Here is a 115,343-nt window from a genome sequence, read left to right on the forward strand (position 1 = left end):
GAAGAGCGCGGCGACCGCAGCCGCGCCGTAGCCGATCAGCCGGACCGAGCGGTGCAGCACCTCGGGGGCGACGGCCGACTCGGCGCCGTCCTGACGGCCCGCCAGATGGCGTCGGCCCAGCACGTACTGGACGATGCCGAAGGTCATCCCGACGGCGGCGGCGGAGAAGCCCCAGTGGTAGCCGATCTTCTGGCCGAGCCAGCCGGAGATCAGCGGGCCGAGGAAGGCGCCGATGTTGATGCCCATGTAGTAGAGGGCGAAGCCGGCGTCGCGGCGCTCGTCCTCGGTCGCGTAGAGCTTGCCGACCAGGGTGGAGACATTGGGCTTCAGCAGCCCGGTGCCGATGATGATCAGGCCGAGGCCGACCCAGGTCATCGCGGTGGCGGGGACCGCCATCGCGTAGTGGCCCAGCGCGATGCAGACACCGCCGTAGAGCACCGAGCGGTAGGCGCCGAGGATCCGGTCGGCCAGCCAGCCGCCGGCCACCGAGACCAGGTAGATCATCGTGCTGTAGGCGGCGTAGACGGAGGAGGCCGCGCCGTCGGACATGCCGAGACCGCCCTCGGCGGCCGAGGCGGTGAAGAAGAGGGTCAGGATCGCGGTCATGCCGAGGTAGGAGAAGCGCTCCCACATCTCGGTGCCGAAGAGGGTCAGCAGGCCGTGCGGGTGGCCGAAGAAGGAGCGGTCCCAGTCCTTGCCGCGGTCGGCGCCCCCGTCGCCCGGACCCTCCTCCGGCGTCGGCTCGGGGTCCGCAGAGGTGGCCTCGGTCGCGCTCACGGGGGCTGCCTCCGTTCGGGGCGGCCCGGACGGTCGCGTCACCCGCGAGCCGTCCTGACGAACCGCCACATATCCGACATCTGTCCTCTACGGATAGTAGGGCAGGGTGCCGTGGGCGGCCTTTCGGCGCGTCAGGCGGGTCGCCGGAACGGAGGTTCGTTGGAATGGAGGTTCGCCGGAACGGAGGTTCGTTGGAACGGAGGGGCCCGGCGACGCCGTCAGCGCGGGCGCTCGTTCCAGGCGGCCACGGCCGGCTGCTCGTGCTCGGTGCCGAGACGGCTTATCGTCCCCGTCGCCAGCATGAACAGGGCCCCGGCCGAGGCGGGCAGGCCGAGGTAGCGGGCGGTGAAGACCCGGAGGAAGTGGGCGTGGGCCACCAGCACCACGTCCTGGTTGCTGCGCCGCAGTGCGGCGTCCACGGTGGAGAGCACCCGGTCGGCGCGGGCGCCCACCTGGTCCGGGGTCTCGCCGGGGTGGTCGGCCGGGCCGGGCACGACGCCGTCGTTCCAGAGGTTCCAGCCGGGGCGGGAGCGGTGGATCTCGACGGTGGTGATGCCCTCGTAGCCGCCGTAGTCCCACTCGTGCAGGTCGGGCTCGACCTGCACCGGGTCGAGCCCGGCCAGCTTGGCGGTGTCCCGGGCCCGGCCGAGCGGGCTGCAGAGGGTGAGCGAGATGTCGTGGCCCGCCAGGATCGGCACCAGGGCCCTGGCCTGCCCCTCGCCCTCGGGGGTGAGTGGCATGTCCGTGTAGCTGGTGTGCCGTCCGTCGCGGCTCCACGCCGTCTGGCCATGACGGATCAGGATCACATCGCCCATCGGTCCTCCTCGGTACTGGTCCGCGCCGCGCCGCGGGAAGTCCGGCGCAGGGATCATCCTCACACGGGCGGCTTGCCATCAAGTGTCCGCCCGGGGGACGGGCTGGGGGCGGCGTCGGCGGGGCGTTGACACGGGCGACGGAGCGAAGGCAGACTCGCGCCAAGAAAGTGAAGAGAAGTTCACCAGGCGAACGGAAGCGGTTCCAGACATGGACAAAGTGGTGGCCACGCCGGCGGCGGCCGTGGCGGACATCGGGGACGGCGCCTCGCTGGCCGTCGGCGGCTTCGGCCTCAGCGGTGTCCCCGACGTGCTGATCCAGGCACTGCTGGCGGCCGGGCCCCGGGGACTGCACGTGGTCTCGAACAACTGCGGCGTCGACGGCGGCGGCCTCGGCCTGCTGCTCGCGGCGGGCCGGATCGCCCGGGTCATCGGCAGCTACGTCGGGGACAACAAGGAGTTCGCCCGGCAGTACCTGGCCGGTGAGCTGGAGCTCGAACTCACCCCGCAGGGCACCCTCGCCGAGCGGCTCCGGGCCGGCGGGGCCGGCATCCCCGCCTTCTTCACCCCGGCCGGCGTCGGCACCCAGGTCGCCGAGGGCGGCCTGCCCTGGCGCTACGCCCCCGACGGCTCGGTCGCCGTGGCCTCGCCGGCCAAGGAGGTCCGCAGCTTCGACGGCGGCGAGTACGTCCTGGAGCGCGGCATCACCACCGACTTCGCCCTGGTCCGCGCGGCCAGGGGGGACCGCCACGGCAACCTGGTGTTCCACCGCTCCGCCCGCAACTTCAACCCGCTGTCCGCGATGGCAGGACGGATCACCGTCGCCGAGGTCGAGCAGCTGGTCGAGCCGGGGGAGATCGACCCGGACGAGGTCCACCTGCCCGGCGTCTTCGTCCAGCGCGTCGTCGAGCTGACGCCGGAACAGGCCGCCGACAAGCACATCGAGAAGCGCACCGTCCGCAGCGGCACCAGCACGGAGGCGAGGGGCTGATGGCCTGGAACCGCGAACAGATGGCGGCCAGGGCCGCCCGTGAGCTCACCGACGGCTCCTACGTCAACCTCGGCATCGGACTGCCCACGCTGGTGCCGAGCTTCCTGCCCGAGGGCGTGGACGTGGTGCTCCAGTCCGAGAACGGCCTCCTCGGCGTCGGCCCCTACCCCTACCCGGACGAGGTCGACCCGGACCTGGTCAACGCCGGCAAGGAGACCGTCACCGTCCTGCCCGGCGCGTCGTTCTTCGACTCGGCGCTCTCCTTCGGCATGATCCGAGGCGGGCACATCGACGCCGCGATCCTCGGCGCCATGCAGGTCAGCGCCGAGGGGGACCTGGCCAACTGGATGATCCCCGGCAAGATGGTGAAGGGGATGGGCGGGGCGATGGACCTGGTCCACGGGGCGCGCCGGGTCATCGTGCTGATGGAGCACAACGCCAAGGACGGCAGCCCCAAGCTGCTGGAGTCCTGCACCCTGCCGCTCACCGGCCGCCGCTGCGTCCACCGGGTGATCACCGACCTGGGCGTCCTGGACGTGACCGACGCGGGGCTGGTGCTGGTCGAGACCGCCCCCGGCGTCACCGCCGAGGAGATCGCCGCCCGCACCGCCGCCCCGGTGCGCCTCGCCCTCGCCCTCGCCCCGGAAGGGAGCGCGGCATGACCACCGTCCCCACCCAGGCCGACATCGACCTGGAGATCCAGCAGTACGCCGACCTCGCCGTCCCCGGGCAGGTCCACCCCGACCGGGGCTACCCCCCGTACCGCAGCAGCGTGCTGCGCCACCCCCGGCAGCCGCTGGTGGTGGTCGCCGACCCGGACGCGGTCGAGCTCTCCGGGCCGGTCTTCGGCGCCACCGACATCACCGACACCGACGCCGACCTGACGGTCCAGCACACCGGCGAACCGCTGGGGGAGCGGATCACCGTCAGCGGCCGGGTGCTCGACCGGGCCGGCCGGCCGGTGCGCGGCCAGCTGGTCGAGATCTGGCAGGCCAACGCCTCCGGACGCTACGCCCACCTGCGCGACCAGCACCCCGCGCCGCTGGACCCCAACTTCACCGGCGTCGGCCGCTGCCTCACCGACGACCGGGGCGGCTACCGGTTCACCACCGTCAAGCCCGGCCCCTACCCGTGGCGCAACCACGACAACGCCTGGCGTCCCGCCCACATCCACTTCTCGCTGTTCGGGACCTCCTTCACCCAGCGGCTGGTCACCCAGATGTACTTCCCCGGCGACCCGCTGTTCCGGTACGACCCCATCCTCCAGTCCGTCACCGACGGCGCGGCGCGCGAGCGCCTGGTCGCCGAGTACCGGCACGAGCTGTCCGCGCCCGAGTTCTCGCTCGGCTACCACTGGGACATCGTCCTCGACGGGCCCGCCGCGACCTGGACGGAGGACGGGGAATGACCGACCGTCAGTTGCTGCCCGCCACCGCCTCGCAGACCGTGGGCCCCTTCTACGGCTACGCCCTGCCGTTCACCGGCGGCGGCGAGATGGCCCCCGCCGGGCACCCGGACACGGTGACCTTCCACGGCCGGGTCCACGACGGCGAGGGCCGGCCGGTCCCGGACGCGCTGCTGGAGTTCTGGCAGGCCGCCCCGGACAACTCCCGTGCCGGAGCCCCCGGTTCGCTGCGCCGCGACCCGACCACCGGCGCCGTCCTGGGCCGTCACGGCGTCGACTTCACCGCCTTCGGCCGGGTCGCCACCGACGCCGACGGCCACTGGTCCGTGCGCACCCTGCCGCCGCCCGCCGAGGCCCCCTACCTGGCGGTCTGCCTCTTCGCCCGGGGGCTGCTGCACCACCTCTTCACCCGGGCCTACCTGCCCGGGCACCGCGATCCGCTGCTGGACTCGCTGCCCGCCGGGCGGAGCGCGACCCTGGTCGCCATCGAGGAGCGCGAGCGGGTCCTCCGCTTCGACATCCGCCTCCAGGGTGCGGAGGAGACGGTGTTCCTTGACTTCGCCCACTGACACTTCGCCCACTGACACTTCGCCCACTGAGGCTTCGCCGAGCGGGACTTCGCCCGGCGAGCCCACCGCCGCCGACGGCTACGACGTCGGGCTGCTCTCCCCGGTCCGGGCGGGCAGCCCGGCCGAGTCGGCGACCGGCGACACCGCCTTCCTCCAGGCCATGCTGGATGCCGAGGCCGCGCTGACCCGGGCCCTGGCCGGGCTCGGGCACGCCCCGGCCGCCGCCGCGCGCGCGGTCACCGACGCCGCCCGGGCCGAGCGCTTCGACGTCCGCGACCTGGCGCTGCGCGCCCGGGCCGGCGGCAACCCGGTGATCCCGCTGGTCGCCGACCTCACCGCCGCCGTGGCGCCGGCCGCCCGGCCGTGGGTGCACCCGGGCGCGACCAGCCAGGACATCCTGGACACCGCGGCGATGCTGGTCGCCCGCCGGACGCTGCGGCACCTGCTGGAGGACCTCGACCGCACCGCCGCCGCCCTGGCCCGGCTCGCCGCCGAGCACCGGAGCAGCGCCATGCCCGGCCGGACCCTGACCCAGCACGCGGTGCCCACCACCTTCGGCCTGAAGGCGGCCGGCTGGCGCAGCCTGGTCCTCGACGCCCGTGACCGGCTGGCCGTGGTCCGTGACCGGCTGCCCGCCCAACTCGGCGGCGCCGCCGGGACGTTGGCCGCCTTCCAGGAACGCGGCTTCCTGGGACCCGGCCCGGACGGGGGAGGAGCGGCCCTGGTCGAGGCGTACGCCGCCGAGACCGGGCTGGCCGCGCCCGCCCTGCCCTGGCATGTGCTGCGCACCCCGGTCGCCGAGCTGGGCTGCGCGCTGGCCCTCACCGGCGGCGCGCTCGGCAAGCTCGCCGCCGACGTGCTGCTGCTGGCCCGCACCGAGACCCGGGAGCTGGCCGAGGGCGCCGGCGGCGGCTCCTCGGCCATGCCGCACAAGGCCAACCCGGTGCGGGCCACGCTGATCGCCGCCACCGCCCGGCAACTCCCGTCCCTGGCTGCCACCCTGCTCGGCTCGATGACCGCCGAGGACGAGCGCCCGGCCGGGGCCTGGCACGCCGAGTGGCAGTCCCTGCGCGAGGCCCTCCGGCTGACCGGCGGCGCCGCCCGCGAGGCGGCCCGGCTCGCCGAGGGGCTGCGGGTGTTCCCCGAACGGATGCGGACCGACCTGGAGCTGACGGACGGCCTGATCGTCTCCGAGCGGCTGTCCGTGGCCCTGGCGGCGGCGCCGGGCGCGGCCGGGGGCGGGCGGCGGCCGAGCAGGCCGCCCGCGCGCTCGGCCGGGACGGCGTCCCGTTGCGGCAGAGCCTGTCGCTCGCATCGGAGTTGACCGAGGCTCAACTCGACCTGCTGCTCGACCCGGACGGCTACCTCGGCGCCGCCGCCGCCCTGACCGACCGGGCCCTGCTCCGGACCGCCGCCGTCGCCGACCCCAGCCCCGAGGACGCCCCGTGACCAGCACCGCGCCGAACCTCCCGCACTACCGCACCGACGGGCCGCCGACCGCCCCGCCGCTGCTGCTCGGCCCCTCGCTGGGCACCTCCACCGCCGTCTGGGACACCCTGGTCCCCGCGTTGGCGCGCAGCCGCCGGGTCGTCCGCTGGGACCTCCCCGGCCACGGCGGCACCCCCGTGTCGGTGCTGCCGGACGCCGCGCCGGGCGCGACCACCGTCGCCGACCTCGGTCGGCTGGTGCTGGCCCTCGCCGACGAACTCGGCCTGACGGCCTTCGACTACGCGGGGGTGTCCCTCGGCGGGGCCGTCGGCAGCTGGCTCGCCGTGCACCACCCCGAGCGGATCGCCTCGCTCGCCGTGGTCTGCTCCTCCGCCCGCTTCGGCGAGCCCAGCGGCTGGCAGGAGCGCGCCGCACTGGTCCGCGCCGAGGGCACCGCCCCGGTGGTCGCGACCTCCCCGGCCCGCTGGTTCACCCCGGCCTTCCTCGGCTCCGCCACCGCCGGTCGGCTGGTGGACGAGCTGCGCGCGGTCGACCCGGCCGGGTACGCCGCCTGCTGCGACGCCCTGGCCGGCTTCGACCTCCGCGCCGAGCTGCACCGGATCACCGCGCCCACCCTGGTGGTCGGCGGACGCGAGGACCCGGCCACGCCGGTCGCCCACGCCCGCGAGCTGGTCGACGGGATCCCCGGCGCGAGCCTGGTGGAGCTGGCCGCCGCCGCCCACCTCGCCCCGGCCGAGCAGCCGCAGGCCGTACTGGCCGCGCTGCAGGGGCACCTGGGTGAGCACGACCGCAGCCGGGAGGAGGGCACCGCCGTCCGCCGCGCCGTCCTCGGGGACGCCCATGTCGACCGCGCCGCCGCCCGGACCACCGACTTCACCGCCGACTTCCAGGACTTCATCACCCGCTACGCCTGGGGCGGCATCTGGACCCGCCCGGGCCTGGACCGGCGCACCCGCAGCTGCATCACCCTGACCGCCCTGGTCGCCCACGGCCACCTCGACGAGCTCGCCATGCACGTCCGGGCCGCCCTCACCAACGGGCTCAGCCGCGAGGAGATCAAGGAGGTGCTGCTGCAGAGCGCCGTCTACTGCGGCGTCCCCGCGGCCAACTCCGCCTTCGGCGTGGCGCAGCGGGTGCTGGACGAGATCGACGCCGCCGCTGCGACCGCCCCCGCCGACCCCTCCTGAGGAGCCCTCCTGAGGAGCCCTCCTGACGAGCCCTTCTGACGAGCCCCGAAAGGCCACCACCATGCGTACCACCGTCGGCATCATCGGCGCGGGCCCGGCCGGGCTGCTGCTCTCCCACCTGCTGCACCGCCAGGGCGTGGACAACGTCGTCGTCGAGTCGCGCAGCCGCGACTACGTCTCGCGCCGGCAGCGCGCCGGAATCCTCGAACAGGGCACCGTCGACATCCTCCGCGCCACCGGCGCCTCCGACCGGATGGACCGCGAGGGCCTGCCGCACGAGGGCATCGAGCTGCGCTTCGACCGTGCCCGCCACCGGATCGACTTCCCCTCGCTCACCGGTGGCCGGGCGGTGATGGTCTACGCCCAGACCGAGGTGGTCAAGGACCTGATAGCACTGCGCGAGGCAGCCGGCGACACGGTCCTGTTCGAGGCCGAGGTCACCGCGATCACCGGCACCGAGGCCGGCGACCGGGGCGGTCGGCCGCAGATCCACTACCGGCAGCAGGGTGTCGAGCAGGTCCTCGACTGCGACCTCGTGGTGGCCTGCGACGGCTTCCACGGCATCGGCCGACGCACGGTGCCGGCCGAGGCGCTGCACACCACCGAGCGCAGCTACCCCTTCGCCTGGCTCGGCATCCTCGCCGACGTCCCGCCCTCCTGCGAGGAGCTGGTCTACGCCCACCACGAGCGCGGCTTCGCCCTGCACAGCATGCGTTCCCCCCAGGTCAGCCGGCTCTACCTGCAGGTCGACCCGGACGACAGCATCGACAACTGGTCCGACGAGCGGATCTGGGACGAGCTGGACGTCCGCTTCGCCACCGACGACGGCTGGACCCTGCGACGCGGGCCGATCACCGAGAAGAGCGTCACCCCGATGCGCAGCTTCGTGGCCGAACCCATGCGCCACGGACGGCTGTTCCTGGCCGGGGACGCCGCCCACATCGTCCCGCCCACCGGGGCGAAGGGGCTCAACCTCGCCGTCGCCGACGTCACCCTGCTCGCCACCGCGCTCACCCGGTGGCGGCACCAGGGCGACGAGAGCCTGCTCGACGGCTACTCGGAGACCGCGCTGCGCCGGGTCTGGCGGGCCGAGCACTTCTCCTGGACGATGACCACGCTGCTCCACAGCGACCCGGGCGAGGACGAGTTCGACCGTCGGCTGCGGTTCTCGCACCTCCGCTACCTGACCTCCTCGGCGGCCGGAGCCACCACCGTCGCCGAGAACTACGTCGGACTTCCGTTCGAATAACCAGGGGCGGTCCGGGCGGCGGCGGGCATAGCATCGTGATCATGCCCGCGCCGATGAACCAGCTGTCCGCCGCCGATGCCGAGCGCTACCTGATACGCCTCGGGCTGCCGGTCCAGGGTCCGCCCTCGGTGGCCGGACTGCGGGCCCTCCACGCCGCACATGTCGAGCGGGTGCCCTACGAGACGCTGGAGATCCACCTCGGCCGCCCGACCACGGTCGACCCGCTGGAGTCGGCGGCACGGGTGCTGCGCGGGCGCGGGGGCTACTGCTTCCATCTCAACGGCGCCTTCTCGGCGCTGCTGCGCCGCCTCGGCTACGACGTCACCTGGCACCGGGGCGGAGTGCACGGTTCCCCGTCGGAGCCCGCCCCGGGCGCGGTGGCGACGCACCTGGTGCTCACCGTGGTCTGCGAGGGCAGCCGGTGGCTGGTGGACGTGGGGCTCGGCGACGGTCCGCTCGAACCGCTGCCGCTGCGGACCGGCAGCCACCGCCAGGGCGACATGGCCTACCGGCTGGGACCCTCGGCCGTGGTGCCGGGCGGCTGGCGTTTCGACCACGACCCCAGCGGCACCTTCCACGGGATGGACTTCGCCCCCGCGCCCGCCGGCCCGGCCGACTTCGTCGACCAGCACCGTCACCTGTCCACCTCGCCGGAATCGGGCTTCGTCCGCACCCTCTCGGTGCTGCGCCGGGACGCCCGGGGCGTCGACGAGCTGACCGGCTGCGTCCTCGGCCGGACGACCGGAGCGGCGAGCAGCAAGCGGGAGCTGACCGCGCCGGGGGAGTGGTTCGCGGTGCTGGAGGGCGTGTTCGGGCTGGACCTGGGGGACACCACCCGGCACCAACGCGAGGCGCTGTGGACGCGGGTGCGGGCGAGCCACGAACAGTGGCAGGCCGTGCGTCAGTCCGCCTGACCGTCGCCGAAGCCGTTCGCGTCGCCTCCGTTCGCGTCGCCTCCGCTCGCGTCGCCTCCGCCGATGACGGCGAGGTCCGCCTCGATGCGGTCGGCGGCGGCCCGCAGCGCGGGCAGCAGCGCCTCCCGGGTCGCCTCGACGCTGCCGGAGCCGGCGTGGGTGGAGACGTTGACGGCGGCCACGACCCGGCCCCGCCGGTCGCGGACGGGGACCGCGAGGGAGCGCAGTCCCTCCTCCAACTCCTGGTCCACCAGGGCGAATCCCTCGCTCGCGACGCCGTCCAGCAGCGCGTCGAGCTGCTGCGGCGAGCTGACGGTGCGCCGGGTCGGCGCGTTCCGGCCGAACCCGTGCAGTCGGCCGGCCCGGTCCAGCCGGACGGCCCGCTGCTCCGGCGGCAGGGCCGCCAGCAGCACCCGTCCCATCGAGGTGGCGTAGGCCGGGAACCGGGTGCCGACGGTGATGTTGACGCTCATGATCCGTACCGTCGCCACCCGGGCGACATAGCGCACATCGTCGCCGTCGAGCACCGCCATCGAGGCCGACTCGTGGACCTGGGAAACCAGTTCGGCCAGGTGCGGCTGGGCGAGCTCCGGCAGCGTCAGCACCGAGAGCTGCGCATGGCCGAGCTCCAGCACCCGGGGCAGCAGCCGGAAGCAGCGTCCCTCGGTTGCGGCGTAGCCGAGTTGGACGAGGGTCAGCAGGCTCCGCCGGGCGGTGGCCCGGGACAGGCCGGTGGCCTCGGCGGTCTCGGCCAGGGTGAGGCCGCCGACCCGGGCGCCCAGTGCGGTCAGCACGGCCAGGCCGCGCGCCAGCGACTGGAGGAACTCCGGCCCCAGCTCGTCCTTCGGACCCAGCGTCAGATCGCTTGCCGGCAGCGGGCGTTCGGCCGGGGCCGGGGCGGCGGCCAGGGCCGCCTCCATGGCCGCCGCGGTGGCCCGCATCCGGTCCAGGGCCAGCGCGCGGAGGCTGTCCAGGTCGTGGCGGCTGCTTTGGCTGACCACGCTCAGCGCGCAGACCGTCCGCCCGTCCGGGCCGCGGACCGGGACGGCGAGGGCGAGCAGCCCGGGCTCGATCAGCTGGTCGTCCACGGCCCAGCCGCGCTCGCGGGCGGCCGCGGTCGCGGCGGCGAACTCCTCCTGGCTCGGCGCCCGACCCCGGGAGCGCGGCGGCAGCGCGGGGAACCCGGACTCCAGCGGGTCCTGCTGACGGCGCGCCAGCCAGGCCTCGCGGTCGGCCTCGGTCCAGTCGGCGGCGAACAGCGCGCCCGGGGCGCAGCGCTCCGCCGGGAGCAGGTCGCCCACCCGGAACGACACCGTCATGGTGCGCCGCCGCACGGTCTGGTTGACGAAGCGCACCCCGGTCCGGTCCGGTACGGCCAGCGAGACCGACTCGTCCAGCTCGTCGGCGAGCGCCCGGGCCGGTCGGCCCAGCAGCGCGGGCAGTCCGCCGGCGGAGAGGTAGGCGTTGCCGAGCGCCATCAGCGGCGGGGCGACGGACGGTTCCCGGGGATCGCCGCGCAGGTGGTCCAGCCGTTCGAGGGTGCTGACGATCCGGTCCACGGTCGAGCGGGCCAGCCCGGTCTCCCGGGCCAGGTCGCTGGCGCGGGCCCGGCCGGAGGGCGTGGCGCCGAGGGCGCGCAGCACCGCGAGGCCCCGTTCCAGCGGGCCGACCGCCGACTGCGGCGCGGGCGCGGTGACCGCGGACTCCGGCGGCATGGACGGGTCCTCCTCGGGGCTGCTCAGGGTTGCTGCTGGTCGGCAACGTTACCGGGTCCGGTGGACGGTCCGGAGCGGCCCCTTTCCGCAGTGCACCCGCCCGTCCCCGGCCCGCGCACGGGCGGCGGGCCGGGGACGGACGGGTGACCGGGGGTCACACCTGGGCGAGCGAGCAGTGGTAGAGCTGCTGGCCGGTCACCCCGCCGCCGTAGTCGGCGGTCGGGACCGGTCGGCAGCTGCGCGCGACCCAGGCGGCGGTCCGGGCGGCGGCGGTGCCCGGCGCGGGCCGACCGCCCGTCGGACCGCCCATGGGCCCGTTCACCGGGGCGCTCAGCGGCGCGACGCCGGCCTGGGCGGGCCGGACGCCCGAGGAGCCCGAGTGGCCCTGGGGCGCGGTGGTGAGCAGGACGTAGCGCAGCCGTCCGGCGGCGATGTTCTGCTGGACCGCGTGCAGGGTGGGCGAGGGGACCTCGTTGGTGAAGCCGCCGATCGGCAGCACCGCGGCGCCGGTGGCGAGGATGTACGGCGAGGCCGTCGACCAGCTGGTGGTCGCGAAGAGGTAGCGGGCGCCGCCCCGGTGCGACTCCACATAGGACAGCAGGCCCCGCTGGCTGCCGGTCAGCCGCTGCGAGCCCTGGCCCCAGACGGCGGCCAGCGACTGCTCCTCGGCCTTGGCCGCCGGCGGCAGGTGCTTCGGGCCGACGGCCACCGGGCCGACCGCGCCCATCCCCGACCGGCCGTAGGCCGGATCGAAGACCGAGGCGGTCCAGGCGGCGGGAGCCAGCAGCATCGCCACCAGCGCGACCGCCAGCCCCGCCCGGGCGAACCTGCCGACCAGCAGCAGCACCACCGCGACCAGCGCCAGCAGCAGCAGGACGGGCGCCAGCCAGGGCAGGAACCGGGGGTAGTCGCGGGCGACCACGGCGCCCCAGACGGCGGTGGCCGTCACGACGGCCGGGAGCGCCCAGGCCGCGCGCCCGCCGGCCCGGTGCGCCTGGCGGAGCAGGACCACGCCCGCTCCGCTCAGCGCGGCGAGCGGAGCGGCCACCACGCCCATGTAGTAGGTGTGCCCGCCGACGCTGCCGGCGCTGAAGACCAGCAGGTAGGTGGCCAGCCAGCCGCCCCAGAGCAGGAAGCCGGCCCGCCGCACGTCGGTGCGCGGCGCCCGCCGCCGCTGGTAGAGGCCGAAGACCAGGGCCAGCCCGCCCAGCGGGTAGAGCCAGCCGGTCTGGGAGGCCAGCGGACCGGCGAACATCTTGTTCCAGCCGTCCGGCTGCTGGCCGAAGGCCGGGGTGCTTCCGGCCGTAGTGGCGGCCTCGGCGGTGGCGTGCCGGTGCGCACCGCCCGGCCCGGCCGCGTCGGCCGCAGCGCCCTCGGGTGCGGCGCCGCCGTTGCGGACGGCCGAGATGCTGCCGGTGTCGGCCGCGCTGAGCCCGACCGAGGAGAAGCGGTTGAGGAAGTTGTAGCCGACGACCATGCTCACCGCCGAGTTGTCGGTGGTGCCGTCGACATAGGGCCGGTCGTGGGCCGGCGTCAGCGTCACCAGCAGCACCCAGGAGGCGGACACCGCCAGCGTCACCACCCCGGCGAGCAGCAGTTGGACCACCCGGCGGCGCAGCGCCGGCGGCGCCGACAGCAGGTACACCACGGCCAGCACCGGCAGGACCGCGAACGCCTCCAGCATCTTGGCCTGGAAGGCCAGCCCGACCCAGAGCCCGGCCAGCAGCAGGGTCCGGGTGCTCCCGGAGCGGGCGGCGCGCTGGGTCGCCCCGGCGGCCAGCAGCAGGAGCAGGGTGAACGCCGGGTCCTCCACCGAGGTGCGGAACAGGCCGGCCACGACCGGGGTGAGCGCGAAGGCCCCGGCCGCGAGCAGCCCGGCCTCGACCCCGGCCCAGGTGCGGACGGCGCGGTAGAGGACGAGCACGCTGAGCACGCCCTCGATCGCCTGCGGCAGCGCCAGCGCCCAGGGGTGGAAGCCGAACAGCCGGGCGGAGAGCGCCTGCGGCCAGAGGAAACCGGGCAGCTTGTCCAGCGTGATCGTGTTGCCCGGGTCGAACGAGCCGTACAGGAAGGCCTTCCAGCTCTCGGTCATGCTGCGCACCGAGTCGGCGTAGAAGGGGTGGTACTGGCTGTGGCTGATGTTCCAGGTGAACAGCAGCGCGGCGAGAGCGGCGATCAGTATCAGCGCGACCCGCGCCTGGCGGGGGGTGGTTGGGAGCGGGTCGGTCAGCGGGGGAGGGGTGGGGCGGATCGCCGTCGTAGCCATGTCTGCGAGCCTGACCGCGACTTCCGGCCGGACCAGGGCCGAAACGCCGGAACCGGCAAGATTTTGGACAAGGCGGGTGATTCCTTGAAAGTCACCACACCCGCCTTTTGCCCAAGTTTCGGACGGTGTCGGTCAGCGTCGGTGGTCGGCGGCCCGGCGCGGCATCGACGCCGGGGTGGGGCCGGGACGCGGCCCGGGACGCGGCGCCGGCCCCGGAGCCGGCTTCGGCGCGGGCTTCGGCGTCGGTTTCGGCTGCGCCCCGCCGCGCGGCTGGGCCGCCGGGTGGGGCTGGGCCGCCGGGCGGGGCTGCGCGCCCGGAGCGGGCTGGGCCGCCGGGCGCGGGCGGGCCGCGGCAGCGGTCGGCGGGTCCGGAAGGTGGTCGAGGAAGTCGGCGGACGGGACGAAGCACAGGGTGCCGGTGACGGCGGTCGAGTAGTCGAGCAGCCGGTCGTGCCGCCCGGCCGGCCTGCCGACGAACATGTTCTCCAGCATCTGCTCGGTGACGGCCGGCGAGTTGGCGTAGCCGATGAAGTACGTGCCGAACTCGCCGCGGCCGAAGGAGCCGAAGGGCACGGTCTCGCGCAGGATCCGACGTGCCGTCCCGTCCGGGCCGGTCAGCGAGGTCAGCGCCACGTGCGAGTCGGCGGGCTTGACGCCGTCCGGCAGCTCGATGTTGTCGGACTTGCTGCGGCCGACCACCCGCTCCTGCTCCTCGACCGGCAGCGCCTTCCAGGCCGTCAGGTCGTGCCGGTACTTCTGCACGACCAGGTAGCTGCCTCCGGCGAAGGCCGGGTCCTCGGCGCCGACGAGGACGGAGCCGAGGGCGTCCCGACCGGTCGGGTTCTCCGTGCCCTGCACGAAGCCGAGCAGGTCACGGGTGTCGAAGTAGCGGAAGCCGTGGGTCTCGTCCACCACGGTGACGGCGCCGGACAGCCGGGTCAGGATCTGCGAGGCCAGCTCGAAGCAGGCGTCGGTCCGGGGTGCGCGCAGGTGCAGCACCAGGTCGCCGGGGGTGGCCGGGGCGTGGTGCCGCTCCCCCCTGAGCTCCCGGAACGGGTGCAGCTCGGCCGGGCGCGGCCCGTCGAAGAGCCGGTCCCAGACCTCCGAGCCGAGGCCCGCGACGCAGGCCAGACCGCCCTCCGGGAGCCGGGAGCCGACGGAGCGCTCCAGGCCGGAGAGATCGGCGAGCAGCGAGCGCACCGCCGCCTCGCCGCCCCGGTCGACGGTCAGCACCAGGACGATCGCCGCGCTGGTCAGCGGTGTGACCACCGGCTGTGCGAGGACGCTCGGGGCCGGCTGCGAGCTCCTGGGCTGCGGGCTCCTGGGCTGGGACTCGGTCATGTCACCTCAGCTGATCGGCGGGGGAGTCCCGCGTCCGGTGGGGCTGCGCCTGGCCTCCACCCTGCAGTGCCCGGGCCCGGTGCGCCACTCGGTCCGGGCCCGGTTCCGCACCCGGTGCGGGCGCGGAGCGTCGGCGACAGGCGACACTGGACCAATGACCCTGCCCCAGACGCACGTATGCAACAGTTGTTCGGACGACCCGGTGAGCGGCGCGACGGTGCACGAGGACCTGGTGCTCGGTGCGCCGCTGTCGATGGAGGACCTCGACGAGGCACAGCGGCTGGCACGCTTCGCGGGAAAGTACGCCCACGACGGCTGTCGGGTGACCGAGGTCCGCCGGGCGCCCGCCGAGGGCGTCCGCGGCTACGCCTGGCTGGTCCGCTTCACCGAGGAGGCCGCCCTCGGGTGACCGGCCTGCCCGGCCGGGCGCCCGTTCGGGTGAGGTCGGGTCAGCATCACTCTAATGGGTGGTAATTGGGCGCACTCCCGCCACTCGCCCCCCGGGGCCCACGCCCCGAACACTACGGTCTCCCTGAGTCGGACTCGGCTTGGCTCAGGGAGGACATCAGTGGCTAACGCCTGGGATTCTGTCGGCTCTGCGGACTACGGGAACGGGCGGGCCGCCACGGGCGGCAGCCCCGGATCGGCCCTGCGGCCACCGATTCTGGCCTCCTGGGAGCGGTGCCGGCAGCAGGGACTCGACGGACGCCTGGCCGAACTCCCCTACCTGCCCGACCTCGACTCCGAGGAGCAGCTGCTGCTCGCCTCCGGTCCGGTCGTCGAGCGGCTGCACAGCGCGCTGGCCGGGACCAGGCAGAACGTGCTGCTCACCGACGGCAGCGCCCGCGTCCTGATGCGCCGTACCGCCGAGGCCTCGCACAGCCGGGGGCTGGACGCGGTCCAGCTGGCCCCGGGCTTCAGCTATGCCGAGGGCGTGGCCGGCACCAACGCCATCGGCACGGTGCTGATGGAGAAACGACCCTGCAATGTCCTCGGCAGCGAGCACTTCGTCGACCGGCTCAAGTCCTTCACCTGCTCGGCGGCGCCGATCCGGGACCGGATCACCGGGGCGATCCGGGGCGTAGTCGACCTCACCTGCCTGCACCGGGACTCCAATCCGATGATGTCGGCCCTGGTCAGGGAGGCCGCCGCGGCCATCGAGCAGCGGCTCTTCGACCAGTACGGCCGCCGGGAGCAGGAGCTGCTGGAGAGCTTCCTGCTGGCCGGCGGCGTCGGCCGGGGCCAGGCCCGGCTGGGCCGGGGCGACCTGGAACGGCTCCGCGACCGGGCGGCCGAGCTCGTGGCCAGGGCGAGAGCGGACGTGGTCGAGGTCCCGCTCTCGCACGGGCGCAGAGCCGTGCTGGTCTGCCGACCGGTCGACGGACCCGAGGGCCGGACCGTCCTCGCGGTCGAGGCCAACCTCGGGGACGGCGGGACCGGCCGGCTCCGGTTCGGCGGCGCCCTGCACCCGGACGCGGTGGGGGACTCGATGCGGGAGAAGCTGCGGGAACCGGTCCGGGAGCCGGTGCCGGAGTCGCGGCGGCAGGCCGGCCGGCTGCTGATGTTCGGCGACCCCGCCGTCAGCAGGCACGCCGTCGCCGCCCGGCAGCGCCTGGCCCTGCTCTGCGACGCCGGCCTGAACATCGGCACCACCCTGGACATGTGGGTCACCGCCGAGGAGTTCACCGCGGCCGTGGTCCCCCGCTTCACCCAGTACGCCACCGTCGACCTCGCCGCCTGGGTGCTGGACGGCGACGAGACCGCCCCTGCCGCCGCGCTCAAGCTCCGGCGCGGTGCGGAACGGACGCTGCACGACGCCGAGGGCGATCCGCCGCACCCGACCGGCCAGACCGTCCACTACCCGCCGGAGAGCCCGCAGTTGCGCTGCCTCCGACACGAGCGGCCGGTGCTCGACGGCGAACTGACGGACAGTCGGACCGACGGGCCCGGCCGCCCCGGCCAGGGGATGCGCTCGGCCCTGGCGCTGCCGATCCTGGCCCGGGGTGCCGTGCTCGGGGTGGTGACCCTCTACCGCTGCCGGGAGGCCGGCCCCTTCCACGAGGACGACCTGGCCCTCGCCGAGGAACTGGTCGCCCGCGCCGCCCTCTGCCTGGACAACGCGCGCCGCTACGCCCGTGAGCACACCCTGGCGCTGACGCTCCAGCGCAGCCTGCTGCCCCGGGCCCTGCCGGAGCAGAACGCGGTCGAGGTCGCCCACCGCTACCTGCCCGCGCAGGAGTCCGTCGGCGGCGACTGGTACGACGTCATCCCGCTGTCCGGCGGCCGGGTCGCCCTGGTCGTCGGCGACGTCGTCGGCCACGGCATCCACGCCGCCGCGACCATGGGCCGGCTGCGGACGGCGGTCCGCAACTTCTCCGCGCTCGACCTGCCGGCCGACGAGCTGCTCGGCCACCTCGACGCCCTGGTCGACTCCATGGACCAGGAGGAGACCGACGACCACGGGCACACCGGCATCATCGGCGCGACCTGCCTCTACGTCATCTACAACCCGGTCACCGAGTACTGCACCATGGCCAGTGCGGGCCATCTGCCGCCGGCCGTGATCACCGGTGACGGCCTGGTCGCCTTCCCCGACGTCCACGCGGGACCGCCGCTCGGCCTGGGCGGCTCCACCTTCGACGCGGTCGAGTTCGCCCTGCCCGCCGACAGCCGGATCGTCCTCTACACCGACGGGCTGATCGAGGACCGCCGCCAGGACATCGAGGCCGGCCTCGCCCGGCTCGCGGTCTCCCTCGCCGGGCCCCGGCGCTCGCCCGAGAAGCTGTGCGAGGCGGTGATCAGGGAGCTGCTGCCGGAGCCCTCCGGCGACGACGTCGCGGTGCTGGTGGCCCGGGCCCGGGCCACCGACCGGCGTTCGCTGGCCCGCTGGGTCGTCCCGATCGAGCCCTCTGCGGTCGCCGCCGTGCGCGCCGCCGCCACCCGGCAGCTGCTCGCCTGGGGGCTCGACGACGCGGTCTTCACCACCGAACTGCTCGTCAGCGAGCTGGTCACCAACGCCATCCGGCACGCGACCGGCCCGGTCGAACTCCGGCTGCTCCGTGACCGCACGCTGATCTGCGAGGTCGCCGACGGCAGCAGCGTCTCACCCAGGCTGCGCCGGGCCCGGATGACGGACGAGGGCGGACGCGGGCTGTTCCTGGTCGCCCAGCTCGCCCAGCGCTGGGGCACCCGCTACACCAGCACCGGCAAGGTCATCTGGGCCGAGCAGCCGCTCCCGGGCCCCGGCCCCCGCCCCTCGGCCTGAGCCCGACGGGGTCACTGGGCGTCGGCGCGCTTCTCCAGGCGGGTGCCCCGGCGAAGGGGGAGCCGGCCGCCGGCCGCGCGCCCGGCCCCGAGTTGATCCGGTGGCTGCAGCAGGTGCGCCGAGCGGGCCGCGCACGAGAGCTCGTGCGCGGCCCGCTCCGGGTGGTCCGTCAGTCCCCGAGGTCGCTCAGGAACTTGTCGGTGTATTCCAGCGGTGTCGTGCTGGAGAGCGAGTTGCAGGTGGGGGAGGCATAGGTGTCGGAGCAGGGCGTGTCCCGGTCCAGCGACCAGTAGTGCAGCCCGGCCAGGCCGTTGCTGACCGCGTACGAGGTCAGCGTGTCCACGTCCGCGGTGGTGAAGGTCTCAGTCGTGGCGTCGTTCATGCCGATCATCGGCGTGACGGCGATCTTGCTCGCCGGAACTCCGTAGGTGTGTTCGAGGTTCTTGACCGCCTGGATCGCCGACTGGGCCATCTCGCAGCTGCCGGAGGAGACGACGCACACGCTGCTGGAGGCGTTGCCGTAGTCCATGGTCATCAGATTGATGACGTAGCTCTTCAGGCTGGAGCCGAGCACCGCCTGGACGACCTCGTTGCCGAGCGAGTTCACTCCGCCGTAGCTGCCGTCGGACGCACCCAGCGTGGCGAGCGTGAAGGAGAACTGCAGCTTCGGGTACTGCGCCTGTGCTCCGGCCGCGGCGGCGACCAGGTTCTGGATGTCCGACTCGCTCTGACCGCCCTCGATGTCGAAGTCGATGCCGACCAGGTTCGGGCTGGCGTAGCGGGCGATGAAGGAGTCCATGCCGGCCGCCGAGGCGCAGGTGAAGGTTCCCGCCGCACCGCCGGTCGACACGACGTAGTTCAGGTTGGCGGCATGGAGTTGGGGCACGTTCTCAGCGGCCCAGTCGGCACCCGAGACGCCTCCCCAGGTCTCGCTGCCGCAGGAGCCGGTGGCGAACGCCAGCGTGAGCGCGGGCAGCTTCGGGACGTACTGCGAGACCAGGCTCCCGGAACCCACTACCGGCAGGTCGGACCCGGTCACGGCCGACTGCATCTGGTAGGTGTTCCAGTTCATGTTGATGGTGACGTCCTTGTACGGGCTGAAGAGCAGGCCGTTCACCGAACCCGTTCCGGTGCCGGTCCCTCCGCCTCCCCCTCCGCCACCGCCCGAGGATCCGCCGGTGCACGCGCCGTCGGAGGTCCACGGTTGTCCGGAACCGCTTCCGCCGTTGTTGGTCGCCGGGTCGTTGCCCTCGGTCCAGTAGTTGGCGGTGTACTCGGTCCCGTTCTCGCTGGCCTGCTGGCCGGCGGTGTAGACGGTGGTGGGACTCCATGCCGCGGCGCAGGTGGTGGCCGCCTGTGCGGAGGGCGCCGAGGCCAGCGCGAGGACCGATCCGCCGACTGCCAGCCCGAATGTCGAGCCGACTGTGAGTGCTGTGTGAAGAATCCGTCTTCCGACCCGCATGAACCCTCCAAAGGGGAGAGGAGCTGTGGCGATTGCGCGCCTCACCGAGCCGGTGGACCGGCAGGGTGACCACTTTGTACGTGCGGTGCACGGATTGGTCAAGACCATTCGCATGGATTGGTACAGACCTATTGGCGGAGCCCGTGACCGGGAGGCCGAGTTCGGCGGGATCGAGCGAGCGGCTTTGCCGCCATTGGCGCTTCATGGAGTTCGCCGGCGACTGCCGGGGCGAACTGCGCTCCGAGTGCGGCGGAGAAGGAACTCGTCCGGGTCGACCGGTGGACGGAATCCCGGCCGGAACTCGAATGACCTCCGCCCTCCGGGGCGGATCGGCTCAACGGACCGCGGATCCCTTTTGAAACTGACTTGGGCCCCCGATCAGGATCGGGGGCCCAACTCGTGAATACTTGCAGGCCGCTCTCGTGAGCGACCCCGCTGTGCGCGAGGGGGGACTTGAACCCCCACGCCCCGAAGGGCACTAGCACCTCAAGCTAGCGCGTCTGCCATTCCGCCACCCGCGCATCGGGTGTGTCCGCCCGGCGTTCCCGTCGTGCTGACATGGATAACCATAGCAAAGATCAGCCAGGGTTCCGAACCTGTTATCGGGGGCGGGACCTGCGCATACGTCCGGCGGGCGCGGCCCGTGGAGCAGTCGTGGGGGAGGATGGAGGGAGCGCGCCCGGGGGGATGCCTGGGGGCGGACCAGGGAGAGAGGCTGACCAGCGTGACTGAGTCGAGTGCGGTACCTGCGGCGAGCCCGAGCTTCGGCGAGAGCGAGGTCGTCGACCTCTGCCGGGATCTGATCCGGATGGACACCAGCAACTACGGCGACGGCTCGGGGCCCGGTGAGCGGGTGGCGGCCGAGTACGTGGCCGAGAAGCTCGCCGAGTTCGGCCTGGAACCGGAGATCTTCGAGTCGGAGCGGGGCCGGGCCACCACCATCGCCCGGATCGCTGGCGAGGACCGCTCCCGGCCGGCCCTGCTGATCCACGGGCACACCGACGTCGTCCCGGCCAACGCCGACGACTGGACCCACCACCCGTTCGCGGGCGAGGTCGCCGACGGCTGCGTCTGGGGTCGCGGCGCGGTCGACATGAAGGACATGGACGCGATGACCCTCGCGGTCGTCCGCGACCGGATGCGCAGCGGGCGGAAGCCCCCGCGCGACATCGTGCTGGCCTTCCTCGCGGACGAGGAGGCGGGCGGGGTCTTCGGTGCGCACCACATGGTCAAGAAGCACCGCGAGCTGTTCGACGGGGTGACCGAGGCCATCGGCGAGGTCGGCGGCTTCTCCTTCACGGTGAACGAGAACCTTCGGCTCTACCTGGTGGAGACCGCCGAGAAGGGCATGGAGTGGATGCGCCTGACCGTGGACGGCACGGCCGGGCACGGCTCCATGACCAACAAGGACAACGCCATCACCGAGCTGTGCGAGGCGGTCGCCCGGCTCGGGCGGCACCGGTTCCCGGTCCGGATCACCAAGAGCGTCCGGCACTTCCTGGACGAGCTCTCCGACGCCCTCGGCGTCGAGCTCGACCCGGAGGACATGGACACCACCCTGGAGCGGCTCGGCGGGATCGCCAAGCTGATCGGGGCGACGCTGCGGAACACCGCGCAGCCGACCATGCTCGGGGCCGGCTACAAGGTGAACGTGATCCCCGGCCAGGCCACCGCCCACGTGGACGGGCGCTACCTGCCCGGCTTCCGGGACGAGTTCCTGGCCGAGCTCGACGGCGTCCTCGGCCCGCGGGTGCGGCGGGAGACGGTGCACGCCGACAAGGCGCTGGAGACCGACTTCGACGGACGGCTGGTCGAGGCGATGCAGCAGGCCCTGGTCGCGGAGGACCCGATCGCCCGCGCCGTGCCCTACTGCCTCTCCGGCGGCACCGACGCCAAGTCGTTCAGCGAGCTCGACATCCGCTGCTTCGGCTTCGCCCCGCTGCGGCTGCCCCCGGAGCTCGATTTCGCCGGGATGTTCCACGGCGTGGACGAGCGCGTCCCGGTGGATTCGCTCACGTTCGGCGTCCGGGTACTGGACCGCTTCATCGACGCCTGCTGAGGCCACGGCCGCATTCTCCCTGCTGGGCCCGCCCGCTCTGGTACTCCGGGGCGGGCGGGCCCGTTTTCCGGGTCGTTCCGTTCGTGGGCTCGAACGTTTCATGGGATGAGCGCATGGTCGCTCAGTCGTACGCACATATCACCGGTACGGGTGAATGCCATGCGCCACTCGTGCCCCATCCGGCCCAGTCTCGTTCACCCATATGCAGGCCGCCGAACGGGCTGCAACGTCTACAAAGGAGGACTTCATGCAGGTGAAGAAGATCGTCGCCGTTGTCGCGGCCACCGGTGGTCTGGTTCTGGCCGGCGCGGGTGTCGCCTCGGCGCACGGCGCTCAGGCCGAGGGCGCTGCCTGGGACTCCCCGGGCGTGCTGTCCGGCAACAACGTCCAGGTGCCGGTGCACATCCCGGTGAACGTCTGCGGCGACACCGTCAGCGTCATCGGGCTGCTCAACCCGGCCTTCGGCAACAACTGCCAGAACTTCTGACGGAATGTCCGGCGGAGCCCCGTGAGCGGCTTCCGTCGGATGTCCCGGGTATTTCCCGGATGATTCCGGGTCTCTGACGACATACGGTCCCGGGGGGCGATCAGAGCCCTCCGGGACCTCGCCTTTTCAGGGCGGAGTCTTTCCGGATCGGAATCGAACCTCACCCGGACGAATGAATCCGACTCCGGGAAGGACACGCCGGGAGCGGCCACTCGTTACGGAGAGTGGCATGTCAAACGCTTCGCAAGTAATGAAGACAATCTGAGGGCAGGGCAATTCATGCGACAATCTGCCACGCGTGGTCTCCTCACGGTCATGGCGACCGGGAGCGTACTCGCATCCACCGCCGGCTACGCCTATGCGGACGCCGGTGCGATCGGTGCCGCCAGTGACTCCCCGGGCGTGGCCTCGGGCAACACCGTGCAGGTCCCGGTCTCGGTGCCGATCAACGCCTGCGGGGACACCGTGAACGTGATCGGACTGCTCAACCCCGCCATGGGCAACTCCTGCGAGAACGGCTCGCACCACGGTGGGGCGAGCGGTGGCTCCGGCTACCACAGCGGCTCCGGTCACCAGGGCGGCTCCGGCTACCAGGGTGGTTCGGGCAGCCAGAGCGGTTCGGGCAGCCAGGGCAACTCGGGCGGTCAGAGCGGTTCGGGCAGCCAGGGCAACTCGGGCGGGCCGCACCACGGCGGCTCCGGAGCGGGCGGCAGTGCGGCCGCCGGCCAGGCCTCGGGCTCGCCGGGCGTGGGCTCGGGCAACAACGTCCAGACGCCGGTCTCGGTGCCGGTCAACGCCTGCGGCGACTCGGTGACCGTCATCGGCGGGCTCAACCCGGTCTTCGGGAACCACTGCGCCGTCCACGGCAGCCCCTGGACGCCCGGCGCGCCGGTTCCGCCGCCGCACTGCTCGTGTGCCCCGCCGTCGACCCCTCCGGTCACGCCGCCGACCCACCACAGCCCGCCGCCCCCGGTGGTCACCCCGCCGAAGGCCGCGCCCCCCGCGTCGGTGCTGCCGGTGACGGAGCACCCGGCCCCGCCGCAGACGGCCGTGCTGGCCTCCACCGGTGCGGACGGCGTCGACGTGCTGGCCCCGACCGCAGCCCTGCTGGTGCTCGGCGGCGGCGTCCTCTACCGGCGGTCGCGTACCTCCCGCCGCTGACCCGGCGGGAGCGGCAGCGCCGGAGTGGGACAGGGGCGGTGCGACCGGTTCGTCGCACCGCCCTTTGATGTCCGCCGGGTCGGCTGTCCGTTCAATCGGCCGACCGCTCAGTCGTAGAGGTGGTCGCTCAGCATGCTCCAGCCCCGCACCTGTCGGATGATCTTCCTGCGCAGTACGACCTTGCGCCGGCCGTCCGGGAAGAGCCGGAGCCGGTCCAGCTCCCAGTGCCCGTACTCGGCCTCTTCGGTCAGGAGTCGGCGCGCCTCGTTCCGCGAGACGTCGCGCGGCAGCAGCAGCGAACGGAACTCGTATTCGGGCTGTTGGACGATTTTGGACGGGACCAAGATGTTGCCTCCTGCAGAACGATCGTAGGCAAGCCTACGACTGACGGATCTGACAGGGGTTCAGCCCGATGCCGAACCTGGTCAGCACAGGTTGCCACGATCCCCCCGCCGGGCGACAGACCTCGGTCGGGTGACGTCGGCACACCCCCGCGAAAGCAGCCCCGGAGGCCCTGGCGCGAAACGGAGATCGGGTCCCAGTTCCACCCGAATCGGCCCGGAGGCGTTAACTTCTGTGCACTGCGGGCCCAAGTGCGGATAGCGTCTGCCTCATGTCTGATGTCGAGCAGCCCACCATCGCCGAGGTACGCAGCGCAGCGGAGGCAGTCAAGGCCGCAATCGACCGCCATCTGGCGGCCGTGGAGGCCCGTACGGGCGAGAACGACCCAGGGGTGCTCGACGCCTACGAGGCTCTCGCGCTGGCCGCCGACGCCTACGACTCGGCGCTCTACGACGTGTACGACGAGGTCACCCCGTTCGAGGTGCCGAACCGCAGTGACGTCTCCGGATTCCCCGACCCCGACGAGCCCGAGGCGATCAGCGTGCTGATCCGCCGCGACTACCAGATCACCGACCCGCTGCGGCTCCGGGCGTCCGCGCTGAGCGTGGACAGCGGGCCCGAGGCGGCGGCCGGGGTCAGCTCCGCCCTCGCCGCGCTCTTCGCCGAGTTCGAACCGGACGAGATCGCGGGCCGGGCCGAGGAGTTCGGCCTGGAGGAGGGCGACTCCACGCTCTGGGTCAGCGCCGCCAATCTGGCCGAGCCCGGCGAGTGGCTCGCCGAGCCCTTCGAGGACGCCGACCCGGAGCTGCTGATCTGCCGCTTCGACATCAGCGAGTTCTACGACGACGAGTTGGAGGCGCTGGACCCGGAGCTCTGAGGCCCGGAGCTCCGGGTTTCGCAGCTCCCGGGAATCGCGGCTCAGCCGTCGAGGTCGGCCCGCTGCTCGGCCAGGATGCCGCGCAGCCGGGTCGTCCTCGGCCTGGCCGGGACGGCGGCCACCGTCTCCGGCAGTGCCGGGCCGACCGCGTGGACCACGGACAGGTGCCGCTCCGCCCGGTTGAACGCCGCATAGACCCACTGCCGGGTCAGCTCCGGCGCCGCCTCCGGCGGGAGCAGCACCACCACGGCCGGCCAGCGCCGCCCGGCGGCCTGGTGAGCCGTCAACGCCCAGCCGTGCCGGAGCGACCCGGCCACCTGCTCGCGCGGTACCCGCAGCTCCTGGCCCTCGCAGTCCAGTACCAGGCCCTCGGGGCCGCCCGCGCGGACCGTGGCCGGCCGGGCAACGCCGGGAGCGGGGGAGTGCACCACCAGGTCGTCCTGGTCGTAGCCGCCGAAGGCGCCGGGACCGGGGTTGAGCCGCTGCTTGAGCGCGGCGTTCAGCGCCCGCGTCCCGGCCTGGCCGCCGTGCCCGGGGGTCAGCACCCGGACCTGCTCGGCGGGGATCCCCAGGGCGCGCGGGATCGAGTCGAAGACCAGCTGCAGCGCCCGGTGCGCGGTCTCGGCGGTGTCCCGGGCCGTGACGATCACGACCTCCTTGTCCGGGGCCTCCACCGGCAGCAGCTCGCCGATGCCCACGCCGGAGACCAGCTCGCCGATCGGGCCGAAGTCGGGCGTCCTGGACGCCACCGCCGGGCAGCTCTTGGCGGCCAGCAGGTCGGCGAAGACCCGTCCCGGACCGGCCGACCACAGCTCCGCCGGGTCGCCGCTGAGCACCAGCCGGGCGCCGTCGGCGATCGACTCGACCAGGGTGGCGGCGGTCTCCGCGTCCAGCGCGGGGGCGTCGCAGACCACCAGCAGGTCGAGGGCCAGGGTGCCGTCGGCGGACCGGCCGGGGCCCTCGGCGCCGGCCAGCAGCCCGGCGAGGGTCGCCGCGTGTTCGTCGGCGAGCCGGCGGCGGCCGTCCTCGGTCGAGGCGGTGATCCAGGCGCGCAGACCGAGCGCGCGCGCCGCGCGGACCAGCGCGACCGGTTCGGCGCGCGCGGCGACGCCGCCGGTGTGCAGCACCAGTCCGGAGTCGGCGACGGCGCGGATCAGCGCGGTGGCGGAGGACGAGGGCGCCGCCTCCGCCGCCCCGGCCCAGTCCAGCTCGGCCGGGGCGTCGGCGTCGGCGTCGGTCCCGAGCCCGGTGTCGAGCTCAGCCTCAGCGTCGGTCCCGGCCTCGTCGGTCCCGGCCTCGACCTCCGCCTCAGCTTCAGCCTCAGCCTCAGCCTCAGGGTCGGTCGCAACGGGGCGGGGATCGCCCTCGAAGGTGGACAGCAGCCGGACCAGGCCGTCGGCCAGGCTCTCCTCGGCCAGCGCGAGCCGGTCCAGCGCCAGCAGCACCCGGACCGGGGGCTCCTCGTCCTCTTCGGCGTCCGACCGGTGGCTGCCCGGTCCCGGCGGCTCCTCCTCCTGGAAGGCCATCACCTGGCCCTCGCCGAGGATCGCGGCCAGGGCCGCAGCGGCGTCCGGCACGCCCTGCTTCTCCAGTCCGGCCTGCAACTCGGGCAGCTCCACGGCGGTGTGGCCGCGCAGCGCGGCCTGCTCCAGCAGCCAGACCGCCAGCGCCTGGGCGCGGCGCTCGTCGCCGGGGGTGCACTCGGCCCCGAGCAGGCCCCGGGCGAAGCCGTCGGCGTGCTCGGGCCGGACCCCGGCGACCGCCAGGATCGCCCAGGGGTCCTCCCGGAGCAGCTTCGGCGCGCCCTCGCCCAGGGTCGCGACCACGGCGTCGACCAGCTGGGCCGGGGCGCCGCCGGCCGCGAGCACCTCGGCGGTGGCGCGCAGCGCCTCGGTCCGGTCGCCGGCCGGGGGCGCGGACTCGCCCGGACCCACCGCGCGCATCGCCTCGGCGAGCGCGGCGGCGTCTGGGCCGCTGGGGGTGCCGGGGGCGCTGGGGTCGGGCACGGCAGCGGCGGCGGCAGTGAGGTCGGCGGCAGCGGTCTCGGCGGTGGCAGCCTCGGCGGTCGCCACGGGCGCGGTGGCTGCGGGTTCTGCGCTCTCCGGGGTCACAGCACGCTCCAGTCCTGGTCGGGGTAGTAGTGCACGGGCGCGGAGATGTCGTCGAGTGCCCGGTGGATCTCCTCCGGCAGCGTAAGGGACTCCACTGACAGCGCCGCCGCGAGCTGGGCGGCGGTGCGGGCGCCGACGATCGGGGCGACCACTCCGGGCCGGTCGCGGACCCAGGCGAGGGCGACCTGGAGCGGGGTGACCCCGAGCCCGTCGGCGGCGGTGCCGACCGCATCGACGATCTTGCGCCCCCGCTCGTCCAGGTAGGGCTGGACGAAGGCGGAGAAGTAGGGCGAGGCCCCGCGCGAGTCCGGCGGGGTGCCGTGCCGGTACTTGCCGGTGAGCACGCCGCGCCCGAGCGGGGAGGCGGCGAGCAGCCCCATCCCGCTGTCCAGGGCGGCCGGCAGCACCTCCCGCTCTATGCCGCGCTGCAGCAGCGAGTACTCCATCTGTGTCCCGGCCAGGGGCGTGCGGCCGGGTACCGCGCGCTGCCAGGTCGCGGCCTTGGCCAGCTGCCAGCCGCAGAAGTTGGAGACCCCGACATAGCGGGCCCGGCCGCTGCTCACGGCCAGGTCCAGGGCGTGCAGGGTCTCCTCGGTGGGGGTGTCCGGGTCGAAGGCGTGGACCTGCCAGAGGTCGACGTGGTCGGTGCCGAGCCGGCGCAGCGAGGCGTCCAGGGCGGCCAGCAGGTGGCCGCGCGAGCCGTCGAAGCGCCGGTCCCGGTCGGGCACGCTGCCGGCCTTGGTCGCGATGACCAGCTCGGAGCGCGGGACCAGGTCCTCCAGCAGCCGGGAGAGCACGTACTCGGCCCCGCCGTCGGCGTAGACGTCGGCGGTGTCGACCAGGGTGCCGCCGGCGTCGACGAAGGTCTTGAGCTGCTCGGCGGCGTCGTGCTCGTCGATGTCCCGGCCCCAGGTCATGGTGCCGAGGCCGATCCGGGAGACGCGGAGCCCGGTCCGGCCAAGGTGTCGAAGTTCCACAGGAGCAACCCTTTGCAGTTCCGGACGGGCTGCGGGCCCGCGCTGTGCCTGGGCCCGGGGCGTGCCCCGGGCTAACCGCATCGTAGGGGTGGAGGGGGCGGTGACGGAGGGTCGGAACACGCCGCACCGTGTCGTACCCGTCAGTAGCTTTTCCGGCGGCGGCCCGGCTAGGCTCAGCGGCAGCGCCGCCGGTCGAACCGGCGGGACTGACCAACGGAGGCTGCACCGTGCGACTGGGCATCAATCTCGGCTACTGGGGCATCGGGCTCGACGCCGACAACATCACCGTCGCCCAGGAGGCGGACCGCCTCGGCTACTCGGTCTGCTGGGCCGCCGAGGCCTACGGCTCCGACGCCGCCACCGTCCTCTCGTACGTCGCGGCCAAGACCGAGCGGATCGACGTCGGCTCGGCGATCTTCCAGATCCCGGCCCGCACCCCCACGATGACCGCGATGACCGCGGCCACCCTGGACGCGCTCTCCGGCGGACGCTTCCGGCTCGGCCTGGGCGTCTCCGGACCGCAGGTCTCCGAGGGCTGGTACGGCGTCAAGTTCGACAAGCCGCTGGCCCGCCAGCGCGAGTACATCGAGATCATCCGCAAGGCCCTGTCCCGGGAGCGGGTCAGCCACCAGGGCGACCACTGGACGCTGCCGCTGCCCGGCGGCCCCGGCAAGGCGCTCAAGCTCACCGTCCACCCGGTGCGCGAGCGGATCCCGCTCTACATCGCCGCGATCGGCCCGAAGAACCTGGAGCTGACCGGCGAGATCGCGGACGGCTGGCTGGGCATCTTCTTCGCCCCCGACCAGGCCGGCCTCTCGCTGGACCCGCTCCGGGCCGGCCGCGCCAAGTCCGGCCTCACCCTGGACGGCTTCGACGTCGCCCCCAACGTCCCGATCGCGGTCACCGCGACCGACGGCGAGGCCGACCTGGCCGCCGCCGCCGACACCCTGCGCGACTTCACCGCGCTCTATGTCGGCGGGATGGGCAGCAAGGAGCAGAACTTCTACAACCGGATCACCCGGCGGATGGGCTTCGAGCAGGCCGCCGACGAGATCCAGGAGAAGTACATGGCACGGGACAAGGTCGGCGCCGCCGCCGCCGTCCCGCAGCAGCTGATCGACTCGACGGCGCTGATCGGCACCCGCGACCGGATCGCCGACCGGCTGCGCGCCTACGCCGACGCCGGGGTCACCACCGTCAACCTGACGCCCACCGGTTTCACCCTGGAGGAGCGGACGCTGGCGCTGCGCACCGCGGTCGAGGCGGTCGAGCAGGCCGGCCTCGCCTGATCCCGGCAGGATGTGCGGCAGGACTCCTGGGGGAACTCGCCCCGGCGGCTCAGGAGTCCGCCGACTTGCGGTCGCAGTAGTGCAGTTGTTCACCCACCCGGCTCTCGGCCGGAGCTCCGCCGGAGCCGGTGGCCGTGCGCCCTTCGGGGCGTCGGCGAGCCTTGCGGGCGGCGGGGCAGACGGTCAGGCCTGTTGCTCGATGCGTTCGATCATCGCGTCGAGGCCGGCCTCCAGCGCGTCCGAGCTGCGCTGGGCCTGACCGAGCAGCAGTCCCCCCTGGAGCGCGGCGAGCATCGCCAGGGAGAGCCTCGCCGGATCCGTGTCCGGGCGCAGCGCGCCGCGCTCGATCATGCACTGGAGCCCTTCGCGGATGGCGTCGGACCAGCGGGAGAAGCTCGCGGCCAGGGCCGTGCGCGCATCCACGTCGTGTTCCGCCAGTTCGCTGGCGAGCGAACCGAGCGGGCAGCCGCCGACCCAGTTCAGCGAGCGCTGGATCCCGACCACCGTGTCACGCCAGGCGCGCAGCGCCTCGAAGCTGTCGAGCCGGGCCAGCAACTGCTCCTGGCCCCCGACGATCCGCTGCGTCTGGTACTCGATGACCGCCCTGGTGAGCTCTTCCTTGTCGGCGAAGTAGTGGTAGATCTGCGAGGAACTGACCCCGGCCGCGTCCCGGATCGCCGGGGTGCTGCTGCCCGCCACGCCGTTCTCGAACATCAGCTGCGCCGCCGCGCGCACGATCCGCTCACGCGTCGCCTGCCCCTTGGTGGTGGGCGGGGCGGGCTGGTGGACCGGACCGGGAGACATGTCCGAATCCTAGCGCATTCTGGATTTGACTATCCATTCTTCCGGGCGGAGAGTGGATAGCAGAATCCAATCTGCCGCTGGGAGCTCCCCATGACGAACAACGACACGACGATCGCCGACCAGACGACCGAGGTGAGCCGTCAGGCCGCCGAGCAGCTTCCGGCCGAGGTCATGGCCGGCTTCGGGGCCGAGCTGGCCCGGCTCGTCGAAGAAGGCGTGCCGAGCGGCGCCGCTGCTCCGGGGGCGCCGATGCCGGACGGCGAGCTCTTCGACGTGCACGGCGCACCGACCACGCTCGCCGCGGCACGCGACGGCCGGCCCGCCGTGGTCGTCTTCTACCGTGGGGCCTGGTGCCCGTACTGCAACGTCGCTCTGCGCGCGTACGAGAAGGCGCTGGTGGGGGAGCTCGGCCTGCGCGGTGTGGCGCTGGTTGCGGTCAGCCCGCAGAAGGCCGACGGCGCGCTCTCGCTGACCGAGAAGCTCGCGCTGACCTACACGGTGGTTTCCGACCCGGGGAACCAGATCGCCAGGCAGCTCGGCATCGTCTTCACCGTCGGCGAGGGTGTGCGCGAGGCCCAGGCGAAGCTCGGCCTCGACCTCGCGGACGTCAATGCGGACGGCGGCTACGAGCTGCCGCTGCCCACCACGGTCCTCGTCGACGCGGACGGCACCATCCGCTGGATCGACGTGCACCCCGACTACACCACACGCTCCGAGACGGCCGAGATCCTGGCCGCCGTGGACGCGCTCCGGTAGCGCGGACGGGGCCCGGGCTCAGGCCCGGGCCCGGGCGCCGCGTCTCCGCTTCCGCTAGCGGTGCACCCGGCAGGTGGGCCGTACCGTCGTTCCCGGCGCGCCGGGCAGCTCGGCGAGGGCCCGGCCCAGAGCCGTGGTGGGATCGGCCGGGAGGACGGGCGCGCGCCAGGCGATGAAGGAGTCCGGGCGCAGCAGGATCGCCCCCGTGCCGCCGCCGGCGCCGTCGAGGCCCGCGCGTTCGGCGAGGGCCGGGCCGGGGTCGGTGCGGCGCAGGCCGTGCGCCTCGGCGGCCTCGCGCCAGCCTTCGTCGGCGAGGAGGATCCACTCCCCGGCGGCCAGGTCGACCGTCGAGTGCCGGTGTTCGGGGTCGAGCCAGAGATGGGGGACCCGCGTTCCCGGGGTGCCGTCGAGGTCCTGGGCTGCGGCGGCCGCGGTGTCGTCCTCGGACCCGCCGAGCGATCCGCCGAGCACGGCGGTCGAGCGGTAGCGGTCGCCCAGTCCGTGGGCCCGGGGGGTGCTCCAGCGCCCGGCCATGGCGGCGCCCCCGCCCCGGTTCAGGGCGCGGGCGTTCTCGCCGGAGTCGGCGACGGCACGGACGGCGGCCGGGTGGCGCTCGTCGTGGTAGCTGTCCAGGAGCCGCTCACTGCCGCGTCCGCGCAGGGTGGCGGCCAGCTTCCAGGCGAGATTGTGCGCGTCCGCGACACCGGTGCTCGCGCCGCGCGCTCCGGCGGGCGGCATCTGGTGTGCGCTGTCGCCGACGAAGAACACCCGTCCGCAACGCAGCCGGTCCAGGGTGCGTTCGCGGGCCTCCCAGGGGAGCACGCTGAGGACCCGCAGGTCCGGCACGTCCAGGCCGAGGGCCGTACGGACGATCTCCGCGCACCTGGTGTGCGGGTAGTGCGCCGGGCTCTCGGCGGCGGGGTCGTAGCGGATGTGGAAGGCCCAGCGGGAGCGGTTGTCGATCGAGGTCAGCATCCCGCGCAGGCCCGGGCGGTCGATCATCGCGAGGCTGAACTCGCGCTGCCGGACGAACGCCCCCAGGTCCGCGTGGAACAGGACGTTGAGCTGGTGGCCGTGGCTGCCGCCGTAGGTCGAGGGCACTCGGAGTTCGTGGCGGAGGCCGCCGCCGGCGCCGTCGGCGGCGATCGCGTAGTCGGCCGTGACCTGCTGTCGGGTCCCGTCGATGGTCTCCTCCAGCTCCGCCCGCACCCCGTGGGCGTCCTGGTGCAGCGCCAGGCGGCGGGTGCCGAAGCGGAGCTCGCCGGGCCCCTTGCGGGCGGCCTCCAGGAGCACCGGCTCCACCATGTCCAGGGTGGCCCGCAGTCCGTGGGTCGGGCTCCACCGGGCGACGGTCTCCGGGGCGAAGATGCTCTCCTCCTCCGGAGGCCCGGTGCGTCGCGCGACGGGGCCCAGCGCCTCGGCGAGCGTGCCACCGGAGAGCACGCCCACCGCGGCTGCCAGGTGCGCGCCCGCGTCGCGCACCGCGTCGGCGGCGCCGAGCTCGCGGAAGACCTCCATCGCACGGGCATTGACGCTGCGGGCGCGGGGGTGCTCGTGGGTGCCGGAGTGGGCCTCGACCAGGAGCGAGTTCACGCCCAGCCGCGACAGGGCCAGCGAGGCGGTGAGGCCGACGACGCCGCCGCCCACGACGAGGACCGGATAGTGCTGTGCGGTCATGCGGAACTCCTGGGGGTGTCAGTGGGGCGAAGCAGCAGTGAGACGAGGCCGGCCAGTGCGCTGAAGCCGGCCGCCGCGGCCAGCGCGGCGTGGTAGCCGTTGAGTTGGGCGACCCGCAGCGGATGACCGGCCAGACTGCCGCGGGTCACCGACTCGTTGAGGGTGGACAGCACCGCGATGCCCAGCGCGCCGCCGAGTTGCCGGTTCATGTTGAGCAGGCCGGAGGCGAGGCCGGTGTCCCGCGCGGGCACTCCGGCGGTGGCGGCGCTGGTGGCGGACATCAGCATGAGGCCGAGCCCGGTCCCGGTGAGCAGCAGCGGTCCGAGCAGGTCGGGCAGGTAGTGGGCGCCGAGCGGGACGCGGCTGAGCCACAGCAGCCCTGCCCCTCCGACCAGCCCTCCGTAGCAGGGCAGCCGTCGCGTCCCGGTCGCCAGCAGCCGCCGCGAGCCGAGTGCGGCCCCGGCCAGGCAGACGCCCATCGGCAGCATGGCCAGGCCGGTCTGGCGGGCGTCGTAGCCGAGGACCTGCTGCAGCACCTGGGAGGCGAGGTAGAGCGAGGCGGTGAGCGCGGCGCCGAGCATCAGCACCAGCAGGTTTCCGGTGCGGATATTGGCTGTTCGGAACAGGTCGAGCCGGACCAGCGGGCTGCGGCTGCGCGCCTCGATGAGCAGGAAGGCGGCCAGCAGGGCAGCTGCCGCGGCCAGCTCCTGCAGGGTCCTGGGCGCTGCCCAGCCGACCTGCCCGGCCTGCGAGACGGCGTACAGCAGGGCGCCGATGCCGAGCACGGCGGTCAGTGCGCCGGGGACGTCCAGGGCCTGCCGGTCCGGGCGGGCCTGGGAAGGCAGCAGGCAGTAGCCGACGGCGCCGATGAGTGCGAGCCCGACCGGGACATTGACGAACATCACCCAGCGCCAGCCGGCCTGCTGCGTCAGCACGCCGCCGATCAGGATGCCCAGCGCCGCCGCCGACGAGCTGGCAGCGGCCCAGACGGACAGCGCGCGCCGTCGGGCCGCGCCGTCGTCCTGGGTCGCCGCCATGATCACGCTGAGCGTCGAGGTGGCCAGCCCGGAGGCGCCCACCCCCTGGACGACGCGGGCGCCCAGCAGTACCGGCCCGCTGTCGGCCAGCCCGCCGACAGCGCTGGCGGCGGTGAACAGCACCAGCCCGCACAGCAGGGTCGCCCGGCGCCCGAAGAGGTCCCCGGCCCGGGCGGCGAGCAGGATGCAGCCACCGAGCGCGAGCAGGTAGGCGTCGACCACCCACTGCTCCGCTGCGGCGGAGAGGTGGAGGGCGGCGCGGATCGAGGGGAGCGCCACGTTCACGATGGCGCTGTCCATGACGACCATGAAGGCCGCCGTGCAGGCAATGGCCAGGACGGCGCCGAGTGGGAGCCCGGCGCGGAGCAGCCGGGGTGGTGGTGGGGAGAATGAGGACAAGGCGGTCTCCAGGCCTGAACACTGTTCTAGTAGAACGGTGTTCAGGTTAGGATGGCCTTTGTTGTCGCGTCAAGGCCCGTCAGGGCCCACAAGGAGATCCCCCATGCGGTTGCACCGTGCGGACGTGCTCAGCGCCGCGCTGGACCTGCTCGACGCCGAGGGCCTGGACGGCCTGTCCATGCGGCGCCTGGCGACCAGGCTCGACGTCCAGGTCAGCGCGCTCTACTGGCACTACCGGGACAAGCAGGCGCTGCTGGACGCGATGGCCGAGCAGCTCATGGAGGGGGTCGCCGACATCGACCCGGTCCGGCCGGGACTGGCCCAGCTCGCCGAACTCGGCCGGCGCCTGCGCTCGGCCCTGCTCGCCCGCCGCGACGGCGCCCGGGTCGTCTCCGGCACCTACGTGCGCCGGCCGAACACGCTGCGGTTCGGCGACACGGCCGTGCGGGCGGCGCTGGCCGCCGGCATCCCGGCCGAGGAGGCAGGGCTGGCCTTCTTCACCCTGCAGGACTACGTGCTGGGCCACACCATCGAGGAGCAGAGCCGCAACGAGCTGCTGTCCTCCCGGGCCGAGCCCCCGGATCAGGCGCCGGAGGTGGCCGAGCAGTACCCCGCCATCCGCGTCGCCATCGAGCACTGGGCGGCCACCGACGCCGACGTGCGCTTCCACTACGGCCTGGACGTCCTGATCGACGGGCTGCGCGCCCGGCACCGCACCCAGTAGGGCCTGGTCGGAACTGCCTCCGGCGGCGCAAGGGCCCGGCAACTCGTGGGCGCAGCAGCGCAGTACGCCCGGGCCGCGCCCCGCATCCCGGAGCGTCTCCGGCGCCGGCTCGGCGGAACGGCCCTGAGCCGCCATCCGCGTCGGTAGTCGGTCGGCCTGCTCCTCGCCCTGCCGTGACTGTCACTGCTCGGCCTGGCCGCCGCCGGAGTCGTCAGGGCCTGATGCTCCGGCGGCGGATCACCCTGGTGCGCTTCGAGCGGACACCGTGCACGGCGTCCAGGCCCGCGGCCTCCCGGACGGTTCGTCGGCGGCCCGGGCCGCGTGCCGTTTGTCGACGATCATCCGCGCCGCGCGCTCCGTCGACTCCGGTGGCTGCGTCCATTGGGCAGGCACGGACCGGGACTTCCGAGGACCGGCGCCCCGCGTCGAACCAGAGTGCGATTCGGACACGCTTGGACAGGGCGGGGCGGGGCAGTCGCAACAGCATGCGGAACATCGTGCCAACTGTGCCCGACGATCTCCGGCCGTGGTCAGGGCGCCATGCGTCGTGTGGATACTACGAGGCCGGGAATCCCTCCTGGCCTGGGCGGATGCGGTGGTTATGGTACCCGCGGCAGTCGGGGCACGGGGCGTACCGCGGCCGCCGCGGCTATCGCCCCGACTCCCCGCCGTCGGGGGCTGAACCGTGCATTTCCGCGACAGAAACGCGGGATGAATGGGCAACTCCCGGGATCCAGATTCGCAATTTCGTTCGGGGGAAGGCGGTGGTGAAACCGGTTCGGATCCGGCTCCCGGGCGAGAACCACCTGGGAGTCGTTCGTCGTTCAACCTCAGGGGGTTGCCATCGAGTGACTCACCGTGAAGACTGTGATGAGCTTGCCGGGGGAGCGTTCGAGGCTTGGGGGGCCATGCCGTTCGTATCGCCCGCGGTGGAGGGTCTCGCGCAGCGGTTGCGCGGGAGGGGTTGCTGAGGGGATGGCTATGTCAGTTGGTCCACGGCGTGCTGAGGTGTAGCGCCTCACCCTGACGCCGGGGCTCCGACAGCAGCGCTCCGAAGCAGTAAGTCGACAACAGACCGAAGATGTTCGGTCGTCCGCGATTCGCAGGACGGCGGTGCAGGGGGCACGCCCGTGCCGTCCGACACCGCGTGCGCAGCCATGCCCGGCACGGCTCTGTGGGGGAGCGCCAGGCCGCGACCGAAGGAGATAAGGGTGACCAGCAATCAACTAGGGCGCCGATTACTACCATTAGAAGACTTATCCGATCGTTGGCTGAGACTTCGTCAGGGCGACCCGGTACGGTACGAGGAGAGTCGGGGCCTGTGGCAGGTCCTGGACTACGAGAGCGTCGCCGCGGTGCTCGCCGATCCGGCCACGTACTCCTCCGAGTTGTCCTCCCTGGCGCCGACCCAGGAGGACTTCGAGGTCTTCCGGCAGGGCAACTTCGTCGGCATGGACCCACCGGAACACCGAAGACTCCGCGCACTGGTGAGCCAGGCGTTCACCCCGCGGGTCGTGCAGGGACTGGCACCGCGCATCGAGGCCGTGTGCGCGCAGCTGCTGGACGCGGTGGCGGACCAGGACCGGTTCGACCTGGTCGACGCGCTGGCCTATCCGCTCCCCATCATCGTCATCGCCGAGCTGCTCGGCGTCCCGCCCGAGGAGCACCGGCTCTTCCAGGAGTGGGCCGGCATCCTGTTCGGCGACGAGCTCAGCGAACAGCTCGGTGACGAGCTCGACATGGCCGACCTGGAACGGGCGCTGGCGGCCATCGCCCCCACCGTCCGTGAGATGAACGGGTACGTGCTGCAGCACATCCGCAACCGCCGTGCGGATCCCGGGGACGACCTCACCAGCAGGCTGATCGCCGCCGAGGTGGACGGCGTCCGGCTGGAGGACCAGCAGATGGTCGGCTTCGTCGCCCTGCTGCTGATCGCCGGACACGTCACCACGACCGCACTGCTGGGCAATGCCGTGGTGACCTTCGACCGGCAGCCCGGCACGGACGCCGCACTGCGCGCCGACCCCGGCCTGCTTCCGCAGGCCATCGAGGAGGTGCTGCGCTGGCTGCCCCCCTTTCCCGAGCTGGGGCGCCGGGTCACCCGGCCGGTGGTCCTCGGTGGTCAGGAACTGGCGGCGGACACGCTGCTGATGACCCATCTCGGTGCTGCCAACCGTGATCCTGCGCGCTTCGAGGCGCCCGGTGTCTTCGACGTGACCCGCCACCCCAATCCCCACCTGACCTTCGGCCACGGCATCCACTTCTGCTTCGGCGCGCCGCTGGCCCGGCTGGAGGCGCGGATCGCGCTACGCACTGTGCACAAACGATTCTGTGCCCTGGCGGTCCCCTCCTACGAGGACGTCACGTACCAGAATCCGGCCGTCATCATCGGCGTACGCCGACTGCCGGTGGAGGTCGTCAGGCCGTAGCACGGGCGCCCCGCGCCCCGGTCGGCCCACCGCCCACCCGCTGCCGACTCCCACCCGCAGATGAGCCCCAGCTATCAGGAGCCCCGTCCCCATGCTGTACAGCACCACGACCGTTCCGGTCCGCGGACACGCACGCCCCCTCTTACAGCGGGAACTGCACCACCGGCTCGACGTCCTGGCGCGCGCCCACCGCGTCCCCGGTGCCCAGTTGGTCCTGGACACCGGCTCCGAGCTCGTCTCCGTGCACGTCGGCACGGCCGACGCCGCCACCGGCGCCCCCTTCACCGCGGACACGGCGGTGCCCCTGGGATCGCTCACCAAGCCGTACACGGCCGCCCTGGTGCTGCTGCTCGCCGAGGACGGCGACCTCGACCTGGACGACCGCGTCGCCGACCACCTCTCCGAGCTACGGGAGTCGGGCGAGGTGACGATACGTCAACTGCTGAGCCACACCAGCGGACTGCCCACCGGAGTCGACTCGGACGCGGCCGCCAGGACCACCGCGGCCCGCTACCTGTCCGCCGTGGGCGCCGCCGGGGACGCGCTGTTCCCGCCCGGGAGCGACTTCTCCTACTCCAACGCCGGGTACGTGGCCGCCGGCCGGCTGGTGGAGACGGTGACCGGCATGTCGTGGCACGAGGCCGTGGACGCCCTGCTCCTCGAATCCCTGGGCACCGTGCCCGCGTTCCTCGGCAAGGCCGCACCCGCCCGCCCGGTCGCCGCCGGTCACGCCCTCAACACCGCCACCGGCCGGGTCCGCCCGGTCCGGCAGAACCTGGCTCCGCTGGAGGCGCCGGCCGGAGCCCTGCAGGCGAGCGCCGTGGACCTGCACGCGCTCGGCCTGGCCCTGGCCGACCGGAGCGAGGCCCTGCCGCCCGCCGTCGCGGCGGCCATGCGCCGCCCGGAGGCCGCCGCCCACCCGGGCGCGCTCGCGGACGGCTGGGGGCTCGGGGCGGCGCTCTACCGGCAGGACGGCCGACTCTGGTGCGGCCACGACGGCAACGCCCAGGGCACCTCCTGCCACCTGCGGGTCGATCCTGACAGCGGCCTGGTGGTCGCCTTCACGGGCAATGCCGGCGCCGCCACGGCGCTGTGGCGCGACCTCGCCGAGGACCTGGAGCGGACCATCGGGGTGCGGGTGCCCGCGATGGTCGCGCCGACCGGGCCGGACCACCCGGTGGCCCTGCCCGAGTGCGCGGGCACGTACGCCAACGGCGGCCTGCGGTACCACGTCGCGCTGGAGCCCGAGGGCTCGCCGACGCTGTCCGTCGACGGCGACCTGCCGATCCCCCTGCTCTGTTACCCCGACCTGTCCGTCGAGCTGGTCGACCCGGGGACCGGCCGCCGTGAGCCCGGGGGACGCTTCCACCGCGACCCCGCCACCGGTGCGATCGACCGGATGCAGATATCGGGCCGTACGGCCCGCCGCGTCGCCGCCTGAGCCCGTCCGCCCGTAGCGACGGGCGCCACCCGTACCGACCCGCACCGCTGCCGTGCGTGGGCCCGAGGCTGCCTGCCCGCCTCCGCCGTCCGCGCCGCTCCTCCCACCCGGAAGGACCCCATTCATGGCCGACCAGCCCGTACCCGCGTCCACCCTGCCGCAGTCCGCCGACGCCGCTGGGCCGCAGCAGAGCGGCGCGGACCCGGCGCCGGGGTACCCGACGCTCGGTGAGCTGTTCGCCGCGTGGGTGACCCGGACCCCGGACGCGCCCGCGGTGACCGACGGCCGGCGCAGCTGGACCTACCGGGAACTGGCGGCCCGGGCCGACCTGCTGGCCGGCCACCTGCTGCGGCGCGGCGCCGGTCCGGAGCGGACGGTGGCGCTGGTCCTGCCGCGCTCGATGGAGCTGATCGCGGCGGAGCTGGCCGTCGCGCGCACGGGCGCCGCCTTCCTGCCCGTGGACCCCGCCTATCCCGCCGAGCGGCGGGCGCTGATGCTCGCCGACGCGGCGCCCGCGGCCACCCTCGACGACCCGGCCTTCGTCCGCGCGGTGCTGGACGCGGCGGACGGGGGCGCGGCGGACGGGGACGCCGCGGACGGGGACGAGACCGGCGGGGGCGGCCTCCCCGCTCCGGCGGTCAGCGCCGACCACACCGCGTACGTGATCTACACCTCGGGCTCCACCGGGACGCCGAAGGGCGTGGCCGTCACCCACCGCGGCATCGGCGGGTTCACCGCCGCCGCCATCGAGCGCTACGCGGTGCGGCCCGGTGACCGCGTGCTGCAGTTCTCCTCGCCCAGCTTCGACGCCTCCGTGCTGGAGCTCTTCATCTCCGTGCTCTCCGGCGCCACCCTGGTGGTGCCCCCGGACGGCCCCTGGCTGGGCGAGGAACTCGCCGCCGTCCTGGACGAACACGGCATCACGCACGCGCTGATCCCGCCGGCCGCCCTGGCCACCCTCCCCGCCCCGGCCGCCGGGGAGGGGGCCGGGGGGGAAGCCGCCGCCCGCCACCTGCGCACGCTGATCGTCGGGGCCGAGGCCTGCCCGGCCGCGCTGGTCGACCGCTGGGCGCCCGGCCGCCGCATGATCAACTCCTATGGGCCCACCGAGGCCACCATCGTCGCCACCTGGACCGGGCCGCTGTCGGCCGGGTCCGGCACGCCGACCATCGGCGGCGCCCTGCCGCACACCCGGGTGTACGTCCTCGATGCGGCGATGCGCCCCCAACCACCCGGCACCGACGGGGAGTTGTACATCGGTGGCGACGCCGTGGCGCGCGGCTACCTGAACCGCGCGGGCCTGACCGCCGCCCGCTTCGTCGCCGACCCCTTCGGAGCGCCCGGCGCCCGGCTCTACCGCACCGGTGACCGGGCGCGCTGGACCGCCGACGGGGAGGTGGAGTTCCTCGGGCGTCTCGACCGGCAGGTGAAGCTCCGGGGCTTCCGGATCGAACCGGGGGAGATCGAGGCCGCCCTGCGGCGGAACGGCGCCGTCGGCGAGGCCGTGGTCGTGGTCCGCGAGGACGAGCCCGGCCGCGAGCGGCTGGTCGGCTACGTCACCCCCGCCGACCCGGACCGGGACCCGGACCCCGCGGCGCTGCGCACGGCCCTGGCCGCCGCCCTGCCGGCCCACATGGTGCCGTCCGTGGTCGTCGTGCTGGCGGCGCTGCCGCTCACCCCGCAGCACAAGATCGACCGGCGGGCGCTGCCCGCGCCCGTCCGGCAGGCCGCGGCCGGCCCCGCGGCACCGCTCACCGGGCGGGAGCGCTCCCTGGCCGCCATCTGGGCGCAGGTCCTGGGCGTCGGGTCGGTCGGCGCGGGCGAGGACTTCTTCGAGCTGGGCGGTGACTCGATCCTCGCGGCCCGGACCCTGACCCGGGTCAGGGAGGAGCTGGGCGTGCGGCTCACCCTGCGGGACGTCTTCACCGCGCGCACCGTCGCCGCCCTGGCCCGGCTGCTGGGCGCCCAGCCCGCCGCCGCTCCGCCGGAGCCCATCCCGCCGGCCCCGCGCGAGGTGCCGCTGCCGCTGTCCAGCGCCCAGCGGCGGCTGTGGTTCCTGGACGACCTCGGCGCCGGCGCGGCGGAGTACAACACCGGGGTGGCCCTGCGGCTGCTCGGCGCACCTGACCCGGAGGCGCTGCGCCGGGCCCTGCGGCGGCTCGTCGCCCGGCACGACTCGCTGCGGACCACGTTCGGCACGGTCGACGGGCAGGGCGTGCAGCGGATCGCGGCGCAGGCCGCCCTGCCGCTGCGCACGGCGGACCTCGGCGACCTGCCGGCCGAGCGGCGGGCCGAGGCCGTCGAGCAGCTGCTGACCGAGGAGCTGAGCCGCCCCTACGACCTGACGGACGGTCCGCTGGCCCGAGCGCTGCTGGTCCGGCTCGCCGACGAGGAGCACCTGCTGCTGCTGGGGCAGCACCACATCATCACCGACGGCTGGTCGGTGGGCATCCTCACCCGTGAACTGGCCGCGCTCTACCACGCGGAGGTCTCCGGCGAGCCGGACGGGCTGCCCGCCCCGGCCCTCCAGTACCCCGATTTCGCGGTGTGGGAGCAGGGCCGGCCGGTCCCCGGGGAGGCCGAGGACCTCAGGTACTGGAAGCGCTGCCTGTCCGGGCTGCAGCAGCTGCAACTGCCCACGGACCGGCCCCGGCCCGCGCTGCGGACCACCTCCGGCGCCGCGCACCGGCACCGGCTCCCGGCGGAGCTGGTGGCCCGGCTGCGGCACCTCGCGGCAGGCCGCGGCACCACGGTGTTCACCCTGTTCGCCGGGGCGTCCGCGCTGCTGTTCTCGCGCTACTCCGGCCAGCGGGACGTGGCGTTCGGGACGGTCACCACCGGGCGGGACCGCCGGGAGCTGGAGGAGGTGACCGGCTTCTTCGCCAACACCGTCGTGCTGCGCGGCGACGTGGACGAGGCGGCCACCGTCGACCGGTTCGTCGAGAGCATGCGGACGACCGTGCTGGACGCCTTCGCGCACGCCGGGGTCCCGTTCGGCCGGGTGGTGGAGGAGCTGGCCCCGCCCCGGGACCCGAGCCGCACCCCGCTGGTGCAGGTGCTCGTCGTCCAGCAGGCCGCTGCCGCCACCCTGCCGCCGGCCGGCGGGCTGCGGTTCGAGGACCACCCGCTGCCCCGCCCGGCCGCCCGCTTCGACCTGGTCCTGGAGTTCGCGCCGGAGCCCGGGGGCGGCTGCGCGCTGACCGTCGAGTACAACACCGACCTGTTCGAGGCGCGGACCGTGGCCCGGATCTCCGGTCACCTGCACCGCCTGCTGGCCGGGATGGCGGAGGGACCGCAGCGCCGGCTGGCCGAACTGCCCATGCTCTCCGAGGAGGAGCAGCGCACCCTGCTCGACTCCTGGAACCCGGCCGGGCCGGGCCGGGCGGACCGCCCCGACACCACGCTGCCCGAGCTGTTCCAGGCGCAGGTGGCCCGGACCCCCGACCGGACCGCCGTCCGCCGCGCCCCGGCGGGGCTGGACTACGCCGAGGTCAACCGGCGCGCCAACCGCCTCGCCCGGCTGCTGGTCTCCCGCGGCGCCGGCCCGGAGCGCCTGGTCGCGCTCTGCCTGCCGCGCTCCGCCGAACTGCCGTCGGCGCTCTGGGCGGTGCTGAAGTCGGGCGCGGCCTACCTCCCGGTGGACCCGGGCTACCCGGCCGAGCGGATCCGGCTGATGCTGGAGGACGCCCGGCCCGCGCTGGTCGTCGCCACCCGGGAGACGGCGACCGCGCTGCCCGAGGGCTGCGCCGCGCTGATCCTGGAGGACTGTGCCGCTCCCGACGCCGGGCTCCGGGGCGCCGACGAGGCCGACCTGACCGACGCCGACCTGACCGACGCCGACCTGACCGACGCCGACCGGCTCGGTCCGCTGCTGCCGGACCACCCCGCCTACGTCATCTACACCTCGGGGTCGACCGGTCGGCCCAAGGGCGTGGTGGTCACCCACCGCAGTGTCGTCGGACTGGCCGCCTGGGCGGCGGAGCGGTTCGGCTCCGGCGGGCTGGCCCACGTGATCGCCTCCACCTCGCTCAACTTCGACGTCTCGGTCTTCGAGCTGCTCTGCCCGCTGCTGGTCGGCGGCAGCGTCGAGGTGGTCGCCGACCTGTCCGCCCTGGCCGAGGAGCCGGTCCGGCGGCGGGTCGGGCTGGTCAGCGGCGTGCCCTCGGTGATCTCCCGGCTGTTCGCCGGGGGCACGGCTCCGGTGGTGGCGGACACCGTGGTGCTGGCCGGCGAGGCGCTCCCCGCCCAGGTGGTGCGCGACCTGCGGGAGGCCCTGCCCGGGTGCGGCATCGCCAATGTCTACGGCCCCACCGAGGCCACCGTGTACGCCACCGCCTGGTTCGCCGGCGCCGAGGCGCCGGACCAGGCGCCGCCGATCGGCAGGCCGCTGGCGCCGACCCGGGTCTACGTCCTCGACGGCGCACTGCGCCCGCAGCCCCCGGGCGTGACCGGCGAGCTGTACCTCGGGGGCGGCAGCCTGGCGCGCGGCTACCTGCGGCGTCCCGGGCTGACCGCCGCCCGGTTCGTCGCCGACCCGTACGCCGCGCCGGGGACGGCCGGGGGGCGGATGTACCGCACCGGGGACCTGGTGCGGTGGAGCGCCGACGGCGAGCTGGAGTACGTCGGCCGGATCGACCAGCAGGTCAAGGTCCGCGGCTTCCGGATCGAGCTGGGCGAGGTGGAGGAGGCCCTGAGCGGCTGCGAGGGCGTGGCCCAGGCGGCCGCCACCGTCCACGAGAGCGGCGGCAACCGGCGCCTGGTCGGCTACGTGGTCCCCGTCCCGCAGGCCCGGGTGGAGCCCGAGGCCGTGCGCCGGGCACTCGGCCTCACGCTGCCCGACTACCTGGTCCCCTCGGCCGTCCTGGTGCTGCCCGCGCTGCCGCTCACCACCAACGGCAAGCTGGACCGGGGACGGCTCCCCGATCCGGGACCGGCCGCGCACACCGTGCGCCACGTCGCACCGCGCACCCCCGCCGAGCAGGCCCTCGCCGCGATCTGGGCGGACATCCTGGGGGTGGACCGGGTCGGCGCGGACGACAACTTCTTCCAGCTCGGCGGCGACTCGATCCTCAGCATCCAGGTGGTGGCCCGCGCGCGGCAGGCGGGCCTGTCGCTGACCTCCCGGGACGTCTACCAGCACCAGACGGTCGCCGCCCTCGCCCGGTGCGCGGACGACGCCGGCCCGCTGCTGCCCGCCGCTCCCGCCGCGGTGGCCGCCGTCGGCGCGGCCCCCCTGACGCCCATTCAGCGCTGGTGGTTCGACCGTGCGGCCGGGCGCGCGGGCCACTTCGCCCAGGCGCTCTCCGTCCAGCTGCCCGAGGACCTGGACCCGGCGGCGCTGGAGGACGCGCTGAACGACCTGGTCGCCCACCACGAGGCCCTGCGCTCCGGCTTCCCGGCCCGCGAGGGTACCCGGACCGGCGCCGAGGCCGTGCGGTGGTGGATCGAGGAACGGGCCCCCCGGCTCGCCCTGGCCCGCCACACCGGCCCGGACACCGACACTCCGCACTTCGGCCCGTTCGAGCTGGGCCAGGGGCCGCTGCTGCGGGCCGTGCTGCACGACCGGGGACCCGGCCGGCCACCGGTGCTGCACCTGGCCGTCCACCACCTGGTGGTGGACGGGGTCTCCTGGCGGGTGCTGCTGGAGGACCTCGACCTGGCCTACCGCGCCCGCCGCGCGGGCGGCGACGGGGCGGACGCCCTGCCGGCCCCGTCCTCGCCGCTGCGCGCCTGGGCCCGGCGGCTGAGCGCCTACGCCGCCGACGGCGGCTTCGACGACGAGACGGAGTACTGGTCGCGGGCGGTTCCGGCCGCGCTGCCCCCGCTCCCGGCCGACCTGGAGGGCACCGACACCTACGCCTCGGCCCGCTCGGTGACCGTGCGGCTGAGCCGGGCGGACACCGCCGTCCTGCTGCGCACCCTGCCCGACACCTACCGCACCCGCGCCAACGACGTCCTGCTGGGCGCGCTGGGCCGGGTGCTGTGCGGGTGGAGCGGGCAGGACCGGGTGCTGGTGGACGTCGAGGGGCACGGCCGCGAGGAGCTCTTCGCCGACCTCGACCTCAGCCGCACCGTCGGCTGGTTCACCACCCGGCACCCGGTGGCCCTCGCCGTGCCCGCGCAGGCGGGCTGGGACGCGGTGCTCAAGCAGGTCAAGGAGCAGCTGCGCGCCGTCCCCCGGCACGGCCTGGGCCACGACCTGCTGCACGGCCTCGGCCGGTTGGGGACGGAGCCCGGGGTCCCGGCCGCCCAGGTCAGCTTCAACTACCTGGGGCGGATGGGATTCCCGCAGAGCCCGGACGGGCTGTACCGCGGCGCATTCCGCTCGCTGGAACTGGACGCCGACCCGCTGGCGGAACGGCCGCACGCGCTGGAGGTCGTCGGGCAGCTCGACGGCGAGGAGCTGGAGTTCACCTGGTTCTACTCGGACCGGCGGTACCGGGCGGCCACCGTCGCGGCCCTGGCCGAGCGGTACGCCGAGGCCCTGGCCGACCTCGCCCGGTACGCGGCAGGGCCGGGCGCGGGCGGGCGGACCCCGTCCGACTTCCCGCTGGCCCGGCTCGACCAGGCCGCCGTGGACCGGATCACGGGCGCCGGTCCGGGCGACGTGGAGGACGTCCTGCCGCTGACGCCGACCCAGGCCGGCATGCTCTTCCACGGCCTCTCCCAGGAGGACAGCGGTGTCTACTTCCAGCAGCTGTCCTTCGTCCTGGAGGGCGTGCCCGATCCGGAGCTGCTGGCCGGGGCCTGGCAGCAGGTGACCGACCGCACCGCGGTGCTGCGCGGGCGCGTCGTCTGGCAGGACGTGCCGGAGCCGCTGCTGGTGGTCCAGCGCCACGCCCCGGTGCCGGTCGACCGGCCGGACTGGCGGGAGCTGACCGAGGACGAGCGCCGGGCCCGGCTGGGCGACCTGCTGGACCGCGACCGCGCGCGCGGCATCGACCTGGCGCAGGCCCCGCTCCAGCGGCTGGTGCTGGCCCGGATCTCCGACACGGCGGTGCGTGTGGTGTGGTCCTTCCACCACCTGGTCCTGGACGGCTGGAGCCTGTTCCAGGTGCTGTCGGACGTCTTCGCCTGCCACGCCGCCCGGTCCGGGGACGGGGCGGCCGCCACGGACCTCCCGCCGGACACCCTGCCGGACCGCCGTCCCTACCGCGACTACGTGGCCTGGCTGCGCGAGCGCGACTGGGAGCGGGCCGAGCGGCACTGGCAGGACCGGCTGGCCGGCCTGACCGAGGCCACGCCGCTGCCCTGGGACCGAGAGCCGCGCCAGAGCCACCGCGCGGAGTCCACCCAGGCGGTACGGGTCAGCCTGCCCGAGGCCGCCACCCGGGCCCTGGAGGAGCTGGCGAGGACCTCGGGACTCACCCTGAACACGCTGGTCCAGGGAGCCTGGGCGCTGCTGCTGGGCCGTCAGACGGGCCGGGAGGAGGTGGTGTTCGGCACCACCGTCTCCGGGCGGCCGCCCGAGCTGCCCGGGTCCGAGGCCATGACCGGCCTGTTCATCACCACCCTGCCCACCCGGGCCGCGGTGCCGGCCGAGGGCACCCTGCTCGACTGGCTGCGCCGGCTGCAGCAGGACCAGAGCGAGGACCGGCGGTTCGACTACGTCCCGCTGACCCGGATGCGGACCTTCACCGGCCTGCCCGAGCGGGTCGCCCTGTTCGACAGCATCGTGGTCTTCGAGAACTACCCGGTGGACGACGACCTCGCCGCCGCCCACGGTCTGCGGCTGAGCGGTCTGGAGGGCATCGAGACCACCAACTACCCGCTGAGCCTGGTGGCCTACCCGGGGCCCGAGCTGTCCCTGCGGCTCTGCTACGACCCGCAGTTGTTCGAGGCCGGCACGGCGCGGCGGCTGGCCGGACAGCTGACGGTGCTGCTGGCGGGGATGCCCGAGGGGGGCCTGCTGCCGCCCGCGCGGCTGCCGCTGCTGACCGCCGAGGGGCGCGCGCAGGTGCTCGACGCCTGGAACGACACCGCCACCGAGCTGCCCGACCGCAGCGTCGCCGAGCTCTTCGCCGAGCAGGTCCGCCGCACGCCCGGGGCGACCGCGCTGGAGGCCGGCTCCGAGACGCTGAGCTACCGCGACCTCGACACCAGGGCCGCGGCCCTGGCCGACCGGCTGGCCGCGCTCGGCGTGCGGGCGGAACGCCCGGTCGCCGTGCTGATGGACCGTTCCGTCGAACTGATCGTCGCCCAGCTGGCCCTGGTCCGCACCGGCGGGGTGTACGTGCCGCTGGACGGCCGGGCGCCGCGCGAGCGGCTGCGCCGGATGCTGGCCGGGGCCGGTGCGGAGCTGCTGCTCACCGACGCGGCCTGGGCGCCGACGGCCCGCGAGCTGTGCCCCGGCGAGGGCGTGCTGCGGGTGGACGGACCCGGCGCCGAGGCCCGGCCGGAGCCGGGCGGAGCGGCCGTCGCCCCGGCGGTCCGTCCCGACAACCTCCAGTACCTGATGTTCACCTCCGGCTCGACCGGCGCCCCCAAGGGCGTCGCGGTGCGCCAGCGGGACGTGGCCGCGCTCGCCCTGGACCGGGCCTTCACCGGCCACGACCGGGTGCTGGTGCACTCCCCGCACGCCTTCGACGCGGCCACCTACGAGGTCTGGGTGCCGCTGCTGCGCGGCGGCACCGCCGTGCTGGCCCCGCCGGCGGACCTGGACGCCGCCGTGGTCCGCCGAGCCGTCACCGAGCAGGGCGTGAACTGCCTCTGGCTGACCGCCGGCCTGTTCCGGCTGCTCGCCCAGGAGGACCCCGGCTGCCTGCGCGGCGCCCGGGAGGTGTGGACCGGCGGCGAGGCCGTGCCGGGCACGGCGGTGCGCCGGGTGCTGGAGGCCTGCCCCGGCCTGACCGTCGTCGACGGCTACGGCCCGACGGAGACCACCACCTTCGCCACCCGCCGGATCTTCCGCTCCGGCGACCCGCTGCCCGCCGTGCTGCCCATCGGACGGCCGCTGGACAACACCCGCGTCTATGTCCTCGACGGCCTGCTCCAGCCTCAACCACCGGGAACAGCAGGAGAGTTGTACATAGCCGGCGCCGGGCTCGCCCGGGGCTACGCCGGACGGCCGGGCGAGAGCGCGGCCCGCTGGGTCGCCGACCCGTTCGGGCCGCCCGGGGGCCGGATGTACCGCACCGGCGACACCGCGCGGTGGAGCGAGGACGGCGAACTGCACTTCGTGGGCCGCACCGACGAGCAGATCAAGATCCGCGGGTTCCGGATCGAACCCGCCGAGATCGAGGCCGCGCTCACCGCCCTCCCGGAGGTCGCCGAGGCGGTCGTGTCGCTGTACCAGGAGGGCGGGCGCAAGCGGCTGGCCGCCCACCTGGTCCTGGCGGAGGGCGCCGCGGCTCCGTCCGCCACCGAACTGCGCGCCCGGCTGGCGGCCGACCTGCCCGACTACATGCTGCCCGCCGCCTTCGTCACGGTGGCGGAACTGCCGCTGACGGCCAACGGCAAGGTGGACCGGCGGCGGCTGCCCGCCCCCGACCGGTCGGCGGCCGGGGACAGCGCCTACCGCGCCCCGGACACCGAGGCCGAGCGGGTCCTCGCCGGCATCTGGGCGGAGCTGCTCGGCGTGGACCGGGTCGGCGTCGACGACAACTTCTTCGTGCTGGGCGGCGACTCGATCCTGAGCATCCAGGTCGTCTCCCGCGCCCGCGCCGCGGGGCTCGCGCTGACCCCCCGCGACCTGTTCCGGCGTCCCACGGTCGCCGCACTGGCCGCCGCCGCCGGGACCGCCGAGTCCGTGGCCGGCACCGGACCGGTGAGCGGGGAGGTCGGCCTGACGCCCATTCAGCACTGGTTCCTGGAGCCGCAGCCGGCGCGGGCGCCGACCTCCGGCGAGTCCGTCTTCAACCAGTCGGTGGTGCTGGAGGCGCCCAGCGAGGTCGACCCCGACCTGCTGCGCCGCGCCCTGACGGCCCTGTGGGCGCACCACGACGCCCTGCGCTCCCGGTTCACCCTGGCCCAGGACGGCGCCTGGGAGCAGCACTGCGCCCCCGCCGAGGACCCCGCCCCCGAGCTGCTGCGCGTCTGCGACCTGGCCGGTCTGGACCCGGCGGCGGCCGAGGAGGCCGAGGCCGGGGTGACGGCGACGGCGCACGCCGGGTTCCGGCTGGACCGCCTCCCGCTGCTGACCGCCCGGCTGTTCACCACCGGCGGCGCCCGGCCGGACCGGCTGCTGCTGACCGTCCACCACCTGCTGGTGGACGGGGTCTCCTGGCGGGTGCTGCTGGAGGACCTGGAGACCGCCTACCGGCAGGCCCTGGAGGGCCGGCCGCTGCGGCTGCCCGCCCGCACCACCTCGGTCCAGGAGTGGACGCGCCGGCTGCGCGCGCACACCGGGAACGGCGGCTTCGCGGAGCAGCGCGCCCACTGGCAGGCGGTCGCCCGGCACTGCGCGGCACCGCTGCCGGTGGACGGCGAGGGCGGCAACACCGCGGCCGAGGCGCGCGCGGTGACGGTCCGGCTGGACCGGGAGCGCACCGACGAACTGTTGCGCCGGGTACCCGGGGTCTACCGCACCCGGATCGACGACGTGCTGCTCGCCGCGCTGGGCCGGGTGCTGGCCGAGTGGACCGGACGGCGCACCGTGGCCGTCGGCCTGGAGGGGCACGGCCGGGAGGACCAGCTGTTCGAGGACGTCGACCTGTCCCGCACCGTCGGCTGGTTCACCACCCTGTTCCCGGTCGCCCTGGAGGTCCCGGAGGGGGACTGGGGCACCGCGCTGAAGTCGGTGAAGGAGCAGCTCCGGGCGGTGCCCGACCGGGGCCTGGGCTACGGCGCCCTGCGGTACCTGGCCCGGGACGGACGGCTCGCCGGCGCGGCGACCGCCGGGATCAGCTTCAACTACCTGGGCCGGTTCGACTGGTCCGCCGAGGGCGCCGCCCTGGTCGGCGCGGTCCCCGGCGGCCTCGGCGGCGCGGAGGCGCCCGGCACGGAGCGCCCGCACCTGCTGGACGTGGTGGCCCGGGTCGAGGACGGCCGACTGGAGATCGACTGGCACTACAGCAGCGGACGGCACCGGGAGCAGACCGTCACCGGGCTCGCCCGGGGCATGCTGCGCGCGCTGGAGGAGATCCTCGTCCACTGCGCCGACCCGGCGGCCGGCGGCCGCACCCCCTCCGACTTCCCGCTGGCCCGGCTGGACCAGGCGGCCGTCGACCGGGTCGTCGGGGACGGGCGGGCCGTCGCCGACGTCTACCCGCTGACGCCGATGCAGGCGGGCATGCTCTTCCACAACCTGCTGGAGCCGGAGGGCAGCACCTACGTCAACCAGGTGCAGCTGGTGCTGTCCGGGGTCACCGACCCGGACGCCCTGGCCGAGGCCTGGCAGCACGCGGTGGACGCCAACCCGGTCCTGCGCACCCGGCTGAGCTGGCAGGAGAGCGCCGAGCCGCTCCAGCTGGTCCAGCAGCGGGCCACCGTCCCGGTGACCCGGCACGACTGGACCGGGCAGACGGCCGAGGAACTGGAGCGGGGGACGGCCCGGCTGCTCGCCGAGGACCGGCAGGCCGGTCTCGACCTGAGCACCGCGCCGCTGATGCGGCTGGCCCTGATCCGGCTCTCGCCGACCCGGGTCCGGCTGGTGTGGACCTTCCACCACGTCCTGCTGGACGGGTGGAGCGCGGCCCAGGTCTTCGACGAGGTGTGCGAGCGGTACGCCGCGCTGACCTCCGGGCGCCGCCCGAGCCTGCCCGAGCGCGCCCCCTTCGGCGACTACCTGCGCTGGCTGGCCGGGCAGGACGCGGCCGGGGCCGAGCGGTACTGGCGCGGGACCCTGGCCGGGTTCCGGGCCCCCACCGCACTGCCCCGGGACCGGCAGCCCGCCGGGGCCCACCGCAGCTCCTCCTCCGCGTCGGTGCGGATGACCCTCGACACCGCTGTGTCGGTGCGGGTGCGGGAGGCGGCCCAGCAGGCCGGACTGACCGTCAACACCCTGCTGCAGGGCGCCTGGGCGCTGCTGCTGTCCGGCTACGGCGGGGGCGAGGACGTGGTGTTCGGCACCATCGTCTCCGGGCGGCCCGCCGACCTCGCCGGGGTGACCTCGATGGTCGGCCTGTTCATCAACACCCAGCCGACCCGGGTGCGGGTGGACCGGCGGCGCCGGCTGCTGGACTGGCTGGGCGAGCTGCAGGCCGCGCAGTCGGAGGCGCGGCGGCACGACTCCGTCTCGCTGGCGCAGCTGCAGACCTGGAGCGAAGTACCGGGCGGGACCGCCCTGTTCGACAGCATCCTGGTCTTCGAGAACTACCCGTTCGACGCGGCCGCGGCGACCCGGCACGGCCTGGCCGTCGAGGCGGAACGGGACGTCGAACCGACCAACTACCCGCTCAGCGTGGCGGTGGTGCCCGGTGACGCCCTGACGGTCAACCTCGACTACGACCCGGCCGCCTTCGACGCCGCCACCGTCGAGGAGGTCGGGGCAGGCCTGCGGACACTGCTGGCGGCGATGGCGGACGACCTGGACCGCCCGCTGGCCGACCTGCCGCTGCCGGAGCCGCTGCCGGAGCCCGGCCGGGGCCGCGGGCCGCTCGAACGCTCCGCCGACGCGCTGCCCGCGCCGGTACCGAGCGCGCCGGGGCAGGTCGCGCCGGCGCTGCCCGCGCCGGGCGCGGGCGGCGACCGGCCGCCGCGCACCGACGCGGAGCGGACCCTCGCCGCCATCTGGTCCGAGGTGCTGGGCGTGCCCGACGTGAGCGCGGACGACAACTACTTCGCGCTCGGCGGCGACTCGATCCTGGGCATCCAGATCGTCTCGGCGGCCCGTCGGGCCGGGCTGGCGCTGACCCCCCGGCACCTGTTCGCCCACCAGACCCTGGCCGAACTCGCCCTGGCCGCCGAGGAGGCGCCGGTCACCGCGGTGGTCGCCGAGCAGGGCGCGGTGGTGGGCGAGGTCGCGCTCACCCCGGTCCAGCACTGGCTGTTCGACACCCTCGGGGGCGACGCCCGCTTCACCCAGGCGGTCTCCTACCAGCTCGCGGCGGACACCGACGAGACCCTGCTGCGCGCCGCCCTGACCGCCGTCCTGGCGCAGCACGACGCGCTGCGCCTGCGGTTCGAGGAGGCCGGACCCGGGCGGTGGCGCCAGTACGGCGTCGCGCCCGGCGGCGCGCCGGTCGGCCTCCGGGTGCACCACCTGCCCGCCGACGAGCCCGCCGCGACCGCCGCCCGGCTGCGCGACCTGGCCGAGGAGCTGGCCGGCGGCTTCGACCTGGCCACCGGGCCGCTGCTGCGGGCGGCGCTGTGCCGCCCCGGCGGCGAGCAGCACCCGGTCCTGCTGCTGGCCGCGCACCACCTGGTGGTGGACGCGGTCTCCTGGCGGCTGATCCTGGAGGACCTGGACACCGCCTACCGCGCCCTGTGCGCGGGCCGGGGACCCGACCTCGGGGCCAAGAGCACCTCCTTCCGGGCCTGGGCCCAGCGGCTCGCCGCGCACGCCGCCGCCGGCGGCTTCGACCAGGAACTCGCCCACTGGCAGGACCTCGACCGGGGCGCCGGCACGGCCCCGCTGCCGACCGACGGCAGCGGCGCCAACACCGGCGCGGTCGAGGAGACGCTGACCGTCGGCCTGGACGCCGAGGAGACCCGGCGACTGCTGCAGGAGGTGCCCGAGGTCTACCGCACCCGGGTCAACGACGTCCTGCTCTGCGCGCTCGGCCGGGTGCTGGCCCGCTGGACCGGACGGGACCGGGTGGCGGTGGCACTGGAGGGCCACGGCCGCGAGGAACTGTTCGAGGACGTCGACCTGGCCAGGACCGTCGGCTGGTTCACCACGGTGTACCCGGTCGCCCTGGACGTGCCCGGGGACGCGGACACCGGCACCGCGCTGAAGGCGGTCAAGGAGAGCCTGCGGGCCGTGCCGCGCGGCGGAGTCGGCTACGGCGCGCTCCGGTACCTGCGGCCCGGGGCCGGTCCGCAGCTGCCCGGGCTGCCGCAGATCGGCTTCAACTACCTGGGCCGGCAGGACTGGAACGGTCCCACCGGCGGCCTGCTGCACGCGCCGTACGGCCCGCTCGCCGGCGGCATGGACCGCACGGCCGAGCGCCCGCACCTGCTGGACGTCCTCGGGCAGGTGAGCGACGGGAGGCTCACGTTCACCTGGTCGTACTCCCGGGAGCTGCACCGGCGCGGGACCGTCGCCCGGCTGGCGGCCGAACTGGCGCAGGAGCTGCGGGAGATCGTCCGGCACTGCGCCGAGCCGGGTGCGGGGGGCCGCACCCCGTCCGACTTCCCGCTGGCCGCCCTGGACCAGGCGGCGGTCGACCGGCTGGTCGGCACCGGACGGGACGTGGTGGACGTCTATCCGCTGACGCCCACCCAGACCGGCATGGTCGTGCACGGCCTGGACGAGGCGGAGCACGGCATGTACGTCGAGCAGCTCACCTTCGTGCTGGACGGCGCCCGCGACCCCGGGCTGCTGGCCGCGGCCTGGCAGCACGTGGTCGACCGCACCCCGGTGCTGCGCACCTCGGTGGCCCTGCGGGACGTACCGGTGCCGCTGCAGCTGGTGCACCGCGAGGTGGCGCTGCCGGTCACCGAACACGACTGGAGCAGCCTGACGGAGGACCGGCGCGCGGCGGAGCTGGAGCGGCTGCTCGACGAGGGCCGGGGTCGTCCGCTGCCCCTGGACCGGGCCCCGCTGCTGCGGCTCGACCTGGTCCGGCTCGGACCGGACGCGGTGCGGGTGGTGTGGACCTTCCACCACGTGCTGCTGGACGGGTGGAGCGTCTTCCAGGTCCTGTCGGACGTGCTGGCCGCCCACGCCGCGCTCGCCCGCGGCGAGCAGCCGGCCCTGCCCGAGCGCCGACCCTTCGCGGACTACGCCGCCTGGCTCGCCGCCCGCGACACCGGCCGTGCGGTGGAGCACTGGCGGGGCGTCCTGGCGGACCTCGCCACGCCCACCGCGCTGCCCTACGACCGCAGGCCCGCCCGGGGCGCCACGGCCCGCTCCGGGGTCTGGCTGTCGCAGCGGCTCGGCGAGGACGGGACGGCGCGGCTCCAGGAGTTCGCCCGCCGGCACCGGCTGACCGTCAACACCCTGGTGCAGGGCGCCTGGTCGCTGCTGCTGTCGCGCTGGAGCGGTGAGCAGCGGGTCTGCTTCGGCACCACCGTCTCAGGTCGGCCGACCGACCTGACCGGCGCCGACACCGTCGTCGGCCTCTTCATCACCACCCTGCCCGCGCTGGTCGCGGTCGACGGCGGCGCGCGCTGCGACGCCTGGCTGCGCGCGGTGCAGGAGGGACGGGCCGAGGACCGCCGGTTCGACCACGTGCCGCTGGCCGAGCTGGGCGCGCTGAGCGAACTGCCCCCCGGGACGGGGATGTTCGACAGTCTGGTGGTCTTCGAGAACTACCCGGTCGGCGATGCGACGGCCGGCGCCAACGGTCTGCTGATCCACGGACTGGAGGCCAGGGAGGCCACCAACTACCCGCTCACCGTGGTCGTTTCGCCCGGCGACCGGCTCAGTGTGGAACTCGGTTACGACCCACGGTACTTCGATCCTGGCACGGCCGGTTCGCTGGCCGGGCAGCTGCTGCACACCCTGTCCGCGCTGGCCGCCTCGGACGGCGCCCTCCGGCTGGACGAGGTCGACGTCCTGCCGCCCGAGGAGCGGACCAGGGTGCTGCGCGGCCCGGTGCGCCCGGCGCTGGGCCCGGTGACCCCGGCCGCCCTGCCGGTCCTGGTCGAGGCGGCCGTGGACCGCCGGCCCGGCGCACCGGCGCTGAGCGCGCCCGGCCTGGAGCTGAGCTTCGCCGAGGTCGAGGCGCGGGCCAACCGGCTGGCGCACCGGCTGATCGCCCGCGGCGCGGGCCCCGGCGACCTGGTCGCCCTGCTGCTGCCGCGCTCGGCGGACATGGTGCTGGCCCAGCTCGCGGTCGCCAAGGCCGGCGCCGCCTTCCTGCCGGTCGACCCCGGCTATCCGGAGGAGCGGGTCGAGCTGATGCTGCGCGACGCGGCCCCCGCGCTCACCCTCGACGCCAAGGAGGTCGCCGACCTGCTGACCGCGCCACCGCAGGGGGTCCCCGGCCACCGGCCCACCGACACCGACCGGATCCGCCCGCTCGACCTGGACGACCCGGCCTACGTGATCTACACCTCCGGCTCCACCGGCACCCCCAAGGGAGTGGTGGTCACCCACCGCGGGCTCGCGGTGTTCGCCGCGGCCGAGGCCGAGCACTACCGGGTGGCCCCGGGCGACCGGGTGCTGGCCTTCGCCACGCCCAGCTTCGACGCCTCGGTGCTGGAACTGTGCATGTCCCTGCCCCAGGGCGCCCGGCTGGTGGTCCCCGCCCCCGGCCCGCTGCTCGGCGCCCACCTGGCCGAGGTGCTGCGGGCGGAGCGGATCACCCACACGCTGCTGCCGCCGGCCGCCCTCGCCACCCTGCCCGCCGGCGCCCCGGGCACCCTGCCCGACCTGAAGACCCTGGTGGTCGGCGCCGAGGCCTGCGGGCCCGACCTGGTCGCCCGCTGGGCCCCGCACCACCGCATGGTCAACTCCTACGGGCCCAGCGAGGCCACCGTGGTCGCCACCTGGTCCGCGCCGCTGGAACCGGACGGGGCCGCCCCGCCGATCGGCCGCCCGCTGCCCGCCACCGGCGCCTACGTCCTCGACGCCAGGCTGCGGCCGGTCGCCGACGGCGTGGCCGGCGACCTGTGGCTCAGCGGACCGACGCTGGCGCGCGGCTACCTGGGCCGCCCGGGCCTGACCGCCGCCCGCTTCACCGCCGACCCCTTCGGTCCCCCCGGTACCCGGATGTACCGCACCGGCGACCTGGTGCGCCGCGACTCCCGCGGCGAGCTGCACTACCTGGGCCGCACCGACCACCAGCTCAAGCTGCACGGCCACCGGATCGAGGCGGGCGAGGTCGAGGCGGCGCTGGTGCGTCACCCGGCCGTGCTGGACGCCGTGGTGAGCGTGCGGGAGGACGAGCCGGGGCTGCCGCGCCTGGTCGCCCACCTGCTGGTGGCCCCCGGCGCCGAACCGCCCGCGGGCGCCGAGCTGCGCGCGCTGGCCGCCCGCACCCTGCCCGGGTACATGGTCCCCTCGGCGTTCGCGCTCCTGGACCGCTTCCCGCTCACCGAGAACGGCAAGACCGACCGGGCGGCCCTGCCCGCGCCGGTGCCGGCCGAGGCGGAGGACCCGGTCGGCCGGGTGGCGCCGCGCACGCCCACCGAGGAGGCGGTGGCCGCCATCTGGGCCGAGGTCCTGCAGACGGCCGTGGGCGTGGAGGAGGACTACTACCTGCTGGGCGGGGACTCGATGCGCGCCCTGCTGATCGCCTCCCGGGCCAATGACGCCTTCGGCCTCAGGCTCACCCCCCGCGACGTCCTGGTCTCCCGCACCGTGGCCGCGCTGGCGGAGCTGGTGGAGGACCAGGTGCTGAGCGAACTCGAAGACGCCGCCCACGGCGGCCCCGAAGACGACGAACGGTGAGGAACCGACGACCATGACGCCTTCGAAGCGAGACCGCGCCGAGGCCCTGCCCGCGGACCTGCAGGAAGCGCTGCGCCGCCGACTGGCCGGACGGGCCGTCGGCGCGGCGGCCGCCGCCGGCCGTTCCATCCCGCGGGCCGACCGCTCCCGGCCGCTCCCCCTCTCGTTCGTCCAGCAGCGCCTCTGGTTCCTGGACCAGCTGCGGCCCGGCGACCCCCGCTACAACAGCGCCGTCGCGGTGCGGTTCACCGGGCCGCTGGCGCACGAGGCGCTCGCCGACGCCATCGCCGCCGTCGTGGCCCGCCACGAGTCGCTGCGGACCGTCTTCGAGGAGACCGACGGGCGGCCGGTGCAGCAGGTGCGGCCGGCCGGGCCGGTGCCGCTGCCGGTTCGCCGGGCGGCGGGACCGCAGGAGCTGGACGCGGTCCTGCTGGCGGAGTACTCCCGCCCCTTCGACCTCCGGCAGGGGCCGCCGTTGCGCGCCCTGCTGGTGCGCGAGTCCGACCGCTCGCACGTCCTGCTGCTGACCGCGCACCACATCGTCACCGACGGCTGGTCGATGGGCGTGGTCCTGGACGAGCTGTGCACCGCCTACGCGGCCCTGGCCCGGGGCGCGGCGCCCGAGCTGCCGCCGGTGGCCACGCAGTACCCCGACTTCGCGGTGTGGCAGCGCGAGCAGCTCTCCGGACCCCGGCTGGAGCAGGACCTCGCCCACTGGAAGGGCCGACTGGCCGCGGCGGTGGCGCCGGAGCTGCCGCTGGACCGCCCGCGGCGCGGCGAGGAGGCCGGTCCGGGCGCGGTCCACGGCTTCACCGTGCCCGCCCCGCTGACGGCGCGGCTGCGCGAGCTGGTGGCGCAGCAGCACACCACGCTGTACGTCGCCCTGGTCGCGGCCGCCCAGGCGCTGCTGGCCCGCTGGTCGGGCGGGACCGGCCGGGAGGACGTCACCGTCGGCTCGCTGACCCCCGGGCGCACGCGCACCGATCTGGAACGGGCCGTCGGCTGCTTCGTCAACACCGTGGTGCTGCGCACCCCGGTGGAGCGGTCCGGGTCCTTCCGCGAGCTGCTGGCGGCCACCGCCGACACCGTCAACGACTCCCTCGCCCACGGCGACACCCCCTTCGAGCGGCTGGTGGAGGCCGTGGGCGCGCCCCGGGAGGCGGGCCGCAACCCGCTGTTCGACGTGATGGTGCTGCTCCACCCCGCCCCGCCGGCCGCCACCGCCCCCGACGGGCTGGAGATCTCACCGGTCGAGATCCCCCAGCGGAGCGCCACCTTCGACCTGAGCGTGGAGTTCGTGCCGGACGGGGATCGACTGGCAGGCCTGCTGGAGTACCGCAGCGACCTGTTCGACGAGGCCACCGTCCGGCGGATGGCCGAGCAGCTGCTGCGGCTGCTGGAGGGCGCCGCGGCCGAACCCGACCGGCCGCTGGGCACCCTGCCGCTGCTCTCCGCGCCTGAGATCCACCGGGTGACGCGGGAGTGGAACGCCACCGGGCTCCCGGTCGAGGACACCACCTACCCCGAACTCCTCCAGCGCCGGGCCGCGCTGACCCCGGAGGCGCCGGCCCTGGTCGCCGGGGAGGAGCGGCTGGACTACGCGACGCTCAACACCCGCGCCAACCGGCTCGCCCACCACCTGATCGCGCTCGGGGCCGGTCCCGAGCGCCTGGTCGCGCTGCGGCTGCCGCGCACCGCCGACCTGGTCGTGGCGATCCTCGCGGTCTGGAAGTCCGGCGCCGGCTACCTGCCGCTCGACCCCGAGCTGCCGGCCGAGCGCCTCCGGTACCTGCTGGACGATGCCCGGCCGGCGCTGGTCCTGGACCAGGAGGCGCTGCGCGCGGTACCCGCCACCGGGCCGGACACCGACCCCGTGGACGCCGACAGGACCGCCCCGCTGCGCCCGGAGAACACCGCCTACGTCATCTACACCTCCGGTTCCACCGGCCGGCCCAAGGGCGTCCTGGTCCCGCACCGGTCGGTGGTGCACCTGCTGGCCGGCCACCGGGCCGGCTTCGTCGCCGAGGCGGGCGGCGGGCCGCTGAGGGTGGCGCTGACCGCCTCGTTCTCCTTCGACACCTCGCTGGAGGGCGTGCTGCTGATGGCCGACGGCCACCCGCTGCACCTGGTGGACGAGGTGACCCGGATGGATCCGGCGGCCCTGGTCGAGTACGTGGTCCGGCACCGCGTCGACTTCCTCGACGTGACCCCCTCCTACCTCGGGCAGTTGCTGCCCGCCGGGCTGCTCACCGATCCGCGGCACCGGCCGCGGGTGCTGATGCTCGGCGGCGAGGCGGTCGGCCCCCGGCTCTGGCGCGAGCTGGCCGGACACCCGGAGGTGGCCGCCTACAACTTCTACGGCCCGACCGAGTGCACGGTCGACGCCCTGGCCTGCCGGATCGAGGACGGGGACCGCCCGCTGGTGGGCCGTCCGCTGCCCAATGTCCGGGCCTACGTCCTCGACGACCGGCTCCAGCCGGTGCCGCCCGGCGTCGCGGGGGAGCTGTACCTGGCGGGCGAGCAGGTCGCCCGCGGCTACGCCGGCCGCCCGGGACCGACCGCCGCGCGGTTCACCGCCGACCCGTTCGGGCCGCCCGGCACCCGCAGGTACCGCACCGGAGACCTGGCGCGCTGGACCGCCGACGGACGCCTCGACTACCTCGGGCGCGCCGACGACCAGGTCAAGGTGCGGGGCCACCGGATCGAGCCGGGCGAGGTCGAGGCGGCCCTGCTGGACCTGCCGGAGGTCGGCACGGCCGCGGTCGTGGCCGTCCCCGACGTCCACGGCCACACCCGGCTGGCGGCCTACGTGGTCGCCGTCGCCGGCCGTACCGCACCCGCCGCCGCCGAACTGCGGGCGGCGCTGCGGCTGGTGCTGCCCGACCATCTGGTGCCCTCCTCCTTCACCGCGCTCGACCTGCTGCCGCTCACCACCAGCGGCAAGCTGGACCGCCGCGCCCTGCCCGCCCCCGACCCGGAGGGCGAAGGACGGCAGCGGGAGTTCGTCGCCCCGCGCACCCCGCAGGAGCAGACCCTGGCCGACATCTGGGCCGAGGTGCTGGGCGTGGCGAGGGTGGGGGTCACCGACAACTTCTTCGAGCTGGGCGGCGACTCGATCCTCAGCATCCAGGCGGTCTCCCGGGCCCGCGCCGCGGGCCTGCGGCTCAGCTCGCGCGACGTCTTCCGGCACCAGACCGTGGCCGACCTGGCCGCGGCGGCCGGGCGGACCGCCGCCCCGGCCGTCCCCGTGCGTCCGGAGGAGCACGGCCCCGCGCCGCTGACCCCCGTGCAGGAGTGGTTCTTCGCCACGCACGGCCCGCTGCGCCACTTCAGCATGTCGATGCTGCTCGACCTGGACCGCGACCTCGACGAGCGGGCGCTGGAGCAGGCGCTGGAGGCGGTGGTGGCCGCCCACCCGGCGCTGCGCACCCGGTTCGCCCGCAGCGCGGACGGCTGGCAGCAGGACCCCGGCGCGGGCCCGGTCGCCGGGCTGCTGACCCGCCACGGCCCGGCCGGTCCCGAGGCCGGTGCGGAAACGGCCGCTCGGGCCGCCGACGCGGCCCGCGCCGCCCTGGACCCGGCCACCGGCGCCCTGCTGCGCGCGGCGCTGCTGCGGCCGGCCGACCGGGCCCGGCCGCAGCTCTTCCTGACCGCCCATCACCTGGCCGTGGACAGCGTCTCCTGGCGGGTGATCCTGGCCGACCTGGCCCTGGCCTACCGGCGGGCGGCCGCGGGCGAGCCGCCGCAACTGGAGCCCGAGCACACCACGTTCACCGACTGGGCCCGCCGGTTCGCCGACCGGGTACGGGCCGGGGAGCTGGACGGCGACCTGCCGTACTGGACGGCCGAAGCCCTGGCGCCGCGGACCCCGCTGCCCGTCGACCACCCCGGCGCCGCCCGGGCCGGCTCCGTCCGCACCGTCCGCAGCCGGGTGGACCGCGCGACCACCGAGGCGCTGCTGCGCCGGGTTCCCGGGGTCTACCGCACCCAGGTCAACGACGTGCTGCTGAGCGCGCTGGGCCGGGTCCTCGCCGACTGGACCGGCGCCGGGCGGGTGACCGTCGCTCTGGAGGGCCACGGCCGCGAGGACCTCGGCGGCCCGGCCGACCAGGACGTCGATCTCTCCCGGACGGTCGGTTGGTTCACCAGCCAGTACCCGGTCACCCTCGCCCCGGTGGGGCCGCCCGGCGCGCCGGACTGGGCCGCCACGCTGAAGGCGGTCAAGGAGCGGCTGCGGGCCGTGCCCCGGCGCGGCCTGAGCTACGAGGCGCTGGCCCGGCTCGGCTCGCCGGAACCGTCCGCCCGGGCCCTGCGGGAGGCGCCGCTGCCGCAGGTGTCCTTCAACTACCACGGGCAGTGGGCGGACTCCGAGGGCGGGGACTTCGCCCCGGCCGGCGAGGCGCCCGGCCGGGACATCGCCCCCGAGGAGCGGCTCGACCACCTCCTCGACATCTCCGCCGTGGTGGCCGGCGGGGAGCTGGAGATCACCTGGCACTACAGCGACCAGGTGCACGAAGCGGCCACCGTCCAGGCCCTGGCGCAGGCCATGACCGCTGCGCTGGCCGGCATCGTCGAGCACTGCGCCCGCCCCGGCGCGGGCGGCCGCACCCCCTCCGACTTCCCGCTGGCCGGTCTCGACCAGGCCGGCCTGGACCGGCTGGTCGGCGACGGGCGGGAGGTGGAGGACCTGCTGCCGCTCACCCCGCTGCAGGAGGGCATGCTCTTCCACCGTCTGGTGGGCGGTCCCGACGACGTGTACCTCGACCAGGCCGCGCTGCTGCTGGAGGGCGTGAGCGACCCGCACGCCCTCGCCGCGGCCTGGCAGCGGGTGGCCGACCGCACGCCCGCCCTCCGCACCTCGGTGGTGTGGGAGGGGGTCCCCGCGCCGCTCCAGGTGGTGCACCGCGCCGTCCGGGTGCCGGTGGTCCAGCTGGACCTGCGGGCGGTGGACCCGGCGCAGCGGGCCGAGCGGCTGGACCGGGTGCGCGCCGAGGACCTCGCGCAGGGCCTCGACATCTCCGTGGCGCCGCTGATGCGGCTCACCCTGGTGAGGCTGCCCGAGGCGCGGGTGCAGCTGCTGTGGACCTCGCACCACCTGATCCTGGACGGCTGGAGCCTGGCCCAGGTGCTCACCGACGTGTTCGAGGAGTACGCGGCGCTCACCACCGGCGCCGGGTCCCGGCCGGCCGTGCGCCGGCCGTTCGGCGAGTACGTCCGCTGGCTGGCCGACCAGGACGCCGAGGCCGCCCGCGCGCACTGGCGGGGCGTCCTCGACGGCTTCGCCGCCCCGACCCCGCTGCCGGTCGACCGGGTCCGGCGCGGTCTCCACCGGAGCCGGTCGGCGGGCGTCCACACGGGCGGTCTCTCCGAGGAGGTGTCGCGGCAGCTGGCCCGCACCGCCCGGCAGGCCGGACTGACCCTGAGCACCGTGGTCCAGGGCGCCTGGGCGCTGCTGCTGTCCCGCTGCAGCGCCGAGCCCGAGGTGCTGTTCGGGACCACGGTCTCCGGCCGCCCCGAGGAGCTGGCCGGGGTCGAGTCGATGATCGGGATGTTCATCAACACCCTGCCCACCCGGGTCCGGGTGGACGGCGACCGCCCGGCCGTCGCCTGGCTCCGCGAGCTGCAGGAGGCGCAGGCCGAGGCCCGGCGCTTCGCCGCGGTGTCCCTCGCCGAGCTGACCGGCTTCAGCGAGGTGCCCTCCGGCAGCGCGCTCTTCGACAGCATGGTCGCCTTCGAGAACTACCCCTTCGACGAGGCCCGCACGGCCGGCTCGGGCGTGCGGCTGGCCGAGGTCTCCTCCCGCGACGCCACCAACTACCCGCTGGTGCTGCGGGCCTACCAGGGGGAGCGGTTCGGCTTCGACCTCGGCTACGACCCGGAGCTGTTCGAGGCCGCGACCGTGCGGGTCCTCGCCGGCCGGCTCTGCCTGCTGCTCACCGAGCTGGCCCGGGACCCGGACCGGCCGCTGCGCGCCCTGGCCTGGACCACCGCCGAGGAACGGCGCCGGCTGCTGGCCGACTGGAACGGCCCCGCGCAGGCCCGCCCCGCCGAGACCCTGGTGGACCTCTTCGAGGCCCAGGCCGCCCGCACCCCGCGGGCCGAGGCCGTGAGCTTCGGCGAGGAGCGCGTCGACTACGCCACGCTGGACGCGCGGGCCAACCGGCTGGCCCACCGACTGGCCGAACTCCACGCCTCGGCCGAACGGTTCGTGGCCCTCGCGCTGCCCCGCTCGGTCGACCTGGTGGTCGCCGTCCTCGCCGTCCTCAAGACGGGCGCGGCCTATCTGCCGATCGACCCGACGCTGCCCCCCGAACGCGTCGCCCAACTGCTGCGGGACGCCCAGCCGGTGGCGCTGGTGACGCTGTCGGCCGACGCCGGGGCCGAAGCCGGGGCGATCCGGGGCACCGGCGTGCCGGTGCTGTCGCTGGGCGAGGCCGAGGTGCGGGCCGACCTGGCGCGGCGTCCGGCCACCGCCCTCGCCCCGGACCGCCGCCCGCTGCCCGAGAACACCGCCTACGCCATCTTCACCTCGGGCTCCACCGGCCGCCCCAAGGGCGTGCTGGTGCCGCACGCCAACGTGGTGCGGCTGTTCAGCAGCACCCGGGACCGGTTCGGCTTCGGCGCGCAGGACGTGTGGACGCTGTTCCACTCCTACACCTTCGACTTCTCGGTGTGGGAGCTGTGGGGGCCGCTGCTGCACGGTGGCCGACTGGTCGTCGTCCCCGAGGACACCGCCCGTTCCCCCGAGGACTTCCTGCGGCTGCTGGCCGAGGAACGGGTCACCGTCCTCAACCAGACCCCGTCCGCGTTCTACCCGCTGGTGCGCGCCGAGGCCGAGCACCCCGAACTCGGGGACCGGCTGGCGCTGCGCACGGTGGTCTTCGGCGGCGAGGCGCTGGACGCGACCCGGCTGGTCGCCTGGTACGACCGCCACCCGGACACCGCCCCGCGGCTGGTGAACATGTACGGCATCACCGAGACGACCGTCCACGTCACCTGGGCCCCGCTGGACCTGGCGACGGCCCGGGCCGGCGGTCCGGGACCGATCGGCACCGGCCTCCCCGACCTGCGGGTGTACGTGCTCGACGCGGACCTGGCCCTGGTCCCCCCGGGCGCGGTCGGCGAGCTGTTCGTGGCGGGTGAGGGCCTGGCCCGCGGCTACCTGAACCGGCCCGGCCTGACCGCGACCCGCTTCCTCGCCGACCCCTTCGGTCGGCCCGGCACCCGGATGTACCGCACCGGCGACCGGGCCCGCCGGCGGGCCGACGGCACCCTGGAGTACCTGGGCCGCGCCGACCAGCAGGTGAAGATCCGCGGCTACCGGATCGAGCCCGGCGAGATCGAGGCCGCCCTGCACACCCACCCGGGCGTGGGCGCCGCCGCCGTGGGCGTGTACGAGGACGTCTCCGGCACCCGTCGGCTGGTGGCCCATGTCGTCGGCGGCGACCGCGCCGCCGCGCCCCCCTCCGCCGCCGAGCTGCGCGCGCACCTGGAACGGCTGCTGCCCGCGTACATGGTGCCCGCCGCCTACGTCCCGATGGCGGCGCTGCCGCTGACCGTCAACGGCAAGCTCGACCGGCGGGCCCTGCCGGCGCCCGGCCCGGACGGGTTCGCCGGCGGCCAGGACCGCACGGCCCCGCGCACCCGCGCCGAGCGGCTGGTGGCCACCGCCTGGGCGGAGGTCCTGCACCTGGAGGAGGTCGGCGCCGAGGACGACTTCTTCGCCCTCGGCGGCGACTCCATCCTCGCCATCCGGGTCACCTCCAGGCTGCGCGCGGCGTTCGGCGCGGAGGTCTCGCCGCGGCTGCTGTTCACCCACGCCAGGCTCGCCGACCTGGCCGCCGCCCTCCAGGGCGGCCCGGCGGCGGACGGGAGCCCGTCGCCCGAGGCCATCCCCGCCGCGGACCCGGACGCCGAGCCGCCGCTCTCCTACGCCCAGCAGCGGCTCTGGTTCCTCGACCGCTTCGAGCCCGGCAGCACCGAGTACACGACCCTGTCCGTGCTGCGGCTGCGCGGCCCGCTCGACGCGGGCGCCCTGGGCACCGCCCTGGACGGCCTGGTGGCCCGGCACGAGTCGCTCCGGACCACCTTCACCGAGCGGGACGGGCGCGCCCGGCAGGTCGTGCACCCGCCGCACCCGGTCGAGCTGCCGGTGGACGATCTCGTTGCCGCGCCCCCGGCTGCCCTCGACGCGCTGCTGGAACGCGTCGCCGCCACCCCGTTCGACCTGGCCGCCGGACCGCTGCTGCGGGCCCGGCTGGTGCGGCTCGCCGAGGAGGAGCACGTACTGGTGCTGGCGGTGCACCACATCGCCACCGACGGCTGGTCGATGGCCGTGCTGGGCCGGGACCTGGGCGAGCTGTACACCGCGGCGCACCAGCGCCGCCGCCCCGACCTGCCGGCCCTGCCGGTGCGCTACACCGACTACGCCGCCTGGCAGCGGGCCCGCACCGACCGGGCCGAGGCGGACCTGGCCCACTGGCGCGAGGTCCTGGACGGGCTGGTCCCGCTGGAACTGCCCACCGACCGGCCCCGCCCCGCCGTCCGCACCCGCGAGGGCGCCCTGGTGACCTTCACCCTGCCGGCCGGGCTGATCGGACGGCTGCGCGAGCGCGGCCAGGAGGCCGGAGCCACCCTCTACATGACCCTGCTGACGGCCTGTCAGATCATGCTGTCCCGCTGGGCCGGCCAGCAGGACGTCGCCGTCGGCACCGTCGCCTCGGGCCGGGAGCGGCCCGAACTCAACGACGTGGTCGGCATGTTCGTCAACACCCTGGTGCTCCGCGGCCGGGTGCGGCCGGAGCTGACCTTCCGCCAGCTGCTGGCCGAGTCGCGGGCCACGGTGCTGGCGGCCTTCGCCCACCAGGAGGTGCCCTTCGAACGGCTGGTGGACGCGCTCCAGCCGGAGCGCGACACCAGCCGCACGCCGCTGTTCCAGGTTATGGTGGCGCTGCACAACCTGGGCTCCGAGCTGCCCGTGCTGCCGGGCCTCGACGTGGAACCGGTGACGCCGCCGATCCGCCACGCCCTCTTCGACCTGGCCTTCGACTTCGTCGAGCAGGACGGCGGACTGACCGGGTACCTGGAGTACAACACCGGCCTGTTCGACGCCGGCACCGCCGAGCGGCTGACCGCGCTGCTGCGGGTCCTGCTGGAGGCCGCGGCCGAGGACCCGGACCGCGCCGTCGGGGCGCTGCCGCTGATGACGGCCGAGGAGCAGCGGCAGGTGCTCCGGCAGGGGCGCGGCGAGCTGCTGCCCGTGCCGGACAGCACCTTCCCGGCCCTGTTCGAGGCGCGGGCCGCCCGCACCCCGCGGCTCACCGCCCTGGTGGCCGCGGACGCCACCCTCGACTTCGCCGGCCTGAACGAGCGGGCCAACCGGCTCGCCCGCCACCTCGTGGCCCTGGGCGCAGGGCCGGAGCGGGTGGTCGCGGTCCGGCTGCCGCGCACCTCGGAGCTGCTGGTGGCGGTGTTCGCGGTGCTCAAGGCGGGCGCCGTGCTGCTCTGCGTCGACCCGGAGCTGCCCGAGGAGCGGGTCGGCTTCCTGCTCCGGGACGCCCGGCCGCAGACCGTGCTGACGGCCGAGGCGCTGCGCCAGGCGCCCTGGGAGCAGTTGCCCGCCCACGACCTCACCGATGCCGACCGGCTGGCCCCGCTGCACCCGGCCAACACCGCCTACATCGTCTACACCTCCGGCTCCACCGGCCGGCCCAAGGGCGTCGCGGTGGAACACCGGCAGCTGGTCAACCTCTGCCAGGACCACCAGGAGGGACTGGTCGCGCCGCACACCGCGGACGGGCGGAGGCTGCGGGCCGCGCTCAGCGCCTCGTTCTCCTTCGACACCAGCTGGGAGGGCCCGCTGCTGCTAGCGCTCGGCCAGGAGCTCCACCTCATCGACGAGGACACCCGGCTGGACCCGCAGGCCTTCTGCGACCGGATCGCCGAACGCGGCCTGGACCTGGTCAACGTCACCCCCTCCTTCCTGCGCGAGCTCACCTCCGCCGGGCTGCTGGCACCGGGCCGGCACCACCCGCGGCTGCTGCTGGTGGGCGGCGAGGCCGTCTCCGCCGCCGCCTGGCAGGAGCTGGGTGCGGCGCAGCAGATCGGCGTCACCGCCTACAACATGTACGGGCCCACCGAGTGCACCGTCGACGCCGTCTACGGCCGGTGCGCGGACGGGCCGGACCGCCCGGTGATCGGCCGTCCCGGCCGCAACCTGCGGGCCTATGTGCTCGACGGCGCGCTGCGCCCGGTGCCGCCCGGCGTGCCGGGGGAGCTGTACCTGGCCGGGGCGCAGGTGGCCCGCGGCTACCTCGACCGGCCCGGGCTGACCGCCGCCCGCTTCCTGCCCGACCCGTTCGGGCGGCCCGGCACCCGGATGTACCGCACCGGCGACCTGGCCCGCTGGGACGCGAGCGGGCTGCTGGAGTTCCTCGGCCGGGTCGACGAGCAGGTCAAGATCCGGGGGTTCCGGATCGAGCCCGGCGAGGTGGAGGCCGCCCTGCTGGAGCACCCGGACATCGCCGACACCGCGGTCACCGCCCGCGAGCACGCCGGCCGGCTGATGCTCGTCGGCTACCTGGTGCCGACGGGGGACCGGGTCCCGCCCGCCGAGGAGCTGCGGGTCCTGCTGCGGCGCACGCTGCCCGACCACATGGTGCCGGCCGCGTTCGTCCCGCTGGACCGGATCCCGCGGACCACCGGCGGCAAGACCGACCGCCGCGCGCTGCCCGCCCCGCCCGCCCAGCCCGACGGCGCCGCCGTCCACGTGGCGCCGCGACCCGGTACCGAGACCTGGCTCGCCGCGATCTGGGCCGAGGTGCTGGGGGTGGACCGGGTGGGCGCGCAGGACAACTTCTTCGGGCTCGGCGGCGACTCCATCCTCAGCATCCAGATCGTCGCCCGCGCCCGTGCCGCCGGGCTCGCCCTCACCACCAAGGACGTCTTCCGGCACCAGACCGTCGCCGAACTCGCCCTGCAGGTGGGCGAGGTGGCCACCCGCCCGGAGGCCGGTGCGGACACCCCGCCCGCCGAGGCGCCGCTCACCCCGATCCAGCACTGGTACCTCGACGGCCGGAGCCCCGGCGACGCGCTGCGCTTCACCATGACCCAGCGCCTGGAACTGGCCCCCGGCACCGATCCGTCGGCCCTGGGCCGGGCGGCCCTGGCCCTGGTGCAGCGCCACCCGGCCCTGCGCACCCGGTTCCGCAGTACCGCCGCCGGCTGGCGCCAGGAGCTGACGGACCCGGCGCCGGAGGCGGTCCTCACCCGGCACGAGGCGGCCGCGCTGGACCCGGTGGCGCTGGAGGCGGAGGTGCAGCGCGCCACCGAGCTGGCCCAGTCCTCGCTCGACCCGGTCGCCGGCCGGACGGTCCGGATCCTCTTCTTCGACCGCGGCGCGGAGCAGCCGGGCCAACTGGTGCTCACCATCCACCACCTGGCCGTGGACGGCGTCTCCTGGCGGATCCTGCTGGCCGACTTCGAGACGGCGTACCGGGCGGCAGCGGCCGGCGGCTCCGCCGAACTGCCGGTGGCGGGCAGCTCCTACGGCCGCTGGGCCACCCGCCTCGACGAGTACACCCGCTCCGGCGCCCTGGACGCCGACACCGGCTACTGGCAGCGCACCGGCGCGGCCCCGGCGGCCCTGCCCGCCGGCCGGCCGGGGCCCAACACCCACGGCGCCGCCGCCACCGTCACCGTGGCCCTGGACGCCGAGTCGACCGACGCCCTGTTGCGCGACGTCCCCGAGGTCTACCGCACCCAGGTGAACGACGTCCTGCTCAGCGCGCTGGGCCGGACCCTGGCCCGCTGGTGCGGGCGCGAGACCGTCCTGGTCGGCGTGGAGGGGCACGGCCGCGAGGACCTCTTCGAGGACCTGGACCTCTCCCGGACGGTGGGCTGGTTCACCGCCGAGTTCCCGCTCGCCCTGACCGTCGACCCGGAGGCCGGCTGGCACGACACGCTGCGCTCGGTCAAGGAGCAGCTGCGCGCGGTACCGCTGCACGGGCTGAGCCACGGCGCGCTGCGCCACCTGCTGCCGGGCAGCCCGCTCGCGGGTGCGCGGGCCCCGCAGATCGGCTTCAACTACCACGGCCGGTTCGAGACCGGCGGCCCCGACGGGAACGGCCTGTACCGCGGCGCGCTGCCCCCGGCCGGCCGTGACACCGACCCGGAGGAGCCGCGCCCCTACCTGCTGGACATCACCGGGGCGGTCGACCACGGCCGCCTGGAACTGGGCTGGACCTACCCGGCGGCCGTCTACGACGAGGCCACCGTCCGCGGCTTGGCCGAGGAGCTGTGCGCCGCCCTGCGCGAGATCGTGGCGCACTGCGCCCTTCCCGGGGCGGGCGGCCGCACCCCGTCCGACTTCCCGCTCGCCGGACTGACCCAGGAGCAGTTGGACGGACTCGTCGGTGACGGGCGGGAGGTCGCCGACGTCCTGCCGCTGACCCCGCTGCAGTCCGGGATGCTCTTCCACGGGCTGGTCGACACCGAGGGTGCCTACTTCGACCGGACCGCGGTGCGGTTGGCCGGGGTGGCCGACCCGCGCGCCTTCGCCGAAGCCTGGCAGCGGGTCGCCGACCGGACGCCGGCCCTGCGGACCAGCGTGCACTGGCGGGGCCTGCCGCACCCGGTCCAACTGGTGGCGCGGCAAGCCGAGTTGCCCGTCACCCAGCTGGACTGGCGCGGGCTGGCGCCCGAGGCGCGGGCGGCGGAGACGGAGCGGCTGCTGGCCGCGGACCGGGCCGCGGGTCTGGAGCTGACCACCGCGCCGCTCACCCGCCTCACCCTGGCCGCGCTGCCCGGTGACGAGCTGCTGCTGCTCTGGTCCACCCACCACCTCATCCTGGACGGCTGGAGCACCGGGCAGCTGCTGACCGAGGTGTGCGAGGAGTACGCCGAGCGCGCGGTCGCGGTGAACGGCCCCCGGGCGACCGCGCCGGTCCGGCGGCCCTTCGCGGACTTCCTGCGCTGGCTGGCCGACCAGGACGGCGCCGCCGCCGAGCGGCACTGGGCCCGCCACCTGGGCGGCTTCACCGCGCGCACCCCGCTGCCGTACGACCGCGCGCCCGGCCGGGCGCACCGCGCCCGCTCCACCGCGACCGTCTCCCAGGAGCTGGACGGGGACCTCTCCCGGCGGCTGCGGGAGCGGGCGGCGGCGGCCGGACTGACCGTCAACACCGTGCTGGAGGGCGCCTGGGCGCTGCTGCTGGCGCGCTACAGCGGCAGCGAGGACGTGGTGTTCGGCACCACCGTGTCCGGGCGGCCGGCCGACCTGCCCGGCGTCGAGTCGATGGTCGGCATGTTCATCAACACCGTGCCGACCCGGATCCGGATACCCGCCGGCGGGGTGCTGCCCTGGCTGCGGGAGCTCCAGCAGCGGCAGAGCGACGGCCGCTCCTTCGACCACCTGGCGCTCTCCCGCATCCAGGCGCTGAGCGAGGTGCCGGCCGGCGAGGCGCTGTTCGACAGCATGGTGGTGTTCGAGAACTACCCCGTCGACGAGTCGGTCGCCGCCAGGACCGGTGTGCGGGTGGTGGAGGTGCGCGCCGACGACGCCACCACCTTCCCCTGGTGCCTGCGCGCCCACCTGGCCGAGCGGCTCGGCCTCGACCTGGCCTACGACCCCGCGCTGTTCGAGCGGGCCACGGTGGAGCGCGCGGTGGAGCGGCTGACCGTGCTGCTCACCGCCCTCGCCGCCGGCCTCGACGGCGACCTCGGCGACCTGGAGCCGCTCACCCCGGCCGACCGGGAGCTGCTGGCCTCCTGGGACACCACCGCCCGCCCGGCCGCACCGGACAGCCCGGTGCGGATCTTCGCCGAGCAGGTCCGCCGCACCCCCGGGGCCGTCGCGCTGCGGGACGGCGACCGCGAGCTCGACTACCGCCGACTGGACGACTGGTCGGACCGGCTGGCCGCCCGGCTGGTGGCCGAGGGACTGGCGCCCGAGGGCCGGGTGGCGCTGCTGCTGGACCGCTCGGCCGAACTGGTCGTCGCCCAGCTGGCCGTCCTCAAGGCCGGCGGCGCCTACCTGCCGGTGGACGTCCGGGCCCCCGAGGAGCGACGCCGGCTCCTGCTCGACCAGGCGGGCGCCACCGTCCGGCTCACCGCCGGGGACGTCGCCGCCGCGGCCCACGGAGCGGACGTCCGCCCGGCGGGCGGCCCGGCCCGGCCCGGGTGGCCGGCCGACCCCGACCGGCTGGCCTACGTGATGTTCACCTCCGGCTCCACCGGGGAGCCCAAGGCGGTCGCGGTGCGGCACCGCGACGTGGCCGCACTGGCCACCGACAGCCGCTTCGCCGACGGCAGTTGCGCCCGGGTGCTGCTGCACTCGCCGGTCGCCTTCGACGCCGCCACCTTCGAGGTGTGGGCGCCGCTGCTGAACGGCGGCTGCGTGGTGGTCGCCCCCGAGGGGCCGGTGGACGCGGCGCTGCTGCGGCGGCTGGCCGGCGCCGACGGGCCGACGGCGCTGTGGCTCACCGCGGGCCTCTTCCGGCTGCTGGCCCAGGACGCGCCGGACTGCTTCGCGGGCCTCCGCCAGGTGTGGACCGGTGGTGACGTGGTGCCCGCCGCCGCCGTCCGCCGGGTCCTGGCCGCCTGCCCGGGCCTGGTCGTGGTGGACGGCTACGGGCCCACCGAGACCACCACCTTCGCGACCTCCTTCGCCCTGGCGGACCCTTCGGCGGTGCCGCACACCGTGCCCATCGGCCACCCGCTGGACGACATCCGGGTGCATGTGCTCGACCGCCGGCTGCGGCCCGTCCCGCCGGGCTGCGCGGGAGAGCTGTTCGTGGCCGGGGAGGGCGTGGCGCGCGGCTACCTGGGCCGGCCCGGCGCGACCGCGGCGCGGTTCATCGCCGACCCGGCCGGCCCGGCCGGCGCCCGGATGTACCGCACCGGCGACCTGGCCAGGCGGCGGCCGGACGGCGCCGTCGAGTTCCTGGGCCGCGCGGACGAGCAGGTGAAGATCCGCGGGTTCCGGGTGGAACCCGGCGAGGTGGCGGCGGCGCTCGCCGGGCACCCGGACGTCACCGACGTCGCCGTCCTCGCCCGCGAGGACCGGTCCGGCGCCCGGCAGCTGGTGGCCTACGTGGTCGGCCCCGCCGGCGAGGACCCGCAGCAGCTGCGGGCCTTCGCCGCACGGACCCTGCCCGACTACCTGGTCCCCGCCGTCTTCGTCCCGCTCGCCGCGCTCCCGCTGAGCCGCAACGGCAAGGTGGACCGGGTGGCCCTCCCGGCGCCGGACCCGGACCGGGCCGCCGGGCGCCGCGAGCGGGTCGCGCCGCGCACCGAGGCCGAGCGCCGTACGGCCGAGGTCTTCGGGGAGGTGCTGGGAACGCTGCCGCCCGGTGTCGAGGACAGCTTCTTCGAGCTGGGCGGCGACTCCATCCTCAGTATCCGGCTCGCCTCCCGGCTGGCCGAGGCCTTCGGCGCCGACATCACGCCCCGGGAGGTGTTCAGCCGGCCCACGCCGGCCGGGCTGGCCGGGCTGCTCACCCTGGGGAACTCCGCAGGATCCGGCCGCCCCGCCATCCTCCCGGTCGCCCGCGAGGGGGCGGCGCCGATGTCCTACGCGCAGCAACGCCTCTGGTTCCTGGAGGAGTTCGCGCCCGGCGGCGCCGAGTACGTCACCTCGCTCGCGCTGCGCCTGCGCGGCAGGCTGGACGTCGACGCCCTCGGCGCGGCCCTGAGCGCCCTGGTGGCCCGCCACGAGTCGCTGCGCACCACCTTCGACAGCGTGGACGGGGACGGCGTCCAGCTGGTCCGTCCGGCGCGGAGCGTGCCGCTGCCGCTGCACGACCTGTCCGGGGAGGACCGGCAGCCGGCGCTGCGCCGACTGCTGTCCGCGGAGCGCGCCCGCCCCTTCGACCTGCGCGGGGGACCGCTGCTGCGGGCCGCCCTGGCGCGGCTGGCCGAGGAGGAGCACGTGCTGGCCCTCACCCTGCACCACATCGTCACCGACGGCTGGTCCAGCTCGGTCATCCTGACCGACCTGGCCCACTTCTACCGCGCCGAACTCGACCCGGCCGAGCCCCCGCTGCCGCCGCTGCCGGTGCAGTACGCCGACTACGCGCACTGGCAGCGCACGGCCGGCGCGGCCGGTACCGAGGACCAGCTGGGCTACTGGAAGCAGCAGTTGGCGGGCATCGAGCCGCTCCAGCTGCCCACCGACCGGCCCCGGCCCGCGGTGCGCACCAGCAGCGGAGCCACCGCCCGGCTGGAGGTGCCGGCCGCGACCGCCCGCCGTCTGGCCCAGGTCGGCCGGGCACAGGGCGCCACCCTGTTCACCACGCTCGTCGCCGCGGCCCAGGCCTTCCTCGGCCGCCTCGGCGGGGACACCGACATCGCCGTCGGCACCGTCACCTCCGGCCGCGACCGGGCGGAGACGGAGCACCTGGTCGGGTTCTTCGTCAACACCCTGGTGCTGCGCTCGCGGGTCGAGGCGCAGCAGCCCTTCACCGGGTTCCTCGCCGGGGTGCGGCGGACGGTGCTGGACGCCTTCGCCCACCAGGACGTGCCCTTCGAACGGGTGGTGGACGAGGCGCACCCGGTCCGCGACACCAGCCGCAGCCCGCTCTTCCAGGTCATGGTCGTCCTGCAGAACACCCCGGTGGCCGACCTCGACCTGCCCGGCCTCGGCGTCACGGATGTCGAGACCGAGCTGGAGCAGGCCGCCTTCGACCTCACCCTGGAGTTCGCCGAGACGGACTCGGGCGCGCTGCACGGCCTGATCACCTACAACACCGACCTGTTCGACGCGGCCACGGCCGAGCGGATGGCCGACCAGCTCGGCACCCTGCTGGCCGCCGTCGCCGAGGACCCCGAACGCCCCGTCGGCGCGCTGCCGCTGACCTCCGAGGAGGGGCTGAAAGCCCTGCTCGACCAGGCCCGGGGCAGCTTCCGCCCGGTGCCCGAGGCGACCCTGCCGGAGCTGTTCGAGCGCCAGGCGGCCCGCACGCCCGACGCGGTGGCGCTGCTGGACGGTGATCGCGAACTGAGCTACGCGGAGCTGGACCGGGCGGCCAACCGGCTGGCCCACCGGCTGATCCGCCGGGGGGTGGGCCCGGAGCGCCTGGTGGCCCTGGCCCTGCCCCGCACCGCCGCGGTGGTGGTGGCGCAGCTCGCGGTCGCCAAGGCGGGCGGCGCCTTCCTGCCGGTGGACCCGGAGTACCCGGCGCAGCGCCGGGAGTTCATGCTGCGGGACTCCGGCGCCTGGCTGGTCCTCGACGACCCGGCCGAGGTGTGGGCCGCGGACGGGGCGCCGACCGCGCCCACGGACGCCGACCGCACCGCCGCGCTCGGCACCGCGCACCCCGCCTACGTCATCTACACCTCCGGGTCGACCGGCACCCCCAAGGGCGTGGTGGTCACCCACCGCGGACTGGCGGGCTTCGCCGCGGCCGCCGCCGAGCAGTACGCCGCGGGCCCGGGCGACCGGGTGCTGCAGTTCGCCTCGCCCAGCTTCGACGCCTCGGTGCTTGAGCTGTGCACCGCACTGCTCAGCGGGGCCGCGCTGGTCACCGGTGAGGAGGGACCGCTGGTCGGCGAGCGGCTGGCGGAGGTGCTCGCCGACCGGAGGATCACCCACACGCTGATCCCCCCGGCGGCGCTGGCCACCGTGGAGCCGGAGACGGCCGGTGAGCTGCCCGCGCTGCGCACCCTGATCGTCGGCGCCGAGGCCTGCCCGGCGGACCTGGTGGACACCTGGGCCCCCGGCCGCCGGATGATCAACTCGTACGGTCCCACCGAGGCCACCGTGGTCGCCAGCTGGACCGGCCCGCTCGCACCGGGCACGGGTACGCCGCCGATCGGCCGCCCGGCCGGCGCCACCCGCGCGTACGTCCTGGACGCCGCGCTGCGGCCGGTGCCGCCGGGCGTGACCGGGGAGCTGTACGTGGCCGGTCCCGGCCTGGCCCGGGGTTACCTGGGCCGGCCGGGGCTGACCGCGGCCCGCTTCCTGCCCGACCCGTTCGGCGCGGAGGCCGAGGGCGGCGGGCGGATGTACCGCACCGGCGACCTCGCCCGCCGGGACGCCGACGGCGAGCTGCGCTTCGCCGGGCGCGCGGACGAGCAGATCAAGCTGCGCGGCTTCCGGATCGAGCCGGGCGAGATCGAGAGCGCGCTGCGCCGCAGCCCCCTGGTGCGGGACGCGGTCGTCACCGTGCGGACCGACCCGCCCGGGGCCGGGGCGGCGGCCGGGCCCGCCCGGCTGGTGGCCTACATCGTCCCGGCGGAGGAGTCCGCCGGACCGCTGCCGGACCGGCTGCCCACCGGGGACCTGCGCGGGTACCTGGCCGGGCTGCTGCCGCCGCACATGGTCCCCTCGGTGTTCGTGCCGCTGGAGCGGCTGCCGCTCACCCCGAACGGCAAGACCGACCGGCGGTCCCTGCCCGAGCCCGGCCCCGCGCAGGCGGGCAGCGGGTCGCGGGTGGCCCCGCGCACCGAGACCGAACGCCGGATCGCCCGGATCTGGGCCGACGTGCTGGGCGTCGAGGAGATCGGCGCGGAGGACAACTTCTTCGTCCTCGGCGGCGACTCCATCCTCAGCATGCAGGTGGTCTCGCGGCTGCGCCGGGACGGCCTGCACCTGGCGACCCGGGACCTGTTCACCCATCAGACCCTGGCGGAGCTGGCCACCGTCGTCCGGGACGCCCCGCTGCGCGACGGCGGAGGACCGGTCACCGGCGAGGTGCCGCTCACCCCGATCCAGGAGTGGTTCCTGACCACCCCGCGCGCCGCCCACCACCACTTCAACCAGTCGAGCCTGCTGGAACTCGGCGCCCCCGCCGACCCGCAGGCGCTGACCACCGCGCTGGAGGCGCTGCTGGAGCACCATGACGCGCTGCGGATGCGGTTCACCCGGCAGGAGGAGGGCTGGCGCCAGTTCAACCCGCCGCCGGCCCCCACCGAGGGCCTGCTGGTCCGCCACGACCTGAGCGGCCTCCCCGCCGAGCAGGCCGAAGCGACGCTGGCCGAGGCCGCCGACCGACTGCACGCCGGCTTCGACCTGGCCCGCGGCCCGCTGCTGCGCGCGGCCCTGTTCACCGGCGGTCCCGGCCGGCCGGACCTGCTGCTCCTGGTCGCCCACCACCTGGTCGTCGACGCCGTCTCCTGGCGGGTCCTGCGCGACGACCTGGAGAGCGCCTACCGGCAGGCCGCCCGGGGCGGACCGGTCAGCCTCGGGGAGCGCGGCACCTCCTTCCGGGAGTGGGCGCGGAAGCTCGCGGCCCATGTGGCCGAGGGCGGCCTGGACCACGAACTGCCCTACTGGGAGCAGGCGGTGACCGCCGGGACGCCCCGGCCCGACCTCCCCGCCGGGCCCTGGCCGGCCGAGACCGCGGCGGTGACCGTGGAACTGGGGGAGGCGGACACGACAGCCCTGCTGCGCGCCGCGCCGACGGCGTACCGCACCCGCGTCAACGACGTGCTGCTGGCCGCCCTCGCCCTGGCGCTGGCCCGCTGGACCGGGCAGGAGCGGGTCCGCCTCGACCTGGAGGGACACGGCCGCGAGGAGCTGATCGACGGCACGGACCTCTCCCGCACGGTCGGCTGGTTCACCACCGTCCACCCGGTCGCCTTCCAGGTGCCCGACCCCGAGGAGTTCGGCCCCGACCGCGACTGGCGCCTGCTGGTCAAGTCGGTCCGCCGCCAGTTGCGCGAGGTGCCGGGCAACGGTCTCGGCTTCGGCGCCCTGCGCACCTTCGGCTCGCCCGAGGCGCGCAAGCGGCTGGCGGCCGGGGCGCAGAGCGAGGTGGTCTTCAACTACCTCGGCCAGTGGGACGCCCGCCCGGAGGTCTCCGAGGGCGGCCTGGTCCGTGCCGAGCAGGGCTCCTTCGGGCAGGACCACGATCCCCGGGACGGCGGCTCGCACCTCGTGGAGGTGGTGGGCGCGGTGCAGAACGGGCGGCTCGCCTTCACCTGGCACCACCGCCCCGCCGTCCACGACACGGCGGCCGTCCGCCGGGTGGCCGAGGAGTTCGCCGAGGCGCTGCGCCACATCGCCCGGCACGCCCGAGGGAGCCGGTGACGGCCCTCCGGGCCCCGGTCCGGCCGCGGCCGGGAGCCGTCCGGCCGGCCCGCGGCCCTCCGCCGGGGCGACCGGCAGGGAGCAGCGAGCAGTGACCACAGAGCCAGCGACACAGACCGGCGACCGCCGGTGAGGAAGAGGGGAACGCCATGGACGAGAACACCCGCTACCAGGTGCTGCGCAACGACGAGGAGCAGTACTCGCTCTGGCCGGCCGACCTCGACGTGCCCGCGGGCTGGCAGCCGGTCGGCAAGGAGGGCACCGAGGCCGAGTGCTCCGCCCACGTCGACGAGGTCTGGACCGACATGCGCCCGCGGAGCCTGCGCGAGCGGATGGCCGACACCGAAGCCTGACCGGCCGGAAAGACGGGGCGCCGGTCGCAGATCGCCGTCCGGCGCCCGCCCACACCCTAGGGAGACCGCCATGACCCCCGTTCTGCGCACCGAGCACCTGGAATTCGTTCCCTACCGACCCGAGGACGAGGACGCGTTCGTCACCCTGCTGCGCAACGAGCAGGTGTGCCACTGGATGGGCCAGGACCTCTCGCCCGAGCCGGAGGTCCGCAGGCTGTTCGGCCTGCTCCAGACCGAGGTGTATCCGAAGGAGATGTTCGACGTGTGGGGCCTGTGGCTGGACGGCACGTACGTGGGCCACGCCGAGGTGAAGAAGACGGGAAACGTCGAAGGCTACGAGCTGATCGCCGCGCTCGCCCCCGAGTACTGGGGCCGGGGACTGGGCACGGAGGTGGTCGGCGGCCTGCTGCGCCACGCCGCCGACCACCTCGGGGTCGCGGAGGCCTACGGGATGGTGGGCGCGGAGAACGCCGCGAGCCTGGCGCTGTGCCGCCGCATGGGTTTCCGGCACCTGCGCGACGTGGTCGCCGAGGACGGCACGGTGACGAAGCTGCTGGTGGTCTCCACGGCGGTCCCGGCGTGAGGAGTCGACTGCCCGTCGGCTCAGCTGGCGGTGCAGGGCTGGGAGGGGGCGTGCCCGGGGGCGGCGTGGTGGAGGGTGAGGACCAGGCTCAGGCCGGACGGTCCGGCCTGCGCGGAGGCGAGCTCGGCGCCGGCGGGTAGCTGGGCGAGGTCGATCGTGTGGGGGGCGAGCCGGGCGGTCAGGGTGGAGGAGGCGCCGGGGAGGCGGTCGAGGACGGTGACCGGGAGCTGCTGCCCCATCAGGGTGACGGTGGTCGGGGTGATGGTGAACGAGTGCGGGGTGACGGTGAGCGCGGTGTTCACGGTGACGGGGAAGCCGAGCTGTCCGGCGGTCGCGGTGAGGGTGAGGCCGGTGCCGTCGCTGCCCAGGGTGAGGCCGCTGTTCCTGCCCTGGCTCAGTCGTTGCTGGAGCGCGGCGTAGGGGATGGTGGCGGTCGCGGTGCCGGTGCGGTAGCTGCCGCCGGTGGTCACGCCGTGCAGGACGATCCGGAGGTCGAGCTCGGTACCGGCCCGACGGATGCCGTCGGCGTCGATCTGCGCGGTGCCGAGGCTGCCGCCGAGGGCCTGCAGACCTGCGAGGGGATCGGTGAGCCGGGCCCGGACGGGCCCGGCCGGCTTGAGCCGGCAGGAGATCGCGCGGGCCATGCGCCGGCCGGCGACGTGCTCGATCCCGAGGTCGGCGCCGACGGCGCCGAGGGTGACGGCCGCCGCCAGGGCGGCGGCCACGGTCTTGTGCCTGCGGCGGAATTTCATGGTGCGGGCTCCTTGGCGGGGCGGGGCGTTCCGTGGGGCGGACCGTTGTGGCGTCGGTGCACGAGCGGGCCGCCGAGGGCGATGGCCGCGCCGAGGCAGACGCCGACGACGAACTGGGCCTGCGTCGGCGGCATCCAGCGGTGCAGCAGGTATTCGGCGGCCAGTGCCAGCGCGACCAGGAGCAGCTTGAGCAGGATCAGGTCCCGCCAGGGGAACCGGTCCATGGCGCCGCCCTGCTTGCCGCGGCGGGTGCGCCACCACCGGACGGACAGCACGACGGCCAGGGCGGTCACCATGGTGGCCAGCACCCGCAGGGCGTGCTCCCAGGGCGGTCCGTGGCCGTCCGAGGTCCAGCGCCAGCCGAAGTACAGGCCGGTGAGGACGAAGACGAGGCGGATGGCGCGGGGCGAGGGCCCCGGTCCGGGGGGACTGGTTCGCATGCTCGGCTCCGGGTCGAGGGGGCAGGGCGATTTCGGGAGCGCGTGCCGGGCGGTTCAGCGGCGGCGCAGCTGCGCCTCCAGGCGCGCGTGGGTCAGTTCCAGCCAGGTGATGTAGGCCGAGGCCGTGGCGTAGCCGTGCTCGTGTGCCATGGTGTGGATCTCGCCGACCCATCCGGGGTCGAGCTCGGGGATCTGCGGCTCCGGCTGGTGGGCGGCGGGCAGGCCCGGTGAGAGCGCGTCGTGCTTGCGGCGGTACTCCAGCTCCGTGTGCACCAGGTCCAGGGCGATCCGGGGGTCGAGCTGCCCGGCGAAGACGAAGCGCAGCGTGAAGTCGGGGTCCATCGGCCGGGGGGAGGGCTCGAAGGGGGCCCGGGCCCACTCCAGCAGCGCCTCGCGGCCGGCCTCGGTGATCCGGTACACCTTGGCGTCCGGGCGTCCCGCGCGCGGGTCCACCTCGAAGTCCACCCAGCCGCGCTCGGTCAGCTTCGCGAGTCGGCGGTAGATCTGCGGCAGTTGGACGCCGTAGCCGATGTACCGGCCCCGGCCCTGCATCCACCGGCGCAGGTCGTAGCCGGAGAGACGGCGCAGCGCCAGGACGCCGATGATCACGTAGTCGAGCTGCATTTCCCATACCTATGTTCCTAAGTACCTATGCCGCCATGCTATCCATCGACCTCCCTCTGTCAAGACTGGCTATGGCGGATGCTGCTGGGCGCCAATATGCGCCAGCTATGTTCTAATGTATATAGAAGCCCGGCAGTCCAGACCCGGAGGTCCCGCATGACCCGGCCGCACACCGAGCCCACCCGGCCCACCGGGCCCACCGAGTTCACTCGGACCTTCGCCGCCGCCGACGGCACACCGCTGCCCCTGCACGTGTTCTCGCCGCCGGGCCGGGCCCGGGCCGCCCTCCTGCTCTTCCACGGCGGCGGCTGGATGATCGGCTCACCGGCCATGTTCTTCCCCCAGGCCCGGGCCCTGGCCCAGGCCGGCATCCTCACCGCCAGCGCCGGCTACCGGCTGGTCGGGGCGGGCGCCGACAGCCCGCTCGACTGCATGGCCGACGCCGAGAACGCCGACCGGCTCTTCCGAACGGTCGCCGCGGACGCGGGCCTGGCCTCGATCGGCGTCGGCGGCGGATCCGCAGGAGGCCAACTGGCACTCAGCCTGGCCGCCTCGCCCGCACGGGCGTACAGCAGCCTGGTGCTGTTCAACCCCGCCCTGGACGCCTGCTGCGAAGGCGCGGCCATCGCCGAGCTGCTCAAGGTCTCGCCCCAGCAGGCCAGAGCGTTCTCGCCGCTGCACCAGGTGCGGCCCGGCATGCCCCCCACCGTCATGTTCCACGGCACCGACGACCGGCTGGTGCCGATCGCCCTCGCCCGCCGCTTCCGCCGGCTGATGACCGATGCCGGCACGGAGTGCGAACTCGTCGAATTCCCCGGCGCAGGACACGGTTTCTTCAACCACGACCCGAACGGCAACCCCGCCTACGACGACGTCCTCGCGCGAACCCGGGCCCACCTCCTGAGGACCGCGGGGGAGGAGGGTCGGGACCGCCCTCGAAGCGCTGCGGAACTCGACCCCGACGTCGCGTGAGGGCTCACGACGAGCGCGTGACCGACGGGCCCGAGCACCTGGCTCCGCGGGCCGCGGCAGTCCGGGCCTGACCCGTCACCGTCGCGCTCCTGCTGCGGCATACAGCACGGTGCCGGTCACCAGCAGGGCCAGCGCGGTGTCGGTGGAGGGCGCCGTGCCGGGGGGACAGATCATCCAGCCGGCCACCTGTCCCACGGTGTTGTCCGGAAGCTGGGCGACCACGGCGAAGGCGTACCAGCCGGTCGGCAGGGTCCAGGCGAGGTGCGCCCCGCACAGCACCGCCCCGAGCGCGGCCAGGCCGGCCAGGCCCGCGCCGTCCCGGAGGACGACCTCGGTGGGGGCGAGCGTCGCTCCCGCCGCCTGGGCCGCCAGCAGTGCCGCACCGGTGAGCGCGCCGATCAGCAGCACGTGCGCCGCCCGGCGGGGCAGCCACCGGATCGCGGCCGTCCGCTCCAGCGTGGCATCCCGCCCGTCGAGCCCGACGGAAGCGGCCGCCACCATCGCGGTGAGGACCAGGGCCGCTGTCACCGGGTTGGTCGAGCCCTGGCCCCCGTCCCGGTTGCAGACCCACGCCGCCAGCGCGACGAGGGCGACCGCGGCGGCCGAGGTGGGCACCTGCCGGGAACGCGTGTACAGGATCAGCCACCTCATCGCGACACCTTCCCCGCCAGCACCGAGAGCTCGTCCGTCCCCGACCCCACGCCCGTCCCCTCGCAGGAGACGGCGGTGGCGTGCACCTCGGCGATCTGCGCGCGCTGCGCGGCCGGCGGCATCGCCAGCAGCCGCTGCCAGGCAACGCCGGCTTCCGCCCAGACGTCGCTCAGGTAGGGGTCGTCGCTCACCCCTTCCAGCGACCGGAGCCGAGGATCATGCAGGGCCCAGCTCGTGGCGATGCTCTGGACGGCGACGTAGCCCTGTCCTCCGCCCTCCCGCGCGTTGTTGGCGAAGCAGCTCGGTGCGATGCCCGCAGCGACCAGCGCCCGGGTCAGTTGCTCACCCGTCGCGTCGGCGAACAGCCGGTCGTCGAAGTCGACCAGCAGCACGCCGGCCGACAGCCGGCGCTCGTCGCTGAGCGCGCGCAGCTGGGTGTCCTCCCGCACCGAGTTCGGTGCCTGGGCGCCCAGGGCGTCGTGCAGCACGCGCAGCGCCTCCTTGCTGCGCAGCGCGAGCTCGGGCAGCCGTGAGCGGTCCGCCTGCGTCACGCACACCGGCCCGTCGCAGACCAGGGCGGCGGCGGCCCGGTCGACCACATAGGTGTCGCGCGGCGCGGCCGGGAGCACCAGCAGCGCCAGGGCCGCGCCGACCAGGACGGGGACCACCGCGAGCAGCCGGGCCCGGCGGTTCACGGCGGACAGCAGGGCGAAGCCGGTGCCGAGCAGGCCGAGCAGCCAGATCGTCTGGCCGAGGTCCACCGAACCGGACAGGGTCAGCAGCATCTCCCTCGGCTCCGCGGTCACCGGGGACAGCAGGGCGAGCCGGTTCGGCACGACGCTCGACGGCAGCACCCCGTCACTGCTCTGCTGCAGCAGGCTCGTCAGCAGCAGGAAGAGCACCGTCAGCGCCGGCGGGGTGAGTACGGAGGGCAGGGCCCGCGCGACGCCCATGCCGAACACGGCCGTCGCGACCAGGGCCAGCGCCCCGACCAGCGAGATCGGCAGCCAACCCAGCGGCAGGTAGCCGGTGGCGCCGAGGGCCACCTCGACTCCGCCCACCAGGACGAGGAGGCCGAAGCCCGACGCCAGCGCGAGCGCCGTCGCACCGGCCGGCAGCGCCGCGCGGTGCCAGGCCGGAAGCGGCGTGGTCGTCAGCAGTTCGGCCATTCGCGAGCGGGAGTCGCGCAGTCCGTACACCGCTCCCATGCCGACCACGAGCGACCACCAGAAGCCCAGCAGGTACCGGGTCCACAGGGCCATGGTGGTCCACTGGGCCGTCCAGCCCGCGGTGCCCTCCCACCAGATCCCGTGGACCAGGAAGAGGACCGCCAGGCTGCCGCCCAGGACGACGGCGCCGGGCCACGGCGCGACGGAGCGCCTCAGTTCGATGCGCAGGAGCCGTACGTTCACCAGGTGCCGCCCTGCTGCTCGGAGTTGTGGAGCAGCGCCGAGTAGCCGCGCTCCAGGGGGCTGTCGCCCGGGTGCTCGGAGCCGCCCGCCGCGGCCAACTCCTCCGGCGTGCCCTGGAAGACGAGGCGGCCGTCGGCGAAGAGCACCACGTCGGAGCAGGCGGCCGCGACGTCCTCGACCAGGTGGGTGGAGACGACCACGCAGGCCTCGCGGCCCAGTTCCTGCAGCAGCTCGCGGAAGCGCAGCCGCTGCGCCGGGTCCAGGCCGGCGGTCGGTTCGTCGAGCAGCAGCAGGGTGGGGTCGTTGACGATGGCCTGGGCGATGCCGGCGCGTCGCACCATGCCTCCGGACAGGGTCTTCATCCGGTGGTCGGCCCGGTCCGCCAGGCCCACCCGTTCCACGGCCCGCTGGACGGCCGCGGGGATGTCCGCCTTCGGGACCTCCTTCAGCCAGGCCATGTACTCGACGAACTCGCGGACGGTGAAGCGCCGGTAGTAGCCGAACTCCTGCGGCAGGTAGCCGATCCGGCGGCGCAGCGCGCGCTGGTCGGCCATCCCGCCGACGGAGCCGCCGAGCAGCTCCAGTTCGCCCGCTGCGGGGCGCAGCACGGTGGCCAGCGCCCGGATCAGCGTGGTCTTGCCTGCTCCGTTGGGCCCCAGGAGGCCGTGGGTGCCGGTGCCCAGGGAGAGGTCGAGGCCGTCGACGGCCATCTTCCGGCGTCCGGCCCGCACTTTCAGGCCGGTTGCCCGGATCTCCCAGGCATGGGTCTTCGGCGCGGTGTCGGCCGCGCTCATCGCGGGTGTCATCCAGTGGTCCCTTCCGAGGGTCGACGGTGGTTTCACAGCGCTGAGTACGAGCGTCTGCGGGCGATCACGGCGCCGATGCCGAGCGCGAGGAGGGCTCCCCACACGGGCAGTCGGTCCGGCTGCAGGACGAGGGGGACCCGGCCGGTGTCCCACGCGGGCGCCGCGACGACGAGGCCCCAGCCGACCACCAGTCCGGCGGCGGCGCGGGTCACGCCGACCACGCTGCCCAGGGCCAGGGCGACGGAGGTGAAGGCCAGCGAGGGCAGCAGCCACTGAGCGGCCGTCATGGCTCCGGTCAGCCATCCCTCCACCAGCAGCGCGGGCAGTACCACGGCCAGCACCGAGACGGTGCGCCGGAGCAGCAGGGGCAGACCGGCCCGGGGCGTGGAGGCCGTCAGTTCGTACGCCGGGTCCAGCCCGCGCGACCACGCCGCGGCGACACCGCACATCGGCAGCACGGGCGCGAACAGCAGCACCGGCGGGGCCGTTCCGAGGAACGCCGGCGCCCCGGCCGCCGCCAGCAGCAGCGCCAGCAGGGTCACGGTGACGGTCATGGCCAGCCACGGGAGGACGACCGGGGTCATCCAGGCCGACACCCAGCGCGGGCGGTACCGCCGCGCGGGCGCCCTGACGGCCTTGTCCAACTGCGGCGCCAGACCGGCCCGGACGGTGTCGAGGAGCGCCACGATGCCCGGCGCCCCGGCGGCCACGGAGGCCGCCAGTCGGCTCCGGCACGGAGCGCAGGTCTCCAGATGGGACTCCAGCGCCCACACCGTGTCCGCGGCGAGTTCCGCGTCACCACGTGCGTAGTCGTCGACCAACCGCCTCGACGCGTGTTCCCCGCTCATGCCAGCGCCTCCCGCATCGCGATCCTGGCCCGGCGGGCACGGGTCTTGACCGTGCCTTCGGGCAGTCTGAGCAGCACGGCGGTCTCCCGGACGGAGAGCCCGTCGAGCACCGTGGCCTGCAGTACCTCTCGGAGTTCCGGCGCCAGTCGCCGCAGGGCGTCGCCGACGTCGCCGCCGACGGTCCCGGCGAGCGCCTCGTCCTCCGCCGCGGGCACCACCGCCCGCTCGGCGGCGGCGACCGGCGGTTCGGCGTGGTGGGCGCGGCGTCGGAACGCGTCGACGAGGCGGCGCGCCGCGATCGTCCACAGCCATCCGACGGCGGACCCGCCGACCGCGCTCCCGGCGAACGCGCCGGCCGCGCGCCACACCGCCAGATAGGTCTCCTGCATGACCTCGGCGACGATCTGCTCGTCCGCGCAGCGGCGGCGCAGCCGCACCGCCAGCCACGGCGACGTGCGACGGTACAGCTCGTCGAACGCCCCACGGTCACCTCTGGCCACCAGCCGGAGGAGGCGTTCCTCGTCCAGCTCGTCCAGTGCTCTCCTGCGTGATCTCACACCAGCCAGACGGCGGTGACGGCCCGCAGGTTCTCCATCGGCCGTGACCTGCATCACAGTGTCACCTGCAGACGTCGGTGCTCCCCCGGAAAACCGGTCGGACGGCTCGTCATCCGCCGAGGGCGTGGTCCGCGCGGTCGCCGCCCGGCGCGGACCACGCCCCTGGATCGCGTCCCGCCGATTGCTACAGCTCCCCGCGGACCATGCCGATCAGCCGGTCCAGGACCTGGCTGCCGCTGGCGCGCAGGCCGTCGTGCTCCCATTCGTTGGTCACCCAGGTCCGCAGCCCGCGCACCGCATCGGCGGTCGCCAGGGAGTCCGCGGCGTCGACGTACATGTCGTCGTGGTAGACGGCGGCGGCCACCGGGACCTGGTTGGCCGCCAGGGCGTCGGCGGAGTAGAGGTCGGGCCAGCCCGTGCGCTCGGCCAGCAGCTCCGCCGTCTCCTGCAGGGGGCGCAGCGCCGGGTCGGTCTCGAACATCCAGGGGTAGATCATCTCTCCGGTGAAGCGCACCGGGGAGCCGTTCGCCAGCGCCCGGGCGGCGTCGAACTCGGGGAACTCCGAGCGGACCTGCTCCGCCGCCCAGCCGGTCGGGCCCGGGTCCACCGACCGCTGGCCGTAGATGGACTCGTGCAGCACGGCGTAGAGGGGGCCTTCGGCGAACGAGAGCTTCGACTGGGCGCCGCTCAGGAAGGTGTCGGACAGCTCCGGCCCGGCGCTGCCCCGGACCCAGGCGTCCTCCAGCAGGTAGTGCAGGGTGTCCGAGCCGCTGCCCGAGCCGAGCAGCAGACCGAGCGCCTGGAACGCCCGCACGGTCAACCGTCCGCCACCGGGCAGCTCCGCGGGCGAGGCGGACAGGTGCTCGGCGATCCGCCGCACCGCCTCGACGTCCTGCGGGTAGCGGGCGTAGTGCGCGGCATTCTTGCGGGCCACCCGCGGGTAGGCCGCCCGGTACACGTCGGCCGCGCTGCTGCGCAGCCCCGCCAGTCCGCCGGTGACCATGGCCTCGCGCACGCCCTCGGGGGCCAGCGAGAGGTAGGTGAGGGTGCAGAAGCCGCCGAAGCTCTGCCCGAGCAGGCTCCACTGTCCCCGCTCGCCGAGCAGTTGGCGCCGGATCAGCTCGGCGTCGCGGACGATCGAGTCGGCCCGGAAGCAGGAGAGGTAGTCGGCCTGCTCGGCCGCGCTGCCGCGCAGCGGCAGGGTCTGCCGGGTCGCCGGGGTCGAGCGCCCGGTGCCGCGCTGGTCGAGCAGCAGGACCCGGTAGTCGTCCAGGGCCCGGTCCAGCCAGCTGTCCCGGCCCAGCGGCCGGCCCGCCCGGCCGCCCGGGCCGCCCTGGAGGTAGAGCAGCCAGGGCAGGTCGGCGTGCTCCTTGCCCGCCGCGACCACCTCGCGGGCGTAGACCTCGATCCTCTCGCCCTGCGGCGCCGCGTGGTCCAGCGGCAGCTGGAAGAGATGGTCGGTCAGGACGACGCCAGGCTGTCGGATCACCACGGACATGAGACTCCTCGGTCGGTGCTCGGTGCGGCAGCGCGCGGGTAGGGGCGGCGCTACCTCGGCACCGTATCCTGACGCCGCGCGCAGGCGTTGTGCTGTGCCCGCCGCCGGCCGGCCCGCGCTGTTGCCGCTGAGCGTCAACCGGCAGCTGACACTTCGGCAGTTGCTCGGCGCGCCCGACGCCGGAGAGATGCCCGCCTGCACGACGGGGACGCCCGGATCCTGGGCGCGGGAGTTTCGTGTGCGTTGGCTGTCACGAAGTCATGACGATTCCCGGTTCCCGGCGCACCGTCCGTCCTGGCCGGGCGCCGGCAGCGGGAACGTCAATTCCGACATATGGGTGCACTTGTCCCGGGCCTCGCCCTGCATCGACGGAGATCATCACGGATGGGTAACTCCGGCCCGGGGCATAAGGAAAGAGTAAAGTAAGAGACATGTGAAGATCTCTTGCATGGCGGGCTTGGTGCCCGCCCTGTACGAGGAGTTCCATGAACGTGTCCGGAAGGGGCCGCGCGCGTCGGCTGCGGTCGATAGCCGCGGCGACGGCGGTCCTGCTGGCGGCGGAGGCCGCCGTGCTGATCGAGTCGAGCGGGCAGGCGGTGGCCGTCGGCAGAGCTGCTGCCGCGTCAACCGGCGTCGATGCCAAGGGCCTCGGCCCGGCCGAGGCGCAGGATCGGGCGTCCGCGCTGTTGACGGCGCGGTTGCAGCAGCGTCGGATCGAGGTGCTGGACGCGCGGACCGACGCGTCGCAGACGTTCGCGAACCCGGACGGCACGCTCACGGTGTCGGCGTCGGCGGAGCCGGTGCGGGTGCTGAGCGACGGCCAGTGGGTGCCCCTGGACGCGACGTTGAAGGTGTCGGGGCCGGGCACCGTGGCCCCGGTGCGGTCCGAGTCGGCGCTGGTGCTCTCCGGGGGCGGGACCGGTCCGCTGGCGCGGATGACGGTCGACGGCAAGGAGTTGTCGCTGTCGTGGCCCGCTGCGCTGCCCGAGCCGGTGCTGGCGGGGGCGACCGCGACCTACCCGAACGTGCTGGCCTCGGGGGTGGACCTGCAGCTGACCGCGACGGTGTCGGGCGGGGTGGAGGAGACCCTGGTCGTCAAGAACGCCGAGGCGGCCGCCGATCCGGCGCTGGCCGACCTGGCGCTGGCGACCTCGACCAGCAAGGGCAGCACCCTGTCGGCCGACGCCGGGGGGAACCTGAGCGTCAAGGACCCCGGCGGCCGCACGGTGGTCACCTCCCCGGCCCCGGTCATGTGGGACTCCGCCACCAGCACCGCACCCGCCCCGGCCGCCGACAGCCCGGCCCCGGCGCCCGCCGCGGCCCCCGGCCTGTCCGGCGGCGCGAACGCGGCCGGCAGCGAGAAGGTCAAGGTCGCCTCCCGCGACACCGCGCCCGCCACCCGCTCCAGTGCCCGGGTCCCGGGTTCGCACGCCCACCAGGGCCGGGTGAAGGTCCGACTGGACAGGCAGCGGCTGCACCTGGCGCCGGACGCGTCCATGCTGTCCGCCACCGGCACCGTGTTCCCGCTCTACATCGACCCGGCATTCGTACCCCACCCGGCATCGGGCACCACCCTGCACTACGCGCAGGTCCAGCAGGGCTACCCGACCACCTCCAACTACGACGCCGCACCCGGCTCCGGACTGGGCGTGGGCTACCAGGGCTTCTCCACCCCCAAGGGCATCGAGCGCTCCTACTACGCACTGAGCGTCCCCGCCGAGATCTACAACAGCAGGATCCTCTCGGCGACGTTCAACACCAAGGTCACCTACGCGGCCGCGTCCGGCTCCAACTCCACCACCGTCAACGCGTTCTCCACCTGCGGCATCGACGCCACCACCACCTGGAACAACCAGCCCTGCCACGACAGCCGGGGCAACGCCAACTACCCCGGCCCCAACGCCGCCAAGACGTTCACCACCACCGGCCAGAGCCCCAACCAGGCCCTGTCCTTCGACATCACCGCCAGCATGCAGCTGGTCGCCCAACTCGGCTACCGCACCTGGGACTTCGAACTGGCCAACGCCACCGAGACCGACTCCACCGACCTGGTCCGCTTCTCCGCCAACCCGACCTACTCCATCACCTACGACACACCCCCGGCCACCCCCACCGGCCTGACCGCGGCCCCGACCGCGACCGCCGGCTACACGGCCGGCGCCACCCCGACCCTGTCCGCGTCCGCCACCGACGCCAACAGCGACACCGTCCGCCTGGACTACCAGATCCTCTCCGGCACCACCGTCAAGTCCTCCGGCTCCAGCGCCTTCGTCAACCCGGGCACCGCCGCACCCTGGACCGGCACCACCAAACTCGCCGACGGCCCCTACGCCTGGCAGGCCCGCGCCTGGGACGGCAACCAGTACTCCGCCTGGACCGCCGCCCAGCCACTGACCGTCGACACCACCGCCCCCGCCAACACGACAGTCACCTCCAAGGACTTCACCGCGAACTCCTGGTCGGGCACCCCCGACGCCTCCGGCAGCTTCACCGGCGACTTCACCCTCACCCCGCCCTCCACGGACGCGGCCACCGTGGCGATGCAGCTGGACGACGGCCCCTGGACCTCGACCGCGACCACCGGCGCACCGTTCACCCGGACCCTGACGTTCAAGGCCGGCAAGCACACCCTGATCGCCAAGACCCACGACGCTGCCGGGAACCTGGCCACCGGCACCTACTACGTCTTCTACGCCGGCGCCGGCGCGGCGCTGACCTCGCCGAACACCGGTGACCGCCCCGCGCGCCGGGTGAACCTCACCGCCCAGGGCCTGACCGGCTACACCGGCGCGACCTACCAGTACCGACTCGGCGAAACCGACACCTGGCACAACGTGCCCGCCAAGGACGTGCGCAGGAACACCGACGGCAGCACCCCCGCCGCCTGGCCGGTCCCCGTGACCGGGGGCGCCCCGGCCCCGCTGACCTGGAACATCACCGACACCCTGGCCGAGGACAGCCCGGTGGACCTGCGGGTGCTGTTCACCGACGGCACCGCCACCGCCGGCTCGCCCGTCGCGACCGTCACCCTGGACCGCGACGCCGGCACCGCGCCCGCCCTGACGGCCGGTCCCGCGTCGGTCAACGCCCTCACCGGCGACGCCACCCTGTCCGCCACCGACGCCTCCGCGTTCGGGATGACCGTCACCCGCAGCGCCTCCTCGCGCCGCCCGGCCAACGGATCACAGCAGGAGGGGCAGGCGTCGATCTTCGGCCCGCAGTGGACCGCCGGTACCACAGCCGAGGTCACCGACTCCGACTGGTCCTTCGTCCGCAAGACCTCGCTCACCTCGGTGGCGCTGGTCGACAAGGACGGGAACCAGACCGGGTTCACCGCAGCCGCCTCCGGTGGTTGGAAGCCCGAGCCCGGCGCCGAGGCCCTGACCCTGACCGGTTCGCTGGCCGGTTCCTTCACCCTGAAGGACGACGACGGCACGACAACGGTGTTCACCAAGTCCGACGGAGCGCTGACGACCTGGCAGGTCTCCAGCACCTTCCTGCCGACCTCGAACTCCACCACCACGGTCACCTACCAGACCGTGACCGTGAACGGCGTCAAGGTCGCCCACCCCAAGTACATGATCGCGCCCACCAGCGCCGTGGACGCCGCGACCTGCCAGACCACCACCGCCGCCGGCACCCCCGCCACCGGATGCCGGGTGATGGAGTACCTGTACGCCGTCACCACCACCGGCACCTCCACCGCGTTCGGCGACTTTGCCGGGCAGGTCAAGGAGATCCGGCTGTGGACCACCGAGCCTGGCGCCACCGCCGGCAGCGTCAAGGTCCTGGCCCACTACACCTACGACGACCAGGGCCGCCTGCGCGAGACCTCGGACCCCCGCACCACCCCCAACCTCAAGACCAGCTACACCTACGACAGCGACGGACGCGTCACCACCCAGGCCGACCCCGGCCAACTGCCCTGGACCTTCAACTACGCCCAGGTCGGCACCAGCCCTGTCGCAGGCAAGGGAATGCTCACCTCCGCCTCCCGACCCGCGCTCAAGCAGGGTTCGGCCACCGACACCGACGGCACCGCGAGCACCACCGTCGTCTACAACGTCCCGCTGGCCGGCGCGAACGCACCGAACGCGATGGGGCCGACAGATGTCGCCGCCTGGAGCCAGAGCGATGCCCCCAGCGACGCCACCGCACTCTTCCCCGCCGACCAGGAACCCAAGAGCAGCGACGGCAGCGCACTCGGCAAGAGCGACTACCAGCGCGCGACCGTCACCTACACCGACGCCTCCGGACGCCAGGTCAACACCGCCGCTCCCGGCGGCCGGATCACCACCACCGAGTACGACCAGTACGGCAACACCGTGCGCGAGCTGAGCGCGGGCAACCGCGAACTGGCTCTGGGCACTGCCGACTGGCAGGCCGCCCAGCGACGGGACCTGGGCATCGACGGGAAGAGCACCGCCGAACGGGCCACCGCACTGTCCACCGTCACCACCTACAACACCACCGCCGTACCGGCGGACGCCGGGAGCGACAAGGACACCGACCCCACCGTCACCGGCCAGCGCAAGCTCGAGGAGACCGGGCCACTGCACCAGGTCACCCTCGCCGCCCCGCTGAAGGCCGGCACGGGCGGCACCGACCTGCCCGCCGGCGCGGTCACCCCCGCCCGCGAGCACACCCGCTACGCCTACGACCAGGGCCGCCCCACCGACGGCACCGCCACCACCGTCAACCAGACCACCACCACCTCGGTCGGTGCCCTGGTCGACGGCTACCCCGCCGACGGCGACGTGCACACCAGCACCACCGCCTACGACTGGGCCAAGGGCCTGCCCGTCAAGACGGTCAACGACCCCGCCGGCCTCAAGATTACCAAGACCACCACGTACGACGCCCAGGGCCGGGTCACCTCCACCACCCTGCCCAAGTCCACCGGGAACGACGCGGGGACCACCCGCACCACCTACTGGAGCGCCACCGGCACCGGCACCTGCCAGGGCCACCCCGAATGGGCCGACCTGACCTGCTCCACCGGACCCGCGGCCGACATCACCAGCGGCGGCAGCAACCCCACCCAGCTCCCGACCAAGACCACCACCTACGACCGCTACGGCAACCCCGCCGCCGTCACCGAGACCGCGAACAGCACCACCCGCACCACCACCGACACCTACGACAACGCCGGACGCCCGATCAAGGTCGCCGTCTCCGGCGGCACCGGGACCGCGGTCGCGGACACCACCACCGCCTACGACCCGGCCACCGGCAGCAAGACCTCGGTCACCGCAGACGGCAGGACCGTTGGCTACACCTACGACGCACTCGGACGCCAGATCCAGTACACGGACGGCAACGGCGGCACCACCAGCACCGCCTACGACGCACTGGACCGCCCGGTCACCGTCACCGACAACCTCTCCACCACCGGCTACACCTACAACAGCGAGGGACAGGTCGTCGAGCAGACCGACTCGGTCGCCGGCACCACCAGGGCCGAGTACGACGCGGACGGCCAGCTCACCGCCGAGCACCTGCCCGGCAGCACCGACCTGCTGATCGCCCACGACACCACCGGCCAGGTCACCGGCCGCGCCTACACCCGCAACGGGACCGCCGTCACCGGCGACTACGCCCGCTACACCGTCCACGGCCAGCAGGCCGCCCACTCCGCCGACACCGGACTCTCCGCCTACCAGGCCAACACCTACGACGCCGCCGGCCGGCTCACCGCCGTCAGCGACACCCAGGGCACCACCACCACCCGGCGCGGCTACACCTTCGACGCCGACACCAACCGCACCGCCCTGACCACTTCCGTCGACAACCCCGACGGAACCGCCGGCACCCCGACCAGCACCAACTACACCTACGACAGCGCCGACCGCCTGCAGACCGCCAACGCCACCGTCTACGACGCCTTCGGCCGCACCATCGCCCAGGCCGACGGCAGCCAACTCGCCTACTTCACCAACGACCTCGTCCAGCGCGAGACCAACGGCGCCACCCGCCAGACCTGGACCCTCGACCCGGCCGGCCGCCCCGCCGCCTGGAGCACCGAAAGCAGCACCAACGGCACCTGGACCACCACCGCCACCAAGGCCAACCACTACAACGGCGACAGCGACAGCCCCGCCTGGACCACCGAGGACGCCACCGGCACTGTGACCCGCAACGTGCACGGCATCGACGGCGACCTCGCCGCCACCACAGACGCCACTGGCAACACCGTTCTGCAACTCGCCAATATCCACGGCGACACCACCGTCCAACTCCCGCTGGACACCGCCAAGAATCCCGGCGCCCAGTCGGCCGACGAATACGGCAACCCCACCATCGGCACCCCCACCAGCCGCTACGGCTGGCTCGGCGCCAAACAACGCTCCGCTGAGACCCCCACCGGCCTCGTCCTCATGGGCGTCCGCCTCTACAACCCCGCGACCGGACGTTTCCTGAGCGTCGACCCCGTCCCGGGCGGCAGCGACAACGGCTACGAGTACGGCGGCGGGGATCCCGTCAACCACTTCGACCTCGACGGCCGCATGTGGGGCGGCTCCTGGTTCCAGCAGAAGTGGCGCAACCCCAACGTGCGGCACTGGGTCTACGGCGTCCGCGCAGCCGCTGCTGTCGTCAGCCCAGTCAAAAAGATTCGCTTCGTCGGCAGGGCGATCAGGAATCCCTCCCGTACCCTGCGGGCCTGTGCCAGGGCCAGCATATGGGGCAAGAAGAGCTGCTACTCCTCACTCACCGGAATTCCCAGCGCCCTCAACTACGGCCGGAAGGCGATCAGGAACTACTCCTACATGCGTGACTACAACCGCGCACTGACGTATACGGACCGAGAGAATATTTGCCGCCGGTATACTGGCTATCGTGGCCGGGGCTCCTGCGACTAGTCCAACCCTAACGGGGAGAGCGAGCCGGGTGCGGGCAGCCAAATTTTCCGCACCCGGCCGTTGGCAGCGAGCACAGCAATAGATCAGGAAATGAGCAGTCTTAATGGATATCCTTGCGGCCGCGTTCTCTGCAATCATGCGTTTCATTGACGTCACTAATGCAGTTGTCACGGGGAGTCAGTTCACGGACTGGCTGAAGAAGAAACTCCACCGCTCGGGGACAGGCGACTGACCCAATCCGCAATTCACAATCCCAAATTCGCCTGCCAAATTGTGGGTCGAGCCGTCGAAGGACGGTGCCCGAAGGTCCGCCATGGGCGTTTCAAAGTCCCGATGAGCATGCGGGTCTGGCCTCCACCCGACCACCGGTCGCTTTCTGCAGACGGACCCGGTTCCCGGTGGAAACGGGAACGCGTACACCTGCCCCGCGGATCCGGTGACCGGCTACGACCTCACCGGAATGTACAAGTGGACGTTCGGCTGGGTCAGCGGAACCATCCACCTGAACAAGAACGAGACTGCCAGGACCACGAGGGCAGCACAGTTCATCGGCTTCATCAACGGGGTAGCCGGCATATTCGCCCTGACGGGCATACCCGGGCTCCTCGCCAAGTGGGTCGCGCTCAATGCGGCCGGGGTCGCGTGGAAGGCAGCCGGTGCCAACTCGCGTCACCACTGCGTGAAGCTCAAGTGGCCCATCGGATATCCCGGGCTCCTTTCCGGTGAGTACAGCGGCGGATACTGCAGGTAATCCGCGTTCGATCCGCTGGTGGCGGGCGGCCCGAGGGTCGTCGGAGCCGTCCGCCGCCACCGCCCGACCCGGGGAGAAGTCATGTTCGGCGAAGCACGGTCCCTCGTTCGTCGCTGGGCGGCCTGGCGCCGGGTATCCGGTTTCACCATCGCCCTCGACCTGCTCATCCTGGCCTTCCTGCTGCTCGTCGCGGCAGCCGAGCCGAATGCCCTGTCGATCGCCTGCTGTTGCGTCGCAGCCTGCAATCTGACGCTGGATTCCCTCGCTCTCGCCCAGGGACCTCGGCCGTGACTCCGCCTCCGGTGCCCGGACCACCGGGACCGGCACCGGAGGCACCCGCGAGCCGTGCTGTCCTCGGCATCCGGTGGTCGTACTGTCGGTCCTGAATCCGATCCGGATCCCGTTACCGAGGAGGGCTTCCGATGCGCAGCGTTACCTGTTCGATGGGTGTCTCGCTCGACGGCTACATCGTCGGGCCGGACGGCCGCTTCGACTGGACGGAGCCCGACGAGGAGGTCTTCCGCTTCGTCACCGACGAGATTCGCCAGGTCGGCGTCCACCTGTTGGGACGACGGCTGTACGAGACGATGCTGTACTGGGAGACCGCCGACCAGGATCCGTCGCTCGACGACTCGATGCTCGAATGGGCCGCGCTCTGGAAGCCGTTGCCGAAGGTGGTGTTCTCCACCACCCTGTCGGCGGTGCAGGGCACTGCCCGGCTGGCCGCCGGCGGCCTCGCGGAGGAGATCGAGCGGTTGCGGGCCGAGCCGGGGGAGGGCGACATCGCGATCGGCGGTGCGACTCTCGCCGCAGAGGCGGCGGCAGCGGGTCTGATCGACGAGTACCGGCCCAGGGTCCACCCGGTGCTGGTCGGCGGTGGCATTCCGTTCTTTCCCCAGCACGAGCGCCGGGTGGATCTCGAACTCGTCGAGACCCGCACCTTCGGCTCGGGCATCGTCCACCTCCGCTACCGCGTGCCGCGCCGGTCGGCTGATCCGCGTTGACCCGGGTCGCGCCCCGGTCAGGCTTCCACCGACTGCGTCGGCGGGTGTTCCAGCTGGCGTTGGGTGCTGCCGTAGACCTCGGCTATGACCCGGGTCGCCGTGTCGATCTCCCGTAGCGCCTGCGCCGTCCGCCCGTCTCCGGCGGCCGCCCAGTTGAGCGGGCGGTGGATGGCCCCCTCCCGCCGCCCGAGGTGGCGCCGCGCCCCGGCGACGTTGCCGGAGACGCCCTTGAGCAGCCGTGCCATCGCGGCGAGGGCGGGGCTGTCGGGACTCTCGGCCTCGGTCGCCAGCGCCTCGACGGCCGGCCCGCAGGCCCGCAGCGCCTCCAGGGCGTCCGCCCGGTGCGCCGGGACCGCGTCGGCGGTCGTCCCGCGCAGCGAATGCCGGAGCGCGTGCAGTCGTCCGTGGGCCCGGGTCGGGGGTGCGACCAGTTCGAGCTGGACCAGGCTCGCCCGGAATTCCCCCGCGTGCCGTCGCAGTGCCTCCGGCTCCTGCCGGGCCACTGCCGCCAGTACCTCCTGGAGCGCGGCCAGGCACCCGGCGAGCCGTTTGCGCAGCACGTCCGCGCTCCTGACCGGGAGCACGAACCAGGCCACCAGGACCGCCAGCGCCCCGCCGATCAGGATCTGGGCGAGCCGTTCGCCGAGGAGCCCGACATGCGTCTCGCCGAAGTAGCCCTGGAGCAGCGAGAGCACCGAGGTGACGCAGCCGGCCCAGTACGCGTAGTTGATGGTCCGCAGCCAGCTGCCGAGCGCGAGCGCGACCAGGATGAGGGCGACCGCCACGTTGTCGCGCGGCGGGAACAGGCCGGCCAGCAGGGTCGCGACGACGGTGCCGACGGTCGCCCCCGCGACGCGCTGCAGGGACTTGTACAGCACGTCCCCGCGCCCCCGGTTGCCGCTGTTCACGACGAACGCCGTGATCACGATCCAGCTCCAGTGCGGCGCGAAGAAGCTCCGCCCGATGACGAAGGCCAGTGCCAGGGACAGCCCCAGCTGCGCGGCCATCCGGGTGCTCGCCGGAATGCGGGCGGAGGAGCGGGGCTGCGGAGCGGCAGGGGTCCCGCGCGGCAGCGGCGGCACCCATCCGATCCGCTCGGCCAGGGCCTGGGCGAGCCAGACCCAGCAGTACGCCACCACCGAGGCGACCGCGGCCCAGAGCATCGAGCGCCCGACCGGGGGCATCGCGCCGGGGAGCTGCGGGACCGGAGTGATCAGCAGGGCGAGGAAGGGCAGCGCGATCAGCGTGCCCAGCCGTGTGCCCCAGGGGCCGAAGCGCCGCAGCCAGACGCCGGTGGCGAGGGCGGCGACGAACAGGGTGTCCGCGACGTCCGGGTGCTCGACGAACAGCCGCCCCACCTCGGTGCACGCCAGGGAGAGGACCGGCAGGACCGCCAGGGTGAGGAGCCGGTGCCGGGTGTCGCCGGTGCGCTGGGTGCGGCCCAGCGTCATCCCGAGGACCACGGTCAGCACGACGATCGAGGGCCCGAGCTGCTCGACGTGGTCGAGCAGCAGCCCGGAACCGAAGCATGCCAGCAGCGTGGCCACCTGCACTGCGACCGGCCTGATGTTACGCAGTGCGTACCATCCAGAGGTCATCACGTCTCCCCGTTCCGCCGATGAACGTCCACTGCGCTGTTCCGTCGATGGAAAATGCTACGTGCTAGCGTACGATTATGGCGAACGATTTCCCGCCCGCAGCACCTGGGCCCGAGCCCACTGCCGGGCCCGTCCCCGAGCCGGCGCCCGAACTGGCGCCCGAACTGGCGCCCGAGCTGGTCGCGCAGATCCGGCGCGGGGCCGGCCGGCTGGCCCGGCGCCTGCGGCTGGAGCGGCCGGTCGATTCGCTGAGCCCGACCAAGATCGCCGTCCTCGGCCACATCCGCCGCTGGGGCGCCGCCACGCCGGGCGAGATCGCCTGGGCCGAGCGGCTCCAGCCGCAATCCCTGACCCGCACCTTCGCCGAGCTGGAGAGCGATGGCCTGATCACCCGGGAGCGGGACGAACAGGACCGCAGGCAGTACCTCCTCGGGCTCACCCACGCGGGTCTGCTGGCCGTCGCGGCGGACATGGAGGCGCGCGACGCCTGGCTCAGCGAGGCGCTGCTCGCCGAGCTCACCGAGACCGAACGGCAGGTGCTCTACCTGGCCGGGGTGCTGATGGACCGTCTGTCCGGGCGGGGCCAGTTGCCGCACAGGCAGAGACGGAGCGCCGGCGGGCCGGGTCCCGAGCAGGGCGGCCCCGGCCCCCGCGAGCGGGAGCACGACGAGGCCGAGTGAGACCAACCGCGATGCCGAGGATGATCAGGTAGTAGGCGTAGCCGAAGGAGTGGACGGCGACGCGGGACGGCGCCGCGTGTCGGCGAAGTTCACCCGACTGCCGGTGGCACCTTCGGCGTTCGCGCCGTCTGCCGCAGACGGACCGCCAGACCGAGGCAGACGCAGGAGACCGCCACCAGCGCCCACGGCACCGAGTCGCCGCCGAAGCTCTCGATCCCCAGGCCCAGCAGCGGCCCGGCCGCGACTCCGCCGAGGTTCGCGGTGAGGATGGCTCCCGTGGCCGCCCAGTGGATGCCGGGAGCGGCCCGATTCAGCCAGGGCAGCGCGACCGGGAACACCGGTGCGTTGAACAGGCCCGCCCCGGCCAGCGCGTACGGCGCGAGGGCCGGTATCGAGGCGAGTGCGAGGCACACCGTCGTCCCGAGACAGCTCGCCGTCACAATCGCCGGCTCGCTCCAGCGCAGCGTCAGCGGCGCGACGAGGAAGCGCCCGACCGTGAGCATGAGCCAGAATCCGGATGTTGCGTTCGCGGCGAACTCGGGGCCACGGCCCAGCAGTTGCAGATAGGTGGGCTCCCAGGCGCCGACGCCGGTCTCGACGGCGACCTGGAGCGCGTAGAGCGCGAGGAAGGCGAAGACGATCGGGAGCAGGACGCGGCGGCTTCGGGTGCTGTCGCCGACCCGCGCCCCGCCGTCGCCCCCGCTGCCGCCACCTGCTGCTCCGTCCTCGCGGACCGTTCGCACGAACCAGCCCGCGAGCAGCAGCAGCGCCGCCGCTCCGGAGAAGGCGAGGGGGTAGTGGCGTGCTCCGAGCAGGCTGATGACCACCGGGCCGGCGACTGCGCCCAAGCCGTAGTGCGCATTGAGGATGCCGAGCATGGCCGGACTGCGCTCGCCGAAGCCGACCGCGAACAGCCCGTTGAGACCGTAGTCCATGCCGCCCGCGCCGATTCCGCTCAGCAGGCTCGCGGCGAGCGCGCACGGCCAGCCGGGCGCGAGCGCGAATCCGAGCGCGCCCAGGGCCATCAGCGAGAACGAGGCCACCAGCAGCCGACTGCTACCGACGCGCCGACGGGCGTACCCGCCCACGAGTACGCCGCAGACGGCGCCCGCATAGAACATGCTCAACGCGAGCCCCGCCCCCGAAGGGGTCAGGCCGAAGCGGCTGCGCAGGGCCGGGATGGTCGGACCGTAGAAGGCATTGAGCGCACCCAGCAGAGCGAAGCCCGCGCAGGCGGCAACCACCGCCGCCGGATCGAACAGGCGTGCTCCATCCGTCCGCCGCCGGGCCCGCACCATCTCGGCACCCTACATCGGGATTCCCGGGACACGCCGGGGCGGTGCGCGCGGTGGCCGCCGGACCGGGCACAACCATGGGCCCCGCCTTGGCAGGCGGGGCCCATGGCCGGTCAGCGACCCGGAGGGTCGTGATGGATCAGGAGGCGTTCAGTGCGACCTCGCCGACCACGTAGCTGGTCTGGTTGCTGTTGGTCTCGACGCCGGTGAACAGCAGGGTCACCGTCTTGCCCGCGTAGGACGAGACGTTGAAGCTGTGTTCCTGGTAGCCGGAGGCGGCGTTGAGGTTGGTGTAGGTGCCGATGACGGTACCGCCGACGCTGACCGTGAAGGAGCCGTTGGTGGTACCGGTCTGGGCGCTGTCGATGTGCAGCCACAGGTTCAGCGTGGCCGAGCAGCCGGCGGGGATGGTCACCGACTGGGAGAGCGTGTCGGTGTGCTTGGCCCCGTAGCCGTCGAGCCAGGCGGCGTAGTTGCCGGTGTAGGCGGGCTCGCTCGGCGCCCACTCGCCGATGACGTCAGGGCTCGACGTCCAGTCGGTGGAGCCGCTGGCGAAGGTCCCGTTGCCGACCTTGTTGCCGGGGGAGGGGCAGCCGCTGGTGGCGGAGTTGACGGTCCAGCTGAAGCTGGTGCTGCCGGTGGCTCCGGTGGTGTCCTTGGCGGTGACCGTGACCGAGGAGGTTCCGGCGGTGGTCGGGGTGCCGGAGATCAGGCCGGTGCTGGCGTTGATCGACAGGCCGGCCGGGAGGCCGGTGGCCGAGTAGGTCAGGGTCTGGCCGGAGGCCGAGTCGCTGGCGCTGATCTGCAGCGAGGCGGCGGTGCCGACGGTGCCGGTCTGGTTGCCCGGGCCGGTGACGGTCACGGTGTTGCCGCCGGACTTGGCGCTGACGGTCCAGCTGAAGCTGGTGCTGCCGGTGGCTCCGGTGGTGTCCTTGGCGGTGACCGTGACCGAGGAGGTTCCGGCGGTGGTCGGGGTGCCGGAGATCAGGCCGGTGCCGGCGTTGATCGACAGGCCGGCCGGGAGGCCGGTGGCCGAGTAGGTCAGGGTCTGACCGGAGGCCGAGTCGGACGCCGCGATCTGCAGCGACGCCGCGGTGCCGACCGTGCCGGTCTGGCTGCCGGGGTTGGTCACCGTCACCGTGTCGGTGGTGCTGCTGCCGCCGAAGGCCGCCAGGCCGTCAGGGGTACCGAAGCCCGCCGGGCCGTTGTAGCCGGTGCCGCCGGTGCACAGGTAGGCCGGGCTGCACGAGCCGTCGGCGCCGCTGGTCACCGGGTAGAGGTTGCTGGTGTGCTGGTAGGGGTCCTCGCCCGGGTTGCTGCCCGCGTTGCCTGCCAGCGCGTACATGGCGGCGATCATCGGGGAGGAGGCGCTGGTGCCGCCGACCTCGTTCCAGCCGCCGTTGCCGTTGGAGGTGTCGTAGACGGCCACGCCGGTGTTCGGGTCGGCGTCGGCCGCGATGTCGTTGTCGGTGCGCTTGGAGCAGCCGGTGTCGGCCTGCCACGACGGCTTGGGCTCGTAGGCGGAGCAGCCGGATCCGGTGCCCTCACCGCCGGAGCTCGATCCCCAGACGGTCTCGGTCCAGCCGCGGGAGTTGGACGCGGTGCTGAGGCTGGTGCCGCCGACGGAGACCACGTAGGGCGAGGTCGCCGGGTAGATCACGCCGTAGCCGGAGTCACCCGCGGAGGCGGTGATGACGGTGCCGGGGTGGTCGAAGTACTCGGAGTCCAGGGAGGTGTCGGAGGACGCCTCGGTCCCGCCCCACGAGTTGGAGACGTAGCCGGCCATGCTCGCGGCGGTGTTCTCCGCGATGTACAGGCCGTCGCTGGAGTCGTCCTGCGCCTCGACCAGGACGATCTTGCAGTTCGGGCAGGTGGCCGAGACCATGTCGAGGTCGAGGGACTCCTCCAGGGTCCAGTCGTCCGAGGACGGGGCCTCGGGCGGGAGCGGCGAGGTCGCGCCGGTCTGGTTGACCTTGGTGAAGTTGGCCGCGGGCAGCCCGGCGGCGGACCGGTAGGCGGCCAGGTCGCTGGCGGCCGTCGGGTCGTCGTAGGCGTCGACCAGGGCGACGGTCGCGCCGGTGCCGTTGCTGGCAGCGGCGGAGGCGATGTTGTAGGCCGACTGGAGCTGCGAGGGGCCGTAGCCGTATCCCGAGGGGATGGCCTGCGGCGAGGTGGTGTCCAGCATCGGGTGGATCCCGGTCCGCTTGAGGACCTGGCAGGCCATCTTGCCGGGCGCGGCCGTGTTCGGGCACGCGTGCACTGCGGCTGAACCTGTGGACTGAGCAGCGGTCAGGGCTTCGGCCGAGGCTGGGGTGAGGGCGAGCATTCCGCCTACGGCGAGGGCGATCGGGGTGACGATCGCGGTGATGCGGCGCCAGCTGTGGCCGGCGTCCGGCGTGTTCGCGCGCAACGAGTTTCCTCTCTCTGGAGTGGTGCGTCGTTGCCCCGTGAGTTCCGGGGGGATTTCCCGTACCTGGGTACGCCGAATCAGCCCGTTCACCGGGATGATGAGGCGGCGTGTCCGTACCATGACGTCTCGTCGAGCTGTACGCGTTCTCAGGCGCTGAACCATCGAGCGGAGTGCTTGCGGATACGGACGTCTGCATCATAGGAACGCATCTTGGCCGTGTGCAGTCAACAGCCGAGGCATATATTTGACTCCGCATTGTCAAATCGATGCCTGGATTCCGACCGTCGGCCCGGCCCTTGTCCAATAGCTCGTCCCTGCTGGTCGGACGGCATTTCGCTACTCCGGGTGGGCGCCGCTGAGCAGCACCTCGATGCCCGGGTCCGGTAGTGGTCCGCCCTGGTCGAAGGGCATGAAGCAGCGCTTGCCGCCGGCTTGAAGCAGGGCTTGCTTCCTCGTGCCCCGGGCGGTCGGCACAGTGGGGGCCACCCCTCCCCTTTCCTGCCTCGGAGTCGTCATGCCCAAGCAGTTCACCGTGCCGACAACCCTGCTCCTCCTGAGCGCCGTGCTGAGCGCGGCGGCGACCGGCTGCAGCGGCGGGACGGCCACCGCACAGCCTGCGGCGGCCCGCACTGCCACCGCCACCACCACTGCCGCCACCGCCACCACCGCTGCCACCGCCGGTGGCGGCTGGGCGCTGACCGCGCCCGGGGCGGCGGCGGGCCTGGCCCGGTTCCAACCGCCCGCCGACGAGGCGGCGAAGCTGACCCAGGCGCTCGACCGGACCGCCCAGGAACTGGGGATCACCGGCAGCGCGGTCGAGGCGGTCTACGACGATCCCGCCCAGGGCGGCTATCTCGTCTTCGCCGGCTTCAACGGCTCCGGCTACGACCCGTCGGCGCTGGACCGGATGGCCCAGGTGCCGGCCACCCGGCAGGACGGGACCGGCGACCGGATCACCCAGGACTGGCAGCCGACGTCGGCGGGCGACCACGGCGGACAGGCCGGCTGCCAGGAGACCATGGTCCAGTCCGGCAGCCTGGCGGTCCTCTCGTCCTCCTGCCTGTGGCTGACCCGAACCACCTTCGGCCTGGTCACGTACTACCCGAACACCGGCAGCGACGACTTTCTGACGGACACCCCGGCCTCCGTGGTCGCCCCGTTGATGCGGAAGGTCAGGGACGCCGTCGAGCAGCCCGCCCGATCGTGATGGACTGTCCTCGGCCGATCGATCGACCGACGCCGAGGGAGCAGTCGTGGAGTTGGAGCCCAGGCGGCTCGTCGTGCTGCACACCGTGCAGCAGGCCGGCGGGATCGCCGCCGCCGCGCGGCTGCTGGGCATCAGCCCCTCGGCCGTCTCCCAGACGGTGCGCCGGCTGGAGCAGGAGGCCGGCGCGGTGCTGCTGGACCGGGCCGAGGGCCGGGCCGAACTCACGCGCACCGGCCTGGCGTTGGCCGCACACGGAGCCAGGATCGCCGAGGAGCTGTCCGCTGCGGAGCGGGCGCTGACCGGCACCGGCACGGCGGGTGTCGAGGGGCCGGTGTCGATCGGTTCGGTGCTGGCCGTGCTCACCGTCCTGGTCGCCCGGGTGACCGCGTCGCTCGCCGAGCGGCATCCGGCGCTGCGGCCGGAGTTGAGCGAGACGTCCGCCCCGGACGGGCTGCGGGCGCTGCGCCGGGGCGCGCTGGACGTGCTGCTGATCACCGGCGACCAGGAGCACCGGCCGGTCCCGCCCGCGGGCTGCGGGTTGAAGGTCCTTGCCCAGGAGCGGTACCGGGTCGGGGTTCCCAGCGCCTGGGGCGAGCCCCCGGCCGCGGCGGCCGGTCTGGCGGCCGTGCCCTGGATCGGGGCGCCGGACGGGAGCGCGCGGGCCCGGGCCCACGCCCGGCTGGCGGCCGAACTCGGCCTGCCGGAGCAGCCGACCGCCCATCGGGCGACCAACTGGTCGGCGGTGGCGGCGATGGTCCGCGCCGGGCTGGGCGCGGTCGTGCTGCCCGAGTCGGTCGCCTCGCGCACCCCGGGGCTGAGCCTGCTCCCGGTACCGGTACCGGGCACGTTCGAGACCCTGGTCCTGCACCGGCTCAGCGGCCCCGGTCAGGTCTCCGCGCCGGTGGCGGCGGTACTGACCCGGCTGGCCGAGGTGACCCTCGACGTGGCCGAGGAACTCTCCCGGGCCGGGCTGCTGGAGCGCGAACCCGTGGTCCGCACGACCCTGGTCTGACCACCGCGCCCGCCGGGCCCGCTGCCGTGGCCGACTTCGCCCCGGGGCCTGGTGTCGCACCCGCCCGATGCACGTACGATCAACCAATGTCAGACATGACGGAAACCACGCCCGGCTGGCTCGCCTCCGACGATCTGGAACTGGCGCGTGCCCGGATGCCCATCCTGTACGTCGAGGCGGTACCGGTGCGGGTCGACGACAGCGGTGAAGTGACGCACATCGGGCTCCTGTTGCGGATCGGGGCGGACGGGACCGTCAGTCGCGCCCTGGTCTCCGGCCGGGTGCTGCACCACGAACGGGTCCGCGACGCCCTGCTGCGGCATCTGGAGAAGGACCTCGGTCCGGTGGCGCTGCCCAGGGTCCCGGCCTCGCTGCAGCCCTTCACCGTCGCCGAGTACTTCCCGACGCAGGGGGTCACCCCGTTCCACGACCCCCGGCAGCACGCGGTGTCGCTGGCCTACATCGTCCCGGTGAGCGGCGACTGCCGGCCCCGCCAGGACGCTCTCGACCTGGTCTGGTTCAGCCCGCAGGAGGCGTCCTCCGCGCTGGTCCAGCAGGAGATGCCGGGCGGCCAGGGACTCCTGCTGAAGCAGGCCCTGGCCCACGCCGGCTGCCTGAGCTGAGCGCACCCGACCGCATCCCCCGCCCGCAACGACCGCCGGACCGCTAGCGGGCTGCTGGGACCAGCCGTCCCAGCAGCTCGCCGAAGGCCACCAGCCGGTCGATCTGCCCCGGCCCGCCGTCGTCCAGCGACTTGCTGAAACGGAACGCCTCCGGGCGGAACCGGGCGGTGCCCGCGCCGCCCTCGTCCAGCGCGACCGCGCTCAACTCCTGGACCGCGCCGGTGGTCACCACCACGAACACCCCGCGCCGGGCCCTGGCGCCCGCGCCGTCGCGGCCGACCAGGGTGCGCATCCCGACATGGCGCACCTCGGCCAGCGGCAGCACCTGGATCGACGAGTCCAGCACCGTGCCGCCGGGCGCGGTCCGGTCGGCGACCTCCTCGCTGTGCCAGAGGATCAGCCGCCGCCCGTCGCAGACCGCGGCCTCCTGCCAGACCGAGGCGCCGGCCTCGGTCAGGTCCACCACCCGCTCCAGCGTGAAGCCGCGCACCCGGTGCCGGCCCAGCACGCCGCCGATCGCCTCCAGCGCCACGTCCGGGTGGAGGAAGTAGGCCTCCGCCGCCTGCTCCAGCCGTCGGTACGGCGACCAGTCCGATCCCGGCAGCCCCACCGGGTACCCGCCGTCCTCCGGTCCCTGCGGGCCCCCGTCACCCGATCCGCGCCGCCTCGACACCCTGCTGAACATGGCTCGCCCCCCTTGCTCCCGGGGCGCGCGCCGACCGACCCCGGCCCTGGCCCTGCCCCTGCTGGAAACCCTACCCAAGACGACCCCCGTACGCTGGTGACCATGCCGACCCTGCTGCTCGTCCGCCATGGCCGTTCCACCGCCAACACCGCCGGGGTGCTCGCCGGCTGGACCCCGGGGGTGTCGCTCGACGCCCACGGCGAGAAGCAGGCCAAGGACCTCGCCGACCGCCTCGGTCCGCTGCCGGTGTCGCTGGTCGTCAGCAGCCCGCTGGACCGCTGCCGGCAGACCCTGGCGCCGCTGCTGGAGGTCAGGGACCAGCTGGCGCTGCGGCTGGACGAGCGGCTCGGCGAGTGCCGCTACGGCGACTGGACCGGCCGCCCGCTCGGCGAGCTGGCCTCCGAGCCGCTGTGGCGGACCGTCCAGGCCCAGCCCTCCGCGGCGGTCTTCCCCGGGCCCGAGGGCGAGTCGCTGCGCGAGATGAGCCACCGCGCGGTGGAGAGCGTCCGCGAGTGGGACGCCGAGGTCGAGCGCGAGCACGGCCCGGACGCGCTCTGGGTGGCCTGCAGCCACGGCGACGTGATCAAGGCGATCGTGGCCGACGCGCTCGGGCTGCACCTCGACCAGTTCCAGCGGATCTCGGTCGAACCCTGTTCGATCACCGCCATCCGCTACACCTCCCACCGGCCCTTCCTCCTGCGCCTCGGCGACACCGGTGAGCTGGGCGGTCTCGCCCCGCGCCCCAGCAGTGGCGACGCCGTGGTCGGGGGAGACACCGGCACCCGCTGACAGATCGGTAGGGTGGGATCGAACAGCGACGACAAGATCTGGAGCAGCCCACGTGCCCCGCCAGGTGTTCTTCTACGATCCTCCCGAGCGTTTCGTGGCCGGCACGGTCGGTGAGCCGGGCCGGCGCGCCTTCTACCTGCAGGCCAGCACCAGAGGCCGGGTGACCAGCGTGCTGCTGGAGAAAGCCCAGGTCGCCGCCCTTGCCGAGCGCATCGAGGAGCTGTTGGACGAGGTGGTCCGGCGCAGCGCCGGCAGCACCGAGGTCCCGGCCGTCGCGCCCGCCGACCTGATCGACAGCGCCCCGCTGGACCAGCCGGTGCTGGAGGAGTTCCGGGTCGGCACCATGGCCCTGGCCTGGGACGAGTCCATCCAGCGGCTGATCGTCGAGGCGCAGGCCCTGGTCGAGACCGACCCCGACGACCCGGACGACCAGGAGCCGTTCGAGGACGACGAGAACGGTCCGCCGATGCTGCGGGTCAGGCTCAGCGGGGCGATGGCCCGGGTCTTCGCCAAGCGCGCCCTGGAACTGGTCTCGGCCGGCCGGCCGCCGTGCCCGTTCTGCAGCCTCCCGCTCGACCCGCAGGGCCATGTGTGCCCGCGTCAGAACGGGTACCGGCGCTGAGCGCGCCGGTGGACCAGCCGCTGCCCGAGGTGGACCCCGCCGCCTCGGCGGCGCTCGCCGCCGACCCCGGGCGCGCCCTCGCCCTGCTGCGCACGGGCGAGCTGCGGATACACGGTCGGCTCACTGCGGCCTCCAACGCGGCCTTCTACTGCACCGTCACCGGCGCCGACGGCACGGCCGCGGTCTGCGTCTACAAGCCGGTGCGCGGCGAGCGCCCGCTGTGGGACTTCCCGGACGGCACGCTGGCCGGCCGGGAGGTCGCCGCCTACGAGGTCTCCGCCGCGACCGGCTGGGGCCTGGTGCCGCCCACCGTGCTCCGGGACGGCCCCTACGGCGAGGGCATGTGCCAGATCTGGATCGAGACCGGGGACGACGGGGCGGACGGCGACCCGGGGGAGGGCGGGGGCGACGCCCTGCTGGCCCTCCAGGACGTCGAGGAGCCCGAGCCGGGCTGGTGCGCCATCGGGCGCGCGGAGGTGGGCGAGGGGCGCACGGCGCTGCTGGTCCACGCCGACGACCCGCGACTGCGCCGACTGGCGGTGCTGGACGCGGTGCTGAACAACGCCGACCGCAAGGGCGGGCACCTGCTGCCCGCCGTCGACGGGCGGCTCTACGGCATCGACCACGGGGTGACCTTCGCGGTCCCCGGGAAGTTGCGCACCCTGCTCTGGGGCTGGGCCGGGGAGCCGCTGCCGGACGAGGCCGTCGCCGTCCTCACCGGGCTGCGGAAGGAGCTCGACGGCGAGCTGGGGGAGCGGCTGGCGCCGCTGCTGACCCCGGCCGAGCTGGAGGCGCTGCGGGCGCGGGTGGAGGGGCTGCTGCGCAGCGGCGCGCACCCGCTGCCGCCCACCGACCGGCACGCCGTGCCCTGGCCGCCGATCTGAGGGGCGCGGGAGCCGACGGCGGAGTGGGCGCAGGAAGGGGCCGAGGCACTGGTGCGAAGATCAGTTGAACCCGGTTAGAGTCATCCGTATGTATGCCTGGCCCGCCACTGAGGTTCCCGCGCTCCCCGGTCAGGGGAGTCCCCTGCACATCTTCGACACCGCCGCGAGCGGTCTGCGGAGGACCAGTCCCGGCCCCACCGCCCGGCTCTACGTCTGTGGCATCACCCCCTACGACGCCACCCACCTCGGCCACGCCGCGACCTACAACGCCTTCGACCTGATCCAGCGGGTCTGGCGGGACGCCGGGCACGAGGTGCTGTACGTCCAGAACGTCACCGACGTGGACGACCCGCTGCTGGAGCGCGCCGTCGCCACCGGCCAGGACTGGACCGAGCTGGCCGAGCGCGAGACCGCGCTGTTCCGCGAGGACATGACCGCGCTGCGGATGCTGCCGCCGGCCCACTACATCGGCGCGGTGGAGGCGATCCCCTCCATCGTCCCGATCGTCCAGGACCTGCTCCGGCAGGGGGCGGCCTACGAGCTCGACGGCGACATCTACTTCTCGGTCGAGTCGGACCCGCACTTCGGCGAGGTGTCCCGGCTGGACGCCGAGCAGATGCTGCGGTTCTTCGGCGAGCGCGGCGGCGACCCGGACCGTCCGGGCAAGAAGCACCGGCTCGACCCGCTGCTCTGGCTCGCGGCCCGTCCCGGCGAGCCCTCCTGGGAGACCGAGCTCGGCAACGGCCGCCCCGGCTGGCACATCGAGTGCGTGGCCATCGCGCTCGGCCACCTCGGCATGGCCTTCGACATCCAGGGCGGCGGCAGCGACCTGGCCTTCCCGCACCACGAGATGGGCGCCTCGCACGCCCAGGTCGCCACCGGCAGCCACCCCTTCGCCCGCGCCTACGTCCACGCCGGGATGGTCGCGCTGGACGGCGAGAAGATGTCCAAGTCGCGCGGCAACCTGGTCTTCGTGTCCCGGCTGCGCAAGGACGGCGTCGACCCGGCCGCGATCCGGCTCGCCCTCCACGCCCACCACTACCGCAGCGACTGGGAGTGGACCGGCGCCGACCTGGAGCGGGCCGAGCAGCGGCTGGCGGTCTGGCGTGCGGCGGTGTCCCGCCCGGACGGCCCGGACGCCGTCGAGCTGCTGGCCGAGGTCCGCGCGGCCCTCGCCGACGACCTGGACACCCCCCGCGCCCTGGCCGCCGTCGACGCCTGGGCGGCCCGGCAGCAGGCCGGGGGCGGCAGCGACACCGGCGCCCCCGGCGTGGTCTCCCGCACCGTCGACGCGCTGCTCGGCGTGGCGCTCTGACACCCGGCTGAGCGCCCCCGCCCCGCTCCCGGCGGACGGGGGCGCTCAGCCCTCCATCGCACCGTAGGTGCGACCCTTCCAGGCCGCGCCCCGGCCGCGCCAGTGCTGCACCGCCGAGTCCACGGTCATCAGCAGGTACATCCCGGCGGTGAACGGCAGCAGCAGTGCCTCCCAGACCGGACGCCGGTAGTAGCCGAGCATCGGCCGGAAGGTCAGCGCCATCAGCAGCCAGGCCGCCAGGCCGAGGACGGTCAGCGGGGTGTCCCCGCCGACCAGCCCGGCCACCACCGCCAGCGGCGGCACCAGGTACACCAGCGCCAGCCCCAGCACCGTCCCGGCCAGCAGCGCCGGCGAGTGCCGCAGCTGGGCGTAGGCGCTGCGGGAGACCATCCGCCACAGCTGCCCCAGCTCCGGGTAGGGGCGGACGCTGTCGACCCGGTCGGCCAGGCCCAGCCAGGTCCGCCCGCCGTTCCGCTTCACCAGCCGGGCCAGGTTGACGTCGTCGATCACCGCGCCCCGGATCGCGGCCACCCCGCCCGCGCGCTCCAGTGCCTCCCGGCGCACCAGGCTGCAGCCCCCGGCGGCCGCCGCCGTCCGCGCGCCGGGGCGGTTGCTCCGGCGGAACGGGTAGAGCTGGGCGAAGAAGTAGACGAAGGCCGGGACGATCAGCTGCTCCCAGCGGGTCTCCGTGCGCAGCCGTGCCATCTGCGAGACCAGGTCCAGGTCGTTGGTCTCGGCCGCGGCGACCAGGCTCTCCAGCGAGTGCGGGCCGTGGGCGATGTCCGCGTCGGTGAGCAGCAGGTAGTCCACGTCCTCCCCGGCCAGCTCGACGCCGTGCCGCAGCGCCCAGAGCTTGCCGGTCCAGCCGGCCGGCGGCTCGCCCGGCGCGGTCACCGTGAGCGGCAGCGAGCCGGGGGCCTCGCCGAGCCGCCGGGCCAGCTCGCCGGTGCCGTCGGCGCTGCCGTCGTCCACCAGGATCAGCCGGGCCTCGCCCGGGTACTCCTGCGCCAGCAGCGAGGGCAGGCTGAGCGGCAGCACCTCCGCCTCGTCCCGGGCCGGGACCACGACCGCCACCCGGGGGTAGGCGGTGAGCTGCGCCCGGCGCGGCAGCCGGACGTCGGTGCGCCAGAACCAGCCCTGACAGAAGGTCAGCCACAGCCAGGACAGCAGCGACAGCAGCGCGATGATCACGAGTAGCGACACCGCGCCAGTCTGCCGCACCGCGGCAGGGCCCGCACGCGTCTGCCGGTGCACGTTCCCGGCACGACCCCCCGGCCGCCGGGGATCGACTATCGTCGATGCTTGTGAAGATCGCACTGATGGACTCGGGAATCGGCCTGCTGGCCGCCGCCGCCGCCCTGCGCGAACTGCGCCCCGACGCCGACCTGGTGCTCTCCTCGGACCCGGACGGGATGCCCTGGGGGCCGCGCACCCCCGCCGACGTCGCCCGGCACGCCCTGGACGTCGCCCGTGCCGCCGCCGCGCACCGCCCCGACGCGCTGATCATCGCCTGCAACACCGCCTCCGTGCACGCCCTGGACGCGATCCGGGCGGAGCTGGAGCCGGAGATCCCGGTCATCGGCACCGTCCCCGCCATCAAGCCGGCCGCCGCGGCCGCGTCCGGGGGACCGGTCGCCATCTGGGCCACCCCGGCCACCACCGGCAGCGCCTACCAGCGGCGGCTGATCCGCGACTTCGCGGACGGCGCCGAGGTGGCCGAGATCCCCTGCCCGGGGATGGCCGACGCGGTCGAGTACGCCGACGAGCGGGCCATCGCCGCCACCGTCGCCGCAGCGGCCGCCCTCACCCCGCCGGACGTGCGGCAGCTGGTGCTCGGCTGCACCCACTACGAACTGATCGCCGACCGGATCCGGGCCGCCCTGGGCGACCCGGAGGGCCTGGCCTTCCACTGCTCGGCCCGCCCCACCGTGGCCCAGGCGGTACGCCGGGCCGGGGCGGCGGCCGGGGCCCGCCGGGGCGGCGGCACCCTGCTGGTGCTGCGCAGCGGCCGGGTCGAGGAGCTGCCCCCGGCGGCGCTGGCCTACGACGAGGGCAGGCTGCTCACCGGGGCGCTCTCGGCCGCCGGCTAGCCGCCCGTACCCGTTCCGGTGCGACGGTCGGCCTGTCCCGCTGGACAGGACAGGCCGACCTGTCCGGGCCCCCGGGTCCCCGGGACGGTGGGCGGTTGCGGTGCGGTCAGACCGCGACCGCGCCCCGCAGTCGGCGCGCCGTGGGCGTCCAGCCCGACAACACCCCGTCGAACATCCCGCGCGAGGTGCCCGGGGTCACCTTCAGCCGGCTGATCCGCAGCGGGTCCGGCTGTCCCCCGCCCGCGCCGCGCAGGTCGAACAGGGTGCCGTCGCTGACGAAGGCGCTGCGGTAGGCCAGTCCCCGCAGCAGCGGGGCCACCCGCTCGTCGAAGACCGCATCGGGGTAGGCGAAGGTGCGCGGCTGCTCACCGGTCAGCCGGGTGAGCCGCTCGTGGCCGCCGGCCACCTCCTCGCGGACCACATAGCCGTCGCAGGTGTCGAGCCGGGCGTGGCTGAGCGTGTGGTTGCCGAGCTCGACCCCGCCGTCCCGCAGTGCCAGCAGGTCCGCCGCCGTCAGCTGGGGCGTGCCCGGGGCCGGCCGACGGGCCGTCACCCGCAGCTCCTCCAGGCTGCGCCGGCGGTCCGGGTCGGGCAGCGCGGACAGCGCCGCGACCACGTCGCCGGGCGTCCGGCCGGACAGCCCCCGGGCCCGGCCGCCCTGCTCGACCAGGAAGCGGGCCTCCTGCCACCAGTAGGGCCGGTCGGTGTCGACCAGGCCCGGTACCACGAAGGCCACTCCGGGCACCCGGCGGGCGGCCAGCACCGGCAGCGCCTCGGTGGCCGCGCTGCGGTGGCCGCGCTCGAAGGTCAGCAGTACGGCGTGCGGCGGCAGCGGAGCGCCGCCGGAGAGCGCCCGCTCCACGTCGTCCAGCGAGACCGGGGCCGCGGTCCGCTGCAGCCGCTCCACCTGGGCCGCGAACGCCTGCCGGTCGGTGACGTCCTGGAAGGTCAGCACCGCGAGCCGCCGGGCCGCGCGTCCGAGCGGCAGGGCCGGGGGGAGCGCCGGACGGGCCAGAGTGGTGGTGTTCGACTGTCGCACGGATCTTCCTTCCGTCGTGCCGAGCGACGCCGACGAGGATACGAGGGGTGCCGAAGTGTCGCTCAACACATGGAAGACCCGCACCTCGGGGGGAAGGTTGTACGGCGAGGGGGACAAACTTTCCAGGGGTGCCCGGGCCCGCCACAATGGGACGCATGGCCGATCCGCTCGCTGACCCGCTGCCCGTCGAACGCCGGGTCGACCTCGGCCTCGCCCGGCTCCTGCCCGACCTGGACCGGCCCAGCGCCTGGCTGCTCACCCTGGACGACGCGCCGCAGTCCTACGTCGACCTGGACGACCCGCTGCACCTGGAGTTCGAGTACGTCCAGCGGTTGGCCCACGTCGCCGACCTCGCCGCCGAGCCGGGGGTCCCGGTCGCCGCGCTGCACCTCGGCGGTGCCGGGATGACGCTCCCGCGCTACCTCGCCGCGACCCGTCCCGGCTCGGTCCAGGACGTGGTGGAGCTCGACGGGGCACTGACCGAGCTGGTCCGGGACCGGCTGCCCTGGCGCGAGCGGTCGTTCACGGTCCACCGGGCGGACGCCAGGGAGTACCTGGCCGGACTCCCGGACGGCAGCGCGGACCTGGTGGTCGCCGACGTCTTCGGCGGCTCGCGGATCCCGGCGCACCTGACCTCGGTCGAGTTCGTCCGCGAGGCGGCCCGGGTGCTGCGTCCCGGCGGCAGCTACGCGGCGAACTTCGCCGACGCCGCCCCGCTCGACTTCGCCCGCGCCCAGGTCGCCACCGTCCGCTCGGTGCTGCCGGAGGTGTGCCTGGTGGCCGAGCCCTCGGTGCTGCGCGGGCGGCGCTACGGCAACCTGGTGCTGCTGGCCGGGACCGGCGAGCGGCCGCTGCCGGTGGCGGAGCTGGGCCGACGGGTCGCCGCCGACCCCTTCCCGGCCCGGGTGGTCCACGGCGACCGGCTCGACCTGCTGGTGGGCCGGGCGCGGCCGGTCACCGACCGCACCGCCGCGCCCTCGCCGGCGCCCCCGGAGGGCGCGTTCAGCCTGTGACCAGCGCCAGCGCGAAGCCGTCGTAGCCCTTGGTGCCCACGGTCTGGACGGCGGTGCCGTCCAGCCGGGGCTCGGCGGCGATCAGCTCCAGCGCCGCGCGGGTGCCCAGGACGTCCGGGTCCTGGTTGTCCGGGTCGCCGACCCGGCCGCCGCGCACCACGTTGTCCACGACGATCAGCGTCCCCGGGCGGGAGAGGTCCAGCGCCCAGCGCACGTAGTGCGGGTTGTTGGCCTTGTCGGCGTCGATGAAGACCAGGTCGAACGGGCCTGCGCCCTCGTCCTTGAGCTTGGGCAGGCTGTCCAGCGCCGCGCCCACCCGGACCTCCACCCGGTCGGCGAGCCCGGCGGCGGCGATGTTGCCCCGGGCGACCTCGGCGTGCCGGGGGTCGTACTCCAGCGAGATCAGCCGACCGCCCTCGGGCAGTGCCCGGGCCAGGCAGATGGTGGAGTAGCCGCCCAGGGTGCCGATCTCCAGGATGTTCGCGGCCCCCCGGATCCGGGCCAGCAGCTGCAGCAGCTTGCCCAGCGGCGCGGAGACCGCGATCTGCGGCAGTCCGGCGGCGTCGCTGGCCGCCAGGGCGGCGTCGAGGGCGGGGTCGGACGGCGCGACGGTCTGGCCGAAGTAGTCGTCGACGGCGTTCCAGAGATCGGACGAACTCATGGCGGATCCTCCTGTGGCCCGGGGGAAGGGTCCTGACGGTGCGTTCCCTTCGTCGGCAATCTACCCCGCCGTCCGCCGCCTCCGTGCGGCGCCGACCGGCGTGGGCGGGGCCGGAGCGGCTGTCTACCATGGCGGGATGCGCCTCATCGGAGAGATCGACCCCGCCCGCCCGCTGCTCGTCGTCGCCGTCGAGGGCGAGGCCGCCCATCTGGACGGCAGCCTTCCGGTGCTGCTCACCGGGATGGGCAAGGTCAACGCCGCGGCGTCGGTCGCCTCGGTGCTGGCCGGCCCGGTGCGTCCGGCGTCCGTGGTCAACCTGGGCACGGCCGGTGCGCTCAAGCCGGGTTGGAACGGCACCCACGAGGTGCGCGGGGTGATCCAGCACGACCTGGACACCGGGGCGCTGCACAGCCTGACCGGGCTGGTCTGGGGCGCGCCGCTGGAGCTGCGGCCGGGGACGGACGGGCCGGTGCTGGCCACCGGCGACCTCTTCGTCTCCGAGGAGCGGGCCCGGGCGCGGCTCGCCGAGCAGGCCGACCTGGTCGACATGGAGGGCTACGCGGTCGCCAGCGTCGCGCTCGCGGCCGGGCTGCCGGTGCGGCTGGTCAAGCACGTGAGCGACGAGGCGGGCGAGGGCGCGGCCAGGACCTGGCTGGACTCGCTGGACGACTGCGCCCGGGTGCTCGCCGCGTGGGTGGCGGAGGAACTGGGCTGAGGCCCGGCCCCGGAGGGGGCTACTTCGCGGCGACGCGGAAGACCGGGAAGCCGGGCGCGATCTCGGTGAGCCGGCTGTCGGGGGACTTGGCGGTCACGTCCTCGAAGAACATCCCGACCTCCCAGCCCCACTTGCGCAGGTACTCGCGCAGGATCGGGGTCTTCTCGGCGTCGGCGACCTCGACGGCGGTGAAGGGCTCGGCCTTCCGGCCGAGCCGCAGCTCGCCGCCGCCGACGACGCGCATGTTGCGCACCCACTGGGTGTGGCCGCGCGGGGCGACCAGGTAGCGCTCGCCGTCCAGGACCAGCAGGTTGACCGGGGTGGTCCGCCACTCGCCGCTCTTGCGTCCGCGGACGGCGAGGGTGCGCGAGCCCATCACGCTGATGCCGAACCGGTCGAGCCCCTTGATCAGCCGGCGGCTGAGCCGGTCGCCGAGGGCGACGAGGGTGCCGGTCGGGGTGACCAGCCGGAGCGGCGCGGGGGCGGGCTGCGGGGCGATGGGCTCGGACATGTCGACTCCTGGCTGAGCTGAGTGAGCGGAGATCCGGTTCGAGAGCAGTGCTCTCGTTCTCCTGCTACGACTATGACCCTCCCCCGGGGTCAAGTCAAGAGCAGTGCTCTCGAATGTTGCCAGTGCTCTTGAATGTGGCAGACTGGTGCCATGGCAGCGATCAGAACCGCACGGGAGCGGGCCCGGGACGAACTCACCCGCGAGATCAAGGCGGAGGCCCGGCGGCAGCTGGCCGCCGACGGCGCCCAGCGGCTCTCCCTGCGCGCCGTCGCCCGGGAGCTGGGCATGGTCTCCTCGGCCCTCTACCGCTACTACCCCAGCCGCGACGAGCTGCTCACCGCACTGATCATCGACGCCTACGACGCGCTCGGCGAGCAGGTGGAGCAGGCCGTGGCGGCGGTGCCCGACCCCGGCGGCGCCCGGGCCCGCTGGCTCGCCCTCTGCGCCTCGGCCCGCGCCTGGGCCCGGAGCTCGCCGCACGAGTTCGCGCTGATCTACGGCACTCCGGTGCCCGGCTACGTGGCACCGCAGGAGACCGTGGGACCGGCCGCCCGGGTGGCCATGGTGCTGGTCGCGCTGCTGGTGGACGCGGGTCCGGGGGCCGTCGGGCCGGGCCGCCGGCCGCCGGGCGGCGCGCTCGCGGAGCAGCTGGCGGCCGTGGCCGAGCAGATCGCCCCGGGGCTCGACCCCGGGCTGCTCGCCCGTGGGATCGCCGCGCTGGCCCAGCTGATCGGGCTGGTCAGCTTCGAACTGTTCGGCCAGCTGGTCGGCTCCGCCGAGCCTGCCGACCACCTCTTCGACTACTCCGCCGAGGTCCTGGCCGACACCCTCGGCCTGCCGGATCCGCGCTGACCGCCCCGGCCCGCGCCGGTCAGAGCTTGTGGACCCGGTAGCCGTCCTCGGCGGCCTCGACCACCGCGGCCAGGTCGCCGCCGGTGGCGGCGGTCGCCACGGCCACCACCGCGCCCTCCACGAAGGGCGCGTCGGCCAGCCGGACCGGGAACGGCAGCCCGTGCGCCTCGGCGTCGGCCAGCAGCCGCTGCACCGCCTCCACCGCGCCGTTGAGGTCGGCCAGCACGGCCACCCCCATGCCCTGGTCCACCGCGCGGGCGGCGGTGACGATCCGGGCCGCACTGGTGCCGACCTCGCCGTCCAGGGTGCCGCCGGCCGTCGCCACCGGGCCCGGGTCGCCGGTCCCCAGCAGCGTCACCGCCAGCCTGGCCACGGCCTCCGCCAGCTCCTGGGTGTGCGCCACCAGCACCACCCCGACCCGGTCGAGCGCCGGCAGCGGCACCGCCCGCAGCGCGGGGGAGTCGGCGGCGTCCGGCTCGTCCGCCGCCGGACGCAGCGTCACGACCCGTGCCACGCCGCCCATGTCTGCTGCTCCCCACGTCGAATGCGGTTGGACCAGGTCGAACTATCCCATAGCGGTGCCCGCTGCCGTGCCTGCGACTCGGCCGCCCGCGGCCCCTTCCAGCGCCCCGGCCAGGTAGGCCGCGCGGTCGAGGATCCAGACCAGGTTGCGGCCGGACTCGGCGGGGGTCTCGATCTCGTTCTGCTCGACCCGGTCCAGGGCGAAGCCGAGCCGTCGGGCCACGGCCGCGCTGCGGAGGTTGTTCTCGTCGCAGTGGATCTCCACCTGCTCGATCCCGGGCAGGTCGAAGGCGGCGCGGGTCAGCGCCGCCGCGGCCTGTGCGGCCACGCCGCGGCCGACCAGGGCGGAGGCGATCCAGTAGCCGATCTCGATGATGCCGGGGCCTGTCCGGCCGTGCAGCCCGCAGCCGCCCAGTACCTGCTCCGGGTCGTCGGCGGCGGTCAGGGCGAAGCCGAACTGCTCGCCGGACTCCCAGGCGGTTCCGGCCTCGACCCGCTTGCGGGCCGTCTCCTCCAGGCTCGGCGCCTGCTGGGCCCAGGGCAGCCAGGTGCGCAGGTGGTCCAGGTCGGTGAGGACGGCGGCGTTGAACGCGGCGTCGTCGATCAGCGAACGGCGGCGCAGCACCAGGCCGCAGGGGAGGGGGATGAGCTCGGGCGGGGTCGACTGCGCTGACTGGTCCATGCCGGGATCCTCCTACGGCCCGGGCGGCCCGGCCAAACCCATTTCCGGCCCCGGCCCCGGCCCCGGCGGCCCCCGGGCGCCCCGGTGCCTTCCCCCTGGGTAGAACGTGTTCTACCGTAGCTGCCTGACGGACCGTCAGCACTCTGCCGCCGGTCCGCCCGTACCTGTCCGTACGCGACCTGGAGGTCCGCCGTGCACCTGGACTACACGCCGGAGCAGCAGCGGCTGCGCACCGAACTGCGGGCCTACTTCGCCGAGCTGATGCCGCCCGAGGCGCACGGCCGGCTGAACGACCCCAAGCAGCAGAAGACCTTCTACCGCGCCGTCAACCGCCGCCTCGGCGCGGACCGCTGGCTCGGGGTCGGCTGGCCGGCCGAGTACGGCGGGCGCGGGATGAGCCCGGTCGACCAGTTCATCTTCTTCGACGAGGCCGCCCAGGCCGGGGTGCCGCTGCCGATCATGGCGCTGAACACCGTCGGCCCCTCGATCATGGCCTTCGGCACCGACGAGCAGAAGGGGTACTTCCTGCCCCGGATCCTGGCCGGCGAGCTGGACATCGCCATCGGCTACTCCGAGCCGGACGCCG

The 115,343-nt window shown here is 74.5% G+C and carries 72 protein-coding genes, 1 tRNA gene and 1 pseudogene (2 of these 74 running past the window's edge); 41 read left to right on the forward strand and 33 right to left on the reverse strand.

The annotated features are described in order from the left end of the window. Positions 1 to 777 carry the 5' portion of a peptide MFS transporter gene (locus BS75_RS36625; RefSeq protein WP_081982991.1) on the reverse strand. The gene continues 759 nt to the left of window position 1, outside the view, so 777 of the gene's 1,536 nt are visible here — the first part of the coding sequence; its start codon is at positions 775 to 777; the stop codon falls past the left edge of the window. A 218-nt stretch (positions 778 to 995) separates the two neighbouring features. Then, positions 996 to 1,592, reverse strand: coding sequence for a histidine phosphatase family protein (locus BS75_RS36630; RefSeq protein ID WP_034091293.1), 597 nt, complete (start codon positions 1,590 to 1,592; stop codon positions 996 to 998). 208 nt (positions 1,593 to 1,800) lie between these two features. On the opposite strand from BS75_RS36630, the gene BS75_RS36635 reads away from it, so the two are divergent. The 8 genes and pseudogenes from BS75_RS36635 to BS75_RS36670 all read left to right on the forward strand — a co-directional run bounded on the left by BS75_RS36635 (position 1,801) and on the right by BS75_RS36670 (position 9,353). Then, entirely contained in the window at positions 1,801 to 2,580 is a 780-nt protein-coding gene (locus BS75_RS36635) for a CoA transferase subunit A (protein WP_034091294.1), read from the forward strand. Beyond that, complete coding sequence (locus BS75_RS36640; RefSeq protein WP_034091295.1) at positions 2,580 to 3,242, forward strand: CoA transferase subunit B; 663 nt, start codon at positions 2,580 to 2,582, stop codon at positions 3,240 to 3,242. Before BS75_RS36635 ends, BS75_RS36640 begins: the two co-directional genes overlap by 1 nt. After that, the gene (pcaH, locus tag BS75_RS36645) at positions 3,239 to 3,988 is read left to right on the forward strand and encodes a protocatechuate 3,4-dioxygenase subunit beta (protein ID WP_034091296.1); all 750 of its coding nucleotides are present in this window, start codon (positions 3,239 to 3,241) and stop codon (positions 3,986 to 3,988) included. The genes BS75_RS36640 and pcaH overlap by 4 nt, the downstream gene beginning before the upstream one ends. Further along, positions 3,985 to 4,554 (forward strand): protocatechuate 3,4-dioxygenase subunit alpha, encoded by a 570-nt coding sequence (pcaG, locus tag BS75_RS36650; RefSeq protein WP_034091297.1) that lies wholly within the window; start codon positions 3,985 to 3,987, stop codon positions 4,552 to 4,554. The genes pcaH and pcaG overlap by 4 nt, the downstream gene beginning before the upstream one ends. Positions 4,555 to 4,645: 91 nt before the next feature. Continuing rightward, positions 4,646 to 6,003 (forward strand): annotated as a pseudogene (pcaB, locus tag BS75_RS43660) (3-carboxy-cis,cis-muconate cycloisomerase). After that, on the forward strand, positions 6,000 to 7,190 hold the full coding sequence (gene pcaDC, locus BS75_RS36660) for a bifunctional 3-oxoadipate enol-lactonase/4-carboxymuconolactone decarboxylase PcaDC (protein WP_042437413.1): 1,191 nt from the start codon (positions 6,000 to 6,002) through the stop codon (positions 7,188 to 7,190). Before pcaB ends, pcaDC begins: the two are co-directional and overlap by 4 nt. Before the next feature lie 61 nt (positions 7,191 to 7,251). Next, positions 7,252 to 8,439 carry a 4-hydroxybenzoate 3-monooxygenase gene (locus tag BS75_RS36665; protein ID WP_034091298.1) on the forward strand — a complete coding sequence of 396 codons (1,188 nt, stop codon included), beginning with the start codon at positions 7,252 to 7,254 and terminating at the stop codon, positions 8,437 to 8,439. A 41-nt stretch (positions 8,440 to 8,480) separates the two neighbouring features. Further along, a complete protein-coding gene (locus tag BS75_RS36670; RefSeq protein WP_197091994.1) occupies positions 8,481 to 9,353 on the forward strand; it encodes an arylamine N-acetyltransferase family protein in 873 nt (290 codons plus the stop codon). Here the strand turns inward: BS75_RS36670 and BS75_RS36675 are convergent. From BS75_RS36675 to BS75_RS36685, 3 genes are all read right to left on the reverse strand, one after another. After that, positions 9,341 to 11,068, reverse strand: a complete 1,728-nt coding sequence (locus BS75_RS36675) for an IclR family transcriptional regulator domain-containing protein (protein WP_063771440.1) — start codon at positions 11,066 to 11,068, stop codon at positions 9,341 to 9,343. The two genes, BS75_RS36670 and BS75_RS36675, sit on opposite strands and share 13 nt — an antisense overlap. Positions 11,069 to 11,222: 154 nt before the next feature. Continuing rightward, entirely contained in the window at positions 11,223 to 13,334 is a 2,112-nt protein-coding gene (locus tag BS75_RS36680; protein WP_052070159.1) for an ArnT family glycosyltransferase, read from the reverse strand. 132 nt (positions 13,335 to 13,466) lie between these two features. Further along, positions 13,467 to 14,675, reverse strand: coding sequence for a Dyp-type peroxidase (locus tag BS75_RS36685; protein WP_081982992.1), 1,209 nt, complete (start codon positions 14,673 to 14,675; stop codon positions 13,467 to 13,469). Between the two features lie 154 nt (positions 14,676 to 14,829). Here BS75_RS36685 and BS75_RS36690 point away from each other — a divergent pair, with 154 nt between their 5' ends. Further along, complete coding sequence (locus BS75_RS36690) at positions 14,830 to 15,084, forward strand: hypothetical protein (protein WP_034091300.1); 255 nt, start codon at positions 14,830 to 14,832, stop codon at positions 15,082 to 15,084. Between the two features lie 159 nt (positions 15,085 to 15,243). Beyond that, positions 15,244 to 17,940, forward strand: a complete 2,697-nt coding sequence (locus tag BS75_RS36695) for a SpoIIE family protein phosphatase (protein ID WP_034091301.1) — start codon at positions 15,244 to 15,246, stop codon at positions 17,938 to 17,940. Between the two features lie 169 nt (positions 17,941 to 18,109). Here the strand turns inward: BS75_RS36695 and BS75_RS36700 are convergent, their stop codons facing one another. Together BS75_RS36700 and BS75_RS36705 are read right to left on the reverse strand one after the other, a co-directional pair. Beyond that, positions 18,110 to 19,402, reverse strand: coding sequence for a carbohydrate-binding protein (locus BS75_RS36700; protein ID WP_034091302.1), 1,293 nt, complete (start codon positions 19,400 to 19,402; stop codon positions 18,110 to 18,112). Between the two features lie 438 nt (positions 19,403 to 19,840). Next, positions 19,841 to 19,923, reverse strand: a tRNA-Leu gene (locus BS75_RS36705). Positions 19,924 to 20,126: 203 nt separating this feature from the next. Between BS75_RS36705 and BS75_RS36710 the strand changes: the two genes are divergently transcribed. The 3 genes from BS75_RS36710 to BS75_RS36720 all read left to right on the forward strand — a co-directional run bounded on the left by BS75_RS36710 (position 20,127) and on the right by BS75_RS36720 (position 23,109). Beyond that, on the forward strand, positions 20,127 to 21,461 hold the full coding sequence (locus tag BS75_RS36710; protein ID WP_034091303.1) for a M20/M25/M40 family metallo-hydrolase: 1,335 nt from the start codon (positions 20,127 to 20,129) through the stop codon (positions 21,459 to 21,461). Positions 21,462 to 21,708: 247 nt separating this feature from the next. Continuing rightward, entirely contained in the window at positions 21,709 to 21,948 is a 240-nt protein-coding gene (locus tag BS75_RS36715; RefSeq protein ID WP_034091304.1) for a chaplin, read from the forward strand. A gap of 315 nt (positions 21,949 to 22,263) precedes the next feature. Next, on the forward strand, positions 22,264 to 23,109 hold the full coding sequence (locus tag BS75_RS36720; protein ID WP_052070160.1) for a chaplin: 846 nt from the start codon (positions 22,264 to 22,266) through the stop codon (positions 23,107 to 23,109). Positions 23,110 to 23,216: 107 nt separating this feature from the next. On the opposite strand, the gene BS75_RS36725 is transcribed toward BS75_RS36720, so the two are convergent. Beyond that, positions 23,217 to 23,453, reverse strand: coding sequence for a DUF5703 family protein (locus tag BS75_RS36725; protein WP_408022574.1), 237 nt, complete (start codon positions 23,451 to 23,453; stop codon positions 23,217 to 23,219). A 269-nt stretch (positions 23,454 to 23,722) separates the two neighbouring features. On the opposite strand from BS75_RS36725, the gene BS75_RS36730 reads away from it, so the two are divergent. Then, the gene (locus tag BS75_RS36730; protein WP_034091306.1) at positions 23,723 to 24,328 is read left to right on the forward strand and encodes a hypothetical protein; all 606 of its coding nucleotides are present in this window, start codon (positions 23,723 to 23,725) and stop codon (positions 24,326 to 24,328) included. Between the two features lie 41 nt (positions 24,329 to 24,369). Here BS75_RS36730 and BS75_RS36735 read toward each other — a convergent pair whose 3' ends face one another. Next, a complete protein-coding gene (locus BS75_RS36735; protein WP_052070162.1) occupies positions 24,370 to 26,439 on the reverse strand; it encodes a helix-hairpin-helix domain-containing protein in 2,070 nt (689 codons plus the stop codon). After that, positions 26,436 to 27,416, reverse strand: a complete 981-nt coding sequence (locus BS75_RS36740; protein ID WP_034091307.1) for an aldo/keto reductase — start codon at positions 27,414 to 27,416, stop codon at positions 26,436 to 26,438. Before BS75_RS36740 ends, BS75_RS36735 begins: the two co-directional genes overlap by 4 nt. A gap of 227 nt (positions 27,417 to 27,643) precedes the next feature. Between BS75_RS36740 and BS75_RS36745 the strand changes: the two genes are divergently transcribed. Next, positions 27,644 to 28,705: an LLM class F420-dependent oxidoreductase gene (locus tag BS75_RS36745; RefSeq protein WP_034091308.1), complete on the forward strand. Its 1,062-nt coding sequence runs from the start codon at positions 27,644 to 27,646 to the stop codon at positions 28,703 to 28,705. A gap of 183 nt (positions 28,706 to 28,888) precedes the next feature. Here BS75_RS36745 and BS75_RS36750 read toward each other — a convergent pair whose 3' ends face one another. After that, positions 28,889 to 29,509 carry a TetR/AcrR family transcriptional regulator gene (locus BS75_RS36750; protein ID WP_034091309.1) on the reverse strand — a complete coding sequence of 207 codons (621 nt, stop codon included), beginning with the start codon at positions 29,507 to 29,509 and terminating at the stop codon, positions 28,889 to 28,891. Positions 29,510 to 29,599: 90 nt separating this feature from the next. Here BS75_RS36750 and BS75_RS36755 point away from each other — a divergent pair, with 90 nt between their 5' ends. Continuing rightward, the gene (locus BS75_RS36755; protein ID WP_034091310.1) at positions 29,600 to 30,265 is read left to right on the forward strand and encodes a peroxiredoxin-like family protein; all 666 of its coding nucleotides are present in this window, start codon (positions 29,600 to 29,602) and stop codon (positions 30,263 to 30,265) included. A 54-nt stretch (positions 30,266 to 30,319) separates the two neighbouring features. Here the strand turns inward: BS75_RS36755 and BS75_RS36760 are convergent, their stop codons facing one another. Together BS75_RS36760 and BS75_RS36765 are read right to left on the reverse strand one after the other, a co-directional pair. Further along, positions 30,320 to 31,942, reverse strand: coding sequence for an FAD-dependent monooxygenase (locus BS75_RS36760; protein ID WP_052070164.1), 1,623 nt, complete (start codon positions 31,940 to 31,942; stop codon positions 30,320 to 30,322). Beyond that, positions 31,939 to 33,378 (reverse strand): MFS transporter, encoded by a 1,440-nt coding sequence (locus tag BS75_RS36765; RefSeq protein ID WP_042437414.1) that lies wholly within the window; start codon positions 33,376 to 33,378, stop codon positions 31,939 to 31,941. Before BS75_RS36765 ends, BS75_RS36760 begins: the two co-directional genes overlap by 4 nt. Before the next feature lie 103 nt (positions 33,379 to 33,481). Between BS75_RS36765 and BS75_RS36770 the strand changes: the two genes are divergently transcribed. The 7 genes from BS75_RS36770 to BS75_RS36800 all read left to right on the forward strand — a co-directional run bounded on the left by BS75_RS36770 (position 33,482) and on the right by BS75_RS36800 (position 76,377). Next, entirely contained in the window at positions 33,482 to 34,102 is a 621-nt protein-coding gene (locus BS75_RS36770; RefSeq protein ID WP_034091312.1) for a TetR/AcrR family transcriptional regulator C-terminal domain-containing protein, read from the forward strand. Positions 34,103 to 35,457: 1,355 nt separating this feature from the next. Further along, a complete protein-coding gene (locus BS75_RS36775; RefSeq protein ID WP_231608004.1) occupies positions 35,458 to 36,531 on the forward strand; it encodes a cytochrome P450 in 1,074 nt (357 codons plus the stop codon). A 91-nt stretch (positions 36,532 to 36,622) separates the two neighbouring features. Beyond that, positions 36,623 to 37,972 carry a serine hydrolase domain-containing protein gene (locus tag BS75_RS36780; protein WP_034091314.1) on the forward strand — a complete coding sequence of 450 codons (1,350 nt, stop codon included), beginning with the start codon at positions 36,623 to 36,625 and terminating at the stop codon, positions 37,970 to 37,972. A 124-nt stretch (positions 37,973 to 38,096) separates the two neighbouring features. After that, positions 38,097 to 55,412: a non-ribosomal peptide synthetase gene (locus BS75_RS36785; protein WP_034091315.1), complete on the forward strand. Its 17,316-nt coding sequence runs from the start codon at positions 38,097 to 38,099 to the stop codon at positions 55,410 to 55,412. A 13-nt stretch (positions 55,413 to 55,425) separates the two neighbouring features. Then, positions 55,426 to 75,441 (forward strand): non-ribosomal peptide synthase/polyketide synthase, encoded by a 20,016-nt coding sequence (locus tag BS75_RS36790; RefSeq protein ID WP_034091316.1) that lies wholly within the window; start codon positions 55,426 to 55,428, stop codon positions 75,439 to 75,441. Between the two features lie 149 nt (positions 75,442 to 75,590). Further along, positions 75,591 to 75,794 carry an MbtH family protein gene (locus tag BS75_RS36795; RefSeq protein WP_034091317.1) on the forward strand — a complete coding sequence of 68 codons (204 nt, stop codon included), beginning with the start codon at positions 75,591 to 75,593 and terminating at the stop codon, positions 75,792 to 75,794. 70 nt (positions 75,795 to 75,864) lie between these two features. Beyond that, positions 75,865 to 76,377, forward strand: a complete 513-nt coding sequence (locus tag BS75_RS36800) for a GNAT family N-acetyltransferase (RefSeq protein ID WP_034091318.1) — start codon at positions 75,865 to 75,867, stop codon at positions 76,375 to 76,377. A gap of 20 nt (positions 76,378 to 76,397) precedes the next feature. Here the strand turns inward: BS75_RS36800 and BS75_RS49650 are convergent, their stop codons facing one another. The 3 genes from BS75_RS49650 to BS75_RS45205 are packed head-to-tail and all read right to left on the reverse strand — an operon-like array spanning position 76,398 to position 78,193. Then, the gene (locus tag BS75_RS49650; protein ID WP_034091319.1) at positions 76,398 to 77,129 is read right to left on the reverse strand and encodes an LmeA family phospholipid-binding protein; all 732 of its coding nucleotides are present in this window, start codon (positions 77,127 to 77,129) and stop codon (positions 76,398 to 76,400) included. Further along, on the reverse strand, positions 77,126 to 77,569 hold the full coding sequence (locus tag BS75_RS49655) for a hypothetical protein (RefSeq protein WP_034091320.1): 444 nt from the start codon (positions 77,567 to 77,569) through the stop codon (positions 77,126 to 77,128). Before BS75_RS49655 ends, BS75_RS49650 begins: the two co-directional genes overlap by 4 nt. A 54-nt stretch (positions 77,570 to 77,623) precedes the next feature. Continuing rightward, positions 77,624 to 78,193, reverse strand: a complete 570-nt coding sequence (locus tag BS75_RS45205) for a PadR family transcriptional regulator (RefSeq protein WP_052070166.1) — start codon at positions 78,191 to 78,193, stop codon at positions 77,624 to 77,626. A gap of 156 nt (positions 78,194 to 78,349) precedes the next feature. Here BS75_RS45205 and BS75_RS36820 point away from each other — a divergent pair, with 156 nt between their 5' ends. Further along, positions 78,350 to 79,165: an alpha/beta hydrolase gene (locus BS75_RS36820; RefSeq protein WP_052070168.1), complete on the forward strand. Its 816-nt coding sequence runs from the start codon at positions 78,350 to 78,352 to the stop codon at positions 79,163 to 79,165. 75 nt (positions 79,166 to 79,240) lie between these two features. On the opposite strand, the gene BS75_RS36825 is transcribed toward BS75_RS36820, so the two are convergent. The 6 genes from BS75_RS36825 to BS75_RS36850 form a co-directional block, all read right to left on the reverse strand. Further along, positions 79,241 to 79,816 (reverse strand): hypothetical protein, encoded by a 576-nt coding sequence (locus tag BS75_RS36825; protein WP_034091321.1) that lies wholly within the window; start codon positions 79,814 to 79,816, stop codon positions 79,241 to 79,243. Continuing rightward, positions 79,813 to 81,228 carry a hypothetical protein gene (locus BS75_RS36830; protein ID WP_034091322.1) on the reverse strand — a complete coding sequence of 472 codons (1,416 nt, stop codon included), beginning with the start codon at positions 81,226 to 81,228 and terminating at the stop codon, positions 79,813 to 79,815. The genes BS75_RS36825 and BS75_RS36830 overlap by 4 nt, the downstream gene beginning before the upstream one ends. Beyond that, positions 81,225 to 82,034, reverse strand: coding sequence for an ABC transporter ATP-binding protein (locus BS75_RS36835; protein ID WP_034091323.1), 810 nt, complete (start codon positions 82,032 to 82,034; stop codon positions 81,225 to 81,227). Before BS75_RS36835 ends, BS75_RS36830 begins: the two co-directional genes overlap by 4 nt. A 32-nt stretch (positions 82,035 to 82,066) precedes the next feature. Further along, positions 82,067 to 82,882, reverse strand: coding sequence for a zf-HC2 domain-containing protein (locus BS75_RS36840; protein ID WP_034091324.1), 816 nt, complete (start codon positions 82,880 to 82,882; stop codon positions 82,067 to 82,069). Then, complete coding sequence (locus BS75_RS36845; RefSeq protein ID WP_152645738.1) at positions 82,879 to 83,382, reverse strand: RNA polymerase sigma factor; 504 nt, start codon at positions 83,380 to 83,382, stop codon at positions 82,879 to 82,881. The genes BS75_RS36840 and BS75_RS36845 overlap by 4 nt, the downstream gene beginning before the upstream one ends. Positions 83,383 to 83,623: 241 nt before the next feature. Further along, positions 83,624 to 84,937: an alpha/beta fold hydrolase gene (locus tag BS75_RS36850; RefSeq protein ID WP_034091326.1), complete on the reverse strand. Its 1,314-nt coding sequence runs from the start codon at positions 84,935 to 84,937 to the stop codon at positions 83,624 to 83,626. A 485-nt stretch (positions 84,938 to 85,422) separates the two neighbouring features. On the opposite strand from BS75_RS36850, the gene BS75_RS36855 reads away from it, so the two are divergent. From BS75_RS36855 to BS75_RS36870, 4 genes are all read left to right on the forward strand, one after another. After that, on the forward strand, positions 85,423 to 91,797 hold the full coding sequence (locus tag BS75_RS36855) for an RHS repeat-associated core domain-containing protein (protein ID WP_042437416.1): 6,375 nt from the start codon (positions 85,423 to 85,425) through the stop codon (positions 91,795 to 91,797). Positions 91,798 to 92,233: 436 nt separating this feature from the next. Further along, a complete protein-coding gene (locus BS75_RS36860; RefSeq protein ID WP_034091327.1) occupies positions 92,234 to 92,548 on the forward strand; it encodes a hypothetical protein in 315 nt (104 codons plus the stop codon). 81 nt (positions 92,549 to 92,629) lie between these two features. Further along, positions 92,630 to 92,839: a hypothetical protein gene (locus BS75_RS36865; protein ID WP_034091328.1), complete on the forward strand. Its 210-nt coding sequence runs from the start codon at positions 92,630 to 92,632 to the stop codon at positions 92,837 to 92,839. 131 nt (positions 92,840 to 92,970) lie between these two features. Beyond that, on the forward strand, positions 92,971 to 93,552 hold the full coding sequence (locus BS75_RS36870; protein WP_034091329.1) for a dihydrofolate reductase family protein: 582 nt from the start codon (positions 92,971 to 92,973) through the stop codon (positions 93,550 to 93,552). A 17-nt stretch (positions 93,553 to 93,569) separates the two neighbouring features. Here BS75_RS36870 and BS75_RS36875 read toward each other — a convergent pair whose 3' ends face one another. Beyond that, positions 93,570 to 95,150, reverse strand: a complete 1,581-nt coding sequence (locus BS75_RS36875; protein ID WP_081982999.1) for an FUSC family protein — start codon at positions 95,148 to 95,150, stop codon at positions 93,570 to 93,572. A gap of 77 nt (positions 95,151 to 95,227) precedes the next feature. Here BS75_RS36875 and BS75_RS36880 point away from each other — a divergent pair, with 77 nt between their 5' ends. Beyond that, entirely contained in the window at positions 95,228 to 95,830 is a 603-nt protein-coding gene (locus tag BS75_RS36880) for a MarR family transcriptional regulator (protein ID WP_063771442.1), read from the forward strand. A gap of 89 nt (positions 95,831 to 95,919) precedes the next feature. Here BS75_RS36880 and BS75_RS36885 read toward each other — a convergent pair whose 3' ends face one another. The 3 genes from BS75_RS36885 to BS75_RS48805 all read right to left on the reverse strand — a co-directional run bounded on the left by BS75_RS36885 (position 95,920) and on the right by BS75_RS48805 (position 100,021). Next, positions 95,920 to 97,128 (reverse strand): MFS transporter, encoded by a 1,209-nt coding sequence (locus tag BS75_RS36885; RefSeq protein ID WP_174515041.1) that lies wholly within the window; start codon positions 97,126 to 97,128, stop codon positions 95,920 to 95,922. A gap of 136 nt (positions 97,129 to 97,264) precedes the next feature. Next, entirely contained in the window at positions 97,265 to 99,535 is a 2,271-nt protein-coding gene (locus BS75_RS36890) for a putative Ig domain-containing protein (RefSeq protein WP_063776587.1), read from the reverse strand. A 336-nt stretch (positions 99,536 to 99,871) separates the two neighbouring features. Further along, positions 99,872 to 100,021 carry a hypothetical protein gene (locus BS75_RS48805; protein ID WP_156164326.1) on the reverse strand — a complete coding sequence of 50 codons (150 nt, stop codon included), beginning with the start codon at positions 100,019 to 100,021 and terminating at the stop codon, positions 99,872 to 99,874. 28 nt (positions 100,022 to 100,049) lie between these two features. Between BS75_RS48805 and BS75_RS36895 the strand changes: the two genes are divergently transcribed. The 3 genes from BS75_RS36895 (at position 100,050) to BS75_RS36905 (ending at position 102,377) form a co-directional block, all read left to right on the forward strand. After that, positions 100,050 to 100,742 carry a hypothetical protein gene (locus BS75_RS36895; RefSeq protein WP_034091331.1) on the forward strand — a complete coding sequence of 231 codons (693 nt, stop codon included), beginning with the start codon at positions 100,050 to 100,052 and terminating at the stop codon, positions 100,740 to 100,742. Positions 100,743 to 100,788: 46 nt separating this feature from the next. Then, positions 100,789 to 101,754 (forward strand): LysR family transcriptional regulator, encoded by a 966-nt coding sequence (locus BS75_RS36900; protein WP_052070170.1) that lies wholly within the window; start codon positions 100,789 to 100,791, stop codon positions 101,752 to 101,754. A gap of 95 nt (positions 101,755 to 101,849) precedes the next feature. Next, a complete protein-coding gene (locus BS75_RS36905; protein WP_034091332.1) occupies positions 101,850 to 102,377 on the forward strand; it encodes an NUDIX hydrolase family protein in 528 nt (175 codons plus the stop codon). 43 nt (positions 102,378 to 102,420) lie between these two features. Here BS75_RS36905 and BS75_RS36910 read toward each other — a convergent pair whose 3' ends face one another. After that, entirely contained in the window at positions 102,421 to 103,062 is a 642-nt protein-coding gene (locus BS75_RS36910) for a hypothetical protein (RefSeq protein ID WP_081983001.1), read from the reverse strand. A gap of 102 nt (positions 103,063 to 103,164) precedes the next feature. On the opposite strand from BS75_RS36910, the gene BS75_RS36915 reads away from it, so the two are divergent. From BS75_RS36915 to mshC, 4 genes are all read left to right on the forward strand, one after another. Beyond that, entirely contained in the window at positions 103,165 to 103,851 is a 687-nt protein-coding gene (locus BS75_RS36915) for a histidine phosphatase family protein (RefSeq protein WP_034094528.1), read from the forward strand. A gap of 52 nt (positions 103,852 to 103,903) precedes the next feature. Then, on the forward strand, positions 103,904 to 104,473 hold the full coding sequence (locus BS75_RS36920; protein ID WP_034091334.1) for a DUF3090 domain-containing protein: 570 nt from the start codon (positions 103,904 to 103,906) through the stop codon (positions 104,471 to 104,473). A 29-nt stretch (positions 104,474 to 104,502) separates the two neighbouring features. After that, positions 104,503 to 105,357 (forward strand): SCO1664 family protein, encoded by an 855-nt coding sequence (locus BS75_RS36925; RefSeq protein ID WP_042437888.1) that lies wholly within the window; start codon positions 104,503 to 104,505, stop codon positions 105,355 to 105,357. Positions 105,358 to 105,445: 88 nt separating this feature from the next. Further along, positions 105,446 to 106,672, forward strand: a complete 1,227-nt coding sequence (gene mshC, locus BS75_RS36930; protein WP_034091335.1) for a cysteine--1-D-myo-inosityl 2-amino-2-deoxy-alpha-D-glucopyranoside ligase — start codon at positions 105,446 to 105,448, stop codon at positions 106,670 to 106,672. Positions 106,673 to 106,717: 45 nt separating this feature from the next. Here mshC and BS75_RS36935 read toward each other — a convergent pair whose 3' ends face one another. Beyond that, positions 106,718 to 107,875, reverse strand: a complete 1,158-nt coding sequence (locus BS75_RS36935; RefSeq protein WP_034094530.1) for a glycosyltransferase — start codon at positions 107,873 to 107,875, stop codon at positions 106,718 to 106,720. A gap of 101 nt (positions 107,876 to 107,976) precedes the next feature. Here BS75_RS36935 and BS75_RS36940 point away from each other — a divergent pair, with 101 nt between their 5' ends. Beyond that, the gene (locus BS75_RS36940) at positions 107,977 to 108,762 is read left to right on the forward strand and encodes a glutamate racemase (protein WP_034091336.1); all 786 of its coding nucleotides are present in this window, start codon (positions 107,977 to 107,979) and stop codon (positions 108,760 to 108,762) included. Between the two features lie 106 nt (positions 108,763 to 108,868). On the opposite strand, the gene BS75_RS36945 is transcribed toward BS75_RS36940, so the two are convergent. Next, entirely contained in the window at positions 108,869 to 109,801 is a 933-nt protein-coding gene (locus BS75_RS36945; RefSeq protein ID WP_052070172.1) for a polysaccharide deacetylase family protein, read from the reverse strand. 155 nt (positions 109,802 to 109,956) lie between these two features. On the opposite strand from BS75_RS36945, the gene BS75_RS36950 reads away from it, so the two are divergent. After that, positions 109,957 to 110,814 carry a spermidine synthase gene (locus BS75_RS36950; protein WP_034091337.1) on the forward strand — a complete coding sequence of 286 codons (858 nt, stop codon included), beginning with the start codon at positions 109,957 to 109,959 and terminating at the stop codon, positions 110,812 to 110,814. Here the strand turns inward: BS75_RS36950 and BS75_RS36955 are convergent. Continuing rightward, complete coding sequence (locus tag BS75_RS36955) at positions 110,804 to 111,475, reverse strand: O-methyltransferase (protein ID WP_034091338.1); 672 nt, start codon at positions 111,473 to 111,475, stop codon at positions 110,804 to 110,806. The two genes, BS75_RS36950 and BS75_RS36955, sit on opposite strands and share 11 nt — an antisense overlap. Positions 111,476 to 111,611: 136 nt before the next feature. On the opposite strand from BS75_RS36955, the gene BS75_RS36960 reads away from it, so the two are divergent. Then, positions 111,612 to 112,190, forward strand: a complete 579-nt coding sequence (locus tag BS75_RS36960; protein WP_034091339.1) for a nucleosidase — start codon at positions 111,612 to 111,614, stop codon at positions 112,188 to 112,190. A gap of 19 nt (positions 112,191 to 112,209) precedes the next feature. Here BS75_RS36960 and BS75_RS36965 read toward each other — a convergent pair whose 3' ends face one another. Continuing rightward, entirely contained in the window at positions 112,210 to 112,701 is a 492-nt protein-coding gene (locus BS75_RS36965; RefSeq protein WP_081983002.1) for a nitroreductase family deazaflavin-dependent oxidoreductase, read from the reverse strand. A 150-nt stretch (positions 112,702 to 112,851) separates the two neighbouring features. On the opposite strand from BS75_RS36965, the gene BS75_RS36970 reads away from it, so the two are divergent. Beyond that, on the forward strand, positions 112,852 to 113,553 hold the full coding sequence (locus tag BS75_RS36970) for a TetR/AcrR family transcriptional regulator (protein ID WP_042437858.1): 702 nt from the start codon (positions 112,852 to 112,854) through the stop codon (positions 113,551 to 113,553). A 19-nt stretch (positions 113,554 to 113,572) separates the two neighbouring features. Here the strand turns inward: BS75_RS36970 and BS75_RS36975 are convergent, their stop codons facing one another. Together BS75_RS36975 and BS75_RS36980 are read right to left on the reverse strand one after the other, a co-directional pair. Beyond that, entirely contained in the window at positions 113,573 to 114,076 is a 504-nt protein-coding gene (locus BS75_RS36975) for a PTS-dependent dihydroxyacetone kinase phosphotransferase subunit DhaM (protein ID WP_081983003.1), read from the reverse strand. Between the two features lie 42 nt (positions 114,077 to 114,118). Next, positions 114,119 to 114,757: a GNAT family N-acetyltransferase gene (locus BS75_RS36980; protein ID WP_042437857.1), complete on the reverse strand. Its 639-nt coding sequence runs from the start codon at positions 114,755 to 114,757 to the stop codon at positions 114,119 to 114,121. A gap of 192 nt (positions 114,758 to 114,949) precedes the next feature. Between BS75_RS36980 and BS75_RS36985 the strand changes: the two genes are divergently transcribed. Then, a protein-coding gene (locus BS75_RS36985; RefSeq protein ID WP_034091341.1) for an acyl-CoA dehydrogenase family protein crosses the window boundary here: on the forward strand, positions 114,950 to 115,343 show its start. It continues 785 nt past the right edge of the window; only the first 394 of its 1,179 coding nucleotides appear in the window; the start codon lies at positions 114,950 to 114,952; the stop codon falls past the right edge of the window.

Origin of the sequence: Streptacidiphilus albus JL83 (assembly GCF_000744705.1) — a bacterium.
Classification (GTDB): Bacteria; Actinomycetota; Actinomycetes; order Streptomycetales; family Streptomycetaceae; genus Streptacidiphilus; species Streptacidiphilus albus.

What these genes read in the sequence shown, in the direction of transcription:
- BS75_RS36630 (WP_034091293.1), bottom strand. Translation starts at nt 1,592, where the DNA reads ATGGGCGATGTGATCCTGATCCGTCATGGCCAGACGGCGTGGAGCCGC.
- BS75_RS36790 (WP_034091316.1), top strand. Translation starts at nt 55,426, where the DNA reads ATGACGCCTTCGAAGCGAGACCGCGCCGAGGCCCTGCCCGCGGACCTG.
- BS75_RS36840 (WP_034091324.1), bottom strand. Translation starts at nt 82,882, where the DNA reads ATGAGCGGGGAACACGCGTCGAGGCGGTTGGTCGACGACTACGCACGT.
- BS75_RS36795 (WP_034091317.1), top strand. Translation starts at nt 75,591, where the DNA reads ATGGACGAGAACACCCGCTACCAGGTGCTGCGCAACGACGAGGAGCAG.
- BS75_RS36675 (WP_063771440.1), bottom strand. Translation starts at nt 11,068, where the DNA reads ATGCCGCCGGAGTCCGCGGTCACCGCGCCCGCGCCGCAGTCGGCGGTC.
- BS75_RS36715 (WP_034091304.1), top strand. Translation starts at nt 21,709, where the DNA reads ATGCAGGTGAAGAAGATCGTCGCCGTTGTCGCGGCCACCGGTGGTCTG.
- BS75_RS36865 (WP_034091328.1), top strand. Translation starts at nt 92,630, where the DNA reads ATGTTCGGCGAAGCACGGTCCCTCGTTCGTCGCTGGGCGGCCTGGCGC.
- BS75_RS36885 (WP_174515041.1), bottom strand. Translation starts at nt 97,128, where the DNA reads ATGGTGCGGGCCCGGCGGCGGACGGATGGAGCACGCCTGTTCGATCCG.
- BS75_RS36680 (WP_052070159.1), bottom strand. Translation starts at nt 13,334, where the DNA reads ATGGCTACGACGGCGATCCGCCCCACCCCTCCCCCGCTGACCGACCCG.
- BS75_RS36950 (WP_034091337.1), top strand. Translation starts at nt 109,957, where the DNA reads ATGGCCGATCCGCTCGCTGACCCGCTGCCCGTCGAACGCCGGGTCGAC.
- BS75_RS36895 (WP_034091331.1), top strand. Translation starts at nt 100,050, where the DNA reads ATGCCCAAGCAGTTCACCGTGCCGACAACCCTGCTCCTCCTGAGCGCC.
- BS75_RS49650 (WP_034091319.1), bottom strand. Translation starts at nt 77,129, where the DNA reads ATGAAATTCCGCCGCAGGCACAAGACCGTGGCCGCCGCCCTGGCGGCG.
- BS75_RS36665 (WP_034091298.1), top strand. Translation starts at nt 7,252, where the DNA reads ATGCGTACCACCGTCGGCATCATCGGCGCGGGCCCGGCCGGGCTGCTG.
- BS75_RS36670 (WP_197091994.1), top strand. Translation starts at nt 8,481, where the DNA reads ATGCCCGCGCCGATGAACCAGCTGTCCGCCGCCGATGCCGAGCGCTAC.
- BS75_RS36955 (WP_034091338.1), bottom strand. Translation starts at nt 111,475, where the DNA reads ATGAGTTCGTCCGATCTCTGGAACGCCGTCGACGACTACTTCGGCCAG.
- BS75_RS36720 (WP_052070160.1), top strand. Translation starts at nt 22,264, where the DNA reads ATGGCGACCGGGAGCGTACTCGCATCCACCGCCGGCTACGCCTATGCG.
- BS75_RS36780 (WP_034091314.1), top strand. Translation starts at nt 36,623, where the DNA reads ATGCTGTACAGCACCACGACCGTTCCGGTCCGCGGACACGCACGCCCC.
- BS75_RS36870 (WP_034091329.1), top strand. Translation starts at nt 92,971, where the DNA reads ATGCGCAGCGTTACCTGTTCGATGGGTGTCTCGCTCGACGGCTACATC.
- BS75_RS36915 (WP_034094528.1), top strand. Translation starts at nt 103,165, where the DNA reads ATGCCGACCCTGCTGCTCGTCCGCCATGGCCGTTCCACCGCCAACACC.
- BS75_RS36820 (WP_052070168.1), top strand. Translation starts at nt 78,350, where the DNA reads ATGACCCGGCCGCACACCGAGCCCACCCGGCCCACCGGGCCCACCGAG.
- BS75_RS45205 (WP_052070166.1), bottom strand. Translation starts at nt 78,193, where the DNA reads ATGCAGCTCGACTACGTGATCATCGGCGTCCTGGCGCTGCGCCGTCTC.
- BS75_RS36730 (WP_034091306.1), top strand. Translation starts at nt 23,723, where the DNA reads ATGTCTGATGTCGAGCAGCCCACCATCGCCGAGGTACGCAGCGCAGCG.
- BS75_RS36635 (WP_034091294.1), top strand. Translation starts at nt 1,801, where the DNA reads ATGGACAAAGTGGTGGCCACGCCGGCGGCGGCCGTGGCGGACATCGGG.
- BS75_RS36750 (WP_034091309.1), bottom strand. Translation starts at nt 29,509, where the DNA reads ATGTCTCCCGGTCCGGTCCACCAGCCCGCCCCGCCCACCACCAAGGGG.
- BS75_RS36640 (WP_034091295.1), top strand. Translation starts at nt 2,580, where the DNA reads ATGGCCTGGAACCGCGAACAGATGGCGGCCAGGGCCGCCCGTGAGCTC.
- BS75_RS36875 (WP_081982999.1), bottom strand. Translation starts at nt 95,150, where the DNA reads ATGACCTCTGGATGGTACGCACTGCGTAACATCAGGCCGGTCGCAGTG.
- BS75_RS36880 (WP_063771442.1), top strand. Translation starts at nt 95,228, where the DNA reads ATGGCGAACGATTTCCCGCCCGCAGCACCTGGGCCCGAGCCCACTGCC.
- BS75_RS36685 (WP_081982992.1), bottom strand. Translation starts at nt 14,675, where the DNA reads ATGACCGAGTCCCAGCCCAGGAGCCCGCAGCCCAGGAGCTCGCAGCCG.
- BS75_RS36700 (WP_034091302.1), bottom strand. Translation starts at nt 19,402, where the DNA reads ATGCGGGTCGGAAGACGGATTCTTCACACAGCACTCACAGTCGGCTCG.
- BS75_RS36800 (WP_034091318.1), top strand. Translation starts at nt 75,865, where the DNA reads ATGACCCCCGTTCTGCGCACCGAGCACCTGGAATTCGTTCCCTACCGA.
- BS75_RS36850 (WP_034091326.1), bottom strand. Translation starts at nt 84,937, where the DNA reads ATGTCCGTGGTGATCCGACAGCCTGGCGTCGTCCTGACCGACCATCTC.
- BS75_RS36960 (WP_034091339.1), top strand. Translation starts at nt 111,612, where the DNA reads ATGCGCCTCATCGGAGAGATCGACCCCGCCCGCCCGCTGCTCGTCGTC.
- BS75_RS36760 (WP_052070164.1), bottom strand. Translation starts at nt 31,942, where the DNA reads ATGACCGCACAGCACTATCCGGTCCTCGTCGTGGGCGGCGGCGTCGTC.
- BS75_RS36825 (WP_034091321.1), bottom strand. Translation starts at nt 79,816, where the DNA reads ATGAGGTGGCTGATCCTGTACACGCGTTCCCGGCAGGTGCCCACCTCG.
- BS75_RS49655 (WP_034091320.1), bottom strand. Translation starts at nt 77,569, where the DNA reads ATGCGAACCAGTCCCCCCGGACCGGGGCCCTCGCCCCGCGCCATCCGC.
- BS75_RS36965 (WP_081983002.1), bottom strand. Translation starts at nt 112,701, where the DNA reads ATGTCCGAGCCCATCGCCCCGCAGCCCGCCCCCGCGCCGCTCCGGCTG.
- BS75_RS36755 (WP_034091310.1), top strand. Translation starts at nt 29,600, where the DNA reads ATGACGAACAACGACACGACGATCGCCGACCAGACGACCGAGGTGAGC.
- pcaG (WP_034091297.1), top strand. Translation starts at nt 3,985, where the DNA reads ATGACCGACCGTCAGTTGCTGCCCGCCACCGCCTCGCAGACCGTGGGC.
- BS75_RS36980 (WP_042437857.1), bottom strand. Translation starts at nt 114,757, where the DNA reads ATGGACCAGTCAGCGCAGTCGACCCCGCCCGAGCTCATCCCCCTCCCC.
- BS75_RS36770 (WP_034091312.1), top strand. Translation starts at nt 33,482, where the DNA reads ATGCGGTTGCACCGTGCGGACGTGCTCAGCGCCGCGCTGGACCTGCTC.
- BS75_RS36835 (WP_034091323.1), bottom strand. Translation starts at nt 82,034, where the DNA reads ATGACACCCGCGATGAGCGCGGCCGACACCGCGCCGAAGACCCATGCC.
- pcaH (WP_034091296.1), top strand. Translation starts at nt 3,239, where the DNA reads ATGACCACCGTCCCCACCCAGGCCGACATCGACCTGGAGATCCAGCAG.
- BS75_RS36855 (WP_042437416.1), top strand. Translation starts at nt 85,423, where the DNA reads ATGAACGTGTCCGGAAGGGGCCGCGCGCGTCGGCTGCGGTCGATAGCC.
- BS75_RS36785 (WP_034091315.1), top strand. Translation starts at nt 38,097, where the DNA reads ATGGCCGACCAGCCCGTACCCGCGTCCACCCTGCCGCAGTCCGCCGAC.
- BS75_RS36690 (WP_034091300.1), top strand. Translation starts at nt 14,830, where the DNA reads ATGACCCTGCCCCAGACGCACGTATGCAACAGTTGTTCGGACGACCCG.
- mshC (WP_034091335.1), top strand. Translation starts at nt 105,446, where the DNA reads ATGTATGCCTGGCCCGCCACTGAGGTTCCCGCGCTCCCCGGTCAGGGG.
- BS75_RS36975 (WP_081983003.1), bottom strand. Translation starts at nt 114,076, where the DNA reads ATGGGCGGCGTGGCACGGGTCGTGACGCTGCGTCCGGCGGCGGACGAG.
- BS75_RS36910 (WP_081983001.1), bottom strand. Translation starts at nt 103,062, where the DNA reads ATGTTCAGCAGGGTGTCGAGGCGGCGCGGATCGGGTGACGGGGGCCCG.
- BS75_RS36970 (WP_042437858.1), top strand. Translation starts at nt 112,852, where the DNA reads ATGGCAGCGATCAGAACCGCACGGGAGCGGGCCCGGGACGAACTCACC.
- BS75_RS36905 (WP_034091332.1), top strand. Translation starts at nt 101,850, where the DNA reads ATGACGGAAACCACGCCCGGCTGGCTCGCCTCCGACGATCTGGAACTG.